We start from the raw sequence: 110,466 nt of genomic DNA on the forward strand, positions 1-110,466 counted from the left end.
GGCAGCGACCCAGCGGTAACCGTGCGAGCCCTCGCCGAAGTCGAAGTCCCTGAAATTGATGAAAGGGCTGTCCAGGTGGACGAGGGCGGGCAGTGGTTCGCTCATGGTTCAAGCACGGATCGGGCGGCGGGTGCGGGAGGCTCGGCGAGGAGGCGTCGCAGGCCGTAGGCGAATCTGTCATCGAAGGAGGCCTCCACTAGGTGGGGCAGGGTGCGGGTGAGGGCCGGGTAGGCACCCGTGGCGACGGCTTCGGTGAGCCGGTCCGGCTCGGCACTGGGCAGCGCCTGTTCCTCCCGGCACAGACCGAGGGTGAAGTAGAGCGCGTTCCAGCACGTCCACACGGCCTCGCGCTCGCGGTAGCCGCCGTCCAGCAGGGCGGCGAGCAGCGTCTCGGCAAGGGCGAGGGTGGCAGGCTCCGGCGCGTACGTGCCGGCGACGACGGCCGCGCCGTCGCGGTGGGCGAGCAGCGCACTGCGGTAGCGGCCGAGGAGTTCACCGGCCCTCTCGTCCCAGCGGGCGGGCAGGTCGTCCAGCCGCACCTCGGCGACGATGGCGTCGGCCATCAGCTCGAGAAGCCGGCTCTTGGACTTCACGTGCCATACGACGGTGTTCATCCGGACCCCCCGCCGCGCGGCGATCGCCCGCAGCGAGACGGCCTCCAGGCCTTCTGCGTCGAGGACCTCCATGGCGGTCCCGACGACCCCTTGTTGACTCTTGTTCACCGACCAAGTATACCTTGCACCAACATTGGTCACTGACCAAGAGGAGGTCAGTAGTGGATGACGTTGTAGTGGTGGGCGCCGGACCCGTCGGGCTCTGGCTGGCCGCGGAGCTGCGGCTCGGCGGGGCATCGGTCACGGTGATCGAGCCCCGCCCGGCTCCGGACCCGCACTCGAAGGCCCTGACGCTGCACCCCCGCACCATCGAGATACTGGACAGCCGCGGGGTCGCCGAGCCGTTCCTGGCCGAAGGCGTGCCGATTCCCGACGGCCACTTCGGCGGCCTCGACGACCGCATGGACTTCAAGGCCCTCGACACGCCGTTCCCCTTCACCCTGGCGCTGCCGCAGACCCGTACCGAGGAACTGTTCGAGGCTCGGGCCAGGTCATTGGGAGCCACCGTCCGGCGAGGTCACCGCGTCACCGCGCTGCACGAGGAGGGAGTGGTCGTCGAGGGCGGGGAGGTGGTGCGCGCGCGGTACGTGGTCGGCTGCGACGGCGCGGGCAGCACCGTCCGGCAGGAAGCCGGCATCGATTTTCCGGGCACGGACGCGACTGCGTGGGGCTGGCTCGGCGACGTGGTCCTGGACGAGCCGCCGAGCGGCGGGTTCGCCAACGTCACGAGCCCGCAAGGCGGTCTCATGGTCGTACCGCTGCCCGGAGGCGTCCACCGCATCGTCGGTGGCGACCCCGACAGCCTCCGGACCGGGCGGCCCGGAGAGCTGACGCTGCCGGAGTTGCGCGCGAAGGTCGTGAACATCACCGGGTCGGACTTCGGGATGCGCGATCCGGTGTGGCTGTCCCGGTTCGGCAACGCGTCCAGGCAGGCGTCGGTCTACCGCCGCGGCCGGGTACTGCTGGCCGGAGACGCGGCACACATGCACTTCCCGGCCGGCGGTGTGGGGCTCAACGTGGGTGTGCAGGACGCCATGAACCTCGGGTGGAAGCTGGCCGCGGTCGCCACCGGCCGAGCAGACAGCGCCCTGCTGGACACCTACGAGGCGGAGCGTCGCCCGGTGGGCGCCGACCTGGTCGTGCACACCCAGGCCCAGACGGCGCTGATGATGGCGTATTCGGCGGACGGCCAGGCCCTGCGCGGCGTGCTGAGCGGTCTGATCGCCACCGTGCCGGAACTGTCCCGGCACCTGGCCGAGCGGCTGTCCGGCCTCGATGTGGACTACGGCACCGGACGGCGCGCGCCCGATCTGCGGTTCACCGACGACAGCCGCCTGTTCGAACTGCTCCGGCCGGGGCGACACGTCCTCCTGGACTTCACCGGCGACGCCGTGCCCCATGCCGTGCCGGCCGACACGGTCCGGGTCAGGACGGAGCTGGCCGAGAAGGAGGACCGAGCGGACTGGGCCGCGGTCAGTACCGCGCTGATCCGCCCGGACGGCCATCTCGAATGGAGTCGCTGTCCGTGAAGGTAGTCAAGTACGTCCCAAGGTGTTCCACGAGGTGATCGAAGGATTCGGCGCAGAAGAGCAGGGGCTGGAATCCCGTGACGTGGTAGGGCTGGCTCTCCATGAGCGTCGTATCGAGGGGGCGGATGTCGGTCCGGGACATGTTCTGCAGTTCTCCGGGTGAGGACAGGAGGCTGGCTCCGCAGGCCTTGATGTCGCCGCCTTCCTTGACGAGCCCGGCTTCCATGGTGAACCAGAAGACGTTCGACACGGCGCCGACGGCCTCGCGGCCGGTCAGGCGGCGAATGGTGTGACCGAACAGCTCGTAGAGGTCGGCCCAGCGGTCGTGTGCCAGGGCGGTGCCGTGCCCGACGATCTCGTGGATCATGTCGGGTTCGGGCGAGAAGTGCGGCATCGAGGGGTGCCGGATGTACTGCGTGGCCTGGAAGCGGCGCTCGGCCAGGGAGCTGTAGAAGTCGCGCGGCTCAAGCATGCCGGGGGCCGGACTGAACCGTGATCCGGTGAGCCGCTCGATGGTGTCCGAGACCTCGGCGAGCTGCGGCAGTCGGTCGGCGGGCAGCGCCAGGCGGTCGGCGCCCTCCAGGAACTGCGAACACGCGTGTTTGGCGTGCAGGCCCGCCAGTGCCGCGGTGATCGTGCGCCACACCTCGTGTTCCTCGTCGGTGTACGGGATGTCCGGAGCACGGGAGGCGGAATCGGTGTGGAAGGCCGCCTCGGCGATCGCGACGCGGCGCTCGTGATAGCTGGGATCCCGGTGCCCCGGGTGGTCGGGAGGAAAGTCCACGAAGACCTTGCCGTCGACCATCCCGATGTCCGGGTAGCCGGATATCTGCTGCATCGCGAGCCCCTCCCTTGCAGGCCACACAGGCGGTTCGCCGCCCGCTGGAGCGAGGCTTTCAGCCTTGCTGCCCTGCTCGCGCTTCGCGTGTTGCGTAGGCCGTACGGGTGACCGCCGACGTCACCGCCTGCCCCCTGCCCCCCCTGGCTGTCCCGTCAGCCGGAGACGGTCTCACCGGTGATGTCGTCGACGGAGACGGCTGCCGGAGCGACACGGTCGGTCTCCTGGCCGCCACCCCGGCACGCACCGGAGTCCGCCGCGCCGAAGTCCGTCAACACGCCTGCGGTGGCCGACGTCAGATCATCGACCACGTCCCGCAAGTGCCCCCGCCGGCCGAAGGCCGCCCGCTGAACAGCCGCGCCGCCGCCCAGTCGGCACCAACGCCGCAGCACCCGGCAGACCGGTCCTAGCTCGCCGTACTCCGCCAGCGTCGGCCGGGCATACCGCACCAGCTGTGCGACGAGTTCCGGTGCCCGCAGCAGCCGTCCGTGGCGCACGTCCACGCCGAAGCCCAGCAACCCGTCGCGCGCAGCACGCCAGTACGCGGTACTCAGTGCCGGTTCCTCGAGGACGGGCCCGGGGTCGCCCCGGTTCACCCGCGTCAGAGCGGTCACGACTGTGGCCCTGATGAGGGCCGCGAGCGCGGCGACCGCCTCGGCGTCGGCCACCGCGTCCATCACGCGGATCTCCACGGTCGGCAGATGCGTGCACGGCCGTACGTCCCAGAAGAGCATGCCCTCGTCGACCACTGCCTCGGCCTCCCGGAGCCGAGAGGTGACCTGCTCGTAATGGTCCAGAGACGCGAAGTACGGCGGCGGCCCGAACACGGGCAGCGCGTGTGCCGCCATGGTCCGCCAACTGGCGTAACCGGTGTCACGCTCCGCCCAGAACGGGGAGTTGGCCGACAGCGCGACGAGAGCCGGAAGCCAGGGACGCAGATGGTTGCCGACCAGCACCGCCTCCTCGCGCCCGGGCACCTGCACATGAACATGCGTCGCCGAGATGACGGCTCCCTCCGTCCTGGCCCGGAACGTGGCGTGAGCTGCGAGGTAGCGCGGGTCGTCCCGCAGCCTGGCGGAGTCCCGCAACCCCAGCACGGGGGTGCCCGAGGCGTGGATCCGCAGCCCCTGCGCGCCGGCCGCCTTCGTGACCGCGGCCCGCATCGCGGTCAGATGGCCATGTACCTGCTCCAGGGTGGAGCACGGCGGCGTCTTCGCCTCGACCTGGCACTCCATGAGCTCGCCGGAGAAGCGGTCACCCAACAGCGCCGTGGCGCCCGGGAGAATGGCCGAGGCGCCATCGACGACAGCACGGCTTCCAACCGAGGTCAGGAAGTATTCCTCTTCCACCCCCATAGGGGGCAGGTCATCGGGAACCGTCATGAAACAACCGTTCCTGCCACCCCCCGAGGCCGCAACGCGAAGGCCTTCGGTGATCAGCCGAAGCCTGCCACCATGGCGGCCCAGCAACGATGATGCTGGGGGCAAGCGCCCTGAGAGCGCCGGTCTACCCGAAACTGAAGGGCACCTTGGCGCTTGTTTCGGCGATCTTCTTGTCGGACTTGCTCAGCCCTGCCCACACTGTTCCTGTGCCAGCGGCCGGCCAAGCACCCGACTTACCCTTCAACTTCACCTTCAGGTCGTGCGGCTTCCCGTCACACGCCACGGTCACATCCCCGAACTTGGGAATGAGCTCCGTCGAATTGGCTGCCGGGAGCCAGTCGACGATCTCCCGCTCGTACTGGTACGAGCGGCCCTGCACTTTCGCGTAGGCATAGCTCACAGCGGCCTTTCCGCCACCGTGGCAGGTCGCCGTCATGTTGACCGTTACAGCCCGGGTCTTCTGCTTCATCGTGCCGGACTTGATGGTGAGGGAAGCCTTGGGCTCAACTGCCGTCGCGCCGGCAACGGGCAGGCACGCCGTGGCGATGAAAGCCGCTGCCGCGCCCAGGGCGAGGGACCGCCCGGCACTGAGCCTCGCAGATCGCAACATGGAAAACCTCCGTGACATGGAGCTTGCTCCTGCTGTCCATGCCACGCGGAGATGACGTGCGATCAAGGGCCCGTCCAAATGGCCCATTAGTTCAAACGCCCGGGTTAAGCGTCCAGCGCGTCATCGTGCCGATCATCACCTCGGCCTGTGCCCGTCCATCACCTCAGTCTGTGCGGTGCATGCCCTTCCAGGCCTGCCGGTCGGGAATGCCTGCGTGGCGGCCCCGTAGTCTTGTGCTGCCGCTGTCCGAGTCGCTGATCATGAGCATCACCCGCCGCGGGAGGCCACTCGGCGCCTGAGCAGCGAGGGGCTGCTGTACCAGCCCGCCCGGGAGACATCATGGACATCCGCCAGCTCGAGTACTTCCTGGCGATCGTCGACTCCGGCGGCTTCAACCGCGCGGCCACCACCCTGTACGTGTCGCAGCCCTCGCTGTCGCAGGCGGTTCGCGCGCTGGAGCGCGACCTGGGCTCCGAGCTCTTCCATCGGATCGGGCGGCGGGCGGTCCTCACGGAAGCGGGCCGGGCGCTGATCGAACCGGCGCGCGAGGCCGTGCGCAGCCTGGAAACCGCGCGGGCCAGCGTCGCCTCCGTACACGAACTGCGTACGGGGCGGCTGGACGTGGCTTCGATGCCCTCACAGGCGGTCGAGCCGCTCACCACGCTGATCCGTGCTTTCAGCAGCCGTCACCCCGGCGTCGTGGTGGCGCTGAAGGCGGCCTTCACGACCCGCGATGTGATCGAAGCCGTACGCACCGGGACGGTGGAGCTGGGGTTGCTCGCCTCGGCCGGTCCGCTGCCGGAGAAGGAGGTCACCGCGCTCTCCCTCGGACAGCAGCGCTTCGTGCTTCTCGTTCCGGCGGGCGACCCGCTCGCCGGACGGCGCAGGGTGGCGAGCGAGGAGCTGGCGGGGCGCCGGTTGATCGTGGGTCAGCCGGGTACGGGCATGCGCGATTACGTCGACTCACTGCGCAAGCAGGGCATCGAGTTCAGCGTCGCCGCGGAGATCGAGCACCGGGTGGCGCTGCTGCCGTTGGTACTGGCCGGCGTCGGGCTCGCCGTGGTCACCGAGTCCTGGCGGGAGCTGGCCCGGCAGGCGGGGGCGAGCGTCCTGGACATCGAACCGGCGACCGCCCTGCAGATCGGACTCGTCAGCCGCCGTGGTCTTCTCTCTCCCGCTGCCGTCGCGTTCCTGGACATCGCCCGTACCCACCCAGCCGATGACACCTGATAAGCCCTGCCTATAAGTGAGATACGAACTGCGTCTTGGACGCCGGACCAGGCACGTTGCTGCAATCAACGGCATGACGAACCACCGCATCGCCCTCATCCCCGGCGACGGCATCGGCACCGAAGTCCTGCCGCCCGCGCGGCAGGTGCTCGACGTTCTGGGCCGCCGGCATGGCTTCACCCTCAGCTACACGGACTACGACGACTGGTCGTGCGAGCGCTACCTGCGCGAGGGCGCGATGATGCCCGCGGACGGCATCGACCAACTCCGCGACAAGGACGCCATCCTGCTCGGCGCGGTGGGCTGCCCCGGCGTGCCCGACCACGTCTCCCTGTGGAGGCTGCTGATCCCGATCCGCCGCAGCTTCCGCCAGTACGTCAATCTGCGGCCCATCCGCGTCTTCGAAGGCATCGACAGCCCGGTGCGCGGCGCGGCGGCGGGCAAGGTCGAATTCGTCGTGGTCCGCGAGAACGTCGAGGGCGAGTACAGCGAGGTCGGCGGCCGCCTCAACCAGGGCTTCGAGGACGAGATGGCCGTCCAGGAATCCGTGTTCACCCGCACCGGCGTCACCCGCGTCCTGGACTACGCCTTCGACCTCGCCGCCCGCCGCGACGGACGCCTGACCTCGGCCACCAAGTCCAACGGCATCGTCCACACCATGCCGTTCTGGGACCAGCTCGTCGCCGAACGAGCCGCACACCACCCGGATGTGGCCTGGGACCAGGAGCACATCGACGCCCTCGCCGCCAAGTTCGTCCTGGAACCGGCCCGTTTCGACGTCGTCGTCGGATCCAACCTGTTCGGCGACATCCTCAGCGACCTCGCCGCCGCGGTCGCAGGATCCATCGGCATCGCTCCGGCCGCCAACCTCAACCCGGAGCGGGAATTCCCCTCCATGTTCGAACCCGTCCACGGCTCCGCCCCGGACATCGCGGGCCAGGGGATCGCCAACCCGCTGGGGGCGATCTGGTCGGCAGCCCTGATGCTCGACCACCTCGGCCACCCGCGAGCCGCCCGCGACATCACCGACGCCATCGCCGCGGTGCTGGCCAAGACCGATCTGCGTACGCGCGACCTCGGAGGCACCGCCACCACCGCGGAGTTCACCGACAAGCTCCTCGACCTGCTGTAACCCGCGGGCCTTCAGCTCCACCGGCGGCCCCCGCGTACGGACCGCCCACCACGCCCGGACCGCTTTCCTCAACGAGGAGAAACGCCATGGCAGCACCCGCAACGCCCGCACCGCCCACCGCCGACACGACCAAGAAGCGCTGGTACCGGCAGTTGTACTTCTGGGTCCTGACCGCCATCGTCACCGGCGTCCTCACCGGCTGGCTGTGGCCCTCCGTGGGGACCGCCATGGAGCCCGTCGGCACCACCTTCGTCGCCGCGATCAAGATGCTGATCACGCCGATCGTCTTCCTCACCATCGTCGCGGGAATCGGGAGCGTCGACAGCCTCGGCCGCGTCGGCCGCGTCGGGCTGAAATCCCTGCTCTACTTCCAGGCCGGCACCCTGGTCGCCCTGTTCGTCGGCCTCGTCGCCGTCAACGTCTTCCAGCCGGGTGCCGGTGTGCACGCCCACCCCGGCGACCTCCACCTGACGGGCGACGCGGGCCAGTACGTCAAGGACGGCGAGAACCAGTCCTGGTGGCACTTCCTGACCGACCTCGTACCGACCAGTGCGGTCGGGGCCTTCGCCGAGGGCAACATCCTCCAAGTCATCTTCTTCTCCGTGCTGTTCGGCATCGCCCTCAAAGCCGTCGGCCCCGTCGGCGAACCCCTCGTGGACGGCATCCAGCGCCTCGGCACGGTCGTCTTCAAGATCCTGCACTACGTCATGCTGGCCGCCCCGGTGGGCGCCTTCGGAGCCATGTCGTACACCATCGGCGAGTACGGCATCTCCACCCTCACCAGCCTCGGCCGGCTCATCGGCCTCTTCTACGGCACCTCCGCGTTCTTCGTCATCGTCGTCCTCGGCGCCGTCACGGCCCTCCTCCGCATCAACATCTTCCGGCTGCTGCGCTACCTCAGCGAGGAGTTCCTCCTCGTTCTGGGCACCTCCTCGTCCGAGAGCGCCCTGCCGCGCCTGATGATGAAACTCGAAGGCCTCGGCATCCGGCGGGACATCGTCGGACTCACCGTCCCCACCGGCTACTCCTTCAACCTCGACGGCAGCTCCATCTATCTCTCGCTCGCCGCCGTCTACATCGCCCAGGCCACCGACACCCCCCTGAGCATCGGCCAGCAACTCGGCCTGCTCGCCGTCATGATCCTCACCTCCAAGGGATCCGGCGGCATCACCGGCGCCGGCTTCATCGCCCTGGCCGCCACCCTCTCCACCGTCGGCACGGTCCCGGCCGCCGGCATCATGCTCATCTTCGGCATCGACAAGTTCATGTCCGAATGCCGGGCCCTGACCAACCTCGCCGGCAACAGCGTGGCCACCCTCGTCGTCGCCCGCTGGGAGAACGCCCTCGACACGGCGCAGGTCAACAAGGTCCTCCACACCGGCAAACCACAACGCACCGAACTTGAACCCGAACCCGCGCCCGCCCAGACGCCCGTGCTCCCGGCCGACCTGCCCAGCAAGGCGTGAGGGCGCGCATGGAGCCGCCGTGCCGGTGGTAATGGAGCCCGCAACCGCCCTGCTTACCCCCCACCGTCCTGCCTATCTCCTACCGTCCTCCCGGTCGGCGGCTTCGTTGGCGCGGTCGATCTCAGCCATGTGCTCCTCCGCCCAGATCCGCAGCCCCGCAAGCGCGGCTTCCAGCGACAGCCCGAGTCCGGTGAGCCGGTAGAAGACTCGCGGCGGAACGGTCGGCTCGACCCGGCGCGACACCAGCCCGTCGCGGGTCAGACTGCGCAGTGTCACGGACAGCATCTTCTGTGAGACGCCGGGCATCCGGCGTCTCAGCTCCGCGAAGCGCACTTCGCCCGGTGCGGCATCGGCGAGCGCCTTGACGGCCATGGACGTCCACTTCGTTCCGATGCGGTCCAGCAACTGCCGTGTCGGGCAGTGGGGATCGAACAGATCGCCGCGTACGCCGCGGTCGGCGGCCCGCGCTCCTGGGGTGGTCACCTGCGGCTCACCACCTTCCCTGAAAGTGCCGTCTAGGAAGCGATCGGCCGGTTACCTATCGTTCAGTGGTCACCAATGGTAACCACTTGAAGGGGTCGGCATGCCCGTCACCACCGTGCACCATTTGCGCCGCATCACGACAAACGGCGTCCAGCTCAATGTCGCGATCGCCGGGGAGGGACCTGCGGTTCTCCTGCTGCACGGCTTTCCGCACACCTGGCGACTCTGGAGCGGCGTCATGGGCCGACTCGCGGGGCAGTACCGGGTCATCGCCCCGGACCTTCGAGGCTTCGGAGCCAGTGAACGTGCGATCGAGGGGTACGACGCCGGCTCTCTCGCCGACGACGCCGAAGGGCTGCTCGACGCACTCGGCGAGCCCTCGGCCGCGGTGGTCGGCATCGACGCGGGTGCCGCCCCCGCCGTCCTGCTCGCGCTGCGGCGACCGGCCCTCGTCCGACGCCTGGTCGTGATGGAGGCGCTGCTCGGCCGCCTGCCCGGAGCAGAGCACGTCATCGCGGTCGGAGCCCCATGGTGGTTCGGCTTCCACGCCGTCCCCGGCCTCGCCGAGACCGTCCTGGCCGGCAACGAGGCCCCGTACATCGACTGGTTCCTCGGCTCGGGGACGCTCGGGCGAGGAGTACCTGAGGACATCCGTGCGGCCTTCGTCGACGCGTATACCGGGAGTGAGGCCCTGCGCTGCGCGTTCTCCTACTACAGGGCCCTGCCCACCAGCGCACAGCAGGTTCAGGACGCCGTCGCGACGGCTCGGCTGACCATGCCCACCATGGCGGTCGGCTCACACCCCGTCGGCACGGGGCTCGAACGCCAACTCCGCCCCATCGCCGACAACCTGGTCGGTCACCGTCTCCAGGACTGTGGCCACATCATCCCCCTCGACCGCCCCGACGCGTTGTGCGCACTCCTTGCTCCTTTCCTCTCCCCCGATCTGCCGAAGTGACGGGAAGTCGGCCGAAGGACGATCCGTTGTCCGGCCGGTCCTGGCCCATTGGCGGATGAGTGTGATCAGCGGAGGTCCTCCGCGGAAGCACCACAGGGCGATGACCGGGTCGCAAATGGCGCAGGCCATGGACGTGTTGTGTCCGAAGGGCAGGATCGGGTTGCCCTTGAGCCAGTGGGCCACGTCCCACGCGGTGTGCAGCAGCCAGCCGATGCCGATGAAGGTCCAGGATTCCAGTCCCCGGTAGGCGATGTACGCGGTGAGCGCGACGACCGGCAACTCCCACGGGCCGAAGCCGCCCCCGCTCAGATAGGCGGCGCCCGCCCCCGCCACCATGACCGCGTTGAAGCGGCGCCGGTGCGGCTCCCTGATCAGAGACATCACCAGGCAGTAGACGATGCCCACGATGATCGGCGATACGTAGATCATGACTGGCTGAACTCCTTCTGTCGGGCCGGGTCCTGACAGGCCTGGCCGAGTCGCCGCAGTGCGAGCAGTCCGCCGGCTCCCGGGACGACGGCGAGGGTCTTGGCGGCGGTCGTCGCTTCTTCCAGCCGCCAGGTCGCGATCACGACGAACAGGTAGGCGCAGCCGTGGGTGGGACCCATCAGGGATGAGACGGGTTTGAGGTGGACGGTGAACAGGTTGGCCAGCATGACGAGCAGTGAGATCAGCTCGGCATGAGCGGCGATGCGCAAGTGGCGCGGAGGTCGCAGGTGCATGGTCACACCCCTGTGGTGGAGCCGGGGCGGATGATCATCAGTACGGTGACCGTGGCCCAGAGCAGGTTGAAGGTGCCGGTGAGCATCGCAAGGCGCCCCGGTGCGAGAGGGGGTGCCGACGGCGGCGCGGCAGGACTCGTCGTCCCGGCCAGGGCGCGGTCCTGGGCGGGCAGGATCAGGAGGGCCAGGACTCCGGCGGCCGTCGCGGTCAGCAGGATCGAGGTGATCAGCCAGGTGTCGCCGAGGACGCCGAGGCTGCTGGCTGTGGCGAAGCCGAAGAGCGGGACGGCGATGCCGACGCCCGCGTAGACACGGCAGATGCGGTGCAGGGTGCGCAGGGTCGTTCGGGCGTCGCTGTCACCGTCGTCGCCGATGGCACGGCGCAGCGTCGCGGGGAACATGCTCGCGGCTACGGTGACCGGGCCGACGGCGATGATGGCGGCCAGGACGTGCAGGGACAGAAGGAGCTTGGTCACGCCCGGCGCTCCGGGGCGTGCTCCGAGGCGGTGCGGCGCTCGCCGGTGACCTTCGTGGACGGAAGGCGGCCCGCCTTGGAGGTGCCCTGGAGGGTGTCGCCGTCGACTGCCACGTCGAAGGCCAGGTTCAGCCGCATGGGCTTGGTGATGGCCTGCTTCCAGGTGAGCCGGTCGCCGTCGAGGGTGATGTCGCTGAGTGGTACGTCCTCGCCGGCTCCGTGGGCGGTGCCGGTCAGGATGCCGTCCTGCTCACGGAGTTCGACCACGGCCTTGATCTTGCCGATGGGGGTGGGGATGGACAGGTTCCAGGTGCCTTCGACCGACATGCTGCTGTTCTTCCTGACTGTGCAAGGAGGGTGGTGAGCGGCTGGGCCGCGGAGGGCCGGTTGTTCAGAGGGTGGTGGGCGTCGGGCCCTGGGGGCGCCACACGGTGCCGCGCCGCTCGTGGGCGAAGAGTTCCTCGACGGCATGTGCGACGCGGGGGCCCACCTCGCGTTCCAGTAGGTACAGGGCCAGATCGAGCCCGGAGGTGACGCCGGCGGCGGTGATCAGGTCTCCGTCGTCCACGATGCGGGCGCGGACCGCGTGGGCGCCGGTGGCGTCCAGCATGTCGAGGCCCAGGTGGTGGGTGGTGGCGTGACGTCCCTCCAGCAGGCCTGCCATGGCGAGGATGAGTGAGCCGCCGCAGACAGTGGTGACCGTGGTGCCCGGGTCGTCCATGGCCTGCTTGAGGAGTGCGGGGAGCCCGGTGGTCAGCGTGCGGCCCAGGAGCACCGGGATGGACTCGTCCTGCTTCCACTCGCGGGGGCCCGTCTCTTCTTCCGGCGCCTCACCGGGTTCGCCTACGCGGCCGGAGGCGCCGGGAACCACCAGCATGTCCGCGCGCTCCGGGTCGAGAGCGCCGGTGGCGCGCAGTGTCAGTCCGCCGGTGCCGCTGATCACCTCACGAGGGCCCTCCGCGGAGACCAGCTCGACGGTCACCGCGCCGTCCGACGCCGAGCCGCCGGCGTACAGCACCTCGTAGGGGGCGATGACGTCGAGCGGGTCGAAGCCATCGAACAGGACGACTTGGATGTGCATGGAGGTTCCTTCGGGTTGATCTCCATCGGATGCTCCGAAGTCAACCGGCTGTCACCGTCATCGCCCAGTGGCACTAGTGACAGGTTTCAACGGGATAGTGCCAAGGGGTGTCGGAGGGGCACGAGCTGCGGTGATGTAGGTGATGGGGAGTCGCCCGAGCACCTTGACCGGAGTCTCCGAGTCTGCGGAGAGGTAGGTTCTGGCCATGCACACCGTTGCCGTTCTCGCGCTGGATCAGGTGATCCCGTTCGACCTGTCCACCCCGATCGAGGTCTTCTCCCGGACCCGCCTGCCCGACGGGCGGCCCGGCTATCAGGTCCGGGTGTGCGCCGAGCGCGACGAGATCGATGCCGGAGCCTTCACCCTGCGCGCTCCCTGGGGTCTGGAGGGCCTCAAGGACGCGGACACGATCATCGTGCCGGGCGTGGCCGATGCCACTGCCCCGCTCCCCACCGCCGTACGGGACGCGCTGCGGTCGGCCGCCGCCGACGGCACGCGCATCGCCTCCATCTGCGCGGGCACCTTCCCCCTTGCCGCCACCGGGCTGCTCGACGGGCTGCGCGTCACGACCCACTGGTATGCGGCCGGGCTGCTGGCCGCCACCTACCCGGACATCGACGTCGACCCGGACGTCCTCTACGTCGACAACGGCCAGTTCCTCACCTCGGCCGGCGCGGCGGCGGGCCTGGACCTGTGCCTGCACATGATCCGCCGCGACTACGGCTCGGCCGTCGCCGCCGACGCCGCCCGCCTGTCGGTGATGCCCCTGGAACGGGAGGGCGGGCAGGCGCAGTTCATCGTCTACGACCACGCTCCCACGCCGCACGGCTCCGAACTGGACACGCTGCTCAACTGGCTACGGGAGAACCTGGCCCGCGACCTCACCCTCGCGGACATCGCCGAGCAGGCAGGGACCAGCACCCGAACCCTGATACGGCGCTTCAGCGACCAGACCGGCACCACCCCGCTCCAATGGCTCCACCGTGCCCGCATCCGCCAGGCACAGCACCTCCTCGAAACCACGGAGCACTCCGTCGAACGCATCGGCAGCCAGGTCGGCTTCGGCTCACCGACCGCCTTCCGCGACCGCTTCAAACGCACCACCGGCGTCAGCCCGCGGACCTACCGACGCACGTTCAGCTGAACCACTGACTCGAACTCGACGAGTTCACCTGTGCACTCCCGCAGGTGATTTCCGAAGGCGAGGTCGCTCAGAGCAGGGAAAGGAACATCAGGATCTCATCGCGGTCGTCGCCTGCACCGAGCCGGAGCGCGCCGGGCCATCGGCCGATCTCCTTCCAGCCGAGCCGCCCGTAGAACTCCTCCAGGCCCACACCGCCACGCGCGGCGAGGTGGAGTTGTTCCAGGCCCATCTCGTCCCTGGCGAGCCTGGACACCTCCTCCATCAGGGCACGTCCGACGCCCAGCCCCCGGAACGAAGTACGGGTTTGGACGTGATGGAGGGTCGTAGGCGCTGGACTCGGGGCGCGGTCACCGGCGGCTCGGTCGGTGACTGTGCCGGGGCGTACAGACGCCTCATGAGCCGCCGGGCCGCTCCGTCGACGAGCTCGGCTTGTCAGCGGGCGTAGGCCGGTCGGTGAAGACGACGAGGTGCCACCTGCCGCCCTCCCGCACCACGCTGAATGAGTCGTTCATCTTCTTGCCGGACCGATCCCTCATCGCCACCTTGGCCGATCCGACGTCCGGCCCCATGTCCAAGTCGATCCGGACTGCCGCGACCGAGAGTCCACGACCGCCCTTGGCCGTGAGGATTCGATGGGCTTCACGCCAGGCGCGGTGATCGTCAGGGACGCCACCCACTTCGATCAACCGGCCCGTGTCCCGGCCGTTCAAGGCTGCGACGTAGGAATCGACGACGCTGCGAGCTCCGTCCTTGCCGTCAGCAGCGCTTCCGGAGCTTCCCTCAGGGCTGCACGCGGACAAGAGCATCACGGCCAGGGCCACGCCTGCGGAGTGTCGCCGATTCATACCGTCTCCCCCGGGTGTCATGCGATGACTCACTGACGGTTTCAGTCACCGTGCACCCCGACGTGGTTCCCAGCAGACCAGTTTCCGGTCAGGGAATGGCTCGTTTCCTTCACCGATGGGCGGACAGCACTGCCGCGAGGCCCTCTTGCAGGTCCTTGACGAAGAACTCGGGTACCTCCAGCGACGGGAAGTGGCCCCCGGTTCCGGGCTCCCTCCATCGGACGATCTGCCGGTACCGCCGCTGTGCCCAGGGGCGCGGGCTCTTCTCCACGTCGCGGGGATACATCGTGAGCGCCGAGGGGACGTCGACCCGCAGTTCGGGGTCGAGGGAGTTGTGGCTCTCGTAGTAGATGCGGGCCGACGACGCGCCGGTCCGCGTCAGCCAGTACAGGGTGACGTCGTCGAGAATTCGGTCCCGGGAAATGGTCTCGAACGGGCTGTCTTCGGTGTCCGACCACTCGGCGAACTTGTCGAGGATCCAGGCGAGCAGCCCGACCGGTGAGTCGACGAGCGAGTAGCCGATGGTCTGCGGCCGGGTCGCCTGCTGCTTCGCGTACGCCGCACGGTGGCGCCAGAAATCGCGGGCTTCCTCGGCCCATTGGCGTTCGACCGCCGTCAGCGTGTCCGTCGGCAGGCCGGGCGGCGCCTCCGCGAACGTGGTGTGGATGCCGAGGACGTGCGCCGGGAACCTGCCGCCGAGGATCGTCGTGACAACGCCTCCCCAGTCGCCGCCATGGGCTGCGAACTTGCTGTAGCCGAGCCTCCCCATCAGCTCCACCCATGCCGCCGCGATCTTCTCGGTTCCCCATCCGGTGGCGGCCGGCTTGTCGCTGTAGCCGAAGCCCGGCAACGACGGGACCACGACGTGGAACGCCGGGGCGGCCGCGTCCTTCGGGTCGGCCAGCTCCTCCACTACGTCGACGAACCGGGCGATGCTGTCCGGCCAGCCGTGCGTCAGGATCAGAGGAGTGGCGTCCGCGCGCGCGGATCGGCGGTGCAGGAAGTGGATTCCCAGATCGTCGATGGTCGTGCGGAACTGGCCGATCCGGTTGAGGCGCTCCTCGAACGACCGCCAGTCGTACCCGGTGCGCCAGTAGTTCACCACGTCGACGAGGTCGGCGAGCGGAACCCCCTGTGCCCATCGGCGGGAGCCGGGCTCGGCGCGATGGACCGTCTCGGCCTCGGGCAGCCGCGCCGCGGCGAGACGCGCCCGCAGATCGTCGAGCTCGGCATCGGTCGCGTGGGCTTCGAATGCTTGCACGTCGCTGGTTGTACGGGTCATGAGACCTCCTGCCTCCTGGCCAACGCGGGACCGGCCGCGACTCATCGCGAACCGGTTATGACGGTTCTACCGCGCCTTCATGACCGCGCGCAACCGGCTAAGGTGGTTCCATGCGCACTGACTTCCCGGACTTCCGCCTCGGTACGGTGCTGGCCACCAGCTTCACCGGCACCCTGACGGAGCGTCATGGCGACGCTGTCGAGCGCATTCCCACGCCGCAGCGGCTCGTCGACTGGCTGGCGGTGAACGGCCTCGCCGTGGACTCCTGCACCGCTGTCCAGCTCGACCGCGCCCGGGAACTGAGGGAGTCGATTCACGCCGCCGCGACGGCGGCCGCGGTCCAGGACGCTCTCCCCGCGCCTGCCGTCCAAGTCATCAATGACTTCAGCGTTCAGGGTCGGGCCGCGGCGGTCCTGACGCCCGAGGGCAAGCGGCGATGGCGGCTCGGCTCGGCTTCCTGCGTCGAAGATGCCCTCGGCGTGATCGCCGCCGACGCGGTCAGCATCATCGCGGGCGAACGAGACGGAAAACTGGCCTTGTGCGCATCGCCGACCTGCCAAGCCGCCTTCTTCGACACCAGTCGGAGTCGCACCCGCAAATGGTGCGACATGAACACGTGCGGGAATCGCCAGAAGAAGGCGCGCTTCCACGCCAACCAGCGCAAGAACGCGTAGATCCAAAGATCAATAGATTTGTGTCATTATGCGGACGCGTCCCAGGCGAGAGGGCGACTGACTAGCGATTGCCAGGGGGTTGGGGATGGGTTCGGGAACGGCGTCAGACGGGTCGTCCAGGTCCGACGAGGAGTGGGAGCGGTTTCTGCGCGAGTCGGTGGCGGGTGCCGCCGATGCGCCCAAGGAGCCGTCGGCGCGCGCTCGCGACGTGGCGAACCGGTTGGCCGCGGGGCACGGCCGCGACCCGGAGGACTGGCGCAGTCACACGCCCGCACGGCCGAAGCGACGCACGGGCTGGTACGTGGCCGGGTCGTTGGCTTCACTGATGCTCCTGGCGGTGGCGCTCGCGCCGGGGCGCATGGCGGACCTGTTCGTCGGCGACGACGCCGACTCGTCGCCGATGGCGGCCGAGGCCGCCCGCCCCACGCAGGCGCCCCGGGCGCGGGCGGCCCAACAGCCCACCGAGCACGGGCCTTTCCGCGGCTCACCGGCGGAGAGCTGGGCGAACGGAGCGGAGGGCATCTCCGTGCCGAAGGCAAGGGCGGTCGGCTGGATGAGCGCGGCCGAGGTGGATCAGGCCCTCGCCCGTACCAGGGATTTCCTCGTCGCGTCCGGACTGGACCGCGAGGTGCTGCGGGGGGAACGCCCCGAGAAGGCGATCGCACTGATCAGCCCGCACCAGAAGGACGTCCAGGAATTCCTGCGAACCTCTTTCCGGAACCCGAGCGAGAAGAACGACCCCCTCCTCCTCTTCAGCCGTTTCCGGCCCTCCCGCACCCGCATCGTCGGCGACATCGTCAAGACCCGGGGCCGGCTCACCTACCGGGAGGGCGAGCGCGGCGCGCTCCAGGTGACCGCCGACGTCACGTTCGTCTACCCGGTCGCCCGCGCGGACGCGGGCGGCGGCGACGAGATCGTACGCACGATCGTCCGGCGCGAGCTGGTCCTGAACTGGGACGACCCCGACAAGGTGATCACTGAGCCGGGCACGTTCTCGATCGCCTCGTACAAGTACGACATGACCAACGGCGGTTGCGGTGCCCCCACGGGCTACTTCACCCCGCCCTTCGGCACGGACCGCCCGGCGGACGGGTCCGGCACGGAAGTCGACCCGTACGACCGCACCGCGCCGGTCGGACGGGGCGGCTTCTCCAAGGACGGGTGCGCGAGGGCCACGCGGTCCTAGCGGGAGTTCCCCGTTGACGGTCACCCGGCCGCCGGGCGCTCAGCCTCTTCGTGCTCTTCGTGTTCGCTGAATGAGGACGACCAAGCAGACGGCGGAGCAAGCCAGTCCCGCGTACAACAGGGGCGTACTCCAGAACCACACCGCTTCGGTGGCGTGGCCGCTGGTCCAGTGGCAGGTGACGGACGGGGGAAAGCCGTCCACGCTCACCGATGTCAGGCCATAGTCCCGCCCGACGTCCCTGTACACGCCGTCGCCGGTCTCATCCCCGCATACGTCGAGCGGGTTCGTGAAGGCGAGCCCGTAGACGGTTCCGGCCCCATAGGCGGCGATCGCCGCTGCGCCGCCGATCACGGCCCAGCGGGCAGGCCGCGAGGGCTTCCTCCGGGTCACCCACAACGCGTACGGGATCGTGCCGATGGCGAAGAGGAGGAGTGTGATCGCGAGCGGGCCGAACGACGCGAAGAGGGACACCATGCGTCCTGACGTTACTCGGGGCTGCGGCACCAGTGCGGAGGGGCGAACGCCCGCTCACCGAACGCCGCTCCTTCTCCCACGGAGATCCGTCAGAAGGGCGCTAGCCGTTACGTCCGCGGCCTCGGGCCACAAGCGTCGTGCCCGCGACCACGCATCCGATGGCCAGCACCTTGCCGGCTCCGTAATAGGCGGACCAGTCGTCGTCGTCCGTCTGCCCGCTCAGCAGCAACCACAGCAGCAGCGCCACGCCGACCACGACGAAGAACACGCCTCCCGGCCAGCCGAGACCGGCCCACCAGGGCTCATCGCCGGTGCGCGGGTCCTCGTCGCCCTGCCGCTCTCCGCCGTCCGCCTCGCCATCCCTCACCTGCTCCTCACCTGTTCCCTCCTCCTTGCCTTCGCCGGTCGCAGTGTGTTGATCGTTTAGAGATGAGGACGGAGTTCGCTCCGCAAAGGTTCCGGTCGGCTTGCCTCAGGTGAGCTGCTCGACGAGGGTTCCGAGGCGGCGTTCTCCCTCGCGGGTCTGAGCGCCTGCGGCCAGGGCGGCTATGCGGGCGGCCAGGGTGTCGACGACGTGGTCCAGCTCGGCGCTCGGCACGGCTCGGTTGACCCATCCGATCCGTTCCGCGGTCGCGGCATCGATCAACTGCCGGCCGAGAATGATCTCCATGGCGCGCGCGCGGCCGACGAGACGGGGCAGGTATGCGGTGCCGCCCGCGCCAGGGATGATCCCCATTCCGCACTCAATCTGTCCCAGACCGGCGTGTTCGAGCGACGCGAAACGCATGTCCATCGCGGACAGCAGTTCCGCACCGCCCCCACGTGCCAGACCACGCAGCTTGCCGATGGTGACCTGCGGCAGCGACCGAATGCGCTCGTGCAGCCGCATCCTCGGGTTCAGCGACAGGTCTTCACCGGGCGCGACGGGGAGTTCCCGGAACGACGCCGGGTCGTCGGCCATCGTCATGTCGCCGTGGGCGACGAAGAAGTCCGGGTCCGCGCTGTCGGAAACGATCACCCGGACGTCGTCGTTGCCGGACATCGACTCCGCGAACCGGTCGAGATCGAGCAGAAGGGCGGAGTCGAACAGGTTCAGCGGCGGGTTGTCGATCGCAATGTGGGCTACGCCGTCGGTGACGGAGACCGTGAGGGTCGCGGGAGCTTCGCCAGCATCTGCCCGCCGTCACGCCGAAGTCGTTGACCGCGTGCCTGCGGCGGCTGGAGCGCAACGGCGTGGTGCAGCGAGTGGTCCTGTCCACGGAACCGGAGGCGATCGAGTACCGCATCACCCGCCTCGGCCGGAGCCTCGAACCGCCGCTGCAAGCCATGCTGGGGTGGGTCGTCGACCATCTCGACGCGGTCGAAGCCGCCCGCACCCACTACGACGAGCGGCGTACGCACGGCTGACATCCCGTCACGTCGCCACGTTGCGTCGCACGCCACGTCGTCACGGTCGACGGCGGGAAAGCGAAAGCGTCACTCGGTCGGGATGCCGGTGTCGGCCGCCAGGCGTTCGAGGATGCGGGAGAGCGCCGCACGGTCCCCCGGGTCGAGCGCCGCCGTCAACTCTTCGTCGAGTGCCTCCGCGAGCTCGCCGGCCGCGCCGAGCAGGCGGACGCCGTGCGAACCGTTTCTCCGGGGCGCGAACGTGTTGGTGGCGGCCGCCTCGGCGGCGTTCGGCGCGCTGGCGCTGCTCGACCCCTCGGCATTCCCGGGTACCGGTGGCAGCGCGGATCCAGGACACTTCGCCGCGATGTACGGCGTCCGATCCCTGCTGATCGCCGCAGCGGTGACCTGGCTCGCCGTCGCCGGGCGTGACCTGTACCCGATGCTCCTGCTGGCCGGGGCCGTCCAACTCGCCGACCTCGCGATCAATGCCGGAACCCGCTCCCCCGCTTCACTCCCCGGCCCGGCCCTGTCCGCCGCCGTCCATCTCGTCTCGGCCTACCTCCTGCACCGGCGCCGACAGGGCGGGGGGTCGGACGGCGAGGCGCACGCCTGACTCGGGCCCCTCGAAGACCTCGCCGCGACGTGGTCGCGGTGCTAGCCTGGATAGCACCTAACACTGTTAGAGACGCGCTCCGCCGGTCTGCGGGACGCGATCAGGGCGCCGTTTACAGGGGGGTTACGTGACTGCCGAGGCATCCGCTCCGATCGGCCTTCCAGGAGGCCCCTACGATCCGCCACACGCCAGGGTGCTCTCCCTCGCCGCGGCGAAATGGGTGTCCCAGCCCCTTTCCGTACTCACCTCGCTGGGCGTCGCGGACGTCCTCGCCGACGGCCCGCTGCCCGTCGCGGAGATCGCCTCGGCCGTCGGCGCGCACACCCCAGCCCTGCACCGATGCCTGCGCGCCACGGCCTCGGTGGGTGTCTTCGAGGAGCACGCCGACGGCCGGTTCGGGCTGACGCCGATGGCCGACTGTCTGCGTCAGGACGCCTCGACTCCCATCCGCAACTGGGTGCTCATGCTCACCGAGGGCCCGATGTGGGACTCCTTCGGCCGGCTCATGGACACCGTGCGCACCGGGCGGCCCGCTTTCGAGGCCGCTCACGGCATGCCCCTCTTCGAGCACCTCGACAAGAACGTCGCGTTCCGGTCCGTCTACGAGGCCGCGATGGGCGAGCTCACCTCGGAACTCGCCGCCGAACTCGCGCCCGCCCTCGACTTCGGCGCGTACGGCACGCTCGTCGATCTCGGCGGCGGGGACGGCGAGTTGCTCGGCACGCTGCTTGCCAGGACTCCCGCCGTCACCGGCGTCCTGGTCGAGCGGCCGCACGTCATCGACCTCGCCCGCGAACGGCTCGACCGGCTCGGCGTCGCCGACCGGGTGCGCCTGGTGCCGGGCGACGCGACGGAGAACGTGCCGGCGGGCGGCGACGCGTACCTGATCAAGGACATGCTGCACTGCTTCGACGACGCCACCGCCCTCACCGTGCTCCGCAAGGTCCGTGAGGCAGGCGGCGACGGCGCCCGCCTCTTCGTCATCGAGGCCGTCGTGCCGCCCGGCAACGGCTTCCACTGGGCCAAGCTCATCGACATCGAAATGCTCGCCGACAACGACGGACGCGAGCGCGGCGAGGACGAGTGGCGCGAACTGCTGCGCGGCGCGGGCTTCACGCTGGAACGCGTCATGCCCGCGACCCCGCCCCAGTCGGTGCTGATCGCCCGGCCCGCCGACCCGGCCCGATGACCCGTACCGCGTTCATCCCCCTATCGAGGAGGTAACTCCCATGCGTGCACCGTGGAAGGGCGACCCCGTGGAGCGGGCCCGCAACCGCGCCCGGCAGCGCGTCCTGCAGAAGAAGCAGGACGAAGAGCAGGCCCGCAACCGCGAGCGCCAGGAACGCGAGCAGGCCGAGCGGGACGCCCGTCAGGCGGAACAGGACCGCCGAGGCTAGCCAGGACCGCCGCGGCCAGAGCGGCTGGGCCCGGCCGGGACCGGGATCAGGGCGCCTTGTAGGAGTCGCGTCCCGCGAGCCGGTCCCGCAGTCCGTCGAGCAACCGGTCGAGGCCGTAGTTGAAGCGCGCCTCGATGTCGGGGCGCGCGAGCCGGGCGCCGACCGCGACGACGTTCGGGTACTCCTGCGCGGACAGACCGGCGAGGCGCTCCCTGGCCGCCTCCAGGAACTCCTTGGGGTCGGCGCCGCGCGCCACGTCCGCGGAGAGCGGCGACGTCTCGTGCAGCACGAAGCCCTGGACGTACTGCGTCAGGGAGTAGAGCGAGTCCGCGGTGTCCTGGTCGTCGAAGCCCGCGCCGCGCACCACGCCGAGGATGACCTCCGCGTGCCGCAGGAAGTGCGGCCCCAACTGCAGGCGGCCCGCGAGGACCCGGCCCGAGTCCCGCTTGGACAGGAGGTACTTGCGGTACTCCTGCATCATCTCGCGCAGTCCGGTCTGCCAGTCGCCATCGTCACGCACATGGACATCCAGGCGCAGGTCGGCAAGCAGGGAGTCGGCGAGCAGGTCGAGCAGCTCGTCCTTGTTGCGGACGTACCAGTACAGCGAGGGTGCCTGGATGGACAGTTCGTCGGCGAGGCGGCGCATCGACAGGGCGTCGAGGCCGTCCCGCTGGAGTGTGCGCTGCGCCGCGGCGGTGACGGCTTCCAGCGTGATGGACGGTCTCGGCTGGCGCCGGGCCGTGTTGGCGGCTCGATGGCCTGGCATGCGCCAACCCCCTCCTGGTCCTCGGTTTCCCGGTCCGCTGATGTTCTCTAACCATGTTAGAGGAACGGGGTGGCCGGAAGTGCTTCCGGCCACCCCGCCCCGCACCTTCACCCGGTCCTCACCGGAGGTTCGGCAGCACCTCGTCCCTGAAGAGCCGGAAGCTGCGTTCCATCGTCACGCCGTCCTGGCCGCCGAAATCCACCTGCCACAGGAACGTGTCGACGGACAGGAACTCCCGTAGCTCGCGGGCGCGCGCGAGGACGGTCTCCGGAGAGCCGACGACGGCGGTGCCGAGGCTGCGGAAGTCCGCGATGTCGAGGTTGCGCAGGGTCAGGGCCATCTGGGAGTACGTGGGGTAGTCCTTGGACGAGGTGTGCATCCAGGCCTCGGCGGCCTCGGCCCACACCGTCAGGTACTCGCGCAGGAGCGGGTCGGCCGTGGCGTACGCCTCGTCGTCCGTCTCGGCGACGTACAGCGGGATGGAGACGGCGACGCGGGGCCGCGGCGCGTCCGGGGCCGAGCCGTGCACGTCCTCGAAGGTGTCGAGGTAGACCTCCACCAGGTCCCGTACGCCCGCGAGGTCCTGCTGCCTGGGCGGGGGCGTCACCAGGAGTCCGAAGCCCTGCTCGGCGAGCCAGGCGAAGCTCTGCCGGGAGCGGACCGCCGCGCCCCACACGGGCGGATGCGGGCGCTGCACCGGGCGCGGCAGCGAGGTCGCGTCACGGAAGGAGAAGAACGGGCTCTCCTCGCTGACCTTCTCCTCGGTCCACAGCCGCAGGACGGCCGCGATGGTGTCGTTGAACCGGTCGCGGCTCTCGTCCATGGACACCCCGAACGCCGCGAACTCGTACGGCATCCAGGCTCGCGCGAACCCGACTTCGAGGCGGCCGCCGCTGATCGCGTCGACCATCGCGGTGTGCGCGGCGAGCTGGATCGGGTGGTGGAAGGCGGGCAGGACGCAGCCGGTCATCAGGCCGATCCGCTCGGTCTGGGCGGCGACGGCGGCGAGGAAGGTCAGCGGGCTCGGACAGTAGCCGCCGTAGTCCTTGAGGTAGTGCTCGGTCATCTTGACGTAGTCGAGACCGGCCTCGTCGGCGAGCCGGGAGATCCGCAGCACGTCCTGGTAGTACTCCTGGGCGCCGCGCGTCGCCGGCCTGCAGTCGGGGAGCAGTGAGATGCCGTGTTTCACGATCGTTTCCTCTCGGTCGGGATGAGCAGCGCGAAGAAGGCGGCGTCGGCGGCGAGCAGCGGCACGAGCGTCCCGGTGCGCCAGTACAGGACGGCGTGGGCGGTCGGTACGAGGAGGGTGGGAACCCAGCTGTCCGGGGCGGTGCGCCGTCCGGCGGGGGCGGCGTGCACGCGGAGGACGGCGTGCGTGAGGACCGCGACGGTGAGGGCGGCCACCGCGCCCGATGCCCGTAGCCCGTCGAGGAGTACGGGACGGAAGACGGCCTCCTCCCCCGCGACGGCCAGGGCGAAAGCGGCGATGCCCCAGCGGGCGCCGGGCCCTGTGACGCGGGCCCGCGCCTCGTCGGCGGCGTGCCCGCGGGCGAGGGAGAGCCAGTGGGTGCGGCCCGCGGCGGAAGCGGGGCGCGGGGCGCGGCCCTCGCGGGCGGTGGCGGTCCTGGTGGGGGCCGTCCCGCGTGAGCGGGGGTGCCGCAGGGCCCCGGTGAGGCGCCGGGCGGCCCGGCCCGTGGACGTGTCCCGCAGGGCGGCGCCGACGTCCGCGGCGAGTCCCGCGAGGAAGGCCGAGGCCGCGAACTCGCCGCAGCCCAGGACGAGTCCGAGCGGGACGAGCGCCGGGGCCGCGCCGTCGAGTGCCCCGATGCCGATGTCGCCCGGCAGCACGCCGAGGGCGAGTGCGGCCCCGATGACCAGGGCCCCGGCCGCGGCCCCCGCCACCGACCGGGCCCGCGCCCCGCCGCGGAGACGGCCCGCGAGCCACGGCGCGAGCACACCGTACGCCGACACCGCCACGACGAGGACGCCGATGCCCGTGACGGGCCACGGCAGCTGTTCGGCCGCGCTCATGGCCGGGCCGTCCCGGACCGGGCACCACCGGGTGCGCGCACCGTGTTCTGGTAGCGCCAGATGCGGGCGTTGAAGAGCGCGTGAGTGACGGCCGCGCCGAGGACGTTGCCGGTCAGCAGGGTCAGGGCAAGCGCCGTCACCGACAGCGGGAGCTTCGCCGCGACCTGGGCCCAGCCGAAGAAGATGTGCGAGAGCGCGAACGCCGCTGTGGCGAGGGTGAGGATCAATACCCGTACGGGCAGAGCGCCTTGTGCCAGAGCCACCCCCGTGAGCGTGCCGCGGAACACGCACTCCTCCAGGACGCCGACGGCCACCAGCCAGGCCAGGGGCAGCGCGACGTCGCTGTCGCGGCGGGTCGCGGTCCAGCGCTGCTCGGTGGCCGTGGACGTGGTGGACGAGGTGGCCTTGGCGAGCCGGGCCGCGGGGCCGACCGCGCGGGTGCCGCGCGTGCGGGGCGCGGTCGCGGACGGCGCGGTGGGCGCCGGGCGTGCGGCGGCGCGGCGTCCCAGTCGGCGGGTGACCGCCGTGTCGGCCGCCGCCACCAGCGGCGCCGCCGCCGCACCGAGGACCGGGCCCGCGAGCAGCCCCCACGCGGGCCCGCGCCCGAGGGCGCCGGGGCCGAGCACGAGCAGGCCGAACCCGGTCACGGCGGCGAGCACGGCGGCGTACACCTGGAGCGTGTGCACCCCGCGGTGGTCGAAGTGGCGGACATGCAGGTGGGAGGCGAGCGCCAGGGCGCTGAGCGCGCACAGGACGAGCGCGGTCAGTGCCGTGTCGCGCAGCTCAGGGATATGGATGAGGGACGTCATCGGTGAAGCCCCCGTAGTCGGCGAAGCGCGGATGGGCGGCGGGGACGGCGCTGGGCAGGGGGAGGCTCACGGTGTCCGGGGACCACACGCGCATCGCGTGGAATCCGAGGGCCCGCAGATCGCAGGTGGTGAGGTCGCCGAAGTAGAGCTGCTTGCCCGAGAGCCGGAAGGCGTCGACGAGGGCGCGCACCGCTTCCTTGACGGGGCGGTCGTCGTCCGGGGGCAGTTCGGACGCGGCCCGCTCGGTGTGCGCGGCGAAGCGGCGTTCGACGGTCCGGGCGCCGTTGGACGTGGCATACAGGCCGACGTTGCCTTCGAGGTCGTAGATGTCGGCGTCGGCGGGCGTGCCGTCGACGGCCTGCTCGACGGCCACCCAGGCGGCGAGCCACTGGACGCCCGCCGCTTCGAGGAGCGCCCGGTACATGGCGCGGGCGAGCGAGGCGCCGCTGCCGAGTCCGATGGCGGCCTCCGGGACCAGGCCGGGGGGCTGGCGCAGCAGACAGGCGATGGTGAAGCCCGGCAGGTCGGGGCTGGGCAGGGCGTGGAACTCGGGGCGCGGGGCCGACGTGGGGAAGTACGTGTCGACGATCGCGTCGACGTGCCGGGTCCGCGCGTCGGGGCGGATCAGGACGGACTCCGTGCGCCCGTACCAGTGCCCCATGGCCGCGTCGACCTGGACGACTTCCTCCAGTGCCGCGCGCAGGGCGGCCTGGGGGGTGGTGTGCGTCGCGGTGCCCGTGGTGACCGCGGGCAGCGTCCAGGGCTCGTCGCGTTCGCGTACGTATCCGAGGAGGAAGCGGTGGGCGGGCAGCCAGCAGGGCTCGCCGTCGGTGAGCGAGCCGGCCTTCACCCAGCCCGATTCCGCGTCCGGGTCGAAGGGTGAGAAGGGGAAGCCGTCGCGGGCGTACTGCTCCTCGGTGAAGAGGCTGAAGGCAGCAGGCGGCAGCACCGGTTCGCCCTCGGCGCGCAGTTGTGAGTACGAGGCGTGCCGCGTCGTGAACCTGCCGTCGAGGGCCGCCGCGTAGCCGGAGTAGCGCTCCAGGGTCTCGGCCAGGGAGCGGATGTGGCTCTCGAACGGGAAGATGCCGTAGCCGCCGATGTGGTAGCTGCCCGCCTTGGGCGGCGGCTGGTCCTGGCGCACGTGCACGCCCGTCATGTCCGCGGTGCCCACCAGGAGCCGCGGTCCGCCCGGGTAGCGGGTGAGGAACCCCATGGACGTGGTGAGCCCGCACAGCGGCCCGTGCATGCGGCGGCGCAGCCGGTGGACGCGGGTGTCCTCGTCCTGGTGGACCGTGAGCCGCATCAGTCCTCCAGCCAGGTGCGCGGGTCGAAGTGGAGCGTCTCGTCGTCCCGTTCGGGGACCGGGCCGCAGCCGGGGCAGCCGGGCAGGGGCAGCACCTCCTGGTAGGAGATCTCCATGCTCGGCAGGTAGCAGCCGAGGACCTTCTCGATGGTGAACGTCGAGCCGCAGCTCAGGTAGTTGGTCGCCTCGAGGGCGAGGTGCGAGCAGAGCAGTGCCTGCACGGGGCCGTAGACGGGCGGGGCGCCGGCGTGCACCGCGGAGCGGACGAGGGCCTCCTTGTAGCGCTGGTAGCCCGCGCTCTCGCGGAGGTTCATCGTCACGCGCGTCTCGAAGCACTCGAAGCACGCGGAGCGTCCGGCCACCATGGTGGGCCCGACGAAGAGGAAGGGTCCGTCGACGGCGGCGTAGGTCCAGCTGATCCCGGCGGCACGGGTGAGCCGGTTGAGGAGTCGGGCGCGCACCGGGTCGACCGTCTTCTCGGCCAGCAGCAGGTACTGGCCGCGCCACGGGTCGAGGATCTCGACGGCTTCGCTGAAGGCGAGGCCGTCGTGGAGGACGGCGGGCGCGAGGGTGTCGAGGCGGGCGCGCACCGGGTGGTCGGGGGCGGGTATGAGCACGTCGCCCGTGACGTCGGGCGGCAGCAACGCGGCCGTCCGTTCGGCCAGTTCGGCGTCGCCGAGGAGTACCACACCCTCGGCCGCGCGAGGTTGGCCGCGGCCACCGAGGGTGGCCATGGAGTCGAGGTAGGAGTCGAGGGCGCTGCTCGGGCCCTCCTCGATGGCGTCCAGGCCGTAGAGGTGGTCGACGAGCGCCTCGACCTCGACGCGGGAGACGCCTTCGCGCTTGGCGAGGTCGCGCCGCGAGAGCGTTCCGTCGAGTCCGCTGACGAGGTTGAAGAGTTTGCCGGAGCGTGAGTCGTCGGTGAGGGTGTACGACTTGGCGTTCCACACGCCGGTGCGCAGCTCGACGACGTCGGGGCTGTGACCGACGACCGAGAACGAACGGCGCACGCGTGGCTGCCGGTTGTCTGACATGCGAGGGGCCTCTCTCTGCGGGTGTGCGGGTGGTCAGCCCGCGCCGAGCAGCACGGTGTGCAGCAGCGTCCGGTGCACTCCGTCGAGGTGCAGCGCCGCGTGCGCCTCGTCGTCGTAGAAGCCGGAGAAGTCCACGCTGCGCAGGCCGAGTCCGGTGGCGGCCAGGTGGGAGTTCTGGGCGATGCCGCCCGCTTCGTGGAACATCGAACGCATGCCGCGGGGGCCGTACTTGCGCATGGAGCGCCACGGGTTGCCGACGAGCAGGAGGACGGCTGCCGCCCGCTCGAAGTCGATCGAGCCGTCCTGCGGGTCGAAGGAGGCGAGCAGCGGGTCGATGACGTCCGGCCCCGCCCGGGTGGCGAGGGCGTCCTCGACGGGCAGGTAGTGGTGCAGCCCCCGGTCGAGGCCCTCGATGTTCAGGGCGGCGAGCCAGAGTTCGACGGGGTAGAGGCCGCCCGCGCTGGGGACGGTACGAAATCCCATGGTCAGGGGTGAGCCGTCGGCGAGCTCGATGTCGGCCTCGGCCGTGACGCTTCCGGCGAAGCGGAGCACCGTGGCGAGGTCGTCGAAGGGCACCGGGGCGCCGGAGAAGTCGCGGCCGCTGCGCCGGCCGAAGACGGCGTGGTCGAGTGGGGCCGTGGTGTCCCTGCCCTCGGGCAACGGGGTGCGCGGGGTGCTCCGGTGCGGCAGGCGGTCCTGGCGGGACTGGACCACGGCCATGACATCGGAGAAGTAATAGCCGATGGAGAGCAGGGACGACCTGTCCCAGCGTCGCATTCGGGTGGCAATCAAGAACTCTTCCGCGAGCCGTTCGACGGCCCCCGACGAAAGATTCTCGAAGCGCATGGAATTGGTTTGCAGGCCGACACCCCGGACATGCGGACTCATCGTCCGATAGGCACTGGCAGCCACTGAAGCCTGAACAAGACGCGAATCCGCAGGGGTATCCGCATCGCTCATGTCATTCGCTCCTTGTATTCACCCGCGTCACGTGCGGATTTACCGTCGTCGCCGAAGCGGGGAGCGGAACCGGCGTGCGGCGGGCCTCGGCCCACCGCACGCCGGCGTCATCCGTTACTTGCGGACGACCGCTCCACAGCAGCAGGAACACGCGCCAGGCACCAGAACGGCCTCGTCGCGACCTGCGCCGAAGGGCTCGAGAGCGGCCTGCGGCGTGCTGTTGCGGTGTTCGGTGACCTTCTCGGACTGCAACTTCATGACTGTCCTCTCGTTCGGATACGAAGAGTGAATCGGTCCATGTTGCACACGGGGCCCTTCGGGCACTTTCCCCGGAAAGCCCCAGGGCGAGCCCGGCAAGAACTATCTTCCAGCCTCGCAGCCACGCAACCTAACAGTGTTTGTCCAGGCAAGCAAGAGTTCCCCGAGGAATGCCCGAGCCCACAACTGGTGAGCGCATATTCCGTTTGGTGAAATCTTTAATGACCGAATTCTCTGACATTATTGCGGGCCCGCCCCGCCTGCTGTTACCAACAAGCTCATGACCAGCGATGAGGTACCTCTGGTAGATCTCCTCGACCCCGCATTCATGGCCGACCCGGGACCCGGCTACGCCCGCCTCCACGCGACGGAAACACTCAGCCGCGTACACCTGCGACCCGGTCTGAACCCCTGGCTGGTCACCGGGTACGAGCAGGCGAAGGCCGTCCTGGCCGATCCGCTGTTCAGCGTGGATCCCGCGCGGACCGACGCGTCGGTGCGCGAGGCCATCGCGGCCGGCCGCGCCGAGGAGAAGACCGCGCTGCTCGGCCGCCATCTGCTCAGCGTCGACCCGCCCGACCACACACGGATGCGGCGCCTCATGTCGCGCGCCCTCACGGCGCGGCGGATGCTCCAACTGCGCGAACCCGTCGGCGTTTTCGCTGACACGCTGCTCGACAGGCTCGCGGACCGGACTGGGTTCGACGTGCTCGCCGACTACGCCCTGCCGCTCGCCGTCGACGTGATCTGCGAGCTCATCGGCATCCCGCCCGCGGACCGGCCGCGGTTCGAGGAATGGGGCCGGCTCCTGGTCCGCGCCGAGCTCCAGGACGACGCCTCCTTCGACGAGGCGGCCGACGCGATGGCCGGGTACTTCGTCCCACTGCTCGCCGCCCGGCGCAAGGAACCCGCCGACGACCTGGTCAGCGCGCTGGTCGACGCCCACGGCGAGGAACAGCTGGACGACTACGAACTGATCTCCCTCGTCTACCAGTTGTTCTTCGCGGGCCACGAGTCCAGCGCCTACCTCATCACCAACGCGACGTTACGGCTGCTGAGCCACCCCGGCGAGCGCGCCGCGCTCGACAAGGACCCGGAGCTGATCGACCCGCTGATCGAGGAGGTGCTGCGCGTCGAGGGCCCGGTCAAGATCCCCACCTGGCGCTTCCCGGTCCGCGACACCGAACTCGGCGGGAGGCGGCTGCGGGCCGGCGAGCCGGTGCTCGTCCTGCTCGGCGCGACCGGCCGCGATCCGAGCAGATTCCCCGACCCGGACCGCTTCGACAGTGGCCGCGCGACGGCGCAGCAGCACCTGGCGTTCAGCCACGGCATCCACCACTGCATGGGCGCGGCCGTCGGCCGGATGGAGGGGCGGGTCGGGGTGGCGCGCCTGTTCGCCCGCTACCCCGGCATCCGGCTCGCGGTCGGGCCCGGCGAACTGCGCTGGCGGGACAACCTGATGATGCGCGGTGTCCGCGAACTGCCGGTAACGGTGGGGTGATTGCCCGTACGGGCGAACGTAAGGGGCCGTACGGAGAGGGATGTCCGGGCGGAGTGAACAGCGCCGAGCGGGTCCGACCAGCGGGGGATGACGGTGGGACCCGCCCGGCTGTCTCAGGTGGTGCGGTTGTCGGCGGGGACGCCGGGCGCCGAGGTGGCACCGGGCCCGTCGCCGTCGGGAGCACCGGCGGCACCGTCACCGGCCGCGGCGGTGTCAGTGGTGGCCGGGGTGTCGGCGGCGGCGTCGATGTCCTCCCGGTCCCGCCCCCGCACCAGGAAGTACGCGGCGATCGCGGTCGCCAACAGCAGGGCGCCGCCGACCCGTTCGGCCAGGTGAAGACCGTCCACGAAGCCCGCGTTGACGATCCGGGTGATCCGCTCGCTGCCGCCAGAACCGGTACTGTGCGCGCCGCCCGCCTCGACGGCGCGCAGCACCTCGGCGCGGGCCGGTCCCGGCACGTGCGCGTCGATCAGCCGGTCGCGGACGCTGTCCGTCATGCGGGTGGTGAGCAGCGTGCCGAGCACGGCCACGCCGAAGACGCTGCCGAGCTGGCGCGTGGCGTTGCTCGCGCCGGACGCCATACCGGAGCGGGCCGCGGGCACCCGCATCATCACGAGGGTCGAGATCGGTGTGAGGGTGAGGCCGATACCGAGGCCGACGAGCAGGATCACCCACCAGTACTCCGAGTAGCGGGCCCCGGCCCCGTACAGGGAGGCGCCGAACATCGTCGCGGACGCGAAGAGGATGCCGAGCCCGAGCGGGACCGCGCCGCCCACCCGCGTCGTCATCCAGCCCGCGAGCGGCGCGGAGACCATCGCGAGGAGCATGCCCGGCAGGATCGCGAGCCCGGCGCCGACCGCGGACCAGCCGAGGACGGTCTGCAGCCAGAGCATCAGGAAGTACGTGATCGCGAACAGCCCGAAGTACAGGACGAATCCGGCCAGTACGGAACCGGTGAAGACCCGGTCGCGGAAGAACGACAGGTCGAGCATCGGCTCCCGCACCAGGCGCTCCGTCACGAGGAACGCCACGAGCAGCGCACCGCCCGCGGCGTAGGCGCCGACCACGAGGCCGTCGCCCCAGCCGCGCGAACCGCCCTCGATCGTGGCGTACACGATCGCCGACATGGCGGCGATGGAGAGGAGCAGCCCGGCCAGGTCGAGGCGCCGTTCGGGGTTGGCGGACTCGGGGACCGCGGGCACCGCGAGGACGAAGCCGAGGACCGCGATGGGCACGTACATCCAGAAGATGCCCGACCAGCCGAAGTTCTCCACCAGCGGCCCGCCGACGACGGGCCCGAAGGCCACGGCGGCGCCCGCGACGGCGGCCCAGATGCCGATGGCCGTGCCGCGCTCCGCGCTGTCGGTGAAGACGTGCCGGATGATCGAGAGCGTGTTGGGCATGAGCAGCGCGGCCCCCACCCCGAGCACCGCCTGGGCCGATACCAGGACCCACACCGACCCGGCGAGCGCGGAGAACACCGAGCCCGCGAGGAAGATGCCCAGCCCGGTCAGGAAGGTCCGCTTGCGCCCGAAGCGGTCACCGACGGCGCCGCCGGTGAGCATCAGCGCGGCGAACGCCAGCGAGTACCCGCTGATGACCCATTGGATGTCCTGGATGCCGCCGTTGAGGTCGTCCTGGATGTCCGGCAGGGCGGTGCTGAGCACCGTGCTCTGCAGCATCGTCAGGGCCAGCGGCACACACAGCGCCGGGAGCGTCCGGTAGGGGCTCGGGCCAGTCCGGGCGGGGGAACCCTCCGCCATCGCGCACCGTCCTGTTCGCATCGTCTCCGACAGTTCGTCTCTAACAGTGTTAGGGGCGAGACTAACAGTGTGAGGGAGTGCGGGGAAGCAGCGTCTCGAGGCTGGCCGGAAACGTTCGTACGGCGACCGCGATTCGGGCGCCCGTGCCGGTGCGGCGGGGCGGGGCGGGGCAGCGTGAATGTGTACCCGCGGGCACGGAGGGTGGGGAGCCACGTTGGCCACAGCCAGGAGGGCCCTACGCCTTGAAAACCCATGACCCTGAGGCCCTCTGCCTGGCTTCGCAAGGTTACGTAGATCACAAACGAGCTAGTGATCTTGCAAAAATTGGCCTAGTCCATAGAAAGTCTTTACATCCCGGACAGACCAGCCGGGATGCGGGCACACCGCGCATGGTTCCTAGGCCATCAACTGCGCAGCGCGCCCGCATCGTTCCGCAAGTGGGGAATTGTACGTGAATCACAAGTCCATACGCATCGCTGCCGTCACCGCCTGCGCGGCCCTCGCCGTCGGCATCGCGGGGCCCTCCGCGTCGGCCGTCCAGGCACACGAGGGGAAGTCGTTCGACACGGCGATCGAGGCCGCCGCCGTGGTCGAGAAGGCCACCGGCACCGCCGACGTGGTCAAGAACGCTCCGTCGGATGCGGAGAACGCCGCGCTGGCCACGGTGTCCGGCGGCGTGGTGGCCATCCCGAAGCAGGCGCACCGCGGGGTGTCGCTCATCTCGTCCGACGGGGCGACGCTGAGGCTGGGCCTGCCGAGCGCCGGAGCGGCACAGGGCGTCGCGACGCCGGGCGGCACGGTGGTGTACGGCGCCGGTGACGCGTCCGCGAACACCGCCGTCCAGGCCACCGAGAAGGGCTTTCGCGCGACCGTCACGCTCAAGGACGCCGACGCCCCCACCGAGTACCGCTTCCCGCTGCACCTTCCCGAGGGCACCGAGCCGAAGCTGCAGGACGACGGCAGCGTCAGCTTCGTCGGCGCCGACGGGGCGGCCGAGGGCGGCATCGCGGCGCCCTGGGCCAAGGACGCCCATGGCGACAAGGTCGACACGGCGTACCGGCTCGACGGCGACACCCTGGTCCAGACCGTGAAGGCGGACGAGAACACCGCCTTCCCGGTCGTGGCCGACCCGAGCGGCTGGTGGGGCTGGACCAAGTGCACGGCCGCCATCACCGGGACCATCGCCGGCAACCTGCTCATCGCCAGCAAGATCGCCAAGGCCGGCGGCGTGGCCAAGGTCATCGCCCGGCTGAAGGCGGCCAAGAACGCCCAGGACCGCTACAAGGCGATCATCGCCGCCGTCGGCGAGGTCACGGGCGCCGACACCATCATCAAGTACTGCAAGTAGGAGAGGCGCACCATGAGGTTGTTGCTGGAGGCAGGCTTTGTGGTGGCCGCCGCTGCCACCCTTGCCGCCCTCGGTCTGATCATCCGGGACTGGCGACGCACGGCCGGAAAGGGGGCCGACCGGTCGATCTCCGTGGCCCAAGTGGGCCAGGGCGCCCTGGTGTTCGCCGCGGCGTTCACCATCGCCACGGTCATCGCGCGCCGTTCGTCGGAGGGCGTGGTGCTGGGAGACCTCTTCCTGTACGCCGTCCTGTTCGGCTTCTCCACCGCGGTGCTCGCCCACCTGGCCGGCCGGACCGCGGTCCGGGAACGCGGCGCCGAATCAGTGACGACGGTCGCCGCCTGGGGCTTTCCGCTGATCTTCGGCGGAATCGCCGGATGCATCGGTCTCGCCTAGCGGATGACGCTTGAGGGCACGATGTCCCCGTACACGTACGGCTTCTGACATCGTCGCGTCGACAGGGCCCCCGGCGGCTTCATGCCTGCCGGGGGCCCTGTCGCACCCGTGCCCGGGCATCAGCGGCTGAAGGTGTCGATGCGCGAGACGCGCCAACGGCCGTCGTGCCGCTCGACGTCGACGGCGAACATCGCCCCCGCGTAGGTGCCGTCGTCCCCGGCCTTCTTGTCCCCGGCCGTACTGACGCTGCTCTGATCGGCGTAGACCAGTACGCGGGCCCGGTCGCCGTCGATGCGTTCGACCGCGCTGTCGGTGACCGTGGTGGTGATCACCGCCTTCTGCTTGTCGGCGCGCGTGCGGAGGTCGCCGAGCAGGTCCCTGTGCTGGGCGACGGCGCGCCCCGTCAGCCATTCCTTCGCCGCCTTGTCGAGGGCACGGGGGTCGGCGTGGTCGTACGAGAAGAGCGCGGCGACGGCCTTGGTCGACTGACCCTTGATCTCGCTGGTGCGGGCGGTGTCGGAGAGGGCGGTGTTGCGTGCGGCCGGGGTATCGCGGAGGGCCTCGGCGCGGGCATGCGCCCAGCCGGCGAATCCGGCGAGGACGAGGGTCAGCAGGCAGAGGGCCACGAGTGTGCGGCGGGGGGCGGGTGAGCGCGGGGCCGCCTTGGCGGCTGTCCGGGTCGTCTTGTGCGGTCGGTCCGTGTCGCTGGAGGGTTTGGGCGCGGGTGCGGTCTTTCGGAGGGTCGTCGTCGTGCTGTGTGTCGGCTGCTGGGTGCGGGTGGGCTGTGGCTGGTCGCGCGGTTCCCCGTGGTCCTTGACGGGGTCGGTGGCAACCGAGGTACGCGAGGTCCCGCGAGCCCCGGGGGCGTCGGTTCCGGCCGGGGGGCGGAGTGCCTCGCGGGCCTGGCGGCGGCGCAGGTTGTTCAGGTGGTGGCGGGTCGTCGGCATCGGGTCTCGTCCTCTCTCGTGGCCGGTCAGCCGGCCGACGTGCCACCGACCGGGGCCTGGCCCAGGGCGCTGAGCTTCCAGTCGCCGTCGGTGCGGGTCAGTTCGCCGAGCATGCGGCTGTCCTTGTCCGTGCTCGGGTTGCCGGGTACCTTCACCGTCACCCGCAGGGCGACAAGGACCCGCGCCCGGCCCGCCCGGTCGTCGAGTTCGGTGAGCGCGCCCGAGAGCACCTTGGACGTGGTCACGGTCTTGGCGGCCTTCACCTGCGTGGCGAACTTGTCCCGTCCGGACGCCAGTTGCTTGTGCAGCTCACCGGTGGTGGAGGACTCCCAGAGGTCCAGGCCGCGGTCCAGGCCGCGGTGGTCCAGGGTGTTGAGGTTCTGGACGGCCTGCTCCCCGGCCGCGAGGGCCGCGTCGCGCTGCTCGGCGTAGCCCGCGGTGTCGTCGTGGGCCGCGTCGTACCAGCCCCGACCCGCCCACGCGGCGAAGCCGCCCGCGATCAGGGCGAAGGCGAGGGCGAGGGCCGTGACCGGCAACGCACGGAGCCGCGCAGGTCCGCTCACCGTCCCGCGTCCCATCCGTGTTCCTCTCTCCCCACGCCCCATCAGCGCGTCCTGATGTCGACGATTTGCCACCGGTCGTCCTCCCGTCGCGCGGTCACCGTGAGCTGGGCCGCCGCGGAGGTGGTGCCGGCCTTTCCGCGGTGCGAGATCTGGTCGAGGAAGACCAGCAACCGTGCGCTGTGGGCGCCGAGTTCGATCACTCCGGTGCGTACGGCCTGGGTGCTCAGGGTCACGCGCTGCGCGGCGAGGTCCTTGCGGATCCGGCCCATCAGCTCCGTGTACTGGCGTTCCGCGCGCCCCGCGAGGACGGACCGCGCCGCACGCTCGGTGGTCTCCAGGCCGTCCGGTGTGTACGAGAAGACGTGGGCGAGGGCGTTGCCGACGTCACCGGCGACACGGGTGGTCGCCTCCGCGTCGGTCAGCGCGTGATTGTCCGCGGACTCGGCTGACCTCTCCTGATGGGCGCCGTAGAAGAAGCCGCAGCCGACGAGGACGAGCAGGGCGGCGCACACCGGAGGGACGAGTCGCCTGACGAGTCCACGCGTCCGCCGACCGTCTCGGGCCTCCAATGGCTCCTCGTTCGGGGCCTCTTGGCGGAGTTCGGGCTCGGGCTCAGGTCCGGGCTCGGGATCGGGCTCCGCTTCGGGCTCGGACTTCGCTTCGGTGACGGGCTCCGCTTCGGTGACGGGCTGCTGGTCCTCCACACCCGGCTCGGTGCCGGTTGCCGCCCTCGCGCCGTCCCCGTTCCCGTCCCCGTCGGCCGGGCCGGTGGAGTCCCTGAAGCGTCCTCCGATATGCAGCAGCCGTGTCATCGGCTCTCGTCCTCCTCCGCCGCCCGCGCGAGCGGTACCGCGCTCAGTGCCTTGACCTTCCACTCGCCCTCGCCCGTGCGGGCCAGGACCGCCTCCAGGCGCTTGCGGTCCGTGGTCGGCTTCTTCGTTCCGGCGGGCGTGACCTCCACCCGTACGGTGGCGATGATCTTGGCTGTGCCCGCGTGGGTGTCGAGGGCGGTGAGCGCGGCCTCGGTGACCGTGCCCCGTGCCGAAGCGCCCTTCCTGGGCGCGGTGTCGCCCAGTTCCTCGCGCAGCGGGCCGGTCGAGGCGGCCCGCCACTCCTGGATGCCGGCCCGCGCCCGCTGCCGGGACGAGGCGTCGAGGGTGTTGAGGACGGCGAGCCGATCGCGCCCGTCGGTCAGCGCCTCGTCGCGTTCACGGCCGTACGAGAGGGAGTCGTCGCCCCGTGCCTGTGCGTACGTCCACGCCCCGGTGCCGCAGAACGCGAGCGCCAGCGCCAGCCCGGCCCCGGTGAGGATCCGCGCCCGCCTCATCGGCCCGCCTCCGGGCCCGCGCCGAGCAGCCCCGGCAACCCGGCCGCCCCGCTCCCGCCCGTGCCCGGCAGGGCCAGCGCGCCGGGCGCCGACGCGGTACCGCCCCTGCTGTGCGTACCGCCCGTGCTGCCCGAAGGCAGGGAGCCCGGCTTCGCCGGATCGCGTACCGCGCCGCCCCGGGGGGCGTGCGCGGATCCTCGTACGTCGACCCCGCTCGCGGCCGGTGCCGTGCAGGAGGCGGCGGTGTTGAGAGAGGGGGCGGTTCCGAGGTCCAGGCCGGTGCGGTACCGGGTGCCGCCGTAACCGTCGGTGCAGGGCAGGGGCTTGAAGAAGGTGACGGCCAGGCCGAGCTTCATCGTTCCTCCGTCGACGGCGGTGGCGCCGGCCGAGACGGCCGCCGGGTACTTCACGAGGAGTTCCTCGATGCCGCGCTGCCGGGTGACGGCGACCTCGGAGGTGGTGAGCAGATTGGCGAGGACCACGCCCAGGCTGGGGTCGAGGTCCCGAAGCACTCCGCTGACCTGCGTGGCGGCGTCCGGTGTGACGGTGAGGAGGCGGCGCAGGTCGGCGTCGGAACCTTTGAGGGTGCGGGCGAGTTCCGTGGCGCCGTCGGCGAAGCCGCGGATGGCCTCCGTCTCATCGGCCTGGGTGCGCAGCACGGTCTCGCCGTCGGTGAGGAGGCGGGTCGTCGAGGGCAGATTGCGGTCGGCGGCCTCGACGAAGGCGCTGCCGTTGTCCAGCAGCACCTGGAGGTCGTCGCCGTGCCCCTCGAAGGTCTTGCCGAACTCGTCGACGACGGTCCGCAAGTCCTTCAGCGGCACGGAACGGACGAGGTCGTTCACGCTGGTGAGCACGTCGGTGACGGGCGCGGGCACCTCGGTCTCGGGCTGTTCGATCCGGGCGCCGTCGGCGAGGTGGGGGCCGGTGTCGCTCTCGGGCCGCAGGTCGATGTACTGCTCGCCGACGGCGGAGAGCCCGGCGACCACGGCCCGGGTGTCGGAGGGGATGCGGGGGGCGGACTTCTTGATGCGCAGTTGGGCGACCACTCCGTCCGCGGTGAGCTCGATGGGCCCGACCCGGCCCACCGACACGCCCCGGTAGGTGACGTCGGAGTGGGTGAACAACCCTCCGGTGCGGGTGAGTTCGACCTTCACGGTGTAGTAGTCGGCGACGCCGACGTACCGGCCGAGGTCCGCGTAACGGATGCCGAGGAAGCCGAGGACGAGGACGGCGATGACGAGGAAGGCGAGGTTCTTCAGGCGTACGGCGAGGGTGATCATCCCTGTGCGCCTCCGTCCCGGGGGTTCCCGGTGGGTGTGGGTGCGGAGGACGGTGTCGGTACGGAGGGCAGGGGCAGCGGCGCCGAGGGGGAGGTCGCGGCCCCGGCGGCGGGTGGCTTCTCCGGTGCGGCGCCCCGGCCGCTCTGCGGCGTGGGAGTGGGTGTGGCGGTGGGTGAGGGTGTGCTCCGCGGCACGAGGGGCGGGATCACCTGGGTGCCGGGGGCGGCCGTCATGTGCAGGTAGACGTTGAGGTAGTCGCCCTTGACCCCGTTGAGCACCTCGTCGGTGAAGGGATAGGTGAGCAGGACCTGGAGGGAGTCGGGCAGGTCGCCCCCCGCGTCGGCGAGGGTTTTGAGGGTGGGGGCGATGGCCTTGAGGTCGGCGACCATGTCGTCCTTGCTCGATTTGACGGTGGAGACGGCGACCCCCGACAGCCTGTCCAGGGAGCGCAGCATGGTCAGCAGGGAGCCGCGCTGTTCGTGCAGGGTCTTCAGGCCGGGCGAGAGGTTGGTCAGGACGGTGCGTACGTCGTCCTTGCGTCCTGCGAGGGTCGTGGAGAGGCGGTTGACGCCGTCGAGGGCGTCCGTGATGTCGCCGCGGTGGTCGTCGAGGTTCGCCACGAGTTCCTCGACCCGTTTCAGCGTGGAGCGGACCTGGGGCTCGCGTCCGCCGAGGGCCTTGTCGAGTTCCCGCGTGATGGTCTTGAGCTGGTTGACGCCGCCGCCGTTGAGCAGCAGGGACAGCGCGCCGAACACCTCCTCGACCTCGGTGTTGCGGCTGGTACGGGCGAGCGGGATGACACCGCCGTCGCCGAGCCTGCCCCCGGCGCGCGACCTGGCCGGCGCGACGAGACTGACGTACTTCTCGCCGAGCAGGCTGGACTGCTCCAGGCGGGCCCCGGCGTCGCGGGGCAGCCGGACGTCGCCGTTGATCTCCATGGTGACGCGGGCCGACCACGCGTCGCCGTCCAGGCGGATGGAGCTGACCCGGCCGACGGCGACGTCGTTGACCTTGACCGCGGCGTGCGGCACCAGGCTGAGGGCGTCGGCGAGTTCGGCGGTGACGGTGTAGGGGTGGGAGCCGAGGTCGGCGCCGCCCGGCAGGGGCAGGTCCTCGATGCCGTCGAAGCGGGGGGCGGTGACGGAGAACGCGCCGAGGGCCAGCGCGAAGCCGAGCCCGAGGGCGAGGAGTCCGCCGAGCCCGGCGCCGGTGGCGGCTCCGGTGGTGAGCATCCGCCGTCGTGCCGTGCCGCGCGGGACGTCCGCGGGGTCCGCCTCGACGCGCTCCGCCTCGGCGGTCTCCACCTGGTCCGCGCCCGCGATGTCCAGCGGCTGCGACGCCGTCTTCCGGCGTCGTACGACACGCTTCATCGCTCGCCCTCCCCCGAGGCCCGGGACGAGGGTGACGGCGCGGGCGCGGGCGCGGGCGCGGGCGTGGGCGTGGTGCCGCCGGTCGCCGGCAGGGGCAGCAGGGGGCCGCCCATGCTGATCTCGTTGAGGTTGGCGCGGCCGTCGATCCTTCCGGTGCCGCTGTCGTAGGCGCCGACGAGGTTGTCCGCGGCGAGCGGCGCCACGTCCAGGGCCTCGGCCAGTGAGGCGCGCTGGCGGACCAGGGTCTTGGTGATCGGGACGAGCCGTTCGACGTTCTTGTTGAGCTCGCCCCGGTTGTCCTTGATGAAGGTCTTCACCCGGCCGAGTGCGGTGCCGAGTTCCTTCAGGGCGCCCGCGAGGTTGTCCTTGTTGTCGGCGAAGTAGCCGACGACGGTGTCGAGCCGCTCCTGCGCCGTGCGTACGTCGGTGTCCTTGTCCTTCAGCATGGTGGTGAAGGTCTGCAGGCTGCGGAGGGTGGCGAACAGGTCGTCGCTGGAACCGTCGAGGGTCCTGGTGGCCTTGCCGAACTCCTCGATGCTCCTGCCGATGTCCTTGCCGTTGCCGTCGAGGTTGGCGGCGCCGGTCTTGAGCAGTTCGGACAGGGCGCCCGCGGAGTTCGCGCCGCCCGGTCCGAGCGCCTTGCTGAGGTCGGTGAGCGAGGCGTAGAGCTGGTCGATCTCCACGGGGGTGCGGTTGCGGGAGGCGGGGAGTACGGCGCCGTCGTCGAGGGCGGGTCCGGAGCGGTAGGCGGGGGTGAGCTGGACGTAGCGGTCGGCGACGACGCTGGGCGCGATCACCAGGGCGCGCGCCGACTTCGGTACGCGTACACCGTCGTCAAGCGCCAACTCGACCCGTACGCGCGTGCCTTGGGGACGGACCGACTTCACCTCGCCGACCCGGACGCCGAGGATGCGCAGGTCGGAACCGGCGTAGATGCCGACGGCGCGGTCGAAGTAGGCGGTGACGCGGGTGCCGGTGGAGTCCAGGACGCGGACCGTGACGAGTCCGGCGGCGACCACCACGAGAGCGATCGCGGCCGCGAGGAGTTTCCTGCGCCTGCTCATCGCTCACCTCTCCCCCGGGCCGCCGCCGACTGCTTCGGCGGCATGCACGATGTCTTGGGCCGCGACCCGGCGGGCAGGTAGTCGCGGGGCACCACCCCGCACAGGTAGCTGTCGAACCAGTGGCCGTTGCCGAGGGTGTTGCCTACGAGCCGGTAGTAGGGGCCGACCAGGGCGAGCGTCCGGTCCAGCTGTCCGCTGTTCTTCGCCAGGACGGTGGTGACGCGGCCGAGCGCCTTCAGTGTGGGGCCGAGCTGCTTCTCGTTGTCGTCCACCAGGCCGGTCAGTTCGGTGCCGAGGTCGCGGCTGCCCTTGAGCAGGGCGGTGATGGCTTTGCGCCGGTCCTCCAGTTCGCCGAGCAGCGGCCCGGCGTCCTCGATGAGGGTCTCGAAGCTGGACTTCTTGTCCTTCAGCGTCTTGGTGAACTTGGCACTGCCCTTGAGGAGTTCGGAGAGTTCGCGGTCGCGCTTGGAGACGGAACGGGACAGGTCGGAGAGTCCGGTGGCCGCCTTGCGGACGTGCCTCGGAGAGTTCTCGAAGGTCTTCGAGATCGTCTCGAAGCTCTTGGCGAGCTGCTCGGTGTCGATGGCGTCGACGGTGGAGCCGAGGTCCTGGAACGCCTGCGTGACGTCGTACGGGGAGGTGGTCCGGGTCCGCGGGATGCGCTTGCCCGCGTCCTGCTCCGCGGTGCCGAGCGGGTCGAGGGCCAGGTACTTGTCGCCGAGCAGGGTCTTGATGGCGATGGCCGCGGTGGTCCGGTCGCCGATCCAGGCCTTCTCCACGTCGAAGGTGACCTTCACCCGGTCGCCGTCCAGGGCCACGCCGGTGACCTCGCCGACCTTGACGCCTGCGACACGCACCTCGTCGCCCTCGTCAAGGCCCGCCGCCTCCGTGAAGTCGGCGCTGTAGGTGGTGCCGCCGCCGGTGAGGGACAGCCGGTCGGCGTTGTAGGCGAAGACGGTGAGCAGCGCAAGGAGGAGCAGGCCGACGAGTGCCACCGTGATCGGGTTGCGCTCCTTGACCGGCTTCAGGCGCGGCGGGCGGGAGCGGCGGGGCGCGGGAGCCGGGGCGGGGTTCTCGCGGCGCTCGGGCCGCAGCAGCAGGGTCATGCGCGACACCTCGCTTCGGTGACCGCGATGCCGGTCGGTGGCTTCGCACCGGTGGAGGTGGTCACTCCGTCCACGCGGGCCTCGCAGAGGTAGAGGTTGAACCAGGAGCCGTAGGACGAGAGGCGGCCCAGGGCGGTCAGCTTGGCGGGGGTCCGGTCCAGGAATGACTCGATCTGCGGGGTGGCGTCGCCGAGGTTGCCCGAGAGGCGGCCCAGTTCGCGGATGTCCTTCTTCAGGGGCGCGCGTCCGTCTTCGAGGAGGTCGGCGGTCACGGTGGTCAGGTCGCCCATGGCCTCGGCGGCCTTGCCCAGGGGCTTGCGGTCCGCGTTGAAGCCGGTGACGAGTTTCTGGAGGGTGTCCACCAGGTCGTCGAAGCCGGCCTCGCGTTCGTTGACGGTGGTCAGGACCGTGTTGAGGTTCTTCACCACCTGGCCGATCACCTTGTCCTTGGCCGCGACCGTCGTACTGACGGAGCCGATGTGCCGGATGAGGCTGTCGACGGTGCCGCCCTCGCCCTGGAGGATCTGCACGATGGAGCCCGCGAGTTCGTTGACGTCCTTCGGGGAGAGGCCCTCGAAGAGCGGCTTGAAGCCGTTGAAGAGCAGGGTCAGGTCGAGCGCGGGGGTGGTCCGGTCGAGCGGGATCGTGTCGCCCGCGTCGAGGGTGCCGGTGAGGGCGCCGCTGCCCCGGTCCAGGGCGATGTAGCGCTGTCCGACCATGTTGAGGTACTTCACGGCGGCGGTGGTCGACGTGGGCAGGGTGCGGTCGTCGCGGACGGTGAACGTCACCTGGGCGGTGCGCCGGTCGACGACGCGGACGTCGGTGACCTCGCCGACCTCGACGCCGGAGATCCGGACGCTGTCGCCGTCGATGACTCCGGTGGCGTCGGTGAACAGCGCCTTGTAGGAGAGGCTGTCGTCGCCGACGCCGGTGCCGGAGACGCTCAGCCCGAGGACTGCCGTGGCCAGTGCGGTGACGACCACGAAGGCGAGGGACTTGAGGACCGGGCCTGTCAGCGGGCGGCGCCGGGTGTGGGCGGTGCGCCGGGCTGTCATCGCAGGGTCACCTCCGTGCCGCGCAGTGCCGGGCCCGCAAGGAGGCTGCTCCACTCGGGCAGGGCGGCGGGGGCCTTGCCGGTGGCGGGTGCGAGGAGTTCGTTGACCAGGTCGTTCTCCTGCGGGGAGTTGGCGGGGCCGAGGTCCTGGTCGGCCGCGGCGGAGGCCCGCACGGCAGGTTTCGCGGTGACGCCGAGGTAGGGCACGGGGTAGCAGCGGGGGCCGCCGCCTGCGCCGTACGAGGGGGTGTCGCGGCCGGGGCGGTAGGCGCCGCGGGAGGGGGTGGTGCTGACGTCGACGCGCAGGCCCTGCCGGCCTGTGCCCTTGCCCAGGGCCTTGTCCATGGCCGGGACGAAGTCGGCCAGGGTGCGCAGGGTGCAGGGGAAGGCCGGGGAGTACTCGGCGAGCAGTCGCAGGGTGGGCCTCGACGAGGCGGCGAGCCGGATGATGTTGTCCTGGTTCTGCCGCAGGAAGGCGGTCATGTCATCGGCCGTCCTGGTGGTGGCGCCGAGGGTGCCGGCCAGCTCGCTCTCCTTCTCGGCCAGGGTGCCGGTGGTCGTGGTGAAGTCGGTGAGAGCCGTGAGGATGTCGGGGGCGGCATCGGCGTATACATGGCTGACCTTCACGAGCTCTTTCAGGTCGCGGTTGAGCGTGGGCAGTTGGGGGTTGAACTTCCGCAGGTGGGAGTCGAGGAGGGTGAGCGTTTCGCCCAGCCGGTCGCCGCGCCCCTCCAGGGCCCTGGAGACGGCGGAGAGGGTGGCGGAGAGCTTCTGCGGCTGGACGGCGGTGAGCGTGGGCAGCACGTTGTCCAGGACCTGCTGGAGTTCGACGGCGTTCGCGGAGCGGTCCTGCGGGATCACGGCGCCGGCGGCCAGCGGCCGCGCGGAGGACCCCGCGGGCGGCACGAGGGCGACGAAGCGTTCGCCGAACAGGGTGGTCGGCAGCATCTGGGCGCGCACGTCGGCCGGTATGCGGGGAAGGGTTCCGGGGCGCATGGCGAGGGTGAGCCGGGCGCCGTCGTCGGTGGCGTCGATCTCGCGGACCTCGCCGACGACGACGCCGCGCAGCTTCACCTCGGCGCCCCGGTGCATCTCGTTGCCCACGCTCCCGGTCTCCACGACCACCGGGTCGGAGTCGGTGAACTGCTTGTCGTAGACGGCGACCGCGAGCCACACGAGGAGGGCGGGGACCACCAGGAAGACCACTCCGGCGAACCGTCGGCGCGCCGTCGCGCCTCGCGCACCCCCCATGTCAGCCCGCCACCTTCACGGTCGTGGTGGCGCCCCACAGCGCCAGTGACAGGAAGAAGTCGGTGACGCTGATCAGCACGATGGCGTTGCGCACCGACCGGCCGACGGCGACGCCGACTCCGGCCGGGCCGCCGGAGGCGCGGTAGCCGTAGTAGCAGTGGGCGACGATCACCATCACGCTGAAGATCAGCACCTTCAGGACGGAGAGCAGCACGTCCGTGGGTGAGAGGAAGAGATTGAAGTAGTGGTCGTACGTTCCCCGGGACTGGCCGTTGAAGAGGACCGTGACGTAGCGGGAGGCCAGGAAGGAGGAGAGCAGCCCGATCGCGTAGAGGGGGATGATGGCGACGACACCGGCGATGATGCGGGTGGTGACCAGGTACGGCAGGGAGCGGATGCCCATGCCTTCGAGGGCGTCGACCTCCTCGTTGATGCGCATGGCGCCGAGCTGGGCCGTGAAGCCCGCGCCGACGGTCGCGGAGAGGGCGAGTCCGGCGACGAGCGGGGCGATCTCACGGGTGTTGAAGTACGCGGAGACGAACCCGGTGAAGGCCGCGGTGCCGATCTGGTCGAGGGCCGCGTATCCCTGGAGTCCCACGACGGTCCCCGTGAACAGGGTCATGGCGATCATCACGCCGATGGTGCCGCCGATGACACCGAGGCCGCCGGTGCCGAAGGCGACCTCGGCGAGGAGGCGTTGCACCTCTTTGAGGTAGCGGCGCAGGGTGCGCGGGATCCAGAGCAGGGAGCGTACGTAGAACAGGAGTTGGTCGCCGGAGCGATCGAGCCAGACGAGCGGGGAGGCCACGGTCCTCAGCCTCCCTTCGGCGGAACGATCTGGAGATAGACGCTCGTCATCACCATGTTGACGAAGAAGAGCAGCAGGAAGGTGATGACGACGGACTGGTTGACGGCGTCGCCGACGCCCTTGGGTCCTCCGCGCGGATTCAGACCTCGGTAGGCGGCGACGACGCCCGCGATGAAGCCGAAGACCAGGGCCTTGAGTTCGCTGATGTAGAGGTCGGAGAGCTGGGCCAGGGCGGAGAAGCTGGAGAGGTAGGCGCCGGGGGTGCCGTCCTGGAGGTAGACGTTGAAGGCGTAGCCCCCGAGGATGCCGACCACCGAGACCAGGCCGTTGAGCAGGACCGCGACCCCCATGGTGGCGAGGACCCGGGGCACCACCAGGCGTTGCACCGGTGAGACGCCCATGACCTCCATGGCGTCCAGTTCCTCGCGGATGGTGCGGGAGCCGAGGTCGGCGCAGATGGCGGAGCCGGCCGCGCCCGCGATCAGCAGGGCGACGATCAGCGGGCTGGCCTGCTGCACGACGGCCAGCACGCTGGCGCCGCCGGTGAAGGACTGGGCGCCGAGCTGCTGGGTGAGCGAGCCGACCTGGAGGGCGATGACGGCGCCGAACGGGATCGAGACCAGGGCCGCGGGCAGCAGCGTGACACTGGCGATGAACCAGAACTGCTCCACGAACTCCCGGAACTGGAAAGGCCGTCGGAAGACGGCACGGGCCACCTCCGCGGCGAGCGCGAAGAGCCGGCCGGTCTGCCGCAGGGCGCCGGTGATCATGCGCCGCTCCCGGTGGCGGACATCGGGAGCGGGGTCGTGGTGGTGCCGGGAGCGCCGAGCGTGCCGGAGGTACCGGAAGTGCCGGATGCGCCGTCGGCGGGGGCGGCGGCGTAGGTGCGCTCGATGGCGGTGCGGGCGGCGGGTGGCAGCCGGTCGAGCATGCCGAGGACGCGCTCCCGGCGGCGGGTGACGGCGCGGCGCGGCGGGAGCCCCGGGGACGGCTCCAGTTGGGGGATGATCTCCCGCGGTCCTTCGGCGCCCACGCCCCGCGGCCCGGCGGCCTCGGCGGCGAGGGTGGCGGCGTCCTTCTCCTCCGACATCCCGATCGGCCCCTCGCGGCGGCCTGACAGGAACTGCGCGACGACCGGTTCCTCGCTGGTGAGGAGCACTTCGCGCGGGCCGAAGGTGACCAGTTCGCGCCGGAAGAGCATGCCCATGTTGTCGGGGACCGTGGCGGCGATGTCGAGGTTGTGGGTGACGATCAGCATCGTGGCGTCGATCTGCGCGTTCAGGTCGATCAGCAGCTGGGAGAGGTAGGCGGTACGGACGGGGTCGAGCCCGGAGTCGGGTTCGTCGCAGAGGATGATCTGCGGGTCGAGCACGAGCGCGCGGGCGAGCCCGGCCCGCTTGCGCATGCCGCCGCTGATCTCCCCCGGCAGTTTGCCCTCGGCGCCGAGGAGCCCGACGACATCGATCCGCTCCATGACGATGCGGCGGATCTCCGACTCCTTCTTGCGGGTGTGCTCGCGCAACGGAAAGGCGATGTTGTCGAAGAGGGACATGGAACCGAAAAGGGCGCCGTCCTGGAACATGAGCCCGAATTTCTTGCGCGTCTCGTAGATATCCCGTTCATGGCTGTTCACCATGTCGACGCCGTCGATGAGGACATGGCCGCGATCCGGCTTGAGCAGCCCGATGAGCGACTTGAGAAACACGGTCTTTCCGGTACCGGAAGGACCGAGCATGACGCTCACCTCACCGGCAGGCAGAGTGAGGCTCACGTCCTGCCAGATCTTCTGCGTGCCGAAGGATTTGGTCAGCCCCTCGACCACCACTTCTATTCCCATATCACCTCCAAAGCGGGTGAAGGCAGCGTGCACCGCGGAGCACGCATCGAGCACGTCGTGGACTGTGTGAGCGGAGTACGGGGCGGGGCCACGCCGCTCTTCGACCAAGGGCCCCACCAGGAGATCAGCTCCGCGACCGGCACGCTACGACCGAGTAACCTGAGGGGGCAAGAGGCGGATCCGAATTTCCCGAAGGTTTGAGCCCATCCCCCGTGTCGTTGTCATCGCGGTGACAAGTACTCGTCTTCTCTTTGTCACTCGGTGAGCAACAAGGTCCGACTGGCCCAGGGCAGCGCTATCCGCTCCCCTCCGGAGTGGATCCCCTTTTTAGCAGTGGATGACTAAGCGGGGCCGCGGACTGCTCACCTGGGGAACAGGATTCCCACTTATCGAAAAAATCATGGTCAACGCCATTGTTCGGCTAAGTTTCCCGCAAGTAACGTCGAGGATCGCGGTCGAGGATTTCCGAGCCGCTGCCGGTCAATCCACAAGGGAGTCCCCACATCATGCGCATCATGAAGAAGTCCCTGGCCAAGATATCCGTCGTGGCGGGCGCGGGCGGCGCCGCCTTCGTCATGGCCGTCGCCCCCGCCTCCGCCGTGCCCTCCACGGTCTGGACCGTCACTCCGTCACCCGCCAACTTCTCGGCGGCCAACAGCGGAAACATCGTCCTGACCGCCAACATCCCGATGACGTGTACGACGTCGAGCGCGTCCGGCACGATGGCCAGCGCCACCGGGAACCCGGCGACGGTGGGCACCATCAGCGCCATCAACTTCGGCACCAGCACCTCGCCGTGCACCAGCGTCCTGGGCAACGTCACGACCACCGCGACCACCCCCTGGACCGTCGTCGCCCAGGACTACACCGCATCGACGGGCGTGACCAAGGGCCACATCGGCAACGTCAAGGCGAAGGTGACCGCCGGCGCCTGCGTGTTCACCGTGCAGGGCAAGGCCACCGGCACCTACACCAACTCCACCGGCATCCTCTCGGTCACCAGCGTCAGCGGCGACCTGGCCGTCACCTCGGCCTCCGGCTGCGGCACCGTGGTCACCACCTCCACCAAGCCCACGTTCAAGGGCAACTACGCGGTCAAGGTCACGGGCACGAACACCATCCCGAAGATCGTCGGATCCAACCCGTGACCGGATCCAGCCCATGAGCACGGCACAGCACGGCTCCGCGACGTCCGGCCGGTGATCCCGGCCGGACGTCGCGGGACGCGGGACAACCCGAGCGGAGTGACAGATGACAGGCCCCCGTACCGCCGTCCGACGGGCGGTCCGCAGCCGCGGACGTGGCGCGGCGATCGCCGCGTTCGTCGTACTGGCCGCCACCGTGCCCGCGGCGGCCGGGGCGTCCGGTACGCAGAAGGTCGACGCCGCGCTGCCCTACGTATGCCTGTTCCCCTCCGGAAAGCACTCCGCGACGGTACGGATCTCGGCTGCCCTGCCCGAGCGGGCGGCCGTCGGCGATCCGATCGAACCCGCGGACGTGACCACGACCGTCGAGCTGCCGGAGCCCGCGGTGGCGGACCTCGCTGCGCTGGGCGCGGCCGGTGCCCGGGCGGCGACCCGGCTGACGGTGGGCGTCACCCAGGGCGAGGCCACCGCCGAGGCGACCTGGCGCGGCAGCGCCGAACCCACGGCCCTGCCTTCGGCCGGGCCGCTGACACTGACCGCGACGGGGGACGTCCCCTCGATGACCGGGCAGAGCGCGGGCGAACTGACCATGACGGCGGGCGACTTCGCCCTGGACCTCGCGCTGAGCACCGCGGACGGCGGTACCACCGACCCCGCCACGGTCACCGTCGACTGCGACCTCGCCGAGGGAGCGCCGGACGGCGGGCGGCTGGCCGACGTCCTGGTCGGCAAGGACGAGGGAGGCGGCACGCAACCCCCGAGCGGATCACCGTCCGAATCCCCCTCCGACGCGCCTTCCGCCTCCGACGAGCCTTCCGCCTCCGGCAGGCCGGGGCAACCGGAGAAGGGCCCGGCGGGCGGGCGCACCCCGAAGGTCACCGAGCCCGGTCCCGGCGGTGGCTCCGCCGGACGTACCGCGCCGACCTGCAAGTACGACGAGAAGTACCCGGCGGGACCGATGTCCCTGAACGCCTACATCACCGGCTACTCCAACGTGAACAAGCTCGACGGCGCCGCGCTGATCCCGCCGTTCTGCACGCTCATCACCCAGGGAGAGCCGCAGTTCGTGTTCTTCCCCGACTACAGCGGCGCCACCATCACCCAGCATTCCACCGCCGACCTCTACTACCGGCAGCGCAAGCAGACACAGCCCTTCGACGCGACCTTCCTGACCTTCGACTTCACCCCCACGACGGCCACGATGGTGCTGGAGCAGACGGGTCCGATGACCATCGACTCGCACGGCACCACCGACTTCGTGTTCACCAGCACGGACACCTACGTCCGGGCACCGGTCGTGCTCCGGGTGACGTCGCTCAAGGTCAACGGCACCCCGCTGGACGTAGGGACGAAGTGCCGCACCAAGACGTCGCTCGCCTCCCCGGACCCGGACCCGGCGAAGCACCCCGGTGACCACCTGGTCCTGCACGGCCGCGGCGAGCAGACCACCGGCCAGCCCGCCACCGGCTACCTCCTGCTGTCCGGCGGCCCGTTGACCGGCAAGGTCACCATCCCCGCCTTCACGGGCTGCGGCACCGCCGACGGTGAGGACCTCGACCGCCTGCTCACGGCTTCCGTCTCCGGCCCGGACAACTATGTCAAGCAGATCCAGGGGCAGACCTGCTTCGTCTCGGCCGATGTGCTCAACCCCGACGAGTGCACCGAGGACGCCCAGCCCCGCAAGATCCCCGTAGCCGAACGTTGATCCCCCAAGCCCCCCAGCCCCGCCCCTCTCCCCCTCAACTCCCCGACCCGGAAGGCCACATGATGCGGTTCTCCCTCGGCACCAGAGTCGCCACCACTGCCACCGCCCTCGGCACCGCGCTCGGCGCCTTCGCCTCCATGGGCACCGCCACCGCGGCCGTCGCGGCGCCGAACGGCGAGTGGGCACCCTTCACCCGCTGCCCCGTGGACGCCCCGGCGATGCTGGCCGCCGACGGCCTGGTCAAGACCCCGCAGTGCGTGGTCTCCACCTCACCGAACGGCTCCATCAAACTGGGCAGGACGACCGTGCCCACAGGGAAGACCAACCTCCAAATGGGGGTCGTCCAGAACTCGGACGGGACCAGCTCCGTGGTGGCCCCGTCCGGCGGCGCCCTCGTCGCCGACTCCGCGACCGTCCCCGGCGGCCTCCTCGGGCTGATGTGCCCGAGCAACATCCCCGCGATCACCGACATCTGCAAGCAGCTCAGCAACAGCACGCTCAACAAGATCACGGCGACGGTGGAGTCCGTCGGCGCACCCTACGACTTCGACCAGACCGGCGGCATCGTCACCGACAAGCCGATCGTCGCCATACCGGTCCGCATCCACCTGGAGAACCCGTTCCTCGGCGCCAAGTGCTACATCGGCACCGCCGCCAAACCCGTCGTGCTGCGTCCAAGGAACCTGCAGTTCCCCGAATTCGGCATGTCGTTCTTCCGTGGTGACGGCACGGCCGACGACGAGGGCGAGATGAGCCGCGTCAACCTCACGGGGGCCGCGCAGAACGACAGCACCTTCGCCGTGCCGGGCGCCAGTGGCTGCGGTCTCGGCCTGCTCGGCCTGATCGACGCGGCGGTCAACGCCAAGACGGGGCTGCCCTCCGCCGCGGGAAACAACAGCCTGACGCTCAACAACGCCCAGACGCACCTCGCCGGCCTCAACGCCCCCGGCACCTTCGCCCCCGACGCGGGCAAGCGCCTCGCGCAGAACTGGCACTCCGCCGTCGAGTAATGGCCGCGCGGCGGCGATTTCCAGCCGTCCCAGCAGCCGTGCCACGCCCCACCGAACCGAAATGTGTACGGACTGTGTACGTCCCATGGAACTTGATTTAGCTTCAACAGCCCAGACACGCGTCACCTCAAGACCGGTCGTGCGCCTCCCCCGTGACGGGCCGGGGCGCACGACCGGTGCACCGTGGGCCCGAAGAGCAAGGGACGGCACGTATGCCTTCATCCACGCGACCGCCTGAAGTCGGTGAACCGCTCGAACCCCTTCCCAAGGAGTTCGCCGCGTTCATGAGACCGGAATTACCCGGCCTCCTGAAGGAGATCGGCGCCGAGGTCACCCGGGCCTACCCCGAGTACGGGCGGCTGCTCAACGGGCCCAACGCCGAACCCATCCGGCAGGGTGTCGAGCAGGCCCTGGCGGCCTTCGTGGACCGCGTCGCCGAACCCGGCAAGAACGCCGAGCTGCGCGACGAACTGCTGCGCAAGTTCGGCCGCGTGGAAGCGTACGAGGGACGCGCCCTTGAGACCCTGCGGGGGGCGTACCGGCTCGGCGCCCGCATCGCGCTGCGCCGCGCCAAGGCGGTGGGCCAGCAGTACCGGCTCTCGCCCGCCCTGATCCTCGCCTTCGCCGACGCCCTGTTCGCGTACGTCGACGAACTGGAGCAGATCTCCCGCGAGGGCTACGTCGAGGTGCAGTCGCGGGCCTTCTCCGAGGTACCGGCACGGCGAAGACGGCTGCTCCACCTCATCCTCGCCGCTCCCCCGCTGCCCCAGGCGCTTCCCGCGCTCTGCGAGACCGCGGCCTGGCGACTGCCCACCGACGTCACCATGGTCGCCCTGCGCACCCCGGTCCCCGAGCACCTGGAGGCGGCCCTCGCCGACGACGTCCTCCTGGACCTGGACATCCCGCAGCCGCATCTGCTGATACCCGGAGCCCTCACCCCCGAGCGCCGATCGATGCTCCAAGCGGCGCTGGCGGGCGCGCACGCCGTGGTGGGGCCGACCGTGCCGCCCGCCCAGGCCGCCGACTCCATCCGCTGGGCGCGCCGGCTGCTCCAGCTGATCGACGAACGCGTGGTGGCCGACGCCCCCCTGGTCAGCTGCGAGGACCACCTGGTGACGTTGTGGCTGCTCTCGGACCCGGCGCTCGTGACCCGTCTCGCGGCCGGGGAACTGGCCCCGATCGACCACCTGCCGGCCAGCCGCCGCGACCGGCTCGTGGAGACCCTGCGCGTGCACGTCTCCACGCGGGCGCCCGCGGAGCAGGTCGGCGACATGCTCGGCGTGCACGCCCAGACCGTCCGCTACCGCCTGCGGAACCTGGACGTCCTGCTTGGCGACCGCCTCGCCGACCCCGACCACCGCTTCGCCCTGGAGGCCGCGCTGCGCGCCCTGCACCTGCTCTCCCGCGACACAAAGGAGCAATGACGGGCCACCTTCTGCTGCGGCGACATTGCGATCTCTACGGCAGCATTGCGGACTCGTGGCGGAACCGGCCAGAAGCTGGTGCGGCCCCCCAGTGCGGACCAAACTGACATTCGCCCCTCACGGCACCGTTCCGTACTCGTACACCCGCAGAAAGCTCCACCACACATGTACTCGACCTGTCTTCCCGGCGCCTTTCCGGCGCGTCCCGCGTGTGTGGTGGAGAGGCGGTCCGCACCGTGCGCCATGTGATGCGCAAGGCGGGCGGCTGGCTCCTGATGATCGCGGTCGCGACCAATGCCACGTACTTCCTGGCCAGTTGGTTCCTCGACCCGCGATCGAACTACAAGGAGCAGCGCCCCGTCCGCAGCGAGGAGCAGATCTCCCGGGCCCTCGCCCCGTACAACCTCGACCCCGGGGAACCGATGGTGCAGCGGTGGTGGCACTGGCTCACCTCGGTGACCGTCCACTTCGACTGGGGCAGGTCACCCACCGGCGTCTCCGTCAACGGCGAGGTGGGCTACCGTGCGCTGGTCAGCGCCGAGTTGGTCGTCACCGCGACCGTCCTGTCCGTCGTGATCGGTGTGGCGCTCGCCGTCTACACCGCCGCACGCCAGTACGGCGCGGCCGACCGCGTCTCGCAGGCCATCTCCATCGCGGTGTTCAACGTCCCGACGCCCGTCGCGGCGCTCGCCGTGGTCTTCGTCGCCATCTGGCTCAGCCAGCACGCCGGGTTCGACTTCCTCTACGTCGCCGGGGAGAACTCGCCCGACGTCGAGGGCCTGCTCCCGACGATCGGTGACCGCCTCCTGCATCTGATCCTGCCGACGCTCACCCTGACGCTGATGGGCTACGTGGGCTACCACCTGACACAGCGTTCCCTGCTGCTCGACACGATCAACGCCGACTTCGTGCGCACCGCCCAGGCCACCGGCCTCACCCGCGCCCAGGCCGTCCGCAGGCACGCGCTGCGCGCCGCGCTGATCCCGACGGCGGCCTCCGTGGCGTTCAGCGTGCCCGCCATCTTCACCGGGGCCGTCATCACCGAGACGGTCTTCGGCTGGAACGGCATGGGCCGCTACTTCATCCAGACCATCAGCAAGAACGACGTGCACGGCACGGTCGCGACGGCCGCGTTCGCCGCGGTGCTCACCGCGATCGGCGCGATCCTCGCGGACATCGCCACCGTCTTCCTCGACCCCCGGGTGCGGGTGAACTGACATGGCGACAGCGATCGACACCCTCCAACCGCGCGCAGAGCTCGGCCGCGGCCGTCTCTACCTGCGGCGCTTCCTGCGCAACCGCCTCGCCGTCGCCGGCGTCGTGATCTTCGCGCTGCTCGTGCTGTTCAGCGTCTTCGGCGGCCTGTTCACGTCCTACACCCACACCGACGCCGACTTCGCAGCCCTCACCCAGCCGCCGAGCGCCGTGCACTGGTTCGGCACCAACCAGGGCGGCAACGACGTCTACGCCAGCGCCGTGCACGGGCTGCGGCGCTCGCTGGTGATCGCCGTGAGCGTGTCCGTCCTGACGATCGTCGTCGCCGCGGTCATCGGTTCCAGCGCCGCGTACTTCGGCGGCCGGGTGGAGAGGCTGACGCTCGCCGTCATCCACTTCCTCCTGATCGTCCCCTCGTTCCTCATCCTCGCCCTGGTCTCCCACCGCCTGGCCGGTGACTGGCGCGCCCTCATCCTCGTGCTGACCGTGTTCGGCTGGATGTCCACCGCCCGCGTCGTCTGGTCCGTCTCGACCTCGCTGCGCGAACGGGACTACGTGACGGCGGCGGAGTTCATGGGCGTACACCCGCTGCGCATCGTCCTGCGCCACATCATCCCCAACCTCGGTTCCCTGCTCATCGTCAACCTGACGCTCGGCGTCGTCGCGACCGTGCTGAGCGAGACCGCGCTGTCGTTCCTCGGATTCGGCGTCCAGACCCCGGACGTCTCGCTGGGCACGATGCTCGCTGATGGAGCGGCCACCGTCACCAGCGCCCCGTGGCTCTTCGCCTTCCCCGCCGGCCTCGTCGTCCTGCTCACCGTGTCGATGACCTTCATCGGCGACGGGCTGCGCGACGCCCTCGACCCCACCTCTGTGACCGGCGCGGCGGGAGGCCGACGATGACGACACTGACCAGCCCCCTGCACGACCACCCGGCTCCCCCCGGCGATGTCGCGCCCGTGCTCTCCGTACGCGACCTGCGGGTCTCCTTCCCCTCCGAGGCCGGGCCCGTCGAGGCGGTGCGCGGCGTCAGCTTCGACCTGCTGCCGGGCCGGACCCTGGGCATCGTCGGCGAGTCGGGATCGGGCAAGTCGGCCACCGCGATGGGCGTCATGGGCCTGCTGCCGCCCACCGCCGAGCTGCGCGGCCAGGTCCTGCTCGGCGGCCAGGACCTGATCGGTCTCGACGACCGGGCGCTGTCGCGGGTACGGGGGAAATCCATCGGCATGGTCTTCCAGGACCCGCTGTCCGCGCTCACGCCCATCTTCTCCGTGGGCCGGCTGCTCTGTGACGCGCTGCGGGTCCACCAGGACCTGTCCAAGAAGGCCGCCTGGGAGCAGGCCGTCGAACTGCTCGACCTCGTCGGCATCCCCGACCCGCGCAGCCGCGCCTCGGCCTTCCCCCACGAGTTCTCGGGCGGCATGCGCCAGCGCGTGGTCATCGCCATGGCGATCGCCAACCGGCCGCGCGTCCTTGTGGCCGACGAACCCACCACGGCGCTCGACGTCACGGTGCAGGCGCAGATCCTCGACGTACTGCGCCTCGCGCAGCGGGAGACCGGCGCCGGGCTCGTCCTGATCACCCACGACCTCGGTGTCGTGGCCGGTCACGCGGACGACGTCGCCGTGATGTACGCGGGCCGCTTCGTGGAGAAGGCAGGCGTGGATGAGCTGTTCCGGCGGCCGACGATGCCGTACACCGCGCGGCTCCTCGCCGCGGTGCCGACCGTGGACGGCGGGGTGCGCCGCCCCCTCGTCCCGATCGGCGGGGAGCCGCCCGCCCTGACGGCTCTGCCGGCCGGCTGCCCCTTCGCGAGCCGGTGCGCCGTCGCACTCGACGCGTGCGGCTCCGAAGAGCCGGAGCTGCGCCGTGTGACGGGGCACGGGGACGTGGCCTGCCTTCGCGCGGCCGAGATAGCCGCAGGCACCCTGGACCCCACCGAGGGCGTCGCGCCCGTCACCCCGGAGGCGGGCACGGGTCGCACCGGGGGCGGTGATGTGGTGCTGCGTGTCGAAGACCTCGTGAAGACGTTTCCCGTCACCAAGGGCGCGTTCGTCAAGCGCCGGGTCGGCACCCTGCACGCGGTCAACGGGGTCAGCTTCGAGCTGCGCGGCGGTGAGACGCTGGGCCTGGTGGGCGAGTCGGGCAGCGGCAAGACGACGACGCTGATGGAGATCCTGCGGCTCAGGCGGCCGGAGGGCGGCCGGATCGAGATCTCCGGGCGGGAGGTTGGGGCGCCGGCGGGCACGAGTAGGCGTACGGATTCTGGTACGAGTGCTGGTACTGGTACGAGTGCTGGTACTGGTACCAGTACCGCGGGCGGCGCCGGCAGCACCCGCGACGCCCGAGCCGGTTCCGGCGGCGGGCGCGGGCGCACTCCGCGGCACGACGTGCAGATCGTCATGCAGGACCCGCTGGGCGCCCTGGACCCGCGCCTTCCCGTCCACCAACTGCTCGCCGAGCCCCTGCGGGCCGTCGGCCGGGACCGCGACGCGATCCGCTCCCGCGTCCATGAACTGCTGTCGCTCGTCGGTCTCGACGCCTCGGTGGGCGACCGCTTCCCCGTCGCGCTCTCCGGAGGCCAGCGCCAGCGCGTCGGCATCGCCCGCGCCCTGGCCACGGACCCGAAACTGCTCGCCCTCGACGAGCCGCTCTCCGCCCTTGACGTATCGGTGCAGGCCGGTGTGATCAACCTGCTGGCCCGGCTCAAGCGCGAACTGGGCCTCGCCTACCTCATGGTGGCCCACGATCTCGCCGTGGTCCGCTACCTCTGCGACCGCGTCGCGGTGATGTACCTGGGGCACATCGTCGAGACCGGCGACACGGAGACGCTCTTCTCCGACCCGAAGCACCCGTACACCAAGGCGCTGCTCTCGGCGATCCCCGTACCCGACCCGGAGCGCGAACGCACCCGTGAGCGCACCGTGTTGCGGGGCGAGCAGCCGGACGCCACGAACCTGCCGCGCGGCTGCGTGTTCGTCGACCGTTGCCCCTTGTACCGCCTCGCGGACGACGACGTCCGGGAGCGCTGCCGCACGGAGCGCCCCGCGTCCCGCTCTGTGCCGGGGCAGCCGGGTCACGCATACGCCTGCCACGCCGCGTGACCTGAGCGCCGCTGTCCGGCGCCCCGGGTGCCGACTTCCGACTCCCCGTTCGACAAGCCACACCTTCAACTCAAGGACTCTTCCCCATGCGCGCAAGACTGGCCCTGCCCGTCGCCCTCATAGCGGCCATCTCCGTCACCGCCACCGCCTGCCAGTCCTCATCCGGTGGCAGCGGCGCGGGCAACGAGGGCACGCCCACCTCCGCTTCCGGAGCCGCCGACTACAACCCGACGGCGTACGACAAGCTCAAGGACGGCGGGACCTACACGACGGCGGGCACGTTCGACGATCAGGGCAACCCGTTCCACGTCAACTCCACCCTGACGGCCACCCGAGTGTGGGGCTGGTACAACGCGAACGCGATCACCTTCTCGCCGACCGGTGAGGTGCGGTACAACCGGGACTACTTCAGCGACGTGAAGGTGTCCGTCAAGGGCGGCGACCAGAAGGTCGTCCTGACGCTCAACAAGAAGGCCGCCTTCAACGACGGGACGCCGATCGACTGGACGGCCATCAAGGCGACCTGGAAGGCCAACAACGGCAGCGACAAGGACTTCGCGGCCTCGTCCACGGACGGCTACTCCCAGATCACCGACGTCGCGCGGGGCAAGGACGACAAGCAGGCCGTCATCACCTTCAAGGGCGTCAACGCCTCCTGGCCGGGCCTGTTCACCACGTTCCTGCATCCGAAGGCTGCGGAGGTCGGCAACTTCAACAAGGCGTACGTGAAGAAGGCGCACCCCGAGTGGGGCGCGGGCCCGTACACGGTCGGCAAGTGGGACACCCACTCGGGCGACATCACCTTCGTCCGCAACCCGAAGTGGTGGGGCAGGAAGGGCAAGCTCGACAAGCGCGTCTACGTGAACCTGGAGTCGACCGCGGCGGTCAACGCCTTCAAGAACGGCCAGCTCGACTATGTCTCCGCGGTCGACGCCGAGAGCCTGAAGCAGGTGAAGGGGCTCAAGGGCACCGAGATCCGAAGCGGCGGCAGCCCGTTCGCCTACTCGCTCCACTTCAACACCAAGTCGTCGGTCCTCGGGGACAAGGCGGTGCGCAAGGCGGTCCAGGAGAGCGTCGACCGCAGCCAGATCGCGAAGATCCAGTTCCAGGGCCTGGACTACAAGGAGCCGCTGCCCGGCTCAGCGGTGCTCTACAGCTTCCAGAAGGGGTACGAGGACAACGTCTCGGCCGTCCTGAAGTACGCGCCCGACCGGGCGAAGAAGGAACTGGACGCGGCGGGCTGGAAACCCGGGGGCGACGGAGTCCGGGAGAAGGGCGGCAAGAAGCTCGAGATCGGGTACACGCTGCTGGGCGACGACGCGTTGGGCAAGGCCACCGCCGGCGCACTCGCCGCGATGCTGAAGCCGGTCGGCGTACGCCTCGCCATCAAGAAGGCCGACGAGGCGGACTTCGCCAACATCCTCAGCGAGCGGAAGTTCGACCTGTTCCTCTCGGGCAACCGCTCCATGACCCCCTACGGGGCCCGCAATCTGTGCGACTTCTACTGCTCGGACCGTGAGTCCAACCTCACGGGGGCCGGGTCCCCGGCGCTGGACAAGGAGATCCGTGCCACGGGGGACATCGCCGATCTGGGCGAGCAGGCAGCGGCGGCCAACAACGTCGAGCGGAAGGCCCTCCAGAACTACGCCCTGCTCCCGATGTTCAGCGGACCCTCGACGTACAGCGTGAAGAAGGGGCTCGCGAACGTGGGCGCGACCATCTTCCACAACCCGCTGCCGGAGACGGTGGGCTGGGAGAAGTAGCCCACCGGCTCGCCGGCCGGGGCGGTTGATGCGGGCGGTCAGCCGCCCTGTCCGGCGCCGCACCCAGCGGAGTGATCGTCTCGCGATCAGGTCGGTGCCTTGATTTTTCCTTCCCGCGAAGAGGCCTTTCCGGCCGCCTCGGGGGTATTCGGCGGCATGGCCATTCACGAGAAGTCAGTGCCGCTGGTGACGCAGGACATCATCCGGCGTTTGGTTGCCGCCGTACGCCAGGGCGATGACGAATCCGTCCGGACGGCGCTCGAGCGGTTGTCGGAGGTTGCCGACACCTCGGCGCTCCTGCTGCTGGGTGAGCGGCTGAACGAAGACCTCGAACCACGACGGCTCAGGGGAGCCGAGGGGACGGGCGATGTGTCGCCGGTGTGATGGCCCGCGCCCGGGCATTCCGCCTCCGTGGCCGGTCCGCGCGGCGCAGTGCCCGCCGTCAGGTGTGGTCGGGCCGGTCGGAGCCCTGGGCTGCACCTTGCCCGATGAGCGAGTCGAGCTGAGTGGCGAGGCGGGGGTGGGCGGCTGTCAGGTAGGGGCGGGTGGCGGTCAGCGGGGGGACCAGGGCCGCGGGGTCGTCGTGGGCGAGGGCCGCGTCGAGCCGGCCGAGGGGGGTACGGGCGGCCGTGGGGAGGTCGGTGAGGGCGGCGATCTGTCCGGCGATGCGGCGCAGGGCCGCGGCGTTGTCGCGGGCCCAGGCGGTGTGGGTGCGGTCGGCGGCGCGGCTCTCCCGGGTGGCCTGGACTCGCTGTTCCGCGGTGGTTCCGGCGGGGCCCGGACGGTTGCGCAGGTAGCGGCGTTCGGCGGCCTGGCGGCTGGCGACACCGAGTGGATGGGCGAGGTCGGCCCAGCTGGCACCCGCTTCGCGGGCGGTCTCGATCAGGCCCGTCTCCCATCCGGCGAGCTGCTCGCGGACCTGCCGCAGCAGCAGGAGGGAGGCCAGGGCCTGCTCCGGTCCGACATCCGTGACGGCGGGATCGTCGGGGTCGGCGGCTTCGTTGTGGGCGTCGTGCACGGCGTGCCCAATGGTTTCCAGGGCCGCCGCGGCAGCCAGGAACGAGGCCGGGCTCCGGGCGTCGGCACCGGTATCGGCGCCGGTGGAGGGTGGCTGGCCTGATGCTGTCACGAGAGCTCCTTCCTGCCGTCATCCTTTGGACGACGCCAGTGTTTGTCATCTATTGGATGACATGTTACAACGGTGTCAGTGAAGCGCATTGGCGGGTACGACCCAGACCTTCAGGAGGTGTTTCGCGATGTTGATGCGCACTGACCCCTTCCGCGAGCTCGACCGCCTCGCCCAGCAGCTCACGGGTGCCGGCACCGGCACCTGGACGCGGCCGACCACGATGGCGATGGACGCCTACCGTGAGGGCGACGAGTACGTGGTGGCCTTCGACATCCCCGGTGTCAGCGCGGACGCGATCGACATCGACGTCGAACGGAACATGCTGACCGTCAAGGCCGAGCGCCGCCCCGTGGCGAAGGCCGACGACGTGCAGATGGAGCTGTCGGAACGGCCGCTGGGTGTCTCCTCCCGTCAGCTCGTGCTGGCCGACACCCTGGACACCGAGCGCATCAAGGCCGACTACGAGGCCGGGGTGCTGACCCTGCGCATCCCGATCGCCGAGCGCGCCAAGCCCCGCAAGATCTCCATCGGCGGGGACTCCTCCCGCAAGGAGATCTCCGGCTGAGTCCGGCGCCCCGGACCGGCCGACTGCGCAGGGCGGGCATCCTCCCGGTCTCCCCCTCCGCCCGTCCTGCGCACCCCTCGGGCCAAGAGAGGCGGTGACTGACGTGCCCCTGCGACAGGAAGCGTTCCTCGATCAGGTGAAGGAACGCGGCGAGTACGAGAGCGTGCGTGAGGCGGAACGCGTGTCCCGCGTCGTGCTCGCGCTGCTCGGCGCCCACTTGGTCGGCCGCGTACGTGCCGAACTGGCCGCACGCCTGCCGGAAGCGTTCGCCCTGATCCTCCTCAATCCGCTGCAGAGCGCCGAACCGCTCTCCCCCGAGCGGTTCGTGCGGGCCACGGCGGCCTGGATCGAGGGGTCGACCGAAGCGACCGCGACGTGGGACGTCAGCGCCGTCCTCAGCACCGCCGCCGACGCGGCCGGTGACGATCTCATGCGGCAGATCCTGCTCCAGCTGCCCGCCGGTTACGACCTGCTCTTCGGCCGCCCCCAGCCCACCTGACCAGCCGTCAACCCGGCGCCCGGGCCCGCCGGGCACCCGCACAACGACCTCGACGACGAGAAAGGCGACCACCACAGTGATGCCCGACCAGCGCGAACCGGTGCGGCAGCTCCCGGCGATGACGTTCGAGCAGATGTTGGAGAAGGTCCGCTACGAAGGGGCCTATCCCACCCGCGAACGGGCCGCGGAAGCCGTCCACCTGGTCCTTTCGGGACTCGGACGCCAGCTGACGGGCGAAGAACGCGTAGAACTGGCGGCGCGCCTGCCCTTCGAGGCCGCCGCCACCCTCACCGCGCAGATCCCCGCCGTCGAGACCCTCACCGGCTGGGCCTTCGTCAAGGAGCTCGCCGAGCGCGCCGGCGCCAGCCCGGCCACCACCCGCTGGGACACCGGCGCCGTCCTTGCCACCGTCGCCACCCTCGCGGGACCCGACCTGCTCACCCGCATCCTCAACCAGCTCCCGACCGGCTACGCCCTGCTGTTCGGCCGCGCCGAACTCATCCAGGCCGCCTGACCGAAAGTGGGCGGCGCCGACGCGCGCGAGCCGCTGCCGCCCGCGAAGGAGCGAGCTACTTCTGCTTGACCGGCGGGCACGTGCCCGTGTCCTCACCGATGGAGTTGATCTCGGCGTTGGGACGCGGGTCGCCCGCGTAGTCGACCTGGTCCGTGCACTTCTTGCCGGGCTCCTTCGGCGTACCCGCCGCCTTGCCGGACTTCTGGGGCTCGGGGCAGGTGCCCGTGTCCTCGCCGATGGAGTTGATCTCGGCGTTGGAACGGGGGTCGCCCGCGTAGTCGCGCTGGTCCGTGCACTTCGCGTCGGACGCGACGGGCGTGCCCGACTGCTTGCCCTTCGGCGCCTCGGGCTTCGGGGCGCCGGGCTTCGCCGTGTCGGACTTCGAGGTGTCGGCCTTCGGCGTGGCCGTGGCCGCCGATGAACTGCTCGCGGAGGAGGACGTGCTGTCGCCGCCGTCGTTGCCGCAGGCCGTCAGCGCCAGGCCGAGGGCCACCGCGGTCATGGTCAGTGCCGAGATCTTCCGAGTGCGCATGTGTCGTGTCCTCTGAGTGGGGGCCGCCGCTCGTGGGGAGCGGATGGACGGGCGAGCGAGCCGATCAGCCGCTCGCCCGTGTCGCTTTCTGCCCCTTCAGACAGACAGGGTGATCAACCCAGTTCCGTCTTGATCGTCTTCAGGACACGTTCGTGACATGACAGTGATCTCGTCGTGGCCCGGGCGGACGGTTCCGCGCCGCCGCAACCCACGGCGCTCACGGCCAGAGGGCCTCGGCGACGGCCATCCCCGCGAAGGCCGCGCCGAGGCCCGCGACGACGCTCCCGAGCGCGTTGGCCGCGGCGTAGAACCGGGCGCGGCGCTCGGCAAGCCGCAGTGTCTCGTACGAGAAGGTCGAGTACGTCGTCAGCGCGCCGCACAGGCCGGTGCCGAGGAGCAGTTGGGTGTGCGGGGACGCGGCGCCCGCGATGACCGCGCCGGTGACCACGCCCAGGATCAGGCAGCCGGTGACGTTGGCGGTGAAGGTACCCCAGGGGAAGTCGGTCCTGTGCCGTACCTGCACGGCCCGGTCGGTCAGATAGCGCAGCGGGGCGCCGACCATGCCGCCGACGGCGACGAGCAGCCAGTTCATGCCCTCCTCCGCGACACCAGGCCGCGCGTCGTCCACGCCGCGCACGACACCGCGGCGAGGGCGGCGAGCAGGGTCAGGCCCAAGTAGGCGAGTCCGGTGCGTGCGTGGCCGTCCCTGACCAGGCGCTCGATGTCCACCGCGTACGTCGAGAACGTGGTGAAGCCGCCGAGGACGCCGGTGCCGAGGAACGGCCGGACCAGGCGGTGCGCCGTCCCGGCCTCGGTGACCAGCACCATGAGGACGCCGATCGCCGCGCATCCCGCGGCGTTCACCACCAGCGTCGTCCAGGGGAACCCTCCGGTGGCGGTCGGCCAGCTCACGGACGCCGCGTACCGTGCCACGGCGCCGACACCGCCACCGACGGAGACCGCCACGACGATCTGCCACTGCCCCCGCGCCGGTTCACGGCGCTGCGCGGCCACGGACAGATCGATGTCGGGGTCCGTGGGTTCGTCCAGTGCCCCGGGCCGCTGAGCTCCCATGGGCCTACGCTAACCGGACCGGCCGATCACCGCGCCATCAGGCCCGGACTGCCCAACAGCCGCCCCGTGGACCTCAGGCGTCCGCGGTCCCCAGCTCTCCGTTGCGGATCGCGCGCACCAGGCCGGAGACGAGGTTCGCCCGCTCCTCCATGGCCGCGACCACCACGTACTCGTGGTCGGCATGGGCGCCACCGCCGACCGCACCGAGACCGTCCAGCGTCGGCACGCCGAGCGCGGCAGTGAAGTTGCCGTCGCTGCCGCCGCCGACCGCCTCGCCCACCACGCCCGGAAGCAGCCGCTCCGCCACCGCGAACAGCCCGGCGGCAGCCGACTCGGGCATCGGCAGACGGCCGATGGAGCCCCGGACCGTGAGCTGGGCCCCTTCGACGTGCGGCGTGAGCGCCGCGAACGCTGACTCGATGCGTTCCGTCTCCTCGGCCGTCTCCACCCGGACGTCGACGACGACGGTCGCCCCGGCGGGCACGACGTTGTCCAGCGTGCCCGCCGATGCGACGGTCGGAGTCACGGTCGTGCCGAGGTCCGGGCGGCCGAGCGCCGCGATGTCGAGCACCTGATGGGCCGCCTCGACCAGGGCGTTGACCCCCGCCTCGGGTTCGAGGCCCGCGTGCGAGGCGCGGCCCGCGACGGACACCTCGAACGTGCCGCATCCCTTGCGGCCCGTCTTCAGTCCGCCGCCGTCGGCCGCGCCCTCGAACACCAGGACCGCACCGCAGGCGAGGGCGCGCTCCTCGATGAGCGCGCGGGAGGTGTGGGAGCCGACCTCCTCGTCGGCGGTCACCAGGATCTCGACGCCGGACCGGTCGTCGAGCGCCGCGAGACCGTGGACGGCCTGCACCAGGCCGCCCAGCATGTCGAAGACCCCTGGCCCCGTCGCGTGCCCGGCCTCGACCTCGAACGGGCGGCGGCCGAGGGTGCCGAGCGGGAACACCGTGTCGTGGTGACCGAGGATCAGCACCTTGGGTTCGCCGCCGGACGACCAGTGGACGTGCGGTCCCGCCTCGCTCCCGACGAGCACGGCCTTCCCACCGAGGCGGCTCTCGATGACGGCTGCGACGGCCTTCGCCGACGCCGTCAGGGCCTCGGCGTCCCGCGAGGGCGACTCGACCTCGACGAGCGTCCTGAGGTCGTCGATCATCGCTTCCGTCTGCACGCCGACTGCCTGGTGGATCGTCACGGCGCAAGGGTACTTGGCGTGACGATCATGGAACAGGCCTTCGCGAACGTACGTCCGCGGGGGGGCGTGGTGGCGGGACCCGGTGCCCGCCGTCAACCCCGGTAGGTCTCCAGGAGCCGCAGCCAGACCTCGCTGATCGTCGGGTAGGCGGGCACCGCGTGCCAGAGCCGGTCCAGCGGGATCTCGCCCGCGACGGCCATCGTCGCGGAGTGGATGAGTTCGCCGACGCCGGGGCCGACGAACGTGACGCCGAGGAGGATCTCGCGGTCCAGGTCGACGACCATGCGGGCGCGGCCCCGGTAGCCGTCGGCATAGAGGCCCGCGCCCGCGACGCCGGACATGTCGTAGTCGACGGCCCGGACCCGGTGGCCCGCGGCCTCCGCCTCGGCGAGGGTCAGGCCCGCGGAGGCCGCCTCGGGGTCGGTGAAGACGACCTGCGGGACGGCCGCGTGGTCGGCGGTGGCGGAGTGGGCGCCCCAACGGTCGCTCTCCAGGATCGGGACTCCCTGGGCGCGGGCGGCGATGGCGGCGCCCGCGATGCGGGCCTGGTACTTGCCCTGGTGGGTGAGGAGCGCGCGGTGGTTCACGTCGCCCACCGCGTACAGCCAGTCGCTGCCCTCGACGCGCAGGCTCTCGTCGACCGGCAGCCAGGAGCCGGGTTCCAGGCCGACGGTCTCCAGGCCGATGTCGTCGGTGCGCGGGGCGCGGCCCGTGGCGAAGAGGATCTCGTCGGCCTCAAGTGCCGAGCCGTCGTCCAGGGTCGCCGTGACGGTGCCGCCCTCGCGCCGCACCCCGGTGACGGAGACGCCGGAGCGGACCTCGGCCCCCGCCTCCGTGAGGGCCTCAAGCACCAGCTCACCGGCGAACGGCTCCATGCGGGGCAGCAGTCCCCCGCCCCGTACGAGCACGGTCACGCTCGATCCCAGTGCCTGCCAGGCGGTGGCCATCTCCACGGCGACGACACCGCCGCCGACGACCAGGAGCCGGCCGGGCACGTGGTCGGCTGCGGTGGCCTCGCGGCTGGTCCACGGCTTGGCGTCGGCGAGGCCCGGCAGACCGGGGAGCGCGGCGCGGGTGCCGGTGCAGACGGCCACCGCTTGGCGGGCCTCCAGCGTGCGCTCGACGCCGTCCGCGCCGGTGACCGTGACCTTGCGGGGACCCGCGAGGCGCCCGTGGCCCCGGTACAGGTCGACGCCGACGCCCTCCAGCCAGCCGACCTGGCCGTCGTCCTTCCAGTGCGACGTGTAGTCGTCGCGGTGCGCGAGGACCGCGGAGGCGTCCAGGGGGCCTTGCACCGACTGGCGCAGGCCGGGGACGCGGCGGGCGTCGGCGCGGGCGATGACGGGGCGCAGCAGTGCCTTGCTGGGCATGCACGCCCAGTAGGAGCACTCACCCCCGACGAGCTCGCTCTCCACGATCGCTGCGGACAGCCCGGCCGCCCGGGCCCGGTCCGCCACGTTCTCCCCCACGGGACCTGCGCCGATGACTACTACGTCGTATGTGATGGCATCCGTCATGAGGACAGTCTGTCGGCAGGTGTGCGCCGTGGCCACATGGGTACGCGCGCGGAACGCGCCGGTGCACATGCGGCATCTTCCGCGCGTGCGACAGGCGGAATACGTCCGCAGCATCGGCCGTTGTGCACAGCGGCTACGCCCGACAGCAGGAAGTAGGACACACCATGAGCAGCGCGACTGTGGAGCTCACCAAGGACAACTTCGACCAGACGGTCACGGACAACGAGTTCGTGCTGATCGATTTCTGGGCCGAGTGGTGCGGGCCGTGCAAGCAGTTCGCCCCCGTGTACGAGAAGGCCGCCGAGGCCAATCCCGACCTGGTCTTCGCCAAGGTCGACACGGAGGCGCAGCCCGAGCTCGCCCAGGCCTTCGAGATCCAGTCGATCCCGACCCTGATGATCGTCCGCGACCAGGTGGCGGTTTTCGCCCAGCCGGGCGCGCTGCCCGAGGCCGCGCTCACGGACGTCATCGGCCAGGCCAGGAACCTGGACATGGACGAGGTGCGCCGGCAGGTCGCCGAGGAGCAGGCCAAGCAGCAGGGCGCGCAGGGCCAGTAGGAGCGGCTCCTGGAGGAAGCGCGGGCCGTAGCGGTCAGCTGGACTCGCGGTGCACGACGTCAGCTCCGAGCACGTCGTGCACCTCGGGTTCGGCGCCCGGGTCGCGCACCACACGGTCGACGAGTTCGGCCAGGCCGCGGCCCGAGGGCAGCTCTATGCGGACGGTGCTGAGCCGGGGTCTGAGGAGCCGGCCCAGCATCAGGTCGTCCGAGCCGATGACGGCGCTCTCGTCGGGGACGGCGATGCCTTCGTCCTGCAGGGCGCGCATCAGGAGCATCGCGTATTCGTCGTTGTACGCGAAGACGGCGTCGATGCCGAGGTCGCGCCAGCGCGCCGCCAGCCGGGCGGCTGATTCCTCGGCGTAGGCGAGAGACAGCTCGATGACCGAGGCGCCGGTGGTGCGGGTGCTCTCCACCGCCTGGCGGACCCCTTCGAGGCGGGGCCGCGAGAAGTGTTCCAGGCCCGGTTCCTCGGGGACGACGACGCCGATGCGGCGGCGTCCGCGGGCCAGGAAGTGCAGGGCGGCGGCCTCGCCGACCCTGCGTCCGTCCATGAGCAGGGCGTGCGCGCCCTCCACGCGGTGCGGTCCGAGGGTGAAGACGGCCCGGGCGCCGGACCGCTTCAGGACGGTCACGCCGCGTGGGCCGACCGCGGAGGCGTCGGGGGCGAGAACGGCCACGGGACGCAGTTCGGCCCAGGCGCGGGCGGCGTCCTCGCCGGTCAGGCCGAGACTCGCGTACTGCACGACGGTGTAGTCGAGTCGGCCGAGCGCCCACTGCAGTTCGTTGAAGAACCGGCTGAAGAGCGGGCCGACGGGTATCTCCGAAGTGGGCATGAGGACCATGCGGCTGTGCCCGGCGCGCAGGCTGCGGGCCGCGGCGTGCGGGACGTAGCCGAGTTCCCTCGCCGCTTCGTGGACGCGGCGGCGCGTGGGTTCGCTGATGCGGACGGCGCTGGTGTTGTTGAGGACGTACGAGACGGTCGCGCGGGAGACCCCCGCCAGGCGGGCGACGTCGGCGCTCGTCGGCACGGAACACTGCGTGGGCTGCTGCTTCGGTATCTGCACCATGGCCCCGTCATCCTCGCAGACGCGGCGGGCTTGGCCGCGGGCGGGCGGTGGAGTCGTGCGGCCGGTGAACTGGCCCTGCCGTGTCCCTCGTTGAGCCGCTCGCGTTCCGTGTCGAGCTACTCGCCGGTTAACGTTCGGGCACCCGTCGTCGAGCGAAGGTGTCCCCCACATGACTGCCGACCGTGCCGATGGCCTGGTGCGCACCGCCCGCGCGCTGGCCGCTGGAGAGGTGTCCGCGCGTGCGCTGACCGAGCGGACGCTGGCCAGGATCGAGGCGTCGCAACCCGCGCTCAACGCGTTCAAGCTGGTGCGTGCGGAGGCCGCGCTCGCCGAGGCGGACGCCGCCGACCGGGAGTTGGCGACGGGCGGGGGCTCCTCGCGACCGCTGCTCGGGGTGCCGCTGGCGGTGAAGGACGACATGGACGTGGCGGGCGAGCCGACCGCGTTCGGCTGCAGGGGCGACTTCGTGCCGAAGGAGCGGGACTCCGAGGCGGTGCGCAGGCTGCGGGCGGCCGGGGCGGTGATCGTCGGCAAGACCAACACGTGCGAGCTGGGGCAGTGGCCGTTCACGGAGGGGCCCGGCTTCGGCGACACCCGCAATCCGTGGAACACCGGCCACACGCCGGGCGGTTCGTCCGGCGGCTCGGCCGCCGCGGTCGCCGCGGGCCTGGTCCCGGCGGCGCTCGGCTCGGACGGCGCAGGGTCGGTGCGGATTCCGGCGGCCTGGACGCACCTGGTCGGGATCAAGCCGCAGCGCGGCCGGATATCCACCTGGCCCTGGCCCGAGGCCTTCCAGGGCATCACCGTCAACGGCCCGCTCGCGAGGACGGTCGCGGACGCCGCGCTGCTCCTCGACGCGGCGAGCGGCAGCCACGAGGGCGACCTGCACCGCCCCGCTCCCGTACGCGCCGCCGAGGCCGCCACCCGCGATCCGGGGCGGCTGCGGATCGCCCTGTCGCTGCGGATGCCGTTCACGGCGACGCCCAAGCACCTGCACCCGGTGGTGCGGGACCGGGTGGTGGCGCTCGCGGACCGGCTCGCCGCGCTCGGGCACGACGTGGCCGAGGCCGACCCGCGGTACGGGCAGATCGGGCTTGCGTTCGTCCCGCGGGCCACGGCGGGCATCGCGGAGTGGAGCCGTCACGTGCCGGACTTCTCGCTCCTCGACCGGCGCACCCAGGAGGCGGCCCGCATGGGCAGGCTGCTGGGCGGCGCGCCGCTGAGGCTGGCGCGCCGATCGGAGGCCGCGCTGCACCGGCGGGTGGGCGCCCTCTTCTCGACGTACGACGTGGTGATCGCGCCGACGACGGCCGCTCCCCCGCCGCGCGTCGGCACGCTCGCCACGATGAGCGGCTGGCGGACCGACCGGGCGATGATCGCCGCGTGCCCCTACGCGTGGCCGTGGAACGTGCTCGGGTGGCCGGGTGTCAACGTGCCCGCGGGCCGCACCCCCGGCGGCCTGCCGGTCGGCGCCCAGCTGCTCGGGCCCGCGGGCAGCGAGCCGCTTCTGGTGTCCCTGGCCGCGCAGTTGGAGGCGGACCAGCGGTGGTACGAGCGGTGGCCCGCGCCGTTGCCCGACGCGGCTCCGGCGCCGTAGGACCGCACGTTCGCGAGCTGTCCGGCCGTACGCCGGTGCCGCCACGTTCAGGCGACCGGCCAGGTTCTACGGCGAGCCCTGTGACTGCCTGGCGGCGGCAGGGGCGCCGGTCTCGCGGGCGAACGCCTCCTCGAAGGCGCCGCGCGTCACCGCGCCCTTCGTGCGGTCGAGCACCCCGAACACGACGTGCGTGAACTGCCCGGCGAACCGGCCGCCCGCACCGAGCAGCGCGTGGAAGGCCCCGGCGACCTGCGCGGGGTCGTTCATGAACACCCCGCACCCCCAGGCGCCGAGCACCAGTCTGCGGTAGCCCCACGCCGCCGCGGTCTCCAGGACGCGCTCGGCGCGCGCCGCGAGGGCGCCCGGGATGTCGGCCGCGCGCTCGGGTGCCCGGCGGCGGATCACCCCGGCGTTCGGCGCCGCGGAGGTGAGGAAGCCGACGGTGTACGCCTCGTCGAGGAGCCGCCCGCGGACGTCACGGAAGACGGGGACGCCCGGCGAGTGGATCACGCGGTCGCTGTAGAACGGGTCGCGGTCGGCGCGGTGGTGGGCGTAGAACGCGGGGGCCCGCAGGAGGCACGTGTAGAGGGCGGAGCCCCGGCACAGCGCCTCTTCCTGCGCCTGGGCGCCGTTCAGGTAGCCCCCGCCGGGGTTGCGGGCCGAGGAGAAGTTCAGCACGGCCACCGGGGAACCGTCCTCGGCCGTCAGCCTGCCGGCCGCCTCCAGGCTGCTCTCGCCCGTGACCTCGAATACGGTGTCCACGACCGGCCGGACCGGCGCCTCCACCGGCTCGGGCCCGAACATGCGCGTACCGGCGCGGGCCGCGGCCACCGCGTCGGCGAGCTCCGCCTCCCGGCCGCACGGCGCGACGTACGCCCCCGCCGCGACGATCCGCTCGGTCTCCTGCGCCTGTGCGCGCAGCCGGGCGCTCATGCCCGCGCCCCCGTGTCGTCCATGCCCGCATGGTGTGGGGTGCGGGTGGGGCGGCGCAACAGAAATAGCTGGTACGGGAACGGCCTGAGGGGCACTCTTGTGCGAACGGCCCTGAAGGGCTTTGGGTGTGACGAGCAGCATCGGATGGAAGGATCCCCGCATGCCTGAGGGAGACTGTAGGAAACACCGCACCGCACGCCCCACAAGGGCGCGGGACACGGTGTCGGAGGCCGAGGTGGAAGCGCTGGTCCGCGGCATCTGCTTCAAGACCGGCCCACCCCGCGCCACCGGCGTCGAACTGGAATGGCTCCTCCACGAGCCCGGACTGCCCCACCTGCCCGTACCCACCGCCCGCCTCGAAGCGGCCTACGCCGCACTGCGGGCCCTGCCCCTGCAATCGTCCGTCACCGTCGAACCCGGCGGCCAGCTGGAGCTCAGCTCGCTGCCCGCCGCCTCGCTGACGGAAGTCGTCTCGGCCATGCGGGCCGACCTCGACGTCGTACGCGACACGTTACGTTCCCACCGCCTCACCCTCAGCGGCTTCGGCGCCGACCCGTGGCGGCCACCGTCACGCATCCTGCGCGAACCCCGCTACGACGCCCTGGAGTCCTGCCTCGACCGCGGCGGGCCGGCCGGACGCCGCATGATGTGCTCGACGGCGTCCGTGCAGATCTGCCTCGACGCGGGCCACGAGGAGCCGGGCCCGCTCGGCTACGCGCGACGCTGGCGCCTGGCGCACCTGCTCGGGCCCGTCCTGGTCGCGGTGTTCGCCAATTCGCCGCTGCAGGAGGGCCGCCCCACCGGCTGGCGGTCGACCCGGCAGGCCGTGTGGGCGGGCATCGAACCCGGCAGATCCGGCGCCCCGCCGCTCGACGGGGAACCGCGCGAGGTCTGGGTACGGCACGCCCTGGACGCGCCGGTCATGTGCGTCAGGAGGGAGCCGGGCGACGGCCCGTGGAGCGTTCCCGAAGGGATGAGTTTCCGGGCGTGGGCCCGCGCCGGCGCACCGCGCAGACCCACCCGTGAGGACCTCTTCTACCACCTGACCACGCTGTTCCCGCCGGTCCGCCCGCGCGGCCACCTGGAGCTGCGCATGGTGGACGCGCAGCCCGGGGACGACGGCTGGATCGTGCCGCTGGCCGTGACGAGCGCGCTCTTCGACGACCCGGAGGCGTCCGAGACCGCCTATCGCGCCGTGAAGCCGCTGGCCGAGCGGTACGGGCCGCCGGACGCGCCCGCCGCGCCGCACAACCCGCTCTGGCTCGACGCGGCGCGGCACGGCCCGGCCGACCCCGAACTGCGCGAGGCCGCCGTCGCCTGCTTCGCCGCCGCCGTCGAGGCGCTGCCCCGCCTCGGCGCCGCCGCGTCCGTGCGGGACGCCGTCGCGACGTTCGCCGCGCGCTACGTCGCGCGGGGGCGCTGCCCGGCGGACGACCTGCTCGACCGCGTGCGGGACGCGGGACCACTCCATGATTCGCCTGGGAAGGACTTTCGCCGATGACAGGCTCCACCACCGACCCGGAAGCCCTGCGGGAGCGCGCGCTCACCGCGCTCCTGGCCGCCCGGGACCGCACCACCCTCCTCACCAGTTGTGTGGAGGACGCCGAACTCACCGCGCAGCACTCGCCGTTGATGTCGCCGCTGGTCTGGGACCTCGCGCACATAGGCAATCAGGAGGAGCAGTGGCTGCTGCGCGCGGTCGCGGGCCGCGACGCGATGCGGCCCGAGATCGATCCGCTGTACGACGCCTTCGAGCATCCCCGTTCCGAGCGGCCGCGCCTGCCGCTGCTCGCGCCCGCCGAGGCCCGCGGCTACGCGGCGGAGGTGCGGGGCCGGGCGCTCGACGTACTGGAAAGGACACCGTTTCGCGGCACGCCGCTCACCGACGCGGGCTTCGCCTTCGGGATGATCGCGCAGCACGAGCAGCAGCACGACGAGACCATGTTGATCACGCACCAGCTGAGGACGGGACCCGGCGCCCTCACCGCGCCGGACCCACCGCCCGCGGAGCCCTTCACCGGTCCTGCCGAAGTCCTGGTCCCCGGCGGCCCGTTCACCATGGGCACGTCCACCGAGCCCTGGGCCCTCGACAACGAACGCCCGGCGCACCGCCGCCTGGTCCCCCCGTTCTTCATCGACACGACACCGGTCACCAACGCCGCGTACCAGCGCTTCATCGAGGACGGCGGCTACGACAGGATGCACTGGTGGGACCCGGCGGGCTGGGCGATGGTCCGCGAGCACGGCCTGCGGGCGCCGCTGTTCTGGCGCCGTGAGGGCGGTCAGTGGCTGCGGCGGCACTTCGGGACGGTCGAGCCGGTGCCGGCCGACGAGCCGGTGCTGCACGTCAGCTGGTACGAGGCGGACGCGTACGCGCGGTGGGCGGGGCGCCGCCTGCCGAGCGAGGTGGAGTGGGAGAAGGCCGCCCGGTACGACCCGGTGTCCGACCGGTCGACGCGCTATCCGTGGGGCGACGCGGACCCCACGCCGGAGCGCGCCAACCTGGGGCAGCGGCATCTGCGGCCCGCGCCCGCCGGAAGCTACGCCGCGGGCGAGTCACCGCTCGGCGTACGGCAGTTGATCGGTGACGTGTGGGAGTGGACCTCCAGCGGGTTCCTGCCCTACCCCGGCTTCTCCGCCTTCCCCTACCGCGAGTACTCGGACGTGTTCTTCGGCGGCGACTACAAGGTGCTGCGCGGCGGCGCCTTCTCCGTCGACGCGGTGGCCTGCCGCGGCACGTTCCGCAACTGGGACCACCCGGTGCGGCGGCAGATCTTCTCCGGCTTCCGCACGGCTCGGGACGCCGGGCCCACCGAAACCGCACCCCCGGGAACCGCCTGATGTGCCGTCACCTCGCCTGCGTCGGCCCGCCCAAGTCCCTGGGAAGCCTCCTGGTCACGCCCCCGCACAGCCTCTTCCGGCAGTCGTGGGCGCCCCGGATGCAGCGGTACGGCACCGTCAACGCCGACGGCTTCGGCGTCGGCTGGTACGCCGAAGGGGACCCGGCGCCCGCCCGCTACCGCCGCACCGGGCCGATCTGGGGCGACCAGTCGTTCGCCGATCTCGCCCGGGTCGTGCGCTCCGGGGCGGTCCTCGCAGCCGTGCGCGACGCCACCCTGGCGGGCGCGGACGGCGAGGCGGCGGCGGCGCCGTTCGCCTCGGGACCGTGGCTGTTCAGCCACAACGGCGCGGTGACCGGCTGGCCCGGCACGCTCGCCCTCCTCGCCCGGGACCTGCCGCCCGCCGAGCTGCTCTCGATGGAGGCGCGCTGCGACTCCGCGCTGGTGTGGGCGCTCGTCCTGCACCGGCTCTCCAGCGGCGACGAGGCGGGGCAGGCCCTCGCCGACACCGTCCGGGAGGTCGCGGAGGCGGCCCCCGGATCGCGCCTCAACCTGCTCCTCACCGACGGCGCCACGATCACCGCGACCACCTGGGGCGACACCCTCTGGTACCTCGCGGAGCCCGGCCGCCGCACCGTCGTGGCCTCCGAGCCCTACGACGACGACCCGCGCTGGCGCGAGGTGCCCGACCGCACCCTGCTCACAGCCGACCGCACCGACGTCACCCTGACCCCGCTCAAGGAGCCCCCTGCGTGAGCCCGTTCCTGCTGACCCGCACCCTCCCCGAGGACGCCACCGACTCCGCGCTGCGCGCCGACGTCCTGCACGGCCTCACCCGCACCCCCAAATCGCTGCCGCCCAAGTGGTTCTACGACGCGCGCGGCAGCGTCCTCTTCGAGGAGATCACCACCCTGCCCGAGTACTACCCCACCCGGGCCGAGCGCGAGATCCTCGTGGCCCGGTCCGCACAGATCGCCGAGCTCACGGGCGCCCGCACACTGATCGAGCTGGGCTCGGGCTCCTCGGAGAAGACGCGCCACCTGATCGACGCCCTGTCCGGCCTGCACACCTACGTCCCCGTGGACGTCAGCGAGAGCGCGCTGACCGGCGCCGCGAACACGCTGCTCGCGCAGCGGCCCGCACTCGACGTGCACGCCCTGATCGCCGACTTCACCCGCGGCCTCGCGCTGCCGGGCACGCCGGGCCCGCGCCTTATCGCGTTCCTCGGCGGCACGATCGGCAATCTGCTGCCCGCCGAGCGCGCCGCGTTCCTCACCTCGGTACGCGGACTGCTCCAGCCCGGCGACGCGCTGCTCCTCGGCACGGACCTGGTCAAGGACGAGTCGGTCCTCGTCTCCGCGTACGACGACGCGACGGGCGTGACCGCCGCGTTCAACAAGAACGTCCTGTCGGTGATCAACCGTGAGCTCGCGGGGGACTTCGACCCCGCCGCCTTCGAGCACGTCGCCGTCTGGAACCGCGAGCGCGAGTGGATAGAGATGCGCCTGCGCTCCACCACCGACCAGACGGTGAAGATCCACGCGCTGGATCTCGCGGTCGACTTCACGGCTGGCGAGGAACTCCGCACGGAGATCTCGGCGAAGTTCCGTGCGGACGGCGTGGAGAGCGAACTCGGCGCCGTCGGGCTGAAGCTGACGCACTGGTGGACGGACGACAGGGAGCGCTTCGCGCTGTCGTTGAGCACGGTGGCGTAGGGCGGTGGCGTAGGGCGGTGGTGCAGCGCGGCGCGCAGTGGCGTGCCGCGCGTGCCGCCCGACTCGACCTGACCCGGTGTCAGAGCCCTCCGACGTTCAGCACCTCGGTGATCTTGTCCGAGGCCTTGCGTGCCTCGGCCGCCGGGTCGCCGCCCATCAGGACCTGCGTCATGTAGTCCTTGATGCGGTTGTCCGCCTCGACGCCCGCCCAGCGCGGCGAGTTGGGGGTGGCCCGGCCGTTCGCCGCGCCGACGGCCATCGCCGCGACGCCCTCCTCGCCCGCGACCGCGGGGGCCAGCTTCGCCTTGTTCGGGACGTAGTTCATGGTCCGCGCCAGGTCGGTCTGCCACTTCTTGCCCGCGAGCGCCTCGATCACCGCGACCGCGCCCCTGTGGTTGTCGCTGTGCTCGGGCACCACGAAGTCGGAGCCGCCGGTGAAGACCGCGCCGGGCTTGCCCGCCTTCTTGCCGGGGATGGGGAAGTAGCCGAGTTTCCCCTTCAGTTGGGGGTTCTGCTCCTCGATGGCGCGGGCGGCCCCCGGCACCGTGACGATCTGGGCGACATCGCCCTTGGCGAACACACCGGCCTGCGACGGGTGCTCCTCGTCGGCGTCGCGCGGGCCGTCGCCGAGCGCCTGCAGCCGCTGGTAGAACGCCATGCCGCGCAGCGCCGCGGGCGTGTGCAGGCTGCCGCGCCAGTCGCCGGAGGACTCCTTGGTCTCCTTGGCGAGGTCACCGCCCTCGTCCCAGATGAACCCGGCGAGGGTGTACCAGTCCTGGCCGGCCAGGTAGATCCCCTGCTTGCCACCGCCGTTGAGCTTCTCGGTGGCCGCGATCCACTCCTCGCGGGTCCTGGGCGCCTTCTTGATCCCCGCCTGCGCGAACAGGTCCTTGTTGTAGATGACGACACGGTTGGCGGCATACCAGGGGATGCCGTACTGGGCTCCCCGGTAACGTCCCGGCTCGGCCAGACCCGGCAGCCAGTCGTCCATGCCGAGGTCGCGCGCGGACTCCAGGGTGAGGTCGTACAGGCCGCCCTCGTCGACGTACTGGGCGACCTGGGTGTTGCCGACCTCGATGATGTCGGGCCCGTCCCCGCCCTCTTCCTTGAGCGCCTTCTTCACCTTGGGGCCGATGCCGGTCCACTCCTGGATGCGGATGTCCAGGTCGATCCCGTCGTGCTCCTTCTCGAAGTCCTTCGTGAAGCGCTCGACGAACTCGGGCGACGCACTGCCCCGCATCAGCCAGACCGTGACGGTCTCGGCGTCGTCACCGCCCGGCAGCACCCCGCATCCGGCGAGCAGAACGGTGGAGGAGAACGCGAGGGCCAGAGACACGGCGGCGCGGCGGTGCGGGTTCACGTGGGTCACTTTCTACCTGAGGACAGGGGAAGTCAGCCCGACGCGGGGGGATGAGCTCTCGGCTCGAACGGGTTACCGGCTGGATTCTGGTATGTACCAATGATCCGGTCAAGGGGGTACGCCATCTCGCGCACGCGGGCGCGTTGGTGCACGGTGGAGTGACGGCACTCCACGGAGTCGTGCGGCTCCACTCGACGGTCCCGGAGGACTCACCTCATGTCGAACCACACGTACCGCGTCACCGAGATCGTCGGCACGTCCCACGAAGGCCTCGACCAGGCGATCCGCAACGGCGTCGAACGTGCCTCGCAGACACTGCGCTCCCTGGACTGGTTCGAGGTCACGCAGGTACGGGGCCATATCGAGGACGGGCAGATCCAGCACTACCAGGTGGGACTGAAGGTGGGGTTCCGGCTGGAGGACGGTGAGTAGGCGGTTCTCGACAGGGCGCGTTCTCGACAGCGCGCCTCAGGTGCGGCCCTCTCGTTCCTGGGCGTCCTTCAGGGAGTGGGAAGTGGCGGCCCAGGTGGCGCGGACGACCTTGAAGCCTGCGCGTTCGGCCTCCTCGCAGACCAGTTCGTCGTCGTCCACGAGCACGCGGACCTCGTGTTCGCGGGCGATGGAGCGCAGGATCTCCAGCTTCGTGCGGCGGGCGGGCCTGCGGTCGTCGTCGCGTCGCATCCAGATGGTGCCCTCCGGCAGGCCCTGGCGGGCGAGCCAGGCCACCGTGTCCGCCCTGCACCGCTCGGGGCGTCCGGTCAGGTAGACGACCTCGCACTCCTCGGCGCTCGCGAGGCACAGCTCGATGCCGCGGGGCAGCGGCGGGTCCTGGGGCGCCGCGGCGAAGAACGCGTTCCAGTCGCGCGGCTTGCGCTCCAGGTACCGCTGCCGATGCGCGGTGTCCGCGAGGGTGCCGTCCAGGTCGAAGACGGCCAGAGGTCTGCTGTTCTCGGTCACTCCCCCAGGGAATCACGGCGGCGTCCAGGTGTTGAACCTTGTGTGAGCTCATTGATGGCAGCAACCCGGTTCTCCGTCCTCGACCGTTCCCGTACCCGCGAGGGGCACGACGGGCCGGACGCCCTGCGCGACACGGTGCGGCTCGCCCAGGAGATCGAAGCGCTCGGCTATCACCGGTTCTGGGTCTCCGAGCACCACGGCGTGCCCGGCGTCGCCGGTTCGGCGCCCACCGTGCTGGCGGCGGCCGTCGCGGCGGCCACCCGCACCATCCGGGTCGGCACGGGCGGCGTGATGCTGCCCAACCATCAGTCGCTGGTCGTCGCCGAGCAGTTCGGCGTGCTGGAATCCCTCTTTCCCGGCCGGATCGACATGGGGCTCGGCCGTTCGGTCGGCTTCACCGACGGGGTACGCAAGGCGCTGGGGCGCGACAAGCACGCCGCGGAGGACTTCGCCGACCGGCTCGGCGAACTGCTCGACTGGTTCCGCGGCACGTCCGGCACCGGCGTGCGGGCCCGCCCCGCCGAGGGGCTGACCGTCCCGCCGTACGTCCTGGCCGTGGGCGAGGGCGCGACGATCGCCGCCGGGGCGGGCCTGCCGCTGGTCATCGGGGACATCCGGGGCCGCGAGAAGATGCTGCGCGGCATCGAGGAGTACCGGGGCGGCTTCCGTCCTTCGCCGTGGCTTGCCGAGCCGTACGTCGTGATCGCCGGCACCGTGGCCGTCGCGGAGAGCGAGGAGGCGGCGCGCAGCCTGCTGATCCCGGAGGCCTGGTCGATGGCGTACTCCCGCACGCATGGCACCTTCCCGCCGCTCCCGCCGGCCGAGCACGTGGAGTCGCTGACCATGACGGAGAAGGAACGCGGCTTCTACGAAGCGGGGCTGCGCGGGCATGTGCACGGCACGGAGGAGCAGGTGGCCGCCGATCTCGAGCTGGTGATCAAGGAGAGCGGCGCGCAGGAGGTGCTCGTCACGACCAGCACGTACGACCGGGCGGGCCTGCTGGACTCCTTCCGGCGGCTGGCGAAGGTGGCGGGGCTGGGTGCTCAGGGGGCTGGGATCTCAGGGGGACCAGCCGCCCCGACTTCTCAGAGCCCGCACGAACACCGGCCGACTGGGTGAAGGGCGACGTGCAATTGCCTGCCGTACTCCGGCATTCGGGTGACATTGCGGTTGCCGTGAGCCCGGTGAGGCATGCAGGAGGCGTCTGATCTCTCCTGGAAGGACACCAGATGCTCAAGACCATTCGCGCGGCGGCTGTGACCGCGGCAACGGTTCTCACCCTCGTCGCAGGGGCAGCGGTCACCACCGCCTCGGCCGACATCCCCCGGACCGACGCCCCGGCCGCTGTCCAGGGCATGGTCTGCACGGTCAATGACAACGGCGTCAACTACCGCGGCGGACCGGGCGCCCAGTACCCGGTCCTGGGTCAGGTGAACAGGGGTCAGAAGATGAACGCACAGGGCCGAGAGGGAAGCTGGATCAAGGGTGACCTATGGGGAGGGCGCACCGGCGTGTGGATTCACGTCTCCTACTTGGACTGCTGAAGTCCTGCTGCTGGAAGCGGAGTGCCGCGCGTGTGATCGCTCGCGGCTCTCCGTTCCCCCGGCCCCCCGGCTCGCGCGTTCCCCCGCACCCTAGAATTGTGGGGTTTGTCCCCGAGCCGCGTACGGAGCCCCTCATGCACAGCCCCCACGACCCGTTCGTACGCGTCCGGGGTGCCCGCGAGCACAACCTCCAAGGCGTCGACGTGGACATTCCGCGTGACGTACTCGTGGTCTTCACGGGCGTCTCCGGCTCGGGGAAGTCGTCGCTCGCGTTCGGGACCGTCTACGCCGAGGCCCAGCGGCGCTACTTCGAGTCCGTCGCGCCGTACGCCCGGCGGCTGATCCATCAGGTGGGCGCGCCGAAGGTCGGCGAGGTCACCGGTCTGCCGCCCGCCGTCTCGCTCCAGCAGCGCCGCTCGGCGCCCACCTCGCGCTCCTCCGTCGGCACCGTCACCACGCTCTCCAACTCCCTGCGGATGCTCTTCTCCCGCGCGGGCCGCTATCCGGCGGGCGCCGAGCGGCTCGACTCGGATGCCTTCTCGCCGAACACGGCGGCCGGCGCGTGCCCCGAGTGCCACGGTCTTGGCCGGGTGCACCGCACGACGGAAGAGCTCCTGGTGCCGGATCCGTCGCTGTCCATCCGCGAGGGCGCCGTCGCGGCCTGGCCCGGTGCCTGGCAGGGCAAGAACCTGCGGGACGTGCTCGACGCCCTCGGGTACGACGTGGACCGGCCGTGGCGCGAGTTGTCGCAGCGGGACCGCGACTGGATCCTGTTCACGGACGAGCAGCCGGTGGTGACCGTGCACCCGGTGCGCGACGCAGGACGCATCCACCGCCCCTACCAGGGCACGTACATGAGCGCCCGGCGCTACGTCCTGAAGACCTTCGCTGACTCCAAGAGCCAGTCGCTGCGCGCCAAGGCCGAGCGGTTCCTGGCGAGCGCGCCGTGTCCGGCGTGCGGCGGCAGCAGGCTGCGTCCGGAGGCGCTGGCCGTCACCTTCGCGGGCCACACGATCGCGGAGCTTGCCGCGCTGCCGCTCTCCGACCTCGCCGACGTCCTCGCGGGCGCCGCGGACGATTCGGAGACGGCCCGTGTCCTTACCGGGGACCTGATCGCCCGTATCGCGACCGTCACCGAGCTCGGTCTCGGCTACCTCAGCCCCGACCGCGCCACGCCCACGCTCTCGGCGGGCGAACTCCAGCGCCTGCGCCTCGCGACCCAGCTGCGCTCGGGGCTCTTCGGCGTGGTGTACGTCCTGGACGAGCCGTCGGCAGGACTCCATCCGGCGGACACGGAAGCCTTGTTGACGGTGCTCGACCGGCTCAAGGAGGCGGGCAACTCGGTCTTCGTCGTGGAGCACCACCTCGATGTCGTGCGCCACGCGGACTGGCTCGTCGACGTCGGCCCGCGGGCGGGCGAGCACGGCGGGCGGGTGCTGCACAGCGGCCCGGTGGCGGAGCTCGCCGAGGTCCGCGAGTCGGCGACGGCCCGTTTCCTCTTCGGCCAGGAACCCGCTCCGGAGCGTGAAGTCCGGTCCCCGCAGGGCTGGTTGAAGCTCGGTCCGGTGACCCGGCACAACCTGAGCGAGGTGACGGCGGAGATCCCTCTCGGCGCCTTCACCGCCGTCACGGGCGTGTCGGGTTCGGGGAAGTCCACACTCGTCGGCGAGATCACCGAGGACCTCGCGGGCGTCGGCCGTCTCGTCCGCGTCGACCAGAAGCCGATCGGGCGCACGCCCCGCTCCAACCTGGCCACCTACACCGGCCTCTTCGACGTCGTACGCAAGGTCTTCGCGGCCACGGACACGGCGAAGGAACGCGGCTACGGCGTGGGCCGCTTCTCCTTCAACGTGGCGGGCGGGCGCTGCGAGACCTGCCAGGGCGAGGGTTTCGTCAGTGTCGAGCTGCTCTTCCTGCCGAGCACCTACGCGCCCTGCCCGGCCTGCGGGGGCGCCCGCTACAACCCCGAGACGCTCGAAGTGACGTACCGGGGAAGGAACATCGCCGAGGTGCTCGACCTGACCGTCGAGGCCGCCGCGGACTTCTTCGCCGACACCCCGACCGTCGTACGCAGCCTGCGCACACTCCTCGACATCGGCCTCGGCTATCTGCGGCTCGGCCAGCCCGCCACGGAGCTGTCGGGCGGCGAGGCCCAACGCATCAAGCTGGCGGGCGAGTTGCAGCGCGTCAGGCGGGGCCACACGCTCTACCTCCTCGACGAGCCGACGACGGGCCTGCACCCGGCCGACGTCGAGGTCCTCACGCACCGCCTGCACGAACTGGTCGACGGCGGAAACTCCGTGGTCGTCGTCGAGCACGACATGGCGGTCGTGGCGGGCGCGGACTGGGTGATCGACCTCGGTCCCGGCGGCGGCGACCGGGGCGGCCTGGTCGTGGCGGCCGGCACCCCGGCGCGGGTGGCGGGCGCCGAGGGCAGCAGGACGGCGCCGTATCTGGCTCGCGCGCGGGGAGCGCGGGGGCGTTAGGCGGGCGGGGAGCGGGGGCAAGTTCGGTTCGGTGGGCCGTGACGGGTTCGGGACGACGGTGCCGCCGAGCGAGGTCACCACACCGCAGAACCGCAGGGGCGCCGCGTGGCAGATCGGGGCGGGGCTGAGGTAGACGGTGTCCTCGCCGAAGCCGTAGGCGCGGGGAACCGCGCGACAAGCCACGGACGCCCCGCGGTCCCCCACTTACCCGCGCACCTACCGGCCGACCTTCCGGGTGGCCCGCAACCACTCCTTGTTCATCGCCGCGATGGACGGCAGCGGAATGCCCTTCGGGCACGCGGTCGCGCACTCACCGGTCAGCGTGCAGCCGCCGAACCCCTCCGCGTCCATCTGCGCCACCATGTCCAGGACCCGCATCTCGCGCTCGGGCGCGCCCTGCGGCAGGACGTTCAGGTGGTTGACCTTGGCCGAGGTGAACAGCATGGCGGAACCGTTGGGGCAGGCCGCCACGCACGCCCCGCAGCCGATGCACTCGGCGTGCTCGAACGCGGAGTCGGCGTCCGGCTTGGGCACGGGCGTGGCGTGCGCCTCGGGCGCGGAGCCGGTCGGCGCGCTGATGTAGCCGCCGGACTGGATGATCCGGTCGAAGGCCGAGCGGTCCACGACCAGGTCCTTGACGACCGGGAAGGCCGAGGCGCGCCACGGCTCGATGTCGATGGTGTCGCCGTCCTCGAAGGACCGCATGTGCAGCTGGCAGGTGGTGGTGCGCTCGGGGCCGTGCGCGTCGCCGTTGATGACGAGCGAGCAGGCGCCGCAGATGCCCTCGCGGCAGTCGTGGTCGAAGGCGACGGGGTCGTCGCCCTTGACGATGAGCTCTTCGTTGAGGGTGTCGAGCATTTCCAGGAACGACATGTCGCTGGAGATGCCGTCCACTTCGTAGGTGGACATCGCGCCGTCGGCGTCGGCGTTCTTCTGGCGCCAGACGCGCAGGGTGAGCTTCATGCGTAGCTCCGCTGAGTGGGGTGGACGTACTCGAAGACGAGGTCTTCCTTGTGCAGGACGGGGGCGGCGCCGGTGGCGGTGAACTCCCAGGCGGCGGCGTACGAGAACTCCTCGTCCACCCGCGCCGCCTCGCCGTCCGGGGTCTGCGACTCCTCGCGGAAGTGGCCGCCGCAGGATTCGGCGCGGTGCAGGGCGTCGAGGCACATCAGCTCGGCGAGTTCGAGGTAGTCGACGATGCGGTTCGCCTTCTCCAGGGACTGGTTGAACTCCTCGCCGGTGCCGGGCACCTTGATGCGGCGCCAGAACTCCTCGCGGATCTGCGGGATGCGCTCCAGGGCCTTGCGAAGGCCCGTCTCGGTGCGCGCCATGCCGCAGAACTCCCACATGACCTCGCCGAGTTCTCGGTGGAAGGAGTCGGGGGTGCGGTCGCCGTCGACGGACAGGAGCAGGTTGAGGCGGTCCTCGGTCTCGGCGAGCACCTCCTGCACGACCGGGTGGCCGTCGTCCACCTCGTCCTTGTGCGGGTTGCGGGCGAGGTAGTCGTTGATGGTGGACGGCAGCACGAAGTAGCCGTCGGCGAGGCCCTGCATGAGGGCGCTCGCGCCGAGCCGGTTGGCGCCGTGGTCGGAGAAGTTGGCCTCGCCGACGGCGAAGAGCCCGGGGACGGTGGTCTGGAGGTCGTAGTCGACCCAGAGGCCGCCCATCGTGTAGTGCACGGCGGGGTAGATCCGCATCGGCACCTCGTACGGGTTCTCCGCGGTGATCCGCTCGTACATGTCGAAGAGGTTGCCGTACTTCTCCTCGACCTTCTTCCTTCCCATCCGCCGGATCGCGTCGGCGAAGTCGAGGTAGACGCCCTGCCCGCCGGGCCCCACTCCCCTGCCCTCGTCGCACACGTTCTTGGCGGCGCGGGAGGCGATGTCGCGGGGCACGAGGTTGCCGAAGGAGGGGTAGATGCGCTCCAGGTAGTAGTCGCGCTCGTCCTCGGGGATCTGGTTCGCCGGGCGGTCGTCGCCCTTGGCCTTGGGCACCCAGATCCGTCCGTCGTTGCGCAGCGACTCGCTCATCAGCGTCAGCTTGGACTGGTGGTCGCCGGTGCGCGGGATGCAGGTGGGGTGAATCTGCGTGAAGCAGGGGTTGGCGAAGTACGCCCCGCGCCGGTGGGCCCGCCAGACGGCGGTGGCGTTGGAGTTCATGGCGTTGGTCGACAGGTAGAAGACGTTGCCGTAGCCGCCGGATGCGAGGACCACGGCGTCCGCGAAGTACGTCTCGATCTTGCCGGTGATCAGGTCGCGGGCGACGATGCCGCGCGCCCGCCCGTCGACCACGATGACGTCGAGCATCTCGGTACGGGGGTGCATCTCCACGTTGCCCGCGGCGATCTGGCGGCTGAGCGCCTGGTACGCGCCGAGCAGGAGCTGCTGCCCCGTCTGGCCGCGCGCGTAGAACGTCCTGGAGACCTGGACGCCGCCGAAGGAGCGGGTGTCGAGGAGGCCGCCGTACTCGCGGGCGAACGGCACGCCCTGCGCGACGCACTGGTCGATGATCTCCACCGAGATCTGCGCGAGGCGGTGGACGTTGGACTCGCGGGCGCGGAAGTCGCCGCCCTTGACGGTGTCGTAGAAGAGCCGGTGGACCGAGTCACCGTCGTTGCGGTAGTTCTTCGCGGCGTTGATGCCGCCCTGCGCGGCGATGGAGTGGGCGCGGCGCGGTGAGTCCTGGTAGCAGAACTGCACGACGTGGTAGCCCTGTTCGGCGAGGGTGGCTCCGGCGGAGCCGCCTGCCAGGCCGGTGCCGACGACGATCACGGTGTGCTTGCGCCGGTTGGCGGGGTTGACCAGCTTCGCCTGGAAGCGGCGGGTGTCCCAGCGCTCGGCGATCGGCCCCGAGGGGGCCTTGGCGTCGACGAGCGGCTCTCCCGTCGTGTACGCGGAGTACTCACTGGAGTAGTTCATGGGTCAGCTCACCAGTCCGGTCATGACGGCCACGGGTACGGAGACGAAGCCCACGGTCAGCACGAGGGCGAGGCCGTTGGCGAGAGGCTTGAGGACGCGGTTGCGGGTCGCGGTGCCCACGCCCAGGGTCTGCGCCGCGCTCCACAGTCCGTGCCGCACGTGGAAGCCGACGGCGACCACGGCGACGATGTAGACGACGTTGCTGTACCAGGTGGAGAAGGTGTCGATGACGTTCTGGTACGGGTGCAGGTGCTCGTAGGTGCCGGGGTGCACGGTGCCGGTCGTCAGGTCGAGGACGTGCCAGACGATGAACAGCGCGATGATGATGCCGCCCCAGCGCATGGTGCGGGTCGCGAAGCTCGCCTCGCGCCGCTTGTGCACGTACTGGGTGGGGCGCGCCCTGATGTCGCGGCGGCTCAGCTGGTACGCGGACGTGGCGTGCGCGACGACGGCGACGACGAGCACCGCGCGGACCAGCCAGAGCGTCCATTCGTAGTGCATGAAGGGCTCGCCGAGGGTGCGGAGCCAGTGCGCGTACTCGTTGATCTCCGCCGGGCCGAAGAAGATCTTCAGGTTGGCGAACATGTGCAGGAACAGATAGAGCAGCATGATCAAGCCGCTGACCGCCATCACCGTCTTCTTGCCGATGGTGGAGTCCCAGAGCGTGCGGGTCATGGACGGCCGTTTGTCCGTCCGCGTTGCCAGAGCCATGACAGAGACGCTATGGCCGAGAGTCCCGATCGGTCCAAGACATGGATCAGCTCAACTCCATAGTCTGAGCCTATCGACCCACGTACCGTACGTGTATGCAATTCCAGCAGCTGCACTACTTCGTCGCCGTCGCCGAGACCCGGCACTTCACGCGGGCCGCGGAGGAGGTCCATGTCTCCCAGCCGTCGCTCTCCCAGCAGATCCGGGCACTGGAGAGGGAGCTGGGCGCGGAGCTGTTCAGCCGCGCGCGCGGCAACATCACCCTCACCGACGCCGGTGAGGCACTGCTGCCGCTGGCCCGCCGGATCCTCGCCGACGCGGACACCGCCCGGATCGAGGTGCAGGAGCTGGCGCAGCTGCGCCGGGGCCGGATCCGCCTCGGGGCGACGCCGAGCGTGTGCACGGGGCTGCTCCCCGACGTCCTGCGCGCCTTCCACGACCGGCACCCCGGCATCCAGCTCCTCATCGAGGAGGGTGGCTCCCACGATCTGGTACGCGAACTGGCGCGCGGCGCGCTGGATCTGGCCCTCGTGGTGCTTCCGCTGCCCAGCCCCTCACCGGCCCTCACCACCGTCGAGCTGCTGCGCGAGGACCTGGTCGTGGTGTCGGCGCCGCACGCGCGCCGCCTCGGTGACGCGGTGCGCATCGCCGATCTCCAGGGCGAGCGCCTCGTGATGTTCCGGCACGGCTACGACCTGCGGGAGCTGACCGTCGCCGCCTGCCGCGCCGAGGGGTTCGAGCCGGAGTTCGCGGTCGAGGGCGGGGAGATGGACGCGGCGCTCGGCTTCGTACGGGCCGGTCTTGGCGTGGCGGTCGTGCCGCGCATGGTCGCGGAGCGGTCGGGGCCCGACCTGCGGATGACGCCGCTGGCCAGGCCGAGCCTGCACCGCACGATCGCGCTCGCCCACCGCAGCGACGTGGCGCCGCCGCGCGCGGCGCGGGAACTCCAGCGGATGCTGCTGGAGCGCGACCTGCCCTGAGAGCCTGTCCTTGGAGCTTTGAGAGCCTGTCTTTGAACCCCCGTCGTCCGCGCGAAGCGCGGGCGCAGCGGTGTTCGGTGCGTGCGATCGGTGTGCGGAGTCCCAGGTCATGTGGCGGAGCCACCTGTCCTGGGACTCCGTGCGCCGAGGGCGCGTGCCGGGCGCCGCTGCGCAGACGGGGGTTCAAAGACAGGCTCTGAATCCCCGCACCCGCCCCGGCGGTCAGCCGGTCGCGTCCGCCAGTGCCAGTTCGTGCAACCGGTCCGGCGGGCCGGGCCGCGCGTAGTACCAGCCCTGGGCCGTATCGCAGCCGAGCTCCCGCAACTGGTCCGCCTGGGCGCCCGTCTCGACGCCCTCGACGGTGACCGCGAGGTCGAGGCTGTGGGCCAGCGCGACGATCCCCTCGACGATCTTCAGGTCGACGGGGTCGGCGGGGAAGTGCTGCATGCCCTGGGTGAACGAGCGGTCGAGCTTGAGCACGCTCACCGGCAGGCGCCTCAGGTTGGCGAGGTTGGAGTAGCCCGTGCCGAAGTCGTCGAGCGCGATGTCCACGCCCATCTCGGCGAGCCTGCGCAACGGCTTGAGCAGGTCGTCGTCGGCTCCTATCAGCGCGGACTCGGTGACCTCCAGGCAGAGCGCGCCCGGCTCGAGGCCCTCGCGCTCCAGGATGTCGACCGTGTCGGAGACAAGGCCCGGGTGGGTGAGCTGCATCGGCGAGAGGTTGACGTTGACGCGCAGCGGTCCGGCCCCGCTGTGCCGGGCCTCCCACAGGCGGGCCTGGCGCACGGACTCCTCGAGGACCCAGCGCCCCAGCGGCACGATCAGGCCGGTGTGCTCGGCGAGCGGGATGAAGCGGTCCGGGCCGATGACGCCGTGCTGCGGGTGCAGCCAGCGCACCAGCGCCTCGGCGCCGCGCACACTGCCGTCGCCGAGGTGCACGAGGGGCTGGTACTCGATGAAGAACTCGCCGCGTTCCAGGGCGGCGGGCAGCGCGGTGGTCAGGCCGTGCCGGGTGATGGCGCGGGCGTCGGCCTCGGGGTCGGCGAGTTCGTAGCGGTTGCCGCCCGCGGACTTGGCGCGGTACATCGTGATGTCGGCGCTGCGCAGGACTTCCGCGGCGCCGCGCTCGCCCGCCGCGCCCTCGACGATGCCGATGCTGCCGCGCACGGTCAGCTCGCGTCCGTCGACGCGGATCGGGGCGGCGAGCGCGTTCATGATGCGGCCGGCGAGCTCGTCCACCTCGGTCTCGGTGTCGGGGCCCGTGGTGAGCGCCACGAACTCGTCGCCGCCGAGCCGGGCCACCATCTCGCCGGGGGCGGTCGCGCAGGACTGCAGCCGGTCGGCGACCTCGACGAGCAGCCGGTCGCCGGCCGCGTGACCGAGGCTGTCGTTGACGGTCTTGAAGCCGTCGAGGTCGAGGTAGCACAGCCCGAACCGGGCGGTTCCGCCCGCCGCGAGCGCCTTCTCCAGGCGCTCGAAGAACAGGGTGCGGTTGGGCAGTCCGGTGAGCGCGTCGTGCGTGGCCTCGTACCGCAGGCGGAGATTGAGGAGCCGTCGCTCGGTGGTGTCCTCCATCAGGGCCAGCTGGTACTGCGGGGCGCCGTCCGCGTCGCGCAGCAGGGAGACGGTCAGGTTGGTCCACAGGACCGTGCCGTCGGGGCGGTAGAAGGCCTTCTCCACGCGGTAGTGCTCACGGTCCCCGCGCACCAGTTCCTCGTACAGCTTCCAGACGTGGGGTGAGTCGTCGGGGTGTGTCCACTCCCCCACGTTGCGCCCGCGCAGCTGGTGCTCCAGGCCGCCGAACATGCGGATCAGCGCGTCGTTGACCTCCAGGACCGTGCCGTCGAGGTCCGCGATGCCGATGCCGATCGCGGCGCCGTGGAAGACGGCACGGAACCGCGCCTCGCTGGCGTGCAGGGCCTCGGCGACGGCGCTGCGGGCGCTCAGGGCGGCCCGGGAGATCGCCTCCTGCTCGGCAAGCGTGCGCTCGCGCAGCGCCTGGGCGAAGCCCGCGGCCATCGCGTGCTGGATCCGCGCGGAGCGGGCGCGCAGCTCCTCGCGGGGTCCTTCACCGCCGCAGTACAGGACCAGATAGGCGTCGACGCAGTCGAGCGTCCGGCTGAGGGCCTCTGGGTCCGTGCAGTGCGTGCCGACGAGCGCGGCACCGATGCCCTGGCTCTTCGCCGAGTCGAAGACCCGCTCCCGCAGCGCTTCGCTCAACCGCCGGGCGAGCGGCACCAGTTGCTGCTCGAACTCGGGACGGGTCAGCGAGGTCGCCGTCACGGGAAAGATCGCCCGGCTCCAGATGGTGGCGAACCGGCGGAGTCTTCCCTCGGGTCCGTCCTGCTCGCCGCTCAACGCTTGCGTCCCACGCCCGCGAATCCCGAGAAGGAGTAGGGATCCTCCTCCTCGGGCGCAGTGTCGGGCCGCCAGTGCGGCATCGGCACCAGGCCGGGTTCCACCATGTCGTATCCCTCGAAGAACCGCGCGATCGCGTCGCGCGAGCGCATGATCAGTGGATTGCGGATGTCCTTGTATACACCGACCGTCCGCCCGGCCTGTTCGGGGGGAACGGGAACCCCCTCGTACGAGGCGTGGCTGACCACGACGAGGCTGCCGGGCGCAGTTGCGTCCCGCAGCTCGGCGACCGCCGCGTAAGGATCGTACGCGTCCTCGACGAAGTGCAGGACGGCGACGAGGAGAAGAGCGACCGGGCGGTCCAGGTCGAGGACCGTGGCGACTTCCGGACTGCCCAGAATGTCCCGGGGCGCGCGCAGGTCGCCGGTGACGGCCCCGGTCCCCTCGGTGCCGTCGAGAACGGCCCGGCTGTGCGCCACGGCGACCGGGTCGTGGTCCACGTAGACGACGCGGGCGTCGGGGCTGGCCTGCCGGGCCACCTCGTGGACGTTGCCGAACGTCGGGATGCCGGAGCCGATGTCGAGGAACTGGGTGACGCCCTGGTCGACGGCGTACCGCACCGCGCGCCGCATGAAGGCCCGGTTGGCCTGCATGATCTTCGGCAGCCCCGGCATGAACTCCATCGCCTTGCGGGCCGCCTCCCGGTCCACCTCGAAGTTGTGCGAACCGCCCAGGTAGTAGTCGTAGATGCGGGAGACGCTGGGCATCGAGATGTCGATGCCAAGCGGGGCCCAGGCGGGACGCTCCATCAAGACTCCAAGGCGTAGGGGGTGACGCAGACGATCCGGTGTTCGAGGGTGAGGCTACTGATCGTCCGCCAAGGGAGCGAGTCAAAACGGAAATTGGCCGTCCGTTCTCGGTCACTGCCTTTGGCAAGTGCCGTGTCCCGCACCGGGGAACGGCCCGCCCCCTCCCTGTGATATGGGAGGAGACGGGCCGGTCTGTCCATGCGCCCGGGCGGGCTAGCCTGCGGCGCCCACCGGCTTGCCCTGGGGGCTCGCCGCGTACCAAGTCCCGCCCACGCCCTGGCCGTTGGTGTCTCCGGGCTTCTTGTCGCCGCCGAAGGTGTACAGCGGCCAGCAGTTGATCGTCTGCTGCTTCTCGCCGTCGGGCCGGTTGAAGACCATGAAGCCCTTCTCGAGGATTCCTCGAGTGTCGCTCTTGGCCACGGGAGCCACGACGGACCACTTCTGGAGGCAGGCGCCGGTGCACGCCGACTTGATCGGCCAGGCCGAGTCCTTGGTGAAGCGGTAGACGGTCATGCCGTTCTTGTCGACGACGATCTCGCCGAGTTTCGGGTCCTTGCGGGTGGAGAGTCCTGCCGGGTCGACGGGAGCCGCCCCGGCCGCCGGGGGCGCGGCCTTCTTGCCGTCGGGGGCCGCCGCGTACCAAGTGCCGCCCACTCCCTGCCCCTTGGCGTCGCCGGGCTTGGTGTCCCGTGCGTACCGGTACATCGGCCAGCCGTCGACGGTCAGCTGCTTGGTGCCGTCGGCGGCGGTGACCTCACCGAGCAGGGAGGCGTCGACGCCCGGAGCGGCCTTGGCGCCGCCCGCCGCGACGGCGGGCCAGGTCTTCAGGCAGGCGGCGTCGCAGTTGGACTTGGGCGGCTGGGCGGTGTCCTTGTCGAAGCGGTAGAGGGTGAAGCCCGCGTTGTCGGTGACGACCTTGCCCAGCTTCTTGCTGTCCCACACGGCGAGTTGCCCGGCGGGCTTGGCCTTGGCGCCCGCGCCCTCGCCGACGGCGTCCTTGTCGGCGGCGTCGGAGTCCGCGCCGTAGCCGTCGTCCGCGCCGTAGCCGTCGTCCGCGCCGTAGCCGTCGTCCGCGCCGTAGCCGTCGTCCGCGCCGTAGCCGTCGTCCGCGCCGTAGCCGCCGTCCTTCGCGGGCGCCTGGTTGCCCACGTTCTGCCCGTTCGGGGACTGGTCGCCCTTCTCCTGGCCGCACGCCGTCGTCAGCGCCAGCAGGGCCGCGGCTGTCGCTACGAGTGAGGCGCTCCGCCAGGCCCGGGGGGAAACCCCACTTGGATGCAGCATCCTTGACTCCCACTGTTCACAGAGGTGTTGTGGCGCCCGATTGCGTCACACATGGCCCTAGGTACGGGCGGGAGCCACCGCGCCGTTCAGCCGGGGCGCAAGATTCTTTGCCGAGGACGCCGCCGGAGCGAGGGGTGCGCGCCGTCAAACCCTGACGGAGACAGATCCCCCCTTCGGGTCAATCAGGGGCTTCGGCGGCGTGGCGGGGCCGTGCACTGCCCATGCTCCCCGTCGTGCATCGAACTTCGCGGGCCTTGTCACCCCTAGTCACACGCGTGTTGGCGCTCATGGCGCTGGCCTTGCTGCTCGGTGCCTCTTCGGCCCTCGGCGCGGCCTCCGCCGACGACTGCGCCTACGCTTCGATCACTCAGGGCGGCAGCGCTTCGGGCGGCGGCTCGGTGGCCGTCGCGGGCGACGGCGTCAACTGCCACGCCGGTCCCACACATCACCCGAAGCCTCCCCCACCGCCCCCACCACCTCCACCACCGCCTGCTCCCCCACCACCGCCACCACCGCCGCCTCCGCCTCCGCCACCGCCCGCTCCCAAGCCGCCTCCACCGCCGGCCCCCGCGCCGCCCGTCCGGCCCACGCCACCGCCTCCGCCGCCCGCGCCGCCGGCCAGCGAGCCGAAACCCGAACCCAAGCCGTCCGTCACCCCCCGGCCCACTCCGTCGGCCTCATCCGTGTCATATCCGGCGTACCACGCCCCGTCGCGCGGGCAGCAGCCCCGCCACGGTCCACCCCTCGTCTCGCTCACCCTGCTCATCACGGCGCCCGCGGTGCTCGCCGTCGCCGCGCTCCGCCCGCGCTGACCGCCGGAGGTTTCCATGTCGGAATGGCTTGTTCTCACCCTCGCGATGGTCGTCGTGTGCGCCGTCGTGCTCGTCGTGACCCTGCTTCGCCACCGCACGACCGGCGAGGACTACGACGCGTCGGAGACGCCCGACGTCATCGAGTACATGACGATGATGATCGGCGTCGTGTACGCCATCGTCCTTGGCCTGGCCATCGCGGGTGCCTGGGAGGCGCGGGGCGCCGCACAGGAGCACGTACGCCTCGAGGCCCAGGCCCTGCACGAGGTCTCGGAGCGGTCGCGGGTCTGGCCCGAGGAGGTACGGGGCCAGATCCGCGCCGACGTCCACGCCTATGTCAGCCATGTCGTCACCACGGAGTGGGACACCATGAAGGACAAGGGTGAACTCACCGACCGTGGTGCGCAGTTGCTGGCCCGCGTCCGGCACGACGTGACGGACTACGAGCCGAAGTCGGACTACGAGGCGCAGGCCTACCAGCCGCTGGTCGACGCGGTGGCGGCCGCGGACGACGCGCGCAGCGCCCGCGCGGACAGTACGGGGGCGACCATGCCCGGCGTGGTCTGGTTCGGTCTCATCATCGGAGGGTTCGTCACCATCGGCATGATCTTCGCCCTGCAAATTCGCCGCACCCCGCGCGAACTCATCCTGGCGGGTCTCTTCTCCGCCCTGTTCGCCTTCCTGCTCTTCCTCATCTGGGACCTCGACGCGCCCTACAGCCGCGGCGTCGCGGCGACAGCGGAACCGTTCCACCTGTTGTTCCCCGGACTGAGTGGCTGATCCCGGCCACCTTCGGGCCCGTATCGGCATCCGTGCTGCGCCGCGCTTTTGTTCGGCGCACCCTGGTGCCATGGCCTGGCAGTCACCGATCATCGTCCACCCGCCCGCCGCCGACGGCGGGCGACGGGTCACCGTGCGCGGAGAGGACGTCGGCGTCGCCCGCAGCGACGCGGGCCTCACGGGGTTCCTGCGGCGCGCCGGCATCGGCGAGGCCGACATCGCGCTCGACGACCCGCATCTCGTCGAATGGCGCGGCGGAGCGCACGGGTGGCCGGACCGGACGGACCGGACGGACCAGACGGACCAGACGGACCGGACAGACCGCTGAGAGACCCGCACGTCGCCCGATTTGCCACGTTCGCCCTCCTTGTTAAGGTTTGCGTGAACCGGCAGGTGACGTGTGCCGGGTGGAGGTGCCGATGGCCGCCGGGCCGCTGGACTGGTCGCTGGTCGACGGGGCGGTTCCGCTCGTCGTGCGGATTCTCGGCGGCCTGGCACTCGCCGCCCTCCTCTTCTCCCGCGACCGCCGCTGGCGGACCCGGCTGCTCCCGCTCGCCGCCGTGACGGCGGCGATCCTGACCCTTCTGGTCCAGCTCACCGTCGACGACTGGTGGCAGCCCTTCCCCGACAAACTCCCCGTCGACGTGGTGGTGTGGACCGGCGTCGCGATCCTCGGCGTCTGCCTGGCCCTCTGCCGACTGCCGACGCTGCGGTGGCCCGGCCGCGCGGGCGCCCTGTCCGCGGGCCTGCTCGTCGTGGTCCTCGGACTTTCCGAGGTGAACATCCACTACGACAACTACCCGACCCCGCGGACCATGCTGGGCCCCCAGGGCACCATCAGCCTCAAGGACGCCACGGGCAGGAAGGAGCCGACACTCGACGTGCCCGCGGGCAAAGCGCTGTCCGAGGTGTGGAAGGCGCCGGCCGGGCTGCCCGCCAAGGGCACCGTGTCGACCACCTCGATCCCCGGCGCGAAGTCGGGGTTCAAGGCCCGTGACGCGTACGTCTACCTGCCCCCGGCCTACCGCGCCTCGCCCCGCCCGTTGCTGCCCGTACTCGTCCTGATGGCCGGGCAGCCGGGCTCCCCGCAGGACTGGATCACCTCCGGTCAGCTGCCGGACATGATGGACGACTTCGCCAGCCGGCACGGCGGTCTCGCGCCGGTCGTCCTCGTCGTCGACCCGCTGGGCTCCTCCTTCGACAATCCGCTGTGCATGGACTCCCGGCTCGGCAAGGTGCAGACGTATCTCGCCGAGGACGTCCCGGCCTGGGCGGCGGACCATCTGCAGACGGCCACGGGCCGCGCGCACCGGGCGGTCTCCGGGCTTTCCAACGGCGGCACCTGCGCCCTGCAGCTGGCGGTCAACGCGCCGGAGGTCTATGGCACCTTCCTCGACATCTCGGGCCAGGACGAGCCGACGCTCGGGGGCCGCGAGAAGACCGTGGACGCGGCGTTCGGCGGGGACGAAGCCGCGTTCGAGAAGGTCAACCCGGTCGACGTGATGGCGCGGCGGAGGTTCCCGGACACGGCCGGGGCGTTCGTCGCGGGGACCGACGACTCGACGTACCGTCCGCAGGCGCTCACGGTGTACGCGGCGGCGAGGAAGGCCGGGATGAAGGCCGAGCTCGTGGAAGTGCCGGGCGGGCACAGCTGGCAGGTGTGGCGTCCCGGCCTGGAGAAGCAGCTCCCGTGGCTGGCGTCGCACATCGGCCTGACGCCCCTGGGGCGCTGACCGCGCCGAGGTCCTGACGCGGCGCTGAAGCACGGGAGCTGAGCCGCTGGGCCCAAGCCGCCCCGTCCCCCTACCGGAGAGCCCCACCACACCGCCGGGCCCAATCCGCGACGCCGCGCCGCCCCGTTCGCCCGACCGGCCCACCCGTTTGACCCGTTCGCGCGACACGGATCGCGGTGCCACGGCTCCGTACCTAGCGTTTCGGACATCGAGGTGCATTTCAGATGTCAGCGGAAGAAGAGTCCGCCGCTTGCTCCTCGGGGACCCGGAGGATCCACCATGAGCGCGATACGCATCGCCTCGGCCGCTCTGCTCACCGCTTCCGCACTCGCCGTGACGGCCCCCGCCGCGACCGCGGCCGTCCTCGGCGAGGAGAACGTGACCGCTTTCGGCTTCAGCGTCACCCCGACGACGATCGCCGCGGGCGGCCAGGTCACCCTCAACGTCGACGGATGCGACGGCGAGACGAAGGTCACCTCCGGCGTCTTCGACGACACCACCATTCCCAAGGGGCAGAAGTCCGCCACCGCCCAGGTGTTCTGGGACGCCAAGCCGGGTGCGACGTACGAGGTCACGTTCACCTGCAACGGCAGCAACCCGGGCAGCGACAAGACCGACCTCACCATCGCCACGGGTCGTCCCGACAACAACAGCCACCACCCCAACAACACCCACCACCCGGATCACCACGCCCACAAGGGCGTCAAGGCCGGCACCGGTGGCAGCCTCGGCGGATTCGACCTGCACGAGATCGCCCTCGGCGGCGCCCTGATCCTGGGCACCGTCGGCACCGCGTACTACAAGATGCGCCGCCGCACCGGCGGGGACCACTCCTGACAGCACTCCGCCCCCGGGACGTCTCCAGATCCCGGGGACGAAGCGCCGGCACCGTCGGTACGAGCTGTTCCCGTCGGTACGAGAAGGGCACACCGGGCACGGAGCGGAAGGGGGGCGCCCCGGCCCGGAGGGCCCAACTCCCGGGACCGGCGGGAAAGTCCGGACCCGTTTCCCGGACCCGGCCGCAGATCCGGCCGCAGATCCGGCCGGAGCCTAGGCCCGGTTCTCGGCCCGGCGACGCATCCAGAAGACCCCGCCGCCGACCAGCGCGGCGGTGACCAGCGCACCGCCGATCGCCATGTCGGTGCCGGTCGCGCCGGAGTTCGTGCTGCCGCCGAAGCCACCGCGCACACCGCCGTGGATGACGGTGAACGCGGCCGGGCGGACCAGGGTCTTGCCCCCGCAGTGGGCCGTGATGTCGTACGCGCCCGGGCGCACGTGCTGGTGGACGGCCGCGGTGGCGCTCACCGCGGTGCCGCCCGGGATGCCTTCCAGCTTCGCGTCGGGGAAGGCGGGTGACGTGACCTTGCTGCCCTGCGACTGGCAGGACGAGCCGTCGACGGTGACCGTCAGATGACCCCCTCTCGGGACCACACTGGGCATCGCCACGATGTTGGTCGGGTCGGCCCAGGCGGACGCGGCCGGGGCGGCGAGCCCGACGGCCCCGACGGCCGCGGCGGCGACCGCGAGGGCATGAGTGGTCCGCATACGGGATGTACGCATGGCAATCCTCCGCGGAAGACGCCCCGGGGCTACCGTCCCCGGTCGATCGGCGAGAGCGCCTCCCAGACTGACCCTCAGATGCCGTGCGCGAGGCCGCATTTCGGCGATCGGCCGTCCTGGTGAGACGACACGCCGAGGCACGTGCGTTCGACCCGACATCACCGCAGGTCACGGTCTGTCAGAAAGTTCCTGCCGGAGGCGCACTCGGATGGCGCACCCCGGCCCCCGCGCCACCCGTTCGCTCCCGCCCTTTCGCACGCCGCGCGCGCCACGCTTAGCGTGCTGGTACGCGCAACGGACGCGGCGTGCCTGCCGCGTTGAGAGGGGATAGAGAATGCCTTCGTCCCATCCGGCCGACGATTTCGAATTCCAGGAAGTCCAGGAGGACGAGAAGCCGAGGAAGCGCGCCCCGTGGGGCGTGATGGCGCTCGTTCTGCTGACCGGCCTCGCGCTGATCCGAAATGGTTCGGGGGAATTCGACGTCGGCCCGCCGCAGCCCGCGTCCGCCGCGGCCGCGGACCGCACACCCGAAGCCGTCGCCGGCGCCCCGGCACCCCTGGCCTTCTCACCCGCCGAGCGCGTACGCATCAAAGGCATCCAGGTGGATGCGCCGATCATGCAGGTGGGACTGGACGCGGAGGGCTGGGTGGACGCGCCGCCGCCCGACGACCCGAACCTCGCGGGCTGGTTCACCGGCGCCGTGTCGCCCGGCGAGAAGGGCACGGCCGTGATCGTCGGCCATGTGGACAACCGGCAGGGCCCGGCCGTCTTCTACGGTCTGGGTTCGCTGAAGAAGGGAAATCACGTCGAGGTCAGGCGCCGGGACAAGAAGACGGCGATTTTCAAGATCTACGGCGTCGAGGTGTTCGACAAGGCCACTTTCCCGGGCGAGCGGGTCTACGGGAACAGTGGAACTCCCGAATTGCGCGTCATCACCTGTGGCGGCGGCTTCTCGAAACGGGCCGGATACGACGGGAACGTCGTGGTGTTCGCCCGACTGGTCGCCGTGCGCTGAGAGCCTGTCTTCGACACGGGAACCAGGCGGACGAGCGGCACGCGCCGCACGAGCTCTCAGAACAGGTCACTCCGCGGCACGGTGAGGTGATAGCCGGAGTCAAGCAGTTCCGGAAGGTAGGAGCTCAGCGCCTCGACGCTGGCCGAGCGGTCGCCGCCCGCGTCGTGCGAGAGCACCACGACCCCGGGCCCTGCGCCCTCGCGCACCCGCCGCACGATGGTCCGCGCCCCCGGTTCGGTCCAGTCGAGAGTGTCGACGGTCCAGGCCAACGGCTCCATGCCGAGCCCGGCGCCCAATTGGAAGGCGTTGCGGTTCCACGCGCCGTAGGGGGCCCGGAACCAGGCGGGGGGCTCGCCTGTCGCGTTCTCGATGACCTCGCAGGTCCGCTCGATCTCCTCGCGCATCCCGGCCCGGTGGAGCCGGGTCAGCAGCGGGTGGCTCCAGGTGTGGTTGCCGATCAGATGCCCGTCGTCGGCCATCTCGCGGAGCAGGTCCTTGTTGTCGACGGCCATCTCACCGCACACGAAGAACATCGCGCGGACCTCGTACTCGCGCAGTGTCCGCAGGATGTGCGGGGTGTAGCGCGGGTCGGGCCCGTCGTCGAAGGTCAGCACCATCGTCGGCTCGCGTCCCGGCATCCGCAGGATGGGCGCCTCGCGTACGCGGGGCAGGGTCCGGCCGGGGCGCCCGGGGGCGTAGCCCGCCATGGGCTGCAGGCGGTACGCGGAGGGCCCCCGGAGCCGCGCGGCCTGCGGGCCCCCGGCGGGCGTCCTCGCGGCAGCGGCGGGTCCCGGAGCGGGCGCACGGTCGGCCGCGCATCCCGCGCTCGCGCCGAGGCCCAGCATCGCCGCCGCCCGGAGCAGGACCCGGCGCCCTGGAGTCAGCTCATCATCTTTCATGAGTAATCCGTCGCACGGTCGAAGGCCCGTGCGGACCATCAACACGGGGCGCCCCCCGAAAGCACCCGATCAGACGCGGCGGACGAGGGGGAAGGGCAGGGTCTCCCGGATGGTCAGACCGGTGAGGAACATGACGAGCCGGTCGACGCCGATGCCGAGTCCGCCGGTGGGCGGCATCGCGTACTCCAGGGCGTCGAGGAAGTCCTCGTCGAGCTCCATGGCCTCGGGGTCTCCCCCGGCGGCGAGCAGCGACTGCGCGGTGAGTCGGCGGCGCTGCTCCACGGGGTCGGTCAACTCGGAGTAGGCGGTGCCCAGTTCGGTGCCGAAGGCGACGAGGTCCCAGCGTTCGGCGAGCCGCGGGTCCGTGCGGTGCCGGCGGGTGAGCGGGGAGACGTCGGTGGGGAAGTCCTTGTAGAAGGTGGGCAGCTCCGTCTTCTCCTCGACGAGCCGCTCGTACATTTCGAGGACGACGTCGCCGCGGCCGTCGTCCGCGGTGTAGGGGACGGCGGCGCGGTCGCAGTGCCGGTGCAGGACGGTGAGCGGAGTGCCGGCGTCGACCTCGTCGCCGAGCTCCTCGGAGAGCGCGCCGTACACGGTCTTGACCGGCCAGGGCCCGGAGATGTCGTGCTCGACGAGCCTGCCTCCGGCGTCGGCCCTGCGGGCGACTGGCGAGCCGAAGGCGGCGGTCGCGGCGGACTGGACGAGCTCGCGGGTGAGGTCGAGCATCACGTCGTAGTCGGCGAAGGCCTGGTAGGCCTCCAACATCGTGAACTCGGGGTTGTGCTTGTAGGAGACGCCTTCGTTGCGGAAGGTGCGGCCCATCTCGAAGACCTTCTCCATGCCGCCGACGCAGAGCCGCTTCAGGTACAGCTCGGGGGCGATGCGCAGGTACAGGTCGAGGTCGTAGGCGTTGATGTGGGTGGTGAAGGGGCGGGCGTTGGCGCCGCCGTGGATCTGCTGGAGCATCGGCGTCTCGACCTCGAGGTAGCCGCGGTCGAGGAGGCCCTGGCGCAGCGCCTGCACGGCGGTGGAGCGGAACCGCACCACGTCGCGTGCGCCGGGGGTCGCGATCAGGTCGAGGTAGCGGCGGCGGACCTTGGCCTCGGGGTCGGTCAGGCCGCGGCGCTTGTCGGGCAGCGGGCGCAGACACTTGCCGGTGAGCCGCCATTCGGTGACGAAGACGGTGAGCTCGCCCCGGTCGCTGGTGCCGACCGTGCCGGTGGCGGCGATGTGGTCGCCGATGTCGGTGGCGTCGGTGAAGCCGGCCAGGACGCCGGGGCCCGAGGTGTCGCGGGCGAGGGCGAGCTGCAGGTCGCCCGACCAGTCGCGCAGCACGGCGAAGACGATGCCGCCGAAGTCGCGTACGAGCATGACACGGCCCGCGACCGACACCTGTTGCCCCGTCAGCTGGCGGTTCACGCGGGCCAGTTCATGGGTGCGGGGAGCGAGGCCGACCGGGTAGGGGTCGACTCCCCCGGCGCGCAGTCGGTCGAGTTTGCGGTGGCGGACGCGGATCTGTTCCGGGAGCCTCGACACAGGGTCGGCGGCGGGGTCCTGGTCCGCGAGGCCGAGCGCGGCGATGGAGGGGAGGCCCTCGGTGGTCGTGGGCCGGTCGACGCCGCGCGGCTTGTGGCCCTTGCCCCAGAGTTTGCGCAGCGACGGCACGGAGACGAAGCCCTCGGCGATGCCCGACGCCAGGCTGATCCGGGCGAGGGCGCCGCTGTCGCCGTAGCAGATGAAACGCGGGTACCACTCCGGGTGGTACTTGGCGTTCGAGCGGTAGAGGGCCTCCAGCTGCCACCATTTGGAGAAGAACAGGAGCAGCTTGCGCCACAGCCGCAGCACGGGCCCCGCGCCGATGCGGCCGCCCTCCTCGAAGACCGAGCGGAACACGGCGAAGTTCAGCGAGACGCGCCGCACTCCGAGCCGGGGCGCGGCGGCGCAGAGCTCGGCGACCATGAACTCCATGACACCGTTCGGCGCGGTCCGGTCGCGGCGCATCAGGTCGAGGGAGATGCCGTCCCTGCCCCAGGGGACGAGGGAGAGCAGCGCGAGGAGCTTGCCGTCGGCGCCCAGCGCCTCGACGAGGAGGCAGTCACCGTCCTCGGGGTCGCCGAGCCGGTCGAGGGCCATGGAGAAGCCGCGCTCGGTCTCGGTGTCCCGCCAGGCGTCGGCCTTGTCGATGATCTCCTCCATCTCCTCGTCGGTGAGGGTGGAGTGCCTGCGGACCCGGGCGGTGGCGCCGGTGCGGCGGACCCGGTTCACGGCCTGGCGGGTGACGCGCATGTCGCGGCCGTCCAGATCGAACTGCGCGACGTGCAGGATCGCCTCGTCGCCGAGTTGCAGCGCGCCGAGCCCGGCGCGGGCGTACGCGGTGGCGCCGTCCTCGGACGCGCCCATGACGGCGGGCTGCCAGGCGTACCGCCTGGCGACGTCCAGCCAGGCGCCGATCGCGTGCGGCCAGGCCTCGCGGTCGCCCACGGGGTCGCCGCTGGCCAGGCAGACGCCGGCCTCCACGCGGTAGGTGACGGCGGCCTTGCCGCTGGGCGAGAAGACGACGGCCTTGTCGCGCCGGGTGGCGAAGTAGCCGAGCGAGTCCTGCGCCCCGTACGCCCCGAGCAGGGCGCGGATGCGGGGCTCCTCGTCGCCGTGCAGGGCCGCTTCCATGCGCTGGGAGCGGAAGAGGGTGGCGGCGGCGTTCAGCAGGGCGAGGGCGCCGAACAGGCCGAGCCAGAAGTGGAGGCCGCGCGAGGGGGCGCCGTCGAAGTAGTCGCGGCCGTGGATCAGCCCGCCGCAGACCCGGTTCGCCGCCCACAGCAGGCGCTCCCCGCGCACCAGCGTGCCGGGGAACAGCTCCACCAGTCCCCAGCCGAGGAGGCTCGCGAGGCCGAGGCCCGCCACCAGGACCGCCACGGCCCGCCGTACGGCGCCGCGCCGGGAGTCCGCGGAGAACTCCTGGCGGGCCAGGATCAGCAGGACGAAGGCGATGCCGCAGACCACGAAGGACGGCAGCGACTCGGCCCAGAAGCCGAGCGCCGCGCCGAGCACGTCGAAGGCGAGAAGCAGCCCCAGATAGCTGACGACCAGCCACCACGCGACCTTCTTGCGGGCGGCTGTCGCGGCGGCGAGCAGGAAGAGGAAGACGGCGTACGCGAGGTTCGCGCTGACCGGGACCGTGACGAGGTCGAGGACGCGGATGACGGGCATGAGGAGGCGGCGCAGCGGGGCGATCACCGCAAGGACCGCGCAGAAGACGCCGAGGCCGCCGAAGAAGGCGGCGAAGCCCTCCGGGACCCGGCCGAGGAAGCCGCCGCCGGCGCGCGTGCGCCCGCAGGGCCCGGGCTCCTCCGTGCTGACCGTCATGGGCACGACTCTAGGAAGAGCGGGGCCGCCGCGCGCGTCGAGCGGGGGCGGCAGAACGGGGCCCGGGTGCCCGGAGCGCAGGCGGTATGAGTGCCTCCGCTAACCTCTCGTCGTGAGCGAAGACCAGTCCCAGCAGTTCGAACGCGGCACCGACGGGCCGAAAGTCATCGTCGTCGGAGTCGACGGCTCCGATACGTCTCTGCGGGCGGCGGCGTACGCCGGAGGCCTGGCCAGGCGGCAGCGGGCCCTGCTCGCGGTGGTGTACATCCAGCCGGTTCTCGCGGCGGGGGCCGCGTTCGGCGCTCCGGTGGCCGAGACCACCGACGAGATCGCCGAGGGGCTGATCGCGGAGATCAGGTCCGCCACCGAGCGGGTGAAGGGCATATTCGACGTCCGGTGGGAGTTCCACACCTTCCGCGGTGACCCCTTCACCGGTCTGGTCACCGCCGCCGACGACCTGAAGGCCGACGCCGTGGTCGTCGGCGCCTCCGAGCAGGCGGGCCACCGCATCGTCGGCTCGGTCGCCGTACGCCTGGTGAAGACGGGCCGCTGGCCGGTGACCGTGGTGCCGTAACGGTCTCCACAGGGTGTGGCGTCTTCCCTCGGGCCCCCGGCTGGGCCATCATGATCCGCCATCAGCCGACCCCGTCTGCGAAGAGGTGGAGCTCATGCCGGGACTCCGGATGGGACAGGGCGTACTGCGCCGCAAGCCCATCGAGCACATCGACGAGACAGAGGCGGGCGGCGGTCTCTCCAGGACGCTGGGGCTCTGGCAGCTCACCGCGATCGGGGTCGGCGGCATCATCGGTGCCGGCATCTTCAGCCTCGCGGGCGCCGTCGCGAACGGCACCGCGGGGCCCGCGGTCCTTGTCTCCTTCCTGATCGCGGGCGTCGCGAGCGCCGCCGCCGCCTTCTCGTACGCCGAGTTCGCGGGCATGATCCCGAAGGCGGGCTCCGCCTACACCTACGGCTATGTGGTGCTCGGCGAGCTGACCGGCTGGTTCATCGGCTGGGACCTGCTTCTGGAGTACACCGCGATCGTCGCCGTCGTGGCGATCGGCATCTCCGGCTACTTCGGCTTCCTGGTCGAGGAGCTGGGGGCGGAACTGCCGCACTGGATGATGGGCGCGCCGGGCACCGGCGACGGGCACAAGGTCGACCTGTTCGCCGCGGTGCTGTGCCTGTTCATCGCGTACCTGCTCACCCTCGGCATCAAGAACGCCGCGCGCTTCGAGCTGATCGTGGTCGTGCTCAAGGTGATCGTGGTGCTCGTCGTGATCGCGGTCGGCTTCTTCCACATCGAGACCGGGAACTACGAGCCGTTCTTCCCCTACGGGATCAGCGGCGCGTTCACGGGCGCCGCGACCGTCTTCTTCGCCGTCTTCGGGTACGACGCGATGAGTACGGCGGCGGAGGAGTCCAAGGACGCGCAGCGGCACATGCCGAAGGCGATCCTCTACTCCCTCGCCATCTCGATGGTCCTCTACGTCCTCGCCTGCCTGGTCCTGACCGGCATGCAGAGCTATAAGGACGTCGACCCGGAGAGCGGCTTCTCCACGGCCTTCAAGTCGGTGGGGCTCGGCGGTCTCGCGGACGTCATCGCGGTGGGCGCGATCATCGGCATCCTCACGGTGATGTTCACGTTCATGCTCGGGTGCACCCGTGTGTGGTTCTCGATGAGCCGGGACGGTCTCCTTCCCAAGTGGTTCGCCAAGACGCATCCGACGCGGCACGTGCCGACGCGCGTGACGTGGATCGTCGGGGTCGCGTCGGCCGCCATCGCCGGGTTCCTGCCGATCGGCGAGGCGGCCGAACTGACCAACATCGGGATCCTGCTGGCGTTCGTCGTGGTGTGTGTCGCGGTGATCGTGCTGCGCTACAAGCGGCCGGAGCTGCCGCGCACCTTCCGCTGCCCGGGGATGCCGGTGGTGCCGGCGGTCGGGGTGGTCTTCTCCATCTGGCTGATCACGTTCCTGCAGTGGCAGACCTGGGTGCGGTTCGCCGTGTGGTTCGTGCTCGGCCTCGTCGTGTACTTCGGGTACTCGTACCGCAAGTCGGAGCTGGCGAAGGCGGACCGGGCCGCAGGGGCGTGAGGTCCCGCAGGCGCTGCGCATCGCGCCCGCGGGGCTACTCGCCCATGACCAGGCCCTGCTTGCCTGCGCCCCGGCTGAGCACGACGCGGCGGATGCGGTCGCGCACATCGCGCACGTCCGTGCCGCGCTCCAGCGCCTTGTTGAGGTCGATGACGCGGCCGGTGTCCGTGTTGAACCACATCGGCAGGAACTCGGCCTTCGTCACCTGCCAGCGGGCACCGGCGCGCGCGGGCGGCTCGAAGGTGAAGCGGCCGATGGTGCCCTGGTTGCCGCGCGGGTCGTCGGCGCCCTCGTGGTTGATCATGGCGCCGGCGATCTGGTCCCCCATGCCGTAGATGACCCAGGTGCCGTTCACCTTCTCGTAGGCCTGCGGCACATGGGCGTGCGTGCCGAGCAGCAGGTCGATGTCGGGGCGCCCGTCCGTGCGGGACGCGGTGAGCTGGTTGCCGAGCCGCAGCTGCTGCCGGTCGGGCTCGTCCTGCCACTCCGAGCCCCAGTGCAGGCTGACGACTACGACGTCGGCGCCCGCCTTCCGTGCCGCACGGGCGTCCGCGACGATCTTCGCGCGGTCGATGAGGTCGACCGTCCAGGGCTTGCCCTTCGGCAGCGGATAGCCGTTCGTTCCGTAGGTGTACGCGAGTTGCGCGACCTTCGCGCCGCCCGCCCGCAGCCAGGCCGGACGCTTGTCCTCGGCGGCCGAGCGGGCCGAACCCGCGTGCTTGACCCCCGCCTTGTCCAGCGCGTCCAGGGTGCGGCGCACTCCTGCCGCGCCGTCGTCCAGGGTGTGGTTGGAGGCGGTGGAGCAGGCGTCGTAGCCGGTGGCCTTGAGGGCGCGGGCCACCTGGGGCGGCGACTTGAAGGTGGGGTAGCCGGTGTAGTCGCCGTCCGCGCCGTAGACCGTCTCCATGTGGCAGATCGCCAGGTCGGCCTGGGAGACGACGGGCTTGGCGCCCGCGAGCATCGGCGCGAAGTCGTAGCCGTCGCCGCCCGCGTCGGCGTTGGCCTGACGGATGATCGAGGCGTGCGGCAGGACGTCACCGGAGGCGACGAGCGTGAAGGGGTGCTTCCCGGCCGCGGAGCCGCCGAGCCACGCCGGCGGCGGGGCCGAGCAGCCCGCGATGCCCACGATGCCCGCGATGCCCGCGCGCAGAAGGACCGCCGCCGCTGCCGTCGTGGGGCGCGTGCGCAGGCCCAGGCGGGTGTTCGGGGAGGTGGAAGGGGGTCTGATGTGCCGTGGGGTGCGTACGCGCTGCGTCATCGAGCGGGCTCCGTGACTGGGGACGATAGTCGGCTAAACGCATCTACATACGGAGCCATGGGCAAATCAAGGACCAAAGCCGTCAGGCACCCTGAAACGGCGTCAAATGGGTGAGCCTGTGACGCGAACAACACAGGGCGGCTCACCTGCGGTGAAACCGGAGGCCGGGTCAAGGGTTTGCAAAGCGCCTTGCCCGACCCCCCTCCCGGGTAATCGGCTGTCCTCACCGTGTGCCGGATTGGGGGGCCAGAGGCCGGTGACGCGCACGGACCGGAGGAAGGCGGAGCGGATGCGGCACGAGAGCAGAGGCAACACCGAGGGCCCCCAGGGCGGCGAACTGGCTGTGCCCATGGCGTGGTTGTACGCCGAGTACATCGCCGACGAACTGCTGCGCACCGGCGATCTGATGCCGCCCACCTCCTTCGAGTACCGGGCGGGACGCGACGCCCTGGCGCTGACGATCTTCCTGTCGGACAGCAAGGGCGAGCTGGCCGGGATCCGCGTGGTCTCGCAGCTGGAGACGTGGCTGACGCTGACCGCCTACAGCCAGCCGTGGCAGGACTGGGTCCGCCGCCGCATGACACAGCTCACGGCGGAGGCCGTCGCCTCCGGCGGGCCCCGGCCCGATCTGGAACTCGCCGACCTGGCATGGCGCTGGCTGCAGGAGACCGAGCTGCTCGCGCCCGACCTGGACGCGGTGCCCGGCCGTGCGGTGCAGGGCGAGGAGGACGGACCGAAGGTGTGGACCCCGGCGTGGCGGCTCGGGCTGCCGCTGGGGCACCTGGCGATCCATCTGTTCTGAGCCGGTTCGTGGCGGACTCGGCCCCGGTTCGGGGCCGGTTCGGGGCCGACTCAGCGCCGGTTCGGAGCCGGGCCCAAGCCCGTCGCTACTTCAGCAGCCGCGACATCCGCCGGTCCGCGAGCAGTTTGCCGCCCGTCTGGCACGTCGGGCAGTACTGCAGCGAGGAGTCCGCGAAGGAGACCTCGCGGACCGTGTCGCCGCACACCGGGCACGGCTCGCCGGTACGGCCGTGCACGCGCAGGCCGCCCTTCTTCTCCGCCTTGAGGCGGCCCGCGGCGACACCGCGCGAGCGCTCCACCGCCTGGTTCAACGTATCCAGCAACGCCACATGCAGCCCATGGACTTCCTCCTTCGTGAGGCTCGACGTGAGCCGGAACGGCGACATGCGGGCCGCGTGCAGAATCTCGTCGCTGTACGCGTTCCCGATGCCCGCGATCAGGCTCTGATCGCGCAGCGCCCCCTTGATCTGGCGCCGTTCACCCGCCAGGAGCCCGGCGAAGCGCTCCTCGTCGAAGTCGGCCGCCAGCGGGTCGGGGCCGAGGCGCGCGATGCCCGGGATCCGCTCCGGCGACTCGGTGACGTACACCGCGAGACGCTTCTGCGTGCCCGCCTCCGTGAGGTCGAAGCCCTCCCCCGTCTCCAGGGCGACGCGGAGCGCCAGCGGGCCCTTGCCGGGGCGCGGGACGCCTTCGGGGAGCCGGTCGTACCAGCGCAGCCAGCCCGCGCGGGCGAGATGGGTGACCAGGTGCGGACCGTCGGCGTCGATGTCGAGGAACTTGCCGTGCCGCTCCACCGCGGTGACGGTGCGGCCTTCGAGGGCGGTGAGCGGCGGGTCGTACGTCTTGAGGACGCTGATCGCCGCGGGCAGTACGCGCACGATCTCGCGGCCGACCAGATGGCCCGTCAGGAAGTCCCTGAGGGCCTCGACTTCGGGCAGTTCCGGCATGGCTCTCCCTCAACCCCTTGTCTTCGCGCCGGGCACGACGAACTCGCACCACACGCATTTCCCGCCGCCGCGCGCCTCCACGCCCCACCCGTCCGCGAGCCGGTCCACCAGGAGCAGGCCGCGGCCCGACACCCCCGACTCGCCGGCGTCACGGCGGCGCGGCAGAGCGCTGGAGGAGTCCTCGACGTCGACGCGCAGCCGCCGGTCGGTACCGCTCAGGACGCGCAGGGTCACGACCGCGGCGCCGTCGGTGTGCATCAGGGCATTGGTGATCACCTCGTCGGCGACCAGTTCGATCTCGTCGGCCCGCTCGCCCGCGCCCCAGGCCCGCACCGCCGCCCTGATCATGTGCCGGGCGTCGGCGAGTGCCTCGGGGTCGCTCGGCGCGACGTGCTGCTGGAGGCGGCCGCCGGTACGCGGCGCGTCGAGCTCGCGGCGGCGCAACAGGAGAAGCGCGGCGTCGTCGTTCCCGCCGCGGCCGTCGATGATGCCGCAGAGCCGGTCGGCGAGCCGCTGCAGGTGGCGGGGGCCGACGGCGGCGAGTTCCGAGAGCGCCCGCATCCCGTCGTCCAGGTCGGCGCCCGGCACCTCCACGAGACCGTCGGTGCAGAGCAGCAGGGTCTGCCCCGGGTCGAGTTCGAGGGTGGTGACGGGGTAGTCGAGACGGCCGAACTCGGCGGACAGGCCGAGCGGCAGGCCGCCGTCGACCGGCACGCGGCGGCAGGAGCCGTCGGTGTCCTGTACGAGCGGGTCGAGATGGCCGGCCCTGACGAACTGGACCACGCCGGTCGACAGGTCCGCCTCCGCATAGAGACAGGTGGCAAAGCGGTCGGTGTCCAGTTCGTGGAGGAAGCCGGAGGCGCGGGCCATGACGGTGGCGGGGGTGTGCCCCTCGGTGGCGTAGGCGCGCAGCACGATGCGGAGCTGCCCCATGACGGCGGCGGCGTGCGTGTCGTGGCCCTGGACGTCGCCGATGACGGCGCCGACCCGGCCGCCGGGCAACGGGATCACGTCGTACCAGTCGCCGCCGATGTCCCGGCCGAGCGCCGCCGAGCGGTACCGTACGGCGATCTCCGCGCCCGGCACGCCGGGGATGCTGCGCGGCAGCATGGCCTGCTGGAGGCCTTGGGCGAGGTCCTTCTCCTGCTCGTAGAACATGGCGCGCTGCAGGCTCTGGGCGATGCTGCTGCTCAGCGCGACCAGGACGTTGCGCTCCTCCGTCGTGAAGCCCGTCTTGTCCTCGTAGAGCAGGCCGAGGACGCCGATGGCGCGGCCCTGCGCGATCAGCGGCAGATACGCGGCCGCGGTGATGCCGAGCTCGTCGATGTGCGGCCAGAGCCGCGGGTAGGACTCCGCGAAGTCGTCGGCGGTGTCGATGTAGCGCGGGGCGAGGGTGCGGGCGACCTCGCTCATCGGGTACTCCTCGTCGACGCCCGTGAGGCGGGTGCCGGGGACGAAGCTGCCGGCGGGCCCCTCGGCCACGAGCCGGATCCGTCCGGCCTCGACGAGGCCCATGACGAGGTTCGAGGCCCCCAGGTGGGCGAGGCCGTGGGTGTCCCGGAGCACGTCGATGACGTCCCGCACCGTGCGGGCGTGCGCGAGGGCCGCCGTGGTGCCCTGCACGATGCTGGTCGTGCGGCGCCGGTCGGCCTCCTCTTCAGCGCGCTCGCGCAGCGCGGCCGGGCTGTCGCCGAGCTCCCGCGTCGCATCCCTGACGATCCCCACGATGCGGCGCGGCCGGCCCGTGGCATCCCGCTCGATGCAGGCCTGGGTGTGCGTCCAGCGCAGTCGGCCGGTGCGGCGCCGGATGCGGAAGTACGCGCCGTAGCTGTCGCTGCCGTCCTTCAGGGCGTGCGAGACGGTCTGGTCCAGGCGGTGCGCCTCGACGGTCGGGACGCGGAAGGCGAGGGTCTCCGGCCGGTTGTCGTATTCGTCGGGGTGGACGTCGAAGACGTCGTGGGCGGCGGCGTCCATCGTCATCAGGCCGGTGTCCAGGTCCCAGTCGAAGCGGCCCATGTGCAGCGCGGCCCCGTACAGCGCGAGGAAACAGCCGTCCGGCTCCCCGGCCGGCTGTCCGCAGCGGCAGTGCCCCGCCGGGCCGTGCTCCATGGGCCCACGCTAGGCGGAGCCCCGGACGCCCGCACGCGGGGGAAGCGGGGGTGCGCAGGGGTACCCGGGGGTACGCAGGGGAAGCATCAGCCGGTGAGCACCGGCCCCCGCCGCCGCCACGCCGTACTCTGCCGAAAAGCGACACCGGCGGCACAATGAGGCCCGTGGAGTGGTTCTCGGCGGACGCGTACTGGCTGAGCCGGCTGATCTTCCAGCGGGCGCTGGCCGCGGTCTACCTCGTGGCCTTCCTGGGGGCCGCCCTGCAGTTCCGCGCGCTGCTCGGGGAGCGCGGGATGCTGCCGGTGCCCGAGTACGTCGCGCGGGTGCCGTTCCGGCGGGCGCCGAGCTTGTTCCAGCTGCACTACTCGGACCGGTTCTTCGCGCTCTGCGCGTGGGCGGGGTGCGCGGTCTCGGCCGTGCTGCTCGCCGGTCTGGACGGCCGCCTGCCGCTGTGGGGCGCTATGCTGCTGTGGCTGGTTCCCTGGGCGCTGTACGTCTCCATCGTGAACGTGGGGCAGACCTGGTACGGCTTCGGCTGGGAGTCGCTGCTCCTGGAGGTGGGTTTCCTCGCGGTCTTCCTCGGCAACGACCGGGTCGCGCCGCCCGTCCTGGTGCTGTTCCTGCTGCGGTGGGTGCTCTTCCGCGTGGAGTTCGGCGCGGGACTGATCAAGATGCGCGGGGACGCGTGCTGGCGGAAGCTCACCTGCCTGGACTTCCACCACGAGACGCAGCCGATGCCCGGCCCGCTGAGCTGGTTCTTCCACCGTCTCCCGCGGCCCGTGCACCGGGTGGAGGTCGCGGCCAACCACGTCACCCAGCTCGCCGTGCCCTTCCTGCTGTTCACACCCTGGCAAGTGGCGACGTGGGCGGCCCTCCTGATGATCGTGACCCAGCTGTGGCTGGTCCTCTCCGGCAACTTCTCCTGGCTCAACTGGCTCACCGTCGTGCTCGCACTGTCCGCCCTGGACCTGTCCGCCTGGCACCCGGCGCCCGACGTCGCGGAACCGCCGCTCTGGTACGAGGTGGTGGTCGTCGCCGTCGCCGCGGCGCTCTTCGCTCTGAGCTACCGACCGCTACGCAATCTGCTGTCCCGGCGGCAGGTCATGAACCGCTCGTTCGACCCGTTGCACCTCGTCAACGCGTACGGCGCGTTCGGGAGCGTCAACCGGGTCCGCCAGGAAATCGTCATCGAGGGCACGGCGGACCCGGTGCCGCGCGAGGACTCCGACTGGCGGGCGTACGAGTTCAAGGGCAAGCCCGGCGACGTACGGCGGTGGCCGCGCCAGTTCGCGCCCTACCACCTGCGGCTCGACTGGATGATGTGGTTCGCCGGGCTCTCCCCCGCGTACGCCAGGTCATGGTTCGGCGGGCTGGTGGAACGGCTCCTGGACGGCGACCGCGACACCCTGCGGCTGCTGCGCCACTCGCCGTTCCCGCCCGGCACGCCGCCCGCGTACATCCGCGCCCGGCTCTACCGCTACCGGTTCACGACCTGGCGCGAGCTGCGGACGACGGGAGCCTGCTGGGAGCGGACGTACGTCCGTGAGTTCCTGCCGCCGACGCGGCTCGACACGCCGGCTCAGAGGCCGTAGACGCGGCGCGCCGTGCCGCCGAACACCTCGCCTCTCTCGCCGGTGCCGAGGGGCTGGGTCAACAGCCGCGCCGCGTCGAGGACTTCGACGTAGGACGCGGCGAGGGTGCTGACGGGCCAGTCGGAGCCGAACATCAACCGTCCGGGCCCGAAGGCGGCCAGGACGGTGTCCGCGTAGGGCCGCAGATCATCCACCGTCCACGTCGCGTGGTCGGCCTCGGTGACCATGCCGGAGAGTTTGCACACCGTGTTGGGGCGGGCGGCGAGCGCGCGGACCGCCGAGGCCCAGGGTTCGAGGGCGCCCGAGACGATGGGCGGTTTCCCCAAGTGGTCCAGTACGAAGGTGAGTTCGGGCAGCCCAGCCGCCGCCCTTGCGCAGGCGGGCAGTTGGTGGGGCAGGACGACGAGGTCGTAGGCGAGGCCCGCCGCGGCGACGGCGGCGAGGCCCCTGCGGACGTCCGCGCGCAGCAGCCATTCGGGGTCCGTCTCGCCCTGCACCTGGTGGCGGACGCCCACGAGGTGCTCGCCGCCCGGGAGTTCGCGGAGGGTCGCCAGTGTGTCGGCCACGTCGGGGCGGGTGAGGTCCGTCCAGCCGACGACTCCCGCGACCAGGTCGCTGCCTGCGGCGAGGGCGAGGAGCTCAGGGGCCTCCTCGGGGACGGCGACCGTCTGCACGAGGACCGTGGCGGTGACGCCCGCGGCGCGGGCCTCGGGCAAGAGGTCGCTCAGCGAGAAGTTCCGGCGGAGCGGCGCGAGGGCGTCCCCGGTGAGCCACTCCTGGTCGCGCACGGACAGGTCCCACACATGGTGGTGGGCGTCGACGAGGGACGGCGCTGCCCCGGTCACGGGAGCTCCCACACGACGGGCAGTCCGGCGCCCGCGGCACGGATGGCGGCGGTGAGGCCGGGCGGGACCTCGCGGTGCGCGGCGTCGTACTCCTCGACGCGGTCGGCGCGGACCTTGGTGTGCAGCGCGATTCTCACAGGGGGTCCTTTCCCGGTACGCCACCCGTTATGTCGAGGGAGGCCTCCCCTGGCACCGGGACCTCCGCGGGCAGCAGCCCCTGCGCCCGTGCCTCCCGCCGGAAGCCCGCGGGGACGCCCGCCGCGAACTGCTCGACGGCGTCGATGACCTGCTCCGTCGTGTGGATGCCGACCAGCACGCCGGCGACGGCGGGGTGGCCGAAGGGAAAGGCGAGCACGGCGGCCCGCAGCGTGGTGCCGTGCCGCTCGGCGAGGCACCGCAGGGCGCGGGCGCGCGCAAGCAGTGCGGGCGGCGCCTCGGCGTAGTCGAACCGCGCCCCCGGCTTCGGGTCGGCAAGCAGCCGGAGTTGAACACACCGCCGATGACGACCGACGTGCCCCGCTCGCTCGCCGCGGGCAGCAGCTCGGCGAGGGCCCGGTGGTCGAGGAGTGTGTAGCGGCCCGCGCAGAGCACGGCGTCGACGTCCGTGTCGCGGACAAAGCGGGTCAGCATCGCGGCCTGGTTCATGCCCGCGCCCATCGCACCGACGACGCCTTCGGAGCGCAGCTTCGCGAGGGCCGGGTAGCCCTCGCGGAAGGCTTCCTCGGCGTGGTGGTCGGGGTCGTGCAGGAAGACGACGTCGACCCGGTCGGCAGGGCTCGTCCCGACGGGGATCGTGTCGACGGGGATCGTCCCGGCGGGGGTCGGACTCCCCACCCCCTCGATGGATGCGATCTGGTCGTGCTCGGTCCATCCCGCCTCGTGCTCCGCGACGATCCGGCCGTGGAAGAGCACGAGCACGCGGTCGCAGCGGCGCAGGTCGTCCAGTTCGTCGGACCGGGCGACGGGCGGGGTCCTGTGCTGGCATCATCCCCAGGTGATCATCGACCCAAGCGCCGCTCCCATCCCGCCCCTGCCCGCGGCCGTACAGAACAACGCCGACTGGTGCGCTGCCGTCTGCCGCTCCCACGGAGTGCCGGGGACGACCCAAGGCGGCTTGTGGGCCGGCTCCCGGCGGACTCCCCCGCTGTACCCCGACGCCGTGACACTTTCACCCGACGTGACACCGGAGGCCGTGCTGCCCCGCATCGACACCACGTCGCCCGGCGCCTCGGTCAAGGACAGCTTCGGCACGCTGGACCTGTCGGCGGCAGGCTTCGAGGTCCTGTTCGAGGCGCAGTGGATCCACTGTCCCGCGTGGCGGAGTGCCCGGGGTCCGGGTGGCTGGCAGCCGATCGAGGGCCCCGAACGGCTTGCGGCGTGGGAGGCCGCGTGGAGCGGTGAGGGGGAGAGCGATGGCGCAGACACCGGGGACAGGGAGAACGCCGGACTGTTCCGGCCGTCGCTGCTCGCCGAGGGAGCGGTGTTCCTCGCGGGTACAGCCGCCGACGGCCGGATCGTCGCGGGCGCCATCGCCTACTCCGCCACCTCGGTGGTCGGCATCTCCAACCTCTTCACCGCCGACGACGACCTGGACACGGCGTGGCGCTCCTGCCTCCAGGCCACGGACCGGCTGTGGCCGGGGGTACCGGTCGTCGGCTACGAGCACGGCGATGACCTCACGGCCGCGCTCCGCCAGGGATTCGAGCCCGTCGGCCCGCTGCGGGTGTGGCTGCGGGCCGACGGCTGAAACCGGGTGGGGCGAGGCTCAAGTGCCTCGCCCCGTAGGGCCGTTCGGGCTCAGCCCCGGCTGAACCGCAGCGTCACCAGCTCGAACGGCCGCAGCGTCAGCGACA

Annotated in this window: 110 protein-coding genes and 5 pseudogenes (2 of these 115 running past the window's edge); 49 read left to right on the forward strand and 66 right to left on the reverse strand. The window is 71.2% G+C overall.

Going from position 1 to position 110,466, the window contains the following annotated elements; translation table 11 throughout:
• Together AC07DI_RS08370 and AC07DI_RS08375 are read right to left on the reverse strand one after the other, a co-directional pair.
• A protein-coding gene (locus AC07DI_RS08370) for a hypothetical protein (RefSeq protein ID WP_478903060.1) crosses the window boundary here: on the reverse strand, nt 1-105 show its start. The gene continues 420 nt to the left of window position 1, outside the view; 105 of the gene's 525 nt are visible here — the first part of the coding sequence; the start codon lies at nt 103-105; its stop codon lies beyond the left edge, outside the window.
• Nucleotides 102-722 carry a TetR/AcrR family transcriptional regulator C-terminal domain-containing protein gene (locus AC07DI_RS08375; RefSeq protein ID WP_478903062.1) on the reverse strand — a complete coding sequence of 207 codons (621 nt, stop codon included), beginning with the start codon at nt 720-722 and terminating at the stop codon, nt 102-104. The genes AC07DI_RS08370 and AC07DI_RS08375 overlap by 4 nt, the downstream gene beginning before the upstream one ends.
• A 53-nt stretch (nt 723-775) precedes the next feature.
• On the opposite strand from AC07DI_RS08375, the gene AC07DI_RS08380 reads away from it, so the two are divergent.
• The gene (locus AC07DI_RS08380; RefSeq protein ID WP_478903063.1) at nt 776-2,143 is read left to right on the forward strand and encodes an FAD-dependent monooxygenase; all 1,368 of its coding nucleotides are present in this window, start codon (nt 776-778) and stop codon (nt 2,141-2,143) included.
• On the opposite strand, the gene AC07DI_RS08385 is transcribed toward AC07DI_RS08380, so the two are convergent.
• From AC07DI_RS08385 to AC07DI_RS08395, 3 genes are all read right to left on the reverse strand, one after another.
• Nucleotides 2,088-2,981, reverse strand: coding sequence for a phenylalanine 4-monooxygenase (locus tag AC07DI_RS08385; RefSeq protein ID WP_478903065.1), 894 nt, complete (start codon nt 2,979-2,981; stop codon nt 2,088-2,090). The two genes, AC07DI_RS08380 and AC07DI_RS08385, sit on opposite strands and share 56 nt — an antisense overlap.
• A gap of 155 nt (nt 2,982-3,136) precedes the next feature.
• Nucleotides 3,137-4,363: a carboxylate-amine ligase gene (locus AC07DI_RS08390; protein ID WP_478903066.1), complete on the reverse strand. Its 1,227-nt coding sequence runs from the start codon at nt 4,361-4,363 to the stop codon at nt 3,137-3,139.
• A gap of 124 nt (nt 4,364-4,487) precedes the next feature.
• Nucleotides 4,488-4,973 (reverse strand): hypothetical protein, encoded by a 486-nt coding sequence (locus AC07DI_RS08395; protein ID WP_384256217.1) that lies wholly within the window; start codon nt 4,971-4,973, stop codon nt 4,488-4,490.
• 339 nt (nt 4,974-5,312) lie between these two features.
• Between AC07DI_RS08395 and AC07DI_RS08400 the strand changes: the two genes are divergently transcribed.
• The 3 genes from AC07DI_RS08400 to dctA all read left to right on the forward strand — a co-directional run bounded on the left by AC07DI_RS08400 (nt 5,313) and on the right by dctA (nt 8,801).
• Nucleotides 5,313-6,203 carry a LysR family transcriptional regulator gene (locus AC07DI_RS08400; RefSeq protein WP_478903068.1) on the forward strand — a complete coding sequence of 297 codons (891 nt, stop codon included), beginning with the start codon at nt 5,313-5,315 and terminating at the stop codon, nt 6,201-6,203.
• A 73-nt stretch (nt 6,204-6,276) separates the two neighbouring features.
• Nucleotides 6,277-7,335 (forward strand): tartrate dehydrogenase, encoded by a 1,059-nt coding sequence (locus AC07DI_RS08405; protein WP_478903070.1) that lies wholly within the window; start codon nt 6,277-6,279, stop codon nt 7,333-7,335.
• An 86-nt stretch (nt 7,336-7,421) separates the two neighbouring features.
• Entirely contained in the window at nt 7,422-8,801 is a 1,380-nt protein-coding gene (gene dctA, locus AC07DI_RS08410) for a C4-dicarboxylate transporter DctA (RefSeq protein ID WP_478903071.1), read from the forward strand.
• Nucleotides 8,802-8,873: 72 nt separating this feature from the next.
• On the opposite strand, the gene AC07DI_RS08415 is transcribed toward dctA, so the two are convergent.
• A complete protein-coding gene (locus AC07DI_RS08415; RefSeq protein ID WP_478903072.1) occupies nt 8,874-9,284 on the reverse strand; it encodes a winged helix-turn-helix transcriptional regulator in 411 nt (136 codons plus the stop codon).
• A 100-nt stretch (nt 9,285-9,384) separates the two neighbouring features.
• Here AC07DI_RS08415 and AC07DI_RS08420 point away from each other — a divergent pair, with 100 nt between their 5' ends.
• Complete coding sequence (locus AC07DI_RS08420; protein WP_478903073.1) at nt 9,385-10,242, forward strand: alpha/beta fold hydrolase; 858 nt, start codon at nt 9,385-9,387, stop codon at nt 10,240-10,242.
• A 21-nt stretch (nt 10,243-10,263) separates the two neighbouring features.
• On the opposite strand, the pseudogene AC07DI_RS08425 reads toward AC07DI_RS08420, so the two are convergent.
• From AC07DI_RS08425 to AC07DI_RS08445, 5 genes and pseudogenes are all read right to left on the reverse strand, one after another.
• Nucleotides 10,264-10,671: pseudogene (locus AC07DI_RS08425) on the reverse strand (DUF6010 family protein); the annotation flags it as partial.
• Nucleotides 10,668-10,964: a DUF3817 domain-containing protein gene (locus tag AC07DI_RS08430; protein WP_478903075.1), complete on the reverse strand. Its 297-nt coding sequence runs from the start codon at nt 10,962-10,964 to the stop codon at nt 10,668-10,670. The pseudogene AC07DI_RS08425 and the gene AC07DI_RS08430, both read right to left, overlap by 4 nt.
• Before the next feature lie 2 nt (nt 10,965-10,966).
• Nucleotides 10,967-11,440: a hypothetical protein gene (locus AC07DI_RS08435; RefSeq protein ID WP_478903076.1), complete on the reverse strand. Its 474-nt coding sequence runs from the start codon at nt 11,438-11,440 to the stop codon at nt 10,967-10,969.
• Complete coding sequence (locus tag AC07DI_RS08440; protein WP_478903078.1) at nt 11,437-11,766, reverse strand: hypothetical protein; 330 nt, start codon at nt 11,764-11,766, stop codon at nt 11,437-11,439. Before AC07DI_RS08440 ends, AC07DI_RS08435 begins: the two co-directional genes overlap by 4 nt.
• Nucleotides 11,767-11,830: 64 nt before the next feature.
• Nucleotides 11,831-12,520, reverse strand: a complete 690-nt coding sequence (locus tag AC07DI_RS08445; protein WP_478903079.1) for a DJ-1/PfpI family protein — start codon at nt 12,518-12,520, stop codon at nt 11,831-11,833.
• Between the two features lie 205 nt (nt 12,521-12,725).
• Between AC07DI_RS08445 and AC07DI_RS08450 the strand changes: the two genes are divergently transcribed.
• Nucleotides 12,726-13,664 (forward strand): GlxA family transcriptional regulator, encoded by a 939-nt coding sequence (locus AC07DI_RS08450; protein ID WP_384256195.1) that lies wholly within the window; start codon nt 12,726-12,728, stop codon nt 13,662-13,664.
• A 67-nt stretch (nt 13,665-13,731) separates the two neighbouring features.
• Here AC07DI_RS08450 and AC07DI_RS08455 read toward each other — a convergent pair.
• The 3 genes and pseudogenes from AC07DI_RS08455 to AC07DI_RS08465 all read right to left on the reverse strand — a co-directional run.
• Nucleotides 13,732-13,986 (reverse strand): annotated as a pseudogene (locus tag AC07DI_RS08455) (GNAT family N-acetyltransferase); the annotation flags it as partial.
• Between the two features lie 70 nt (nt 13,987-14,056).
• Nucleotides 14,057-14,485: a hypothetical protein gene (locus AC07DI_RS08460; protein ID WP_478903080.1), complete on the reverse strand. Its 429-nt coding sequence runs from the start codon at nt 14,483-14,485 to the stop codon at nt 14,057-14,059.
• 133 nt (nt 14,486-14,618) lie between these two features.
• Complete coding sequence (locus AC07DI_RS08465) at nt 14,619-15,791, reverse strand: epoxide hydrolase family protein (RefSeq protein WP_478903082.1); 1,173 nt, start codon at nt 15,789-15,791, stop codon at nt 14,619-14,621.
• A gap of 110 nt (nt 15,792-15,901) precedes the next feature.
• Here AC07DI_RS08465 and AC07DI_RS08470 point away from each other — a divergent pair, with 110 nt between their 5' ends.
• Together AC07DI_RS08470 and AC07DI_RS08475 are read left to right on the forward strand one after the other, a co-directional pair.
• Nucleotides 15,902-16,465 (forward strand): CGNR zinc finger domain-containing protein, encoded by a 564-nt coding sequence (locus AC07DI_RS08470; RefSeq protein ID WP_478903083.1) that lies wholly within the window; start codon nt 15,902-15,904, stop codon nt 16,463-16,465.
• Nucleotides 16,466-16,550: 85 nt separating this feature from the next.
• Complete coding sequence (locus AC07DI_RS08475; RefSeq protein WP_478903085.1) at nt 16,551-17,651, forward strand: hypothetical protein; 1,101 nt, start codon at nt 16,551-16,553, stop codon at nt 17,649-17,651.
• 39 nt (nt 17,652-17,690) lie between these two features.
• On the opposite strand, the gene AC07DI_RS08480 is transcribed toward AC07DI_RS08475, so the two are convergent.
• The 3 genes and pseudogenes from AC07DI_RS08480 to AC07DI_RS08490 form a co-directional block, all read right to left on the reverse strand.
• On the reverse strand, nt 17,691-18,125 hold the full coding sequence (locus tag AC07DI_RS08480; RefSeq protein WP_478903086.1) for a hypothetical protein: 435 nt from the start codon (nt 18,123-18,125) through the stop codon (nt 17,691-17,693).
• Nucleotides 18,126-18,225: 100 nt separating this feature from the next.
• Nucleotides 18,226-18,492 carry a hypothetical protein gene (locus tag AC07DI_RS08485; protein ID WP_478903088.1) on the reverse strand — a complete coding sequence of 89 codons (267 nt, stop codon included), beginning with the start codon at nt 18,490-18,492 and terminating at the stop codon, nt 18,226-18,228.
• Nucleotides 18,493-18,597: 105 nt separating this feature from the next.
• Nucleotides 18,598-19,245 (reverse strand): annotated as a pseudogene (locus AC07DI_RS08490) (enoyl-CoA hydratase/isomerase family protein); the annotation flags it as partial.
• Between the two features lie 77 nt (nt 19,246-19,322).
• Here AC07DI_RS08490 and AC07DI_RS08495 point away from each other — a divergent pair.
• From AC07DI_RS08495 to AC07DI_RS08510, 4 genes are all read left to right on the forward strand, one after another.
• Nucleotides 19,323-19,532 carry a winged helix-turn-helix transcriptional regulator gene (locus AC07DI_RS08495; protein ID WP_478903090.1) on the forward strand — a complete coding sequence of 70 codons (210 nt, stop codon included), beginning with the start codon at nt 19,323-19,325 and terminating at the stop codon, nt 19,530-19,532.
• A 241-nt stretch (nt 19,533-19,773) separates the two neighbouring features.
• Nucleotides 19,774-20,127, forward strand: coding sequence for a hypothetical protein (locus AC07DI_RS08500; protein WP_478903092.1), 354 nt, complete (start codon nt 19,774-19,776; stop codon nt 20,125-20,127).
• A 127-nt stretch (nt 20,128-20,254) separates the two neighbouring features.
• Nucleotides 20,255-21,316, forward strand: coding sequence for a methyltransferase (locus AC07DI_RS08505; protein WP_478903094.1), 1,062 nt, complete (start codon nt 20,255-20,257; stop codon nt 21,314-21,316).
• Between the two features lie 40 nt (nt 21,317-21,356).
• The gene (locus AC07DI_RS08510) at nt 21,357-21,524 is read left to right on the forward strand and encodes a hypothetical protein (RefSeq protein WP_384256171.1); all 168 of its coding nucleotides are present in this window, start codon (nt 21,357-21,359) and stop codon (nt 21,522-21,524) included.
• A 46-nt stretch (nt 21,525-21,570) separates the two neighbouring features.
• On the opposite strand, the gene AC07DI_RS08515 is transcribed toward AC07DI_RS08510, so the two are convergent.
• From AC07DI_RS08515 to AC07DI_RS08550, 8 genes are all read right to left on the reverse strand, one after another.
• A complete protein-coding gene (locus AC07DI_RS08515; RefSeq protein ID WP_478903097.1) occupies nt 21,571-22,290 on the reverse strand; it encodes a TetR/AcrR family transcriptional regulator in 720 nt (239 codons plus the stop codon).
• Between the two features lie 118 nt (nt 22,291-22,408).
• The gene (locus AC07DI_RS08520) at nt 22,409-23,479 is read right to left on the reverse strand and encodes an LLM class flavin-dependent oxidoreductase (protein ID WP_384256165.1); all 1,071 of its coding nucleotides are present in this window, start codon (nt 23,477-23,479) and stop codon (nt 22,409-22,411) included.
• Nucleotides 23,476-24,321, reverse strand: a complete 846-nt coding sequence (locus AC07DI_RS08525; RefSeq protein ID WP_478903099.1) for a CPBP family glutamic-type intramembrane protease — start codon at nt 24,319-24,321, stop codon at nt 23,476-23,478. Before AC07DI_RS08525 ends, AC07DI_RS08520 begins: the two co-directional genes overlap by 4 nt.
• Complete coding sequence (locus AC07DI_RS08530) at nt 24,318-25,130, reverse strand: CPBP family intramembrane glutamic endopeptidase (protein WP_478903101.1); 813 nt, start codon at nt 25,128-25,130, stop codon at nt 24,318-24,320. The genes AC07DI_RS08525 and AC07DI_RS08530 overlap by 4 nt, the downstream gene beginning before the upstream one ends.
• Nucleotides 25,105-26,433, reverse strand: coding sequence for a YcaO-like family protein (locus AC07DI_RS08535; protein ID WP_384256156.1), 1,329 nt, complete (start codon nt 26,431-26,433; stop codon nt 25,105-25,107). Before AC07DI_RS08535 ends, AC07DI_RS08530 begins: the two co-directional genes overlap by 26 nt.
• The gene (locus tag AC07DI_RS08540; protein WP_478903103.1) at nt 26,433-27,467 is read right to left on the reverse strand and encodes a TOMM precursor leader peptide-binding protein; all 1,035 of its coding nucleotides are present in this window, start codon (nt 27,465-27,467) and stop codon (nt 26,433-26,435) included. Before AC07DI_RS08540 ends, AC07DI_RS08535 begins: the two co-directional genes overlap by 1 nt.
• Before the next feature lie 33 nt (nt 27,468-27,500).
• The gene (locus AC07DI_RS08545) at nt 27,501-28,313 is read right to left on the reverse strand and encodes a SagB/ThcOx family dehydrogenase (protein ID WP_478903105.1); all 813 of its coding nucleotides are present in this window, start codon (nt 28,311-28,313) and stop codon (nt 27,501-27,503) included.
• Between the two features lie 228 nt (nt 28,314-28,541).
• Nucleotides 28,542-28,685, reverse strand: a complete 144-nt coding sequence (locus tag AC07DI_RS08550) for a hypothetical protein (protein ID WP_208033602.1) — start codon at nt 28,683-28,685, stop codon at nt 28,542-28,544.
• A gap of 280 nt (nt 28,686-28,965) precedes the next feature.
• Between AC07DI_RS08550 and AC07DI_RS08555 the strand changes: the two genes are divergently transcribed.
• Nucleotides 28,966-30,186 (forward strand): cytochrome P450 family protein, encoded by a 1,221-nt coding sequence (locus tag AC07DI_RS08555; RefSeq protein ID WP_478903107.1) that lies wholly within the window; start codon nt 28,966-28,968, stop codon nt 30,184-30,186.
• Between the two features lie 113 nt (nt 30,187-30,299).
• Here AC07DI_RS08555 and AC07DI_RS08560 read toward each other — a convergent pair whose 3' ends face one another.
• Complete coding sequence (locus AC07DI_RS08560) at nt 30,300-31,949, reverse strand: MFS transporter (RefSeq protein ID WP_384263394.1); 1,650 nt, start codon at nt 31,947-31,949, stop codon at nt 30,300-30,302.
• A gap of 451 nt (nt 31,950-32,400) precedes the next feature.
• Between AC07DI_RS08560 and AC07DI_RS08565 the strand changes: the two genes are divergently transcribed.
• Both AC07DI_RS08565 and AC07DI_RS08570 read left to right on the forward strand, forming a co-directional pair.
• The gene (locus AC07DI_RS08565) at nt 32,401-33,297 is read left to right on the forward strand and encodes a hypothetical protein (protein WP_478903109.1); all 897 of its coding nucleotides are present in this window, start codon (nt 32,401-32,403) and stop codon (nt 33,295-33,297) included.
• 12 nt (nt 33,298-33,309) lie between these two features.
• A complete protein-coding gene (locus AC07DI_RS08570; RefSeq protein ID WP_478903111.1) occupies nt 33,310-33,693 on the forward strand; it encodes a hypothetical protein in 384 nt (127 codons plus the stop codon).
• Between the two features lie 119 nt (nt 33,694-33,812).
• Here AC07DI_RS08570 and AC07DI_RS08575 read toward each other — a convergent pair whose 3' ends face one another.
• The 13 genes from AC07DI_RS08575 to AC07DI_RS08635 form a co-directional block, all read right to left on the reverse strand.
• Nucleotides 33,813-34,640, reverse strand: a complete 828-nt coding sequence (locus AC07DI_RS08575; RefSeq protein ID WP_478903113.1) for a hypothetical protein — start codon at nt 34,638-34,640, stop codon at nt 33,813-33,815.
• A gap of 26 nt (nt 34,641-34,666) precedes the next feature.
• Nucleotides 34,667-35,218 (reverse strand): hypothetical protein, encoded by a 552-nt coding sequence (locus AC07DI_RS08580; RefSeq protein ID WP_478903115.1) that lies wholly within the window; start codon nt 35,216-35,218, stop codon nt 34,667-34,669.
• A gap of 26 nt (nt 35,219-35,244) precedes the next feature.
• The gene (locus tag AC07DI_RS08585) at nt 35,245-36,015 is read right to left on the reverse strand and encodes a hypothetical protein (RefSeq protein ID WP_478903116.1); all 771 of its coding nucleotides are present in this window, start codon (nt 36,013-36,015) and stop codon (nt 35,245-35,247) included.
• A complete protein-coding gene (locus AC07DI_RS08590) occupies nt 36,012-36,530 on the reverse strand; it encodes a hypothetical protein (RefSeq protein WP_478903118.1) in 519 nt (172 codons plus the stop codon). The genes AC07DI_RS08585 and AC07DI_RS08590 overlap by 4 nt, the downstream gene beginning before the upstream one ends.
• Nucleotides 36,527-37,810: an MCE family protein gene (locus AC07DI_RS08595; protein ID WP_478903120.1), complete on the reverse strand. Its 1,284-nt coding sequence runs from the start codon at nt 37,808-37,810 to the stop codon at nt 36,527-36,529. Before AC07DI_RS08595 ends, AC07DI_RS08590 begins: the two co-directional genes overlap by 4 nt.
• Entirely contained in the window at nt 37,807-39,042 is a 1,236-nt protein-coding gene (locus AC07DI_RS08600) for an MCE family protein (protein WP_478903449.1), read from the reverse strand. Before AC07DI_RS08600 ends, AC07DI_RS08595 begins: the two co-directional genes overlap by 4 nt.
• Before the next feature lie 134 nt (nt 39,043-39,176).
• The gene (locus tag AC07DI_RS08605) at nt 39,177-40,244 is read right to left on the reverse strand and encodes an MCE family protein (RefSeq protein WP_478903122.1); all 1,068 of its coding nucleotides are present in this window, start codon (nt 40,242-40,244) and stop codon (nt 39,177-39,179) included.
• Nucleotides 40,241-41,350, reverse strand: coding sequence for an MCE family protein (locus AC07DI_RS08610; RefSeq protein ID WP_478903123.1), 1,110 nt, complete (start codon nt 41,348-41,350; stop codon nt 40,241-40,243). Before AC07DI_RS08610 ends, AC07DI_RS08605 begins: the two co-directional genes overlap by 4 nt.
• Complete coding sequence (locus AC07DI_RS08615) at nt 41,347-42,405, reverse strand: MCE family protein (protein ID WP_384263368.1); 1,059 nt, start codon at nt 42,403-42,405, stop codon at nt 41,347-41,349. Before AC07DI_RS08615 ends, AC07DI_RS08610 begins: the two co-directional genes overlap by 4 nt.
• The gene (locus AC07DI_RS08620) at nt 42,402-43,655 is read right to left on the reverse strand and encodes an MCE family protein (protein WP_478903124.1); all 1,254 of its coding nucleotides are present in this window, start codon (nt 43,653-43,655) and stop codon (nt 42,402-42,404) included. Before AC07DI_RS08620 ends, AC07DI_RS08615 begins: the two co-directional genes overlap by 4 nt.
• A 1-nt stretch (nt 43,656) precedes the next feature.
• A complete protein-coding gene (locus tag AC07DI_RS08625) occupies nt 43,657-44,463 on the reverse strand; it encodes an MlaE family ABC transporter permease (protein ID WP_384263363.1) in 807 nt (268 codons plus the stop codon).
• A gap of 5 nt (nt 44,464-44,468) precedes the next feature.
• A complete protein-coding gene (locus tag AC07DI_RS08630) occupies nt 44,469-45,233 on the reverse strand; it encodes an MlaE family ABC transporter permease (protein WP_384263361.1) in 765 nt (254 codons plus the stop codon).
• On the reverse strand, nt 45,230-46,300 hold the full coding sequence (locus AC07DI_RS08635; RefSeq protein ID WP_478903127.1) for an ABC transporter ATP-binding protein: 1,071 nt from the start codon (nt 46,298-46,300) through the stop codon (nt 45,230-45,232). Before AC07DI_RS08635 ends, AC07DI_RS08630 begins: the two co-directional genes overlap by 4 nt.
• A gap of 515 nt (nt 46,301-46,815) precedes the next feature.
• Here AC07DI_RS08635 and AC07DI_RS08640 point away from each other — a divergent pair.
• From AC07DI_RS08640 to AC07DI_RS08680, 9 genes are all read left to right on the forward strand, one after another.
• Nucleotides 46,816-47,448, forward strand: coding sequence for a hypothetical protein (locus AC07DI_RS08640; protein ID WP_384263399.1), 633 nt, complete (start codon nt 46,816-46,818; stop codon nt 47,446-47,448).
• Between the two features lie 103 nt (nt 47,449-47,551).
• A complete protein-coding gene (locus tag AC07DI_RS08645; RefSeq protein WP_478903128.1) occupies nt 47,552-49,150 on the forward strand; it encodes a DUF6801 domain-containing protein in 1,599 nt (532 codons plus the stop codon).
• Between the two features lie 59 nt (nt 49,151-49,209).
• Nucleotides 49,210-50,160 (forward strand): hypothetical protein, encoded by a 951-nt coding sequence (locus AC07DI_RS08650; RefSeq protein WP_478903130.1) that lies wholly within the window; start codon nt 49,210-49,212, stop codon nt 50,158-50,160.
• A gap of 212 nt (nt 50,161-50,372) precedes the next feature.
• Nucleotides 50,373-51,584 (forward strand): PucR-like N-terminal domain-containing protein, encoded by a 1,212-nt coding sequence (locus AC07DI_RS08655; protein WP_478903132.1) that lies wholly within the window; start codon nt 50,373-50,375, stop codon nt 51,582-51,584.
• Nucleotides 51,585-51,832: 248 nt separating this feature from the next.
• Nucleotides 51,833-52,801 (forward strand): ABC transporter permease, encoded by a 969-nt coding sequence (locus AC07DI_RS08660; RefSeq protein WP_478903451.1) that lies wholly within the window; start codon nt 51,833-51,835, stop codon nt 52,799-52,801.
• Between the two features lies 1 nt (nt 52,802).
• Nucleotides 52,803-53,702: an ABC transporter permease gene (locus AC07DI_RS08665; RefSeq protein ID WP_478903133.1), complete on the forward strand. Its 900-nt coding sequence runs from the start codon at nt 52,803-52,805 to the stop codon at nt 53,700-53,702.
• Entirely contained in the window at nt 53,699-55,903 is a 2,205-nt protein-coding gene (locus AC07DI_RS08670; protein WP_478903135.1) for a dipeptide ABC transporter ATP-binding protein, read from the forward strand. The genes AC07DI_RS08665 and AC07DI_RS08670 overlap by 4 nt, the downstream gene beginning before the upstream one ends.
• Nucleotides 55,904-55,989: 86 nt before the next feature.
• A complete protein-coding gene (locus AC07DI_RS08675) occupies nt 55,990-57,666 on the forward strand; it encodes an ABC transporter family substrate-binding protein (protein ID WP_478903137.1) in 1,677 nt (558 codons plus the stop codon).
• A 99-nt stretch (nt 57,667-57,765) separates the two neighbouring features.
• Complete coding sequence (locus AC07DI_RS08680; protein WP_478903138.1) at nt 57,766-58,050, forward strand: hypothetical protein; 285 nt, start codon at nt 57,766-57,768, stop codon at nt 58,048-58,050.
• 58 nt (nt 58,051-58,108) lie between these two features.
• Here the strand turns inward: AC07DI_RS08680 and AC07DI_RS08685 are convergent, their stop codons facing one another.
• A complete protein-coding gene (locus AC07DI_RS08685; RefSeq protein WP_384246830.1) occupies nt 58,109-58,795 on the reverse strand; it encodes a type III effector protein in 687 nt (228 codons plus the stop codon).
• 127 nt (nt 58,796-58,922) lie between these two features.
• Between AC07DI_RS08685 and AC07DI_RS08690 the strand changes: the two genes are divergently transcribed.
• The 3 genes from AC07DI_RS08690 (at nt 58,923) to AC07DI_RS08700 (ending at nt 60,373) form a co-directional block, all read left to right on the forward strand.
• Nucleotides 58,923-59,360 carry an Hsp20/alpha crystallin family protein gene (locus tag AC07DI_RS08690; protein ID WP_384246832.1) on the forward strand — a complete coding sequence of 146 codons (438 nt, stop codon included), beginning with the start codon at nt 58,923-58,925 and terminating at the stop codon, nt 59,358-59,360.
• Nucleotides 59,361-59,463: 103 nt separating this feature from the next.
• Nucleotides 59,464-59,859: a DUF2267 domain-containing protein gene (locus AC07DI_RS08695; RefSeq protein ID WP_384247961.1), complete on the forward strand. Its 396-nt coding sequence runs from the start codon at nt 59,464-59,466 to the stop codon at nt 59,857-59,859.
• A 79-nt stretch (nt 59,860-59,938) separates the two neighbouring features.
• The gene (locus AC07DI_RS08700; RefSeq protein WP_384246835.1) at nt 59,939-60,373 is read left to right on the forward strand and encodes a DUF2267 domain-containing protein; all 435 of its coding nucleotides are present in this window, start codon (nt 59,939-59,941) and stop codon (nt 60,371-60,373) included.
• Nucleotides 60,374-60,428: 55 nt separating this feature from the next.
• On the opposite strand, the gene AC07DI_RS08705 is transcribed toward AC07DI_RS08700, so the two are convergent.
• From AC07DI_RS08705 to AC07DI_RS08725, 5 genes are all read right to left on the reverse strand, one after another.
• A complete protein-coding gene (locus AC07DI_RS08705) occupies nt 60,429-60,905 on the reverse strand; it encodes a hypothetical protein (RefSeq protein WP_384246837.1) in 477 nt (158 codons plus the stop codon).
• A gap of 217 nt (nt 60,906-61,122) precedes the next feature.
• A complete protein-coding gene (gene crcB, locus AC07DI_RS08710; protein WP_478903140.1) occupies nt 61,123-61,497 on the reverse strand; it encodes a fluoride efflux transporter CrcB in 375 nt (124 codons plus the stop codon).
• On the reverse strand, nt 61,494-61,979 hold the full coding sequence (crcB, locus tag AC07DI_RS08715; RefSeq protein WP_384246841.1) for a fluoride efflux transporter CrcB: 486 nt from the start codon (nt 61,977-61,979) through the stop codon (nt 61,494-61,496). Before crcB (AC07DI_RS08715) ends, crcB (AC07DI_RS08710) begins: the two co-directional genes overlap by 4 nt.
• A 73-nt stretch (nt 61,980-62,052) precedes the next feature.
• Entirely contained in the window at nt 62,053-63,135 is a 1,083-nt protein-coding gene (locus AC07DI_RS08720; protein WP_478903452.1) for a M20 family metallopeptidase, read from the reverse strand.
• A gap of 131 nt (nt 63,136-63,266) precedes the next feature.
• Entirely contained in the window at nt 63,267-64,691 is a 1,425-nt protein-coding gene (locus AC07DI_RS08725) for a dihydrolipoyl dehydrogenase family protein (protein WP_478903142.1), read from the reverse strand.
• Between the two features lie 164 nt (nt 64,692-64,855).
• On the opposite strand from AC07DI_RS08725, the gene trxA reads away from it, so the two are divergent.
• A complete protein-coding gene (gene trxA, locus AC07DI_RS08730; protein ID WP_384246846.1) occupies nt 64,856-65,248 on the forward strand; it encodes a thioredoxin in 393 nt (130 codons plus the stop codon).
• Nucleotides 65,249-65,282: 34 nt separating this feature from the next.
• Here trxA and AC07DI_RS08735 read toward each other — a convergent pair whose 3' ends face one another.
• On the reverse strand, nt 65,283-66,317 hold the full coding sequence (locus tag AC07DI_RS08735) for a LacI family DNA-binding transcriptional regulator (protein WP_478903144.1): 1,035 nt from the start codon (nt 66,315-66,317) through the stop codon (nt 65,283-65,285).
• A 169-nt stretch (nt 66,318-66,486) separates the two neighbouring features.
• On the opposite strand from AC07DI_RS08735, the gene AC07DI_RS08740 reads away from it, so the two are divergent.
• On the forward strand, nt 66,487-67,914 hold the full coding sequence (locus AC07DI_RS08740; RefSeq protein WP_478903146.1) for an amidase: 1,428 nt from the start codon (nt 66,487-66,489) through the stop codon (nt 67,912-67,914).
• Nucleotides 67,915-67,980: 66 nt separating this feature from the next.
• Here AC07DI_RS08740 and AC07DI_RS08745 read toward each other — a convergent pair whose 3' ends face one another.
• Entirely contained in the window at nt 67,981-68,847 is an 867-nt protein-coding gene (locus tag AC07DI_RS08745) for a TIGR02452 family protein (RefSeq protein ID WP_478903148.1), read from the reverse strand.
• A gap of 160 nt (nt 68,848-69,007) precedes the next feature.
• Between AC07DI_RS08745 and egtA the strand changes: the two genes are divergently transcribed.
• From egtA to egtD, 4 genes are read left to right on the forward strand one after another with little or no spacing between them, the layout of a single operon-like run.
• Nucleotides 69,008-70,348, forward strand: a complete 1,341-nt coding sequence (egtA, locus tag AC07DI_RS08750) for an ergothioneine biosynthesis glutamate--cysteine ligase EgtA (protein ID WP_478903150.1) — start codon at nt 69,008-69,010, stop codon at nt 70,346-70,348.
• Nucleotides 70,345-71,688 carry an ergothioneine biosynthesis protein EgtB gene (egtB, locus tag AC07DI_RS08755; protein WP_478903151.1) on the forward strand — a complete coding sequence of 448 codons (1,344 nt, stop codon included), beginning with the start codon at nt 70,345-70,347 and terminating at the stop codon, nt 71,686-71,688. Before egtA ends, egtB begins: the two co-directional genes overlap by 4 nt.
• Nucleotides 71,688-72,443 carry an ergothioneine biosynthesis protein EgtC gene (egtC, locus tag AC07DI_RS08760; protein ID WP_384246859.1) on the forward strand — a complete coding sequence of 252 codons (756 nt, stop codon included), beginning with the start codon at nt 71,688-71,690 and terminating at the stop codon, nt 72,441-72,443. The genes egtB and egtC overlap by 1 nt, the downstream gene beginning before the upstream one ends.
• Nucleotides 72,440-73,402: an L-histidine N(alpha)-methyltransferase gene (gene egtD / locus AC07DI_RS08765; RefSeq protein ID WP_384246862.1), complete on the forward strand. Its 963-nt coding sequence runs from the start codon at nt 72,440-72,442 to the stop codon at nt 73,400-73,402. Before egtC ends, egtD begins: the two co-directional genes overlap by 4 nt.
• A gap of 79 nt (nt 73,403-73,481) precedes the next feature.
• Here egtD and AC07DI_RS08770 read toward each other — a convergent pair whose 3' ends face one another.
• Nucleotides 73,482-74,762, reverse strand: a complete 1,281-nt coding sequence (locus AC07DI_RS08770; RefSeq protein WP_478903153.1) for an extracellular solute-binding protein — start codon at nt 74,760-74,762, stop codon at nt 73,482-73,484.
• 216 nt (nt 74,763-74,978) lie between these two features.
• Between AC07DI_RS08770 and AC07DI_RS08775 the strand changes: the two genes are divergently transcribed.
• Nucleotides 74,979-75,194 (forward strand): dodecin, encoded by a 216-nt coding sequence (locus tag AC07DI_RS08775; RefSeq protein WP_478903155.1) that lies wholly within the window; start codon nt 74,979-74,981, stop codon nt 75,192-75,194.
• Between the two features lie 36 nt (nt 75,195-75,230).
• On the opposite strand, the gene AC07DI_RS08780 is transcribed toward AC07DI_RS08775, so the two are convergent.
• Nucleotides 75,231-75,719: a phosphatase domain-containing protein gene (locus AC07DI_RS08780; RefSeq protein WP_478903157.1), complete on the reverse strand. Its 489-nt coding sequence runs from the start codon at nt 75,717-75,719 to the stop codon at nt 75,231-75,233.
• Nucleotides 75,720-75,761: 42 nt separating this feature from the next.
• On the opposite strand from AC07DI_RS08780, the gene AC07DI_RS08785 reads away from it, so the two are divergent.
• From AC07DI_RS08785 to AC07DI_RS08795, 3 genes are all read left to right on the forward strand, one after another.
• Nucleotides 75,762-76,838, forward strand: a complete 1,077-nt coding sequence (locus AC07DI_RS08785) for an LLM class flavin-dependent oxidoreductase (RefSeq protein ID WP_478903158.1) — start codon at nt 75,762-75,764, stop codon at nt 76,836-76,838.
• Nucleotides 76,839-76,948: 110 nt separating this feature from the next.
• Nucleotides 76,949-77,263 carry an SH3 domain-containing protein gene (locus tag AC07DI_RS08790; protein WP_478903160.1) on the forward strand — a complete coding sequence of 105 codons (315 nt, stop codon included), beginning with the start codon at nt 76,949-76,951 and terminating at the stop codon, nt 77,261-77,263.
• A gap of 134 nt (nt 77,264-77,397) precedes the next feature.
• Nucleotides 77,398-79,749: an ATP-binding cassette domain-containing protein gene (locus AC07DI_RS08795; protein WP_478903161.1), complete on the forward strand. Its 2,352-nt coding sequence runs from the start codon at nt 77,398-77,400 to the stop codon at nt 79,747-79,749.
• Nucleotides 79,750-79,965: 216 nt separating this feature from the next.
• Here AC07DI_RS08795 and AC07DI_RS08800 read toward each other — a convergent pair whose 3' ends face one another.
• The 3 genes from AC07DI_RS08800 to AC07DI_RS08810 are packed head-to-tail and all read right to left on the reverse strand — an operon-like array spanning nt 79,966 to nt 83,378.
• On the reverse strand, nt 79,966-80,712 hold the full coding sequence (locus AC07DI_RS08800) for a succinate dehydrogenase/fumarate reductase iron-sulfur subunit (RefSeq protein ID WP_478903162.1): 747 nt from the start codon (nt 80,710-80,712) through the stop codon (nt 79,966-79,968).
• Nucleotides 80,709-82,667 carry a fumarate reductase/succinate dehydrogenase flavoprotein subunit gene (locus AC07DI_RS08805; protein WP_384246880.1) on the reverse strand — a complete coding sequence of 653 codons (1,959 nt, stop codon included), beginning with the start codon at nt 82,665-82,667 and terminating at the stop codon, nt 80,709-80,711. The genes AC07DI_RS08800 and AC07DI_RS08805 overlap by 4 nt, the downstream gene beginning before the upstream one ends.
• A 3-nt stretch (nt 82,668-82,670) precedes the next feature.
• On the reverse strand, nt 82,671-83,378 hold the full coding sequence (locus AC07DI_RS08810; protein ID WP_478903164.1) for a succinate dehydrogenase: 708 nt from the start codon (nt 83,376-83,378) through the stop codon (nt 82,671-82,673).
• Between the two features lie 95 nt (nt 83,379-83,473).
• Here AC07DI_RS08810 and AC07DI_RS08815 point away from each other — a divergent pair, with 95 nt between their 5' ends.
• On the forward strand, nt 83,474-84,358 hold the full coding sequence (locus tag AC07DI_RS08815) for a LysR family transcriptional regulator (protein WP_478903166.1): 885 nt from the start codon (nt 83,474-83,476) through the stop codon (nt 84,356-84,358).
• A 222-nt stretch (nt 84,359-84,580) separates the two neighbouring features.
• Here AC07DI_RS08815 and AC07DI_RS08820 read toward each other — a convergent pair whose 3' ends face one another.
• The 4 genes from AC07DI_RS08820 to AC07DI_RS08835 form a co-directional block, all read right to left on the reverse strand.
• Nucleotides 84,581-86,716, reverse strand: a complete 2,136-nt coding sequence (locus tag AC07DI_RS08820) for a putative bifunctional diguanylate cyclase/phosphodiesterase (protein WP_384246888.1) — start codon at nt 86,714-86,716, stop codon at nt 84,581-84,583.
• The gene (locus AC07DI_RS08825) at nt 86,713-87,525 is read right to left on the reverse strand and encodes an SAM-dependent methyltransferase (protein WP_384246890.1); all 813 of its coding nucleotides are present in this window, start codon (nt 87,523-87,525) and stop codon (nt 86,713-86,715) included. The genes AC07DI_RS08820 and AC07DI_RS08825 overlap by 4 nt, the downstream gene beginning before the upstream one ends.
• Nucleotides 87,526-87,738: 213 nt before the next feature.
• Nucleotides 87,739-88,806 (reverse strand): SCO0930 family lipoprotein, encoded by a 1,068-nt coding sequence (locus AC07DI_RS08830; protein WP_478903168.1) that lies wholly within the window; start codon nt 88,804-88,806, stop codon nt 87,739-87,741.
• 420 nt (nt 88,807-89,226) lie between these two features.
• Nucleotides 89,227-89,364, reverse strand: coding sequence for a hypothetical protein (locus AC07DI_RS08835; protein ID WP_478903170.1), 138 nt, complete (start codon nt 89,362-89,364; stop codon nt 89,227-89,229).
• A 125-nt stretch (nt 89,365-89,489) separates the two neighbouring features.
• On the opposite strand from AC07DI_RS08835, the gene AC07DI_RS08840 reads away from it, so the two are divergent.
• From AC07DI_RS08840 to AC07DI_RS08860, 5 genes are all read left to right on the forward strand, one after another.
• The gene (locus AC07DI_RS08840; RefSeq protein ID WP_384246897.1) at nt 89,490-89,618 is read left to right on the forward strand and encodes a hypothetical protein; all 129 of its coding nucleotides are present in this window, start codon (nt 89,490-89,492) and stop codon (nt 89,616-89,618) included.
• 15 nt (nt 89,619-89,633) lie between these two features.
• Complete coding sequence (locus AC07DI_RS08845; RefSeq protein WP_478903171.1) at nt 89,634-90,398, forward strand: bestrophin-like domain; 765 nt, start codon at nt 89,634-89,636, stop codon at nt 90,396-90,398.
• Nucleotides 90,399-90,468: 70 nt separating this feature from the next.
• Entirely contained in the window at nt 90,469-90,726 is a 258-nt protein-coding gene (locus tag AC07DI_RS08850; protein WP_478903173.1) for a hypothetical protein, read from the forward strand.
• A 91-nt stretch (nt 90,727-90,817) separates the two neighbouring features.
• Nucleotides 90,818-92,131, forward strand: coding sequence for an alpha/beta hydrolase (locus AC07DI_RS08855; protein WP_478903174.1), 1,314 nt, complete (start codon nt 90,818-90,820; stop codon nt 92,129-92,131).
• Nucleotides 92,132-92,410: 279 nt separating this feature from the next.
• Complete coding sequence (locus tag AC07DI_RS08860) at nt 92,411-92,968, forward strand: hypothetical protein (protein ID WP_478903175.1); 558 nt, start codon at nt 92,411-92,413, stop codon at nt 92,966-92,968.
• A gap of 213 nt (nt 92,969-93,181) precedes the next feature.
• Here AC07DI_RS08860 and AC07DI_RS08865 read toward each other — a convergent pair whose 3' ends face one another.
• Nucleotides 93,182-93,676: a hypothetical protein gene (locus AC07DI_RS08865; RefSeq protein ID WP_384247963.1), complete on the reverse strand. Its 495-nt coding sequence runs from the start codon at nt 93,674-93,676 to the stop codon at nt 93,182-93,184.
• 349 nt (nt 93,677-94,025) lie between these two features.
• Here AC07DI_RS08865 and AC07DI_RS08870 point away from each other — a divergent pair, with 349 nt between their 5' ends.
• Nucleotides 94,026-94,706: a class F sortase gene (locus tag AC07DI_RS08870; protein WP_384246911.1), complete on the forward strand. Its 681-nt coding sequence runs from the start codon at nt 94,026-94,028 to the stop codon at nt 94,704-94,706.
• Nucleotides 94,707-94,762: 56 nt separating this feature from the next.
• Here the strand turns inward: AC07DI_RS08870 and AC07DI_RS08875 are convergent, their stop codons facing one another.
• Both AC07DI_RS08875 and lysX read right to left on the reverse strand, forming a co-directional pair.
• Entirely contained in the window at nt 94,763-95,605 is an 843-nt protein-coding gene (locus AC07DI_RS08875) for a polysaccharide deacetylase family protein (protein ID WP_478903177.1), read from the reverse strand.
• 69 nt (nt 95,606-95,674) lie between these two features.
• Nucleotides 95,675-98,968: a bifunctional lysylphosphatidylglycerol synthetase/lysine--tRNA ligase LysX gene (gene lysX / locus AC07DI_RS08880; RefSeq protein ID WP_478903178.1), complete on the reverse strand. Its 3,294-nt coding sequence runs from the start codon at nt 98,966-98,968 to the stop codon at nt 95,675-95,677.
• Nucleotides 98,969-99,080: 112 nt separating this feature from the next.
• On the opposite strand from lysX, the gene AC07DI_RS08885 reads away from it, so the two are divergent.
• The gene (locus tag AC07DI_RS08885) at nt 99,081-99,542 is read left to right on the forward strand and encodes a universal stress protein (protein ID WP_384246918.1); all 462 of its coding nucleotides are present in this window, start codon (nt 99,081-99,083) and stop codon (nt 99,540-99,542) included.
• Between the two features lie 94 nt (nt 99,543-99,636).
• Complete coding sequence (locus tag AC07DI_RS08890; protein ID WP_384246920.1) at nt 99,637-101,061, forward strand: amino acid permease; 1,425 nt, start codon at nt 99,637-99,639, stop codon at nt 101,059-101,061.
• Nucleotides 101,062-101,095: 34 nt separating this feature from the next.
• On the opposite strand, the gene AC07DI_RS08895 is transcribed toward AC07DI_RS08890, so the two are convergent.
• Nucleotides 101,096-102,319 carry a CapA family protein gene (locus AC07DI_RS08895; RefSeq protein ID WP_478903180.1) on the reverse strand — a complete coding sequence of 408 codons (1,224 nt, stop codon included), beginning with the start codon at nt 102,317-102,319 and terminating at the stop codon, nt 101,096-101,098.
• 289 nt (nt 102,320-102,608) lie between these two features.
• Here AC07DI_RS08895 and AC07DI_RS08900 point away from each other — a divergent pair, with 289 nt between their 5' ends.
• Nucleotides 102,609-103,121, forward strand: a complete 513-nt coding sequence (locus AC07DI_RS08900) for a hypothetical protein (RefSeq protein ID WP_384247967.1) — start codon at nt 102,609-102,611, stop codon at nt 103,119-103,121.
• A gap of 85 nt (nt 103,122-103,206) precedes the next feature.
• Here AC07DI_RS08900 and AC07DI_RS08905 read toward each other — a convergent pair whose 3' ends face one another.
• A complete protein-coding gene (locus AC07DI_RS08905) occupies nt 103,207-104,067 on the reverse strand; it encodes an Fpg/Nei family DNA glycosylase (protein WP_478903181.1) in 861 nt (286 codons plus the stop codon).
• 9 nt (nt 104,068-104,076) lie between these two features.
• Complete coding sequence (locus tag AC07DI_RS08910; RefSeq protein WP_478903183.1) at nt 104,077-106,176, reverse strand: ATP-binding SpoIIE family protein phosphatase; 2,100 nt, start codon at nt 106,174-106,176, stop codon at nt 104,077-104,079.
• Nucleotides 106,177-106,340: 164 nt separating this feature from the next.
• Here AC07DI_RS08910 and AC07DI_RS08915 point away from each other — a divergent pair, with 164 nt between their 5' ends.
• A complete protein-coding gene (locus AC07DI_RS08915; protein ID WP_478903184.1) occupies nt 106,341-107,768 on the forward strand; it encodes a lipase maturation factor family protein in 1,428 nt (475 codons plus the stop codon).
• Here AC07DI_RS08915 and AC07DI_RS08920 read toward each other — a convergent pair.
• From AC07DI_RS08920 to AC07DI_RS08930, 3 genes and pseudogenes are all read right to left on the reverse strand, one after another.
• Nucleotides 107,756-108,613: an amidohydrolase family protein gene (locus AC07DI_RS08920; protein WP_478903186.1), complete on the reverse strand. Its 858-nt coding sequence runs from the start codon at nt 108,611-108,613 to the stop codon at nt 107,756-107,758. The two genes, AC07DI_RS08915 and AC07DI_RS08920, sit on opposite strands and share 13 nt — an antisense overlap.
• A gap of 8 nt (nt 108,614-108,621) precedes the next feature.
• Nucleotides 108,622-108,750, reverse strand: a pseudogene (locus tag AC07DI_RS08925) (L-rhamnose mutarotase); the annotation flags it as partial.
• Nucleotides 108,747-109,381, reverse strand: a pseudogene (locus AC07DI_RS08930) (aldo/keto reductase); the annotation flags it as partial. The pseudogenes AC07DI_RS08930 and AC07DI_RS08925, both read right to left, overlap by 4 nt.
• Nucleotides 109,382-109,607: 226 nt before the next feature.
• On the opposite strand from AC07DI_RS08930, the gene AC07DI_RS08935 reads away from it, so the two are divergent.
• A complete protein-coding gene (locus AC07DI_RS08935; protein WP_478903188.1) occupies nt 109,608-110,360 on the forward strand; it encodes a hypothetical protein in 753 nt (250 codons plus the stop codon).
• Nucleotides 110,361-110,410: 50 nt separating this feature from the next.
• On the opposite strand, the gene AC07DI_RS08940 is transcribed toward AC07DI_RS08935, so the two are convergent.
• Nucleotides 110,411-110,466, reverse strand: the 3' end of a protein-coding gene (locus AC07DI_RS08940) for an alpha-mannosidase (RefSeq protein WP_478903190.1). It continues 2,962 nt past the right edge of the window; only the last 56 of its 3,018 coding nucleotides appear in the window; the start codon falls outside the window, past its right edge; its stop codon occupies nt 110,411-110,413.

The sequence above is a fragment of the Streptomyces sp. NPDC044106 genome (assembly GCF_056433985.1).

Bases quoted from the DNA above. Each gene is read 5' to 3' on its own strand.
- AC07DI_RS08385 (WP_478903065.1), bottom strand. From the start codon at position 2,981: ATGCAGCAGATATCCGGCTACCCGGACATCGGGATGGTCGACGGCAAG.
- AC07DI_RS08390 (WP_478903066.1), bottom strand. From the start codon at position 4,363: ATGACGGTTCCCGATGACCTGCCCCCTATGGGGGTGGAAGAGGAATAC.
- AC07DI_RS08395 (WP_384256217.1), bottom strand. From the start codon at position 4,973: ATGTTGCGATCTGCGAGGCTCAGTGCCGGGCGGTCCCTCGCCCTGGGC.
- AC07DI_RS08400 (WP_478903068.1), top strand. From the start codon at position 5,313: ATGGACATCCGCCAGCTCGAGTACTTCCTGGCGATCGTCGACTCCGGC.
- AC07DI_RS08405 (WP_478903070.1), top strand. From the start codon at position 6,277: ATGACGAACCACCGCATCGCCCTCATCCCCGGCGACGGCATCGGCACC.
- dctA (WP_478903071.1), top strand. From the start codon at position 7,422: ATGGCAGCACCCGCAACGCCCGCACCGCCCACCGCCGACACGACCAAG.
- AC07DI_RS08420 (WP_478903073.1), top strand. From the start codon at position 9,385: ATGCCCGTCACCACCGTGCACCATTTGCGCCGCATCACGACAAACGGC.
- AC07DI_RS08430 (WP_478903075.1), bottom strand. From the start codon at position 10,964: ATGCACCTGCGACCTCCGCGCCACTTGCGCATCGCCGCTCATGCCGAG.
- AC07DI_RS08440 (WP_478903078.1), bottom strand. From the start codon at position 11,766: ATGTCGGTCGAAGGCACCTGGAACCTGTCCATCCCCACCCCCATCGGC.
- AC07DI_RS08445 (WP_478903079.1), bottom strand. From the start codon at position 12,520: ATGCACATCCAAGTCGTCCTGTTCGATGGCTTCGACCCGCTCGACGTC.
- AC07DI_RS08450 (WP_384256195.1), top strand. From the start codon at position 12,726: ATGCACACCGTTGCCGTTCTCGCGCTGGATCAGGTGATCCCGTTCGAC.
- AC07DI_RS08465 (WP_478903082.1), bottom strand. From the start codon at position 15,791: ATGACCCGTACAACCAGCGACGTGCAAGCATTCGAAGCCCACGCGACC.
- AC07DI_RS08470 (WP_478903083.1), top strand. From the start codon at position 15,902: ATGCGCACTGACTTCCCGGACTTCCGCCTCGGTACGGTGCTGGCCACC.
- AC07DI_RS08475 (WP_478903085.1), top strand. From the start codon at position 16,551: ATGGGTTCGGGAACGGCGTCAGACGGGTCGTCCAGGTCCGACGAGGAG.
- AC07DI_RS08480 (WP_478903086.1), bottom strand. From the start codon at position 18,125: ATGGTGTCCCTCTTCGCGTCGTTCGGCCCGCTCGCGATCACACTCCTC.
- AC07DI_RS08510 (WP_384256171.1), top strand. From the start codon at position 21,357: ATGCGTGCACCGTGGAAGGGCGACCCCGTGGAGCGGGCCCGCAACCGC.
- AC07DI_RS08515 (WP_478903097.1), bottom strand. From the start codon at position 22,290: ATGCCAGGCCATCGAGCCGCCAACACGGCCCGGCGCCAGCCGAGACCG.
- AC07DI_RS08525 (WP_478903099.1), bottom strand. From the start codon at position 24,321: ATGAGCGCGGCCGAACAGCTGCCGTGGCCCGTCACGGGCATCGGCGTC.
- AC07DI_RS08530 (WP_478903101.1), bottom strand. From the start codon at position 25,130: ATGACGTCCCTCATCCATATCCCTGAGCTGCGCGACACGGCACTGACC.
- AC07DI_RS08535 (WP_384256156.1), bottom strand. From the start codon at position 26,433: ATGCGGCTCACGGTCCACCAGGACGAGGACACCCGCGTCCACCGGCTG.
- AC07DI_RS08540 (WP_478903103.1), bottom strand. From the start codon at position 27,467: ATGTCAGACAACCGGCAGCCACGCGTGCGCCGTTCGTTCTCGGTCGTC.
- AC07DI_RS08545 (WP_478903105.1), bottom strand. From the start codon at position 28,313: ATGCGCTTCGAGAATCTTTCGTCGGGGGCCGTCGAACGGCTCGCGGAA.
- AC07DI_RS08550 (WP_208033602.1), bottom strand. From the start codon at position 28,685: ATGAAGTTGCAGTCCGAGAAGGTCACCGAACACCGCAACAGCACGCCG.
- AC07DI_RS08555 (WP_478903107.1), top strand. From the start codon at position 28,966: ATGACCAGCGATGAGGTACCTCTGGTAGATCTCCTCGACCCCGCATTC.
- AC07DI_RS08560 (WP_384263394.1), bottom strand. From the start codon at position 31,949: ATGGCGGAGGGTTCCCCCGCCCGGACTGGCCCGAGCCCCTACCGGACG.
- AC07DI_RS08570 (WP_478903111.1), top strand. From the start codon at position 33,310: ATGAGGTTGTTGCTGGAGGCAGGCTTTGTGGTGGCCGCCGCTGCCACC.
- AC07DI_RS08575 (WP_478903113.1), bottom strand. From the start codon at position 34,640: ATGCCGACGACCCGCCACCACCTGAACAACCTGCGCCGCCGCCAGGCC.
- AC07DI_RS08580 (WP_478903115.1), bottom strand. From the start codon at position 35,218: ATGGGACGCGGGACGGTGAGCGGACCTGCGCGGCTCCGTGCGTTGCCG.
- AC07DI_RS08585 (WP_478903116.1), bottom strand. From the start codon at position 36,015: ATGACACGGCTGCTGCATATCGGAGGACGCTTCAGGGACTCCACCGGC.
- AC07DI_RS08590 (WP_478903118.1), bottom strand. From the start codon at position 36,530: ATGAGGCGGGCGCGGATCCTCACCGGGGCCGGGCTGGCGCTGGCGCTC.
- AC07DI_RS08595 (WP_478903120.1), bottom strand. From the start codon at position 37,810: ATGATCACCCTCGCCGTACGCCTGAAGAACCTCGCCTTCCTCGTCATC.
- AC07DI_RS08600 (WP_478903449.1), bottom strand. From the start codon at position 39,042: ATGCTCACCACCGGAGCCGCCACCGGCGCCGGGCTCGGCGGACTCCTC.
- AC07DI_RS08605 (WP_478903122.1), bottom strand. From the start codon at position 40,244: ATGAGCAGGCGCAGGAAACTCCTCGCGGCCGCGATCGCTCTCGTGGTG.
- AC07DI_RS08610 (WP_478903123.1), bottom strand. From the start codon at position 41,350: ATGACCCTGCTGCTGCGGCCCGAGCGCCGCGAGAACCCCGCCCCGGCT.
- AC07DI_RS08615 (WP_384263368.1), bottom strand. From the start codon at position 42,405: ATGACAGCCCGGCGCACCGCCCACACCCGGCGCCGCCCGCTGACAGGC.
- AC07DI_RS08620 (WP_478903124.1), bottom strand. From the start codon at position 43,655: ATGGGGGGTGCGCGAGGCGCGACGGCGCGCCGACGGTTCGCCGGAGTG.
- AC07DI_RS08630 (WP_384263361.1), bottom strand. From the start codon at position 45,233: ATGATCACCGGCGCCCTGCGGCAGACCGGCCGGCTCTTCGCGCTCGCC.
- AC07DI_RS08635 (WP_478903127.1), bottom strand. From the start codon at position 46,300: ATGGGAATAGAAGTGGTGGTCGAGGGGCTGACCAAATCCTTCGGCACG.
- AC07DI_RS08640 (WP_384263399.1), top strand. From the start codon at position 46,816: ATGAAGAAGTCCCTGGCCAAGATATCCGTCGTGGCGGGCGCGGGCGGC.
- AC07DI_RS08645 (WP_478903128.1), top strand. From the start codon at position 47,552: ATGACAGGCCCCCGTACCGCCGTCCGACGGGCGGTCCGCAGCCGCGGA.
- AC07DI_RS08650 (WP_478903130.1), top strand. From the start codon at position 49,210: ATGATGCGGTTCTCCCTCGGCACCAGAGTCGCCACCACTGCCACCGCC.
- AC07DI_RS08655 (WP_478903132.1), top strand. From the start codon at position 50,373: ATGCCTTCATCCACGCGACCGCCTGAAGTCGGTGAACCGCTCGAACCC.
- AC07DI_RS08660 (WP_478903451.1), top strand. From the start codon at position 51,833: ATGCGCAAGGCGGGCGGCTGGCTCCTGATGATCGCGGTCGCGACCAAT.
- AC07DI_RS08665 (WP_478903133.1), top strand. From the start codon at position 52,803: ATGGCGACAGCGATCGACACCCTCCAACCGCGCGCAGAGCTCGGCCGC.
- AC07DI_RS08670 (WP_478903135.1), top strand. From the start codon at position 53,699: ATGACGACACTGACCAGCCCCCTGCACGACCACCCGGCTCCCCCCGGC.
- AC07DI_RS08675 (WP_478903137.1), top strand. From the start codon at position 55,990: ATGCGCGCAAGACTGGCCCTGCCCGTCGCCCTCATAGCGGCCATCTCC.
- AC07DI_RS08690 (WP_384246832.1), top strand. From the start codon at position 58,923: ATGTTGATGCGCACTGACCCCTTCCGCGAGCTCGACCGCCTCGCCCAG.
- AC07DI_RS08700 (WP_384246835.1), top strand. From the start codon at position 59,939: ATGCCCGACCAGCGCGAACCGGTGCGGCAGCTCCCGGCGATGACGTTC.
- AC07DI_RS08705 (WP_384246837.1), bottom strand. From the start codon at position 60,905: ATGCGCACTCGGAAGATCTCGGCACTGACCATGACCGCGGTGGCCCTC.
- crcB (WP_478903140.1), bottom strand. From the start codon at position 61,497: ATGAACTGGCTGCTCGTCGCCGTCGGCGGCATGGTCGGCGCCCCGCTG.
- crcB (WP_384246841.1), bottom strand. From the start codon at position 61,979: ATGGGAGCTCAGCGGCCCGGGGCACTGGACGAACCCACGGACCCCGAC.
- AC07DI_RS08720 (WP_478903452.1), bottom strand. From the start codon at position 63,135: ATGATCGACGACCTCAGGACGCTCGTCGAGGTCGAGTCGCCCTCGCGG.
- AC07DI_RS08725 (WP_478903142.1), bottom strand. From the start codon at position 64,691: ATGACGGATGCCATCACATACGACGTAGTAGTCATCGGCGCAGGTCCC.
- trxA (WP_384246846.1), top strand. From the start codon at position 64,856: ATGAGCAGCGCGACTGTGGAGCTCACCAAGGACAACTTCGACCAGACG.
- AC07DI_RS08735 (WP_478903144.1), bottom strand. From the start codon at position 66,317: ATGGTGCAGATACCGAAGCAGCAGCCCACGCAGTGTTCCGTGCCGACG.
- AC07DI_RS08740 (WP_478903146.1), top strand. From the start codon at position 66,487: ATGACTGCCGACCGTGCCGATGGCCTGGTGCGCACCGCCCGCGCGCTG.
- AC07DI_RS08745 (WP_478903148.1), bottom strand. From the start codon at position 68,847: ATGAGCGCCCGGCTGCGCGCACAGGCGCAGGAGACCGAGCGGATCGTC.
- egtA (WP_478903150.1), top strand. From the start codon at position 69,008: ATGCCTGAGGGAGACTGTAGGAAACACCGCACCGCACGCCCCACAAGG.
- egtB (WP_478903151.1), top strand. From the start codon at position 70,345: ATGACAGGCTCCACCACCGACCCGGAAGCCCTGCGGGAGCGCGCGCTC.
- egtC (WP_384246859.1), top strand. From the start codon at position 71,688: ATGTGCCGTCACCTCGCCTGCGTCGGCCCGCCCAAGTCCCTGGGAAGC.
- AC07DI_RS08775 (WP_478903155.1), top strand. From the start codon at position 74,979: ATGTCGAACCACACGTACCGCGTCACCGAGATCGTCGGCACGTCCCAC.
- AC07DI_RS08790 (WP_478903160.1), top strand. From the start codon at position 76,949: ATGCTCAAGACCATTCGCGCGGCGGCTGTGACCGCGGCAACGGTTCTC.
- AC07DI_RS08795 (WP_478903161.1), top strand. From the start codon at position 77,398: ATGCACAGCCCCCACGACCCGTTCGTACGCGTCCGGGGTGCCCGCGAG.
- AC07DI_RS08800 (WP_478903162.1), bottom strand. From the start codon at position 80,712: ATGAAGCTCACCCTGCGCGTCTGGCGCCAGAAGAACGCCGACGCCGAC.
- AC07DI_RS08805 (WP_384246880.1), bottom strand. From the start codon at position 82,667: ATGAACTACTCCAGTGAGTACTCCGCGTACACGACGGGAGAGCCGCTC.
- AC07DI_RS08810 (WP_478903164.1), bottom strand. From the start codon at position 83,378: ATGGCTCTGGCAACGCGGACGGACAAACGGCCGTCCATGACCCGCACG.
- AC07DI_RS08815 (WP_478903166.1), top strand. From the start codon at position 83,474: ATGCAATTCCAGCAGCTGCACTACTTCGTCGCCGTCGCCGAGACCCGG.
- AC07DI_RS08825 (WP_384246890.1), bottom strand. From the start codon at position 87,525: ATGGAGCGTCCCGCCTGGGCCCCGCTTGGCATCGACATCTCGATGCCC.
- AC07DI_RS08830 (WP_478903168.1), bottom strand. From the start codon at position 88,806: ATGCTGCATCCAAGTGGGGTTTCCCCCCGGGCCTGGCGGAGCGCCTCA.
- AC07DI_RS08845 (WP_478903171.1), top strand. From the start codon at position 89,634: ATGTCGGAATGGCTTGTTCTCACCCTCGCGATGGTCGTCGTGTGCGCC.
- AC07DI_RS08850 (WP_478903173.1), top strand. From the start codon at position 90,469: ATGGCCTGGCAGTCACCGATCATCGTCCACCCGCCCGCCGCCGACGGC.
- AC07DI_RS08855 (WP_478903174.1), top strand. From the start codon at position 90,818: ATGGCCGCCGGGCCGCTGGACTGGTCGCTGGTCGACGGGGCGGTTCCG.
- AC07DI_RS08860 (WP_478903175.1), top strand. From the start codon at position 92,411: ATGAGCGCGATACGCATCGCCTCGGCCGCTCTGCTCACCGCTTCCGCA.
- AC07DI_RS08865 (WP_384247963.1), bottom strand. From the start codon at position 93,676: ATGCGGACCACTCATGCCCTCGCGGTCGCCGCCGCGGCCGTCGGGGCC.
- AC07DI_RS08870 (WP_384246911.1), top strand. From the start codon at position 94,026: ATGCCTTCGTCCCATCCGGCCGACGATTTCGAATTCCAGGAAGTCCAG.
- AC07DI_RS08875 (WP_478903177.1), bottom strand. From the start codon at position 95,605: ATGAAAGATGATGAGCTGACTCCAGGGCGCCGGGTCCTGCTCCGGGCG.
- lysX (WP_478903178.1), bottom strand. From the start codon at position 98,968: ATGACGGTCAGCACGGAGGAGCCCGGGCCCTGCGGGCGCACGCGCGCC.
- AC07DI_RS08890 (WP_384246920.1), top strand. From the start codon at position 99,637: ATGCCGGGACTCCGGATGGGACAGGGCGTACTGCGCCGCAAGCCCATC.
- AC07DI_RS08895 (WP_478903180.1), bottom strand. From the start codon at position 102,319: ATGACGCAGCGCGTACGCACCCCACGGCACATCAGACCCCCTTCCACC.
- AC07DI_RS08900 (WP_384247967.1), top strand. From the start codon at position 102,609: ATGCGGCACGAGAGCAGAGGCAACACCGAGGGCCCCCAGGGCGGCGAA.
- AC07DI_RS08905 (WP_478903181.1), bottom strand. From the start codon at position 104,067: ATGCCGGAACTGCCCGAAGTCGAGGCCCTCAGGGACTTCCTGACGGGC.
- AC07DI_RS08910 (WP_478903183.1), bottom strand. From the start codon at position 106,176: ATGGAGCACGGCCCGGCGGGGCACTGCCGCTGCGGACAGCCGGCCGGG.